The organism is Oceaniglobus sp. K40-3 (assembly GCF_055808395.1).
This window is the reverse complement of the sequence record NZ_JBVVRW010000002.1, coordinates 1-108570: the sequence shown is the minus strand read 5'-3', so window position 1 is coordinate 108570 and position 108570 is coordinate 1. Positions and strand designations below refer to the sequence as shown.

General features: G+C 62.2%; 83 protein-coding genes. 17 read left to right on the top strand and 66 right to left on the bottom strand.

Translation table 11 applies throughout. The annotated features are described in order from the left end of the window. The coding region (locus AC0L7P_RS18440) for an NAD(P)-binding domain-containing protein (RefSeq protein WP_473435626.1) at positions 1-552 on the bottom strand (552 nt) is incomplete at its 3' end. A 56-nt stretch (positions 553-608) separates the two neighbouring features. Continuing rightward, positions 609-1742, bottom strand: a complete 1134-nt coding sequence (wecB, locus tag AC0L7P_RS18435) for a non-hydrolyzing UDP-N-acetylglucosamine 2-epimerase (RefSeq protein ID WP_473435590.1) — start codon at positions 1740-1742, stop codon at positions 609-611. Positions 1743-1928: 186 nt separating this feature from the next. Here wecB (AC0L7P_RS18435) and glmM (AC0L7P_RS18430) point away from each other — a divergent pair, with 186 nt between their 5' ends. The 4 genes from glmM (AC0L7P_RS18430) (at position 1929) to AC0L7P_RS18415 (ending at position 9366) form a co-directional block, all read left to right on the top strand. Continuing rightward, positions 1929-3260, top strand: a complete 1332-nt coding sequence (gene glmM, locus AC0L7P_RS18430) for a phosphoglucosamine mutase (protein WP_473435625.1) — start codon at positions 1929-1931, stop codon at positions 3258-3260. Between the two features lie 129 nt (positions 3261-3389). Further along, a complete protein-coding gene (locus tag AC0L7P_RS18425) occupies positions 3390-6938 on the top strand; it encodes a glycosyltransferase family protein (protein ID WP_473435624.1) in 3549 nt (1182 codons plus the stop codon). Then, on the top strand, positions 6935-7717 hold the full coding sequence (locus AC0L7P_RS18420; protein ID WP_473435623.1) for a hypothetical protein: 783 nt from the start codon (positions 6935-6937) through the stop codon (positions 7715-7717). Before AC0L7P_RS18425 ends, AC0L7P_RS18420 begins: the two co-directional genes overlap by 4 nt. Before the next feature lie 41 nt (positions 7718-7758). Beyond that, a complete protein-coding gene (locus AC0L7P_RS18415; RefSeq protein ID WP_473435622.1) occupies positions 7759-9366 on the top strand; it encodes a heparinase II/III domain-containing protein in 1608 nt (535 codons plus the stop codon). Between the two features lie 327 nt (positions 9367-9693). Here AC0L7P_RS18415 and AC0L7P_RS18410 read toward each other — a convergent pair whose 3' ends face one another. The 15 genes from AC0L7P_RS18410 to galE form a co-directional block, all read right to left on the bottom strand. Continuing rightward, a complete protein-coding gene (locus tag AC0L7P_RS18410) occupies positions 9694-10740 on the bottom strand; it encodes a TniQ family protein (RefSeq protein WP_473435621.1) in 1047 nt (348 codons plus the stop codon). Next, the gene (locus AC0L7P_RS18405; protein ID WP_473435620.1) at positions 10737-11678 is read right to left on the bottom strand and encodes a TniB family NTP-binding protein; all 942 of its coding nucleotides are present in this window, start codon (positions 11676-11678) and stop codon (positions 10737-10739) included. The genes AC0L7P_RS18410 and AC0L7P_RS18405 overlap by 4 nt, the downstream gene beginning before the upstream one ends. Further along, complete coding sequence (locus AC0L7P_RS18400) at positions 11669-11890, bottom strand: hypothetical protein (RefSeq protein ID WP_473435619.1); 222 nt, start codon at positions 11888-11890, stop codon at positions 11669-11671. The genes AC0L7P_RS18405 and AC0L7P_RS18400 overlap by 10 nt, the downstream gene beginning before the upstream one ends. Then, positions 11880-13316, bottom strand: coding sequence for a transposase (locus tag AC0L7P_RS18395; RefSeq protein ID WP_473435618.1), 1437 nt, complete (start codon positions 13314-13316; stop codon positions 11880-11882). Before AC0L7P_RS18395 ends, AC0L7P_RS18400 begins: the two co-directional genes overlap by 11 nt. A gap of 266 nt (positions 13317-13582) precedes the next feature. Next, positions 13583-16666 carry a glycosyltransferase 61 family protein gene (locus AC0L7P_RS18390; protein WP_473435617.1) on the bottom strand — a complete coding sequence of 1028 codons (3084 nt, stop codon included), beginning with the start codon at positions 16664-16666 and terminating at the stop codon, positions 13583-13585. Then, positions 16585-17919: a glycosyltransferase family protein gene (locus tag AC0L7P_RS18385; RefSeq protein WP_473435616.1), complete on the bottom strand. Its 1335-nt coding sequence runs from the start codon at positions 17917-17919 to the stop codon at positions 16585-16587. Before AC0L7P_RS18385 ends, AC0L7P_RS18390 begins: the two co-directional genes overlap by 82 nt. Then, positions 17904-18194, bottom strand: coding sequence for a hypothetical protein (locus AC0L7P_RS18380; protein WP_473435615.1), 291 nt, complete (start codon positions 18192-18194; stop codon positions 17904-17906). The genes AC0L7P_RS18385 and AC0L7P_RS18380 overlap by 16 nt, the downstream gene beginning before the upstream one ends. Positions 18195-18435: 241 nt before the next feature. Then, the gene (locus AC0L7P_RS18375) at positions 18436-20334 is read right to left on the bottom strand and encodes a calcium-binding protein (RefSeq protein ID WP_473435614.1); all 1899 of its coding nucleotides are present in this window, start codon (positions 20332-20334) and stop codon (positions 18436-18438) included. Continuing rightward, positions 20331-20855, bottom strand: a complete 525-nt coding sequence (locus AC0L7P_RS18370) for a hypothetical protein (protein ID WP_473435613.1) — start codon at positions 20853-20855, stop codon at positions 20331-20333. Before AC0L7P_RS18370 ends, AC0L7P_RS18375 begins: the two co-directional genes overlap by 4 nt. Positions 20856-21069: 214 nt before the next feature. After that, entirely contained in the window at positions 21070-23562 is a 2493-nt protein-coding gene (locus tag AC0L7P_RS18365; RefSeq protein ID WP_473435612.1) for an exostosin domain-containing protein, read from the bottom strand. Positions 23563-23704: 142 nt separating this feature from the next. Beyond that, positions 23705-24220 (bottom strand): glycosyltransferase family 10 domain-containing protein, encoded by a 516-nt coding sequence (locus AC0L7P_RS18360; protein WP_473435611.1) that lies wholly within the window; start codon positions 24218-24220, stop codon positions 23705-23707. Further along, positions 24157-24948 (bottom strand): hypothetical protein, encoded by a 792-nt coding sequence (locus AC0L7P_RS18355; RefSeq protein ID WP_473435610.1) that lies wholly within the window; start codon positions 24946-24948, stop codon positions 24157-24159. The genes AC0L7P_RS18360 and AC0L7P_RS18355 overlap by 64 nt, the downstream gene beginning before the upstream one ends. Continuing rightward, complete coding sequence (locus AC0L7P_RS18350; RefSeq protein WP_473435609.1) at positions 24897-25157, bottom strand: hypothetical protein; 261 nt, start codon at positions 25155-25157, stop codon at positions 24897-24899. Before AC0L7P_RS18350 ends, AC0L7P_RS18355 begins: the two co-directional genes overlap by 52 nt. Continuing rightward, positions 25123-25545 (bottom strand): hypothetical protein, encoded by a 423-nt coding sequence (locus tag AC0L7P_RS18345; RefSeq protein WP_473435608.1) that lies wholly within the window; start codon positions 25543-25545, stop codon positions 25123-25125. Before AC0L7P_RS18345 ends, AC0L7P_RS18350 begins: the two co-directional genes overlap by 35 nt. Then, the gene (gene galE, locus AC0L7P_RS18340) at positions 25542-26468 is read right to left on the bottom strand and encodes a UDP-glucose 4-epimerase GalE (RefSeq protein ID WP_473435607.1); all 927 of its coding nucleotides are present in this window, start codon (positions 26466-26468) and stop codon (positions 25542-25544) included. Before galE ends, AC0L7P_RS18345 begins: the two co-directional genes overlap by 4 nt. 235 nt (positions 26469-26703) lie before the next feature. On the opposite strand from galE, the gene AC0L7P_RS18335 reads away from it, so the two are divergent. After that, positions 26704-27879: a nucleotide sugar dehydrogenase gene (locus AC0L7P_RS18335; RefSeq protein WP_473435606.1), complete on the top strand. Its 1176-nt coding sequence runs from the start codon at positions 26704-26706 to the stop codon at positions 27877-27879. Between the two features lie 97 nt (positions 27880-27976). On the opposite strand, the gene AC0L7P_RS18330 is transcribed toward AC0L7P_RS18335, so the two are convergent. The 19 genes from AC0L7P_RS18330 to wecB (AC0L7P_RS18240) all read right to left on the bottom strand — a co-directional run bounded on the left by AC0L7P_RS18330 (position 27977) and on the right by wecB (AC0L7P_RS18240) (position 61795). After that, positions 27977-35140 (bottom strand): S8 family serine peptidase, encoded by a 7164-nt coding sequence (locus AC0L7P_RS18330; protein WP_473435605.1) that lies wholly within the window; start codon positions 35138-35140, stop codon positions 27977-27979. 280 nt (positions 35141-35420) lie between these two features. Then, on the bottom strand, positions 35421-36842 hold the full coding sequence (locus AC0L7P_RS18325; RefSeq protein WP_473435604.1) for a mannose-1-phosphate guanylyltransferase/mannose-6-phosphate isomerase: 1422 nt from the start codon (positions 36840-36842) through the stop codon (positions 35421-35423). An 80-nt stretch (positions 36843-36922) separates the two neighbouring features. Continuing rightward, positions 36923-37891 (bottom strand): GDP-L-fucose synthase, encoded by a 969-nt coding sequence (gene fcl / locus AC0L7P_RS18320; protein ID WP_473435603.1) that lies wholly within the window; start codon positions 37889-37891, stop codon positions 36923-36925. Positions 37892-37975: 84 nt separating this feature from the next. Next, positions 37976-39097 (bottom strand): GDP-mannose 4,6-dehydratase, encoded by a 1122-nt coding sequence (gene gmd, locus AC0L7P_RS18315; RefSeq protein WP_473435602.1) that lies wholly within the window; start codon positions 39095-39097, stop codon positions 37976-37978. Positions 39098-39256: 159 nt separating this feature from the next. Beyond that, positions 39257-41359: a M10 family metallopeptidase C-terminal domain-containing protein gene (locus AC0L7P_RS18310; RefSeq protein ID WP_473435601.1), complete on the bottom strand. Its 2103-nt coding sequence runs from the start codon at positions 41357-41359 to the stop codon at positions 39257-39259. Between the two features lie 249 nt (positions 41360-41608). Continuing rightward, positions 41609-42634 (bottom strand): NAD-dependent epimerase/dehydratase family protein, encoded by a 1026-nt coding sequence (locus tag AC0L7P_RS18305; protein ID WP_473435600.1) that lies wholly within the window; start codon positions 42632-42634, stop codon positions 41609-41611. 157 nt (positions 42635-42791) lie between these two features. Beyond that, positions 42792-43478 (bottom strand): heparinase II/III domain-containing protein, encoded by a 687-nt coding sequence (locus AC0L7P_RS18300; RefSeq protein WP_473435599.1) that lies wholly within the window; start codon positions 43476-43478, stop codon positions 42792-42794. After that, positions 43448-45175, bottom strand: a complete 1728-nt coding sequence (locus AC0L7P_RS18295) for a heparinase II/III family protein (RefSeq protein WP_473435598.1) — start codon at positions 45173-45175, stop codon at positions 43448-43450. Before AC0L7P_RS18295 ends, AC0L7P_RS18300 begins: the two co-directional genes overlap by 31 nt. 33 nt (positions 45176-45208) lie before the next feature. Then, positions 45209-49018, bottom strand: a complete 3810-nt coding sequence (locus AC0L7P_RS18290) for a glycosyltransferase (RefSeq protein ID WP_473435597.1) — start codon at positions 49016-49018, stop codon at positions 45209-45211. A gap of 185 nt (positions 49019-49203) precedes the next feature. Beyond that, on the bottom strand, positions 49204-49740 hold the full coding sequence (locus AC0L7P_RS18285) for a hypothetical protein (protein ID WP_473435553.1): 537 nt from the start codon (positions 49738-49740) through the stop codon (positions 49204-49206). A gap of 58 nt (positions 49741-49798) precedes the next feature. After that, positions 49799-51619: a glutamine--fructose-6-phosphate transaminase (isomerizing) gene (gene glmS / locus AC0L7P_RS18280; protein ID WP_473435552.1), complete on the bottom strand. Its 1821-nt coding sequence runs from the start codon at positions 51617-51619 to the stop codon at positions 49799-49801. A gap of 24 nt (positions 51620-51643) precedes the next feature. Beyond that, positions 51644-52993: a bifunctional UDP-N-acetylglucosamine diphosphorylase/glucosamine-1-phosphate N-acetyltransferase GlmU gene (gene glmU / locus AC0L7P_RS18275; RefSeq protein ID WP_473435551.1), complete on the bottom strand. Its 1350-nt coding sequence runs from the start codon at positions 52991-52993 to the stop codon at positions 51644-51646. Positions 52994-53122: 129 nt separating this feature from the next. Beyond that, positions 53123-54505 carry a coiled-coil domain-containing protein gene (locus tag AC0L7P_RS18270; RefSeq protein WP_473435596.1) on the bottom strand — a complete coding sequence of 461 codons (1383 nt, stop codon included), beginning with the start codon at positions 54503-54505 and terminating at the stop codon, positions 53123-53125. Positions 54506-54615: 110 nt separating this feature from the next. Continuing rightward, a complete protein-coding gene (locus tag AC0L7P_RS18265) occupies positions 54616-55947 on the bottom strand; it encodes a hypothetical protein (protein ID WP_473435595.1) in 1332 nt (443 codons plus the stop codon). Between the two features lie 55 nt (positions 55948-56002). Continuing rightward, positions 56003-56608: a hypothetical protein gene (locus tag AC0L7P_RS18260; protein WP_473435594.1), complete on the bottom strand. Its 606-nt coding sequence runs from the start codon at positions 56606-56608 to the stop codon at positions 56003-56005. 163 nt (positions 56609-56771) lie between these two features. Further along, the gene (locus AC0L7P_RS18255) at positions 56772-58322 is read right to left on the bottom strand and encodes a glycosyltransferase family 4 protein (RefSeq protein ID WP_473435593.1); all 1551 of its coding nucleotides are present in this window, start codon (positions 58320-58322) and stop codon (positions 56772-56774) included. A 46-nt stretch (positions 58323-58368) separates the two neighbouring features. Then, positions 58369-59346 (bottom strand): hypothetical protein, encoded by a 978-nt coding sequence (locus AC0L7P_RS18250; RefSeq protein ID WP_473435592.1) that lies wholly within the window; start codon positions 59344-59346, stop codon positions 58369-58371. A gap of 2 nt (positions 59347-59348) precedes the next feature. Beyond that, complete coding sequence (gene wecC / locus AC0L7P_RS18245) at positions 59349-60605, bottom strand: UDP-N-acetyl-D-mannosamine dehydrogenase (protein ID WP_473435591.1); 1257 nt, start codon at positions 60603-60605, stop codon at positions 59349-59351. A gap of 56 nt (positions 60606-60661) precedes the next feature. After that, positions 60662-61795 carry a non-hydrolyzing UDP-N-acetylglucosamine 2-epimerase gene (wecB, locus tag AC0L7P_RS18240; protein WP_473435590.1) on the bottom strand — a complete coding sequence of 378 codons (1134 nt, stop codon included), beginning with the start codon at positions 61793-61795 and terminating at the stop codon, positions 60662-60664. Between the two features lie 186 nt (positions 61796-61981). Between wecB (AC0L7P_RS18240) and glmM (AC0L7P_RS18235) the strand changes: the two genes are divergently transcribed. Continuing rightward, positions 61982-63313: a phosphoglucosamine mutase gene (glmM, locus tag AC0L7P_RS18235; protein WP_473435589.1), complete on the top strand. Its 1332-nt coding sequence runs from the start codon at positions 61982-61984 to the stop codon at positions 63311-63313. 68 nt (positions 63314-63381) lie between these two features. Here the strand turns inward: glmM (AC0L7P_RS18235) and AC0L7P_RS18230 are convergent, their stop codons facing one another. From AC0L7P_RS18230 to AC0L7P_RS18205, 6 genes are all read right to left on the bottom strand, one after another. Further along, positions 63382-64509, bottom strand: coding sequence for a hypothetical protein (locus AC0L7P_RS18230; RefSeq protein WP_473435588.1), 1128 nt, complete (start codon positions 64507-64509; stop codon positions 63382-63384). A gap of 105 nt (positions 64510-64614) precedes the next feature. Next, positions 64615-65598 carry a glycosyltransferase gene (locus AC0L7P_RS18225; protein ID WP_473435587.1) on the bottom strand — a complete coding sequence of 328 codons (984 nt, stop codon included), beginning with the start codon at positions 65596-65598 and terminating at the stop codon, positions 64615-64617. 18 nt (positions 65599-65616) lie between these two features. Beyond that, the gene (locus tag AC0L7P_RS18220; protein WP_473435586.1) at positions 65617-66888 is read right to left on the bottom strand and encodes a glycosyltransferase; all 1272 of its coding nucleotides are present in this window, start codon (positions 66886-66888) and stop codon (positions 65617-65619) included. After that, positions 66822-67718 carry a glycosyltransferase family 2 protein gene (locus AC0L7P_RS18215; protein ID WP_473435585.1) on the bottom strand — a complete coding sequence of 299 codons (897 nt, stop codon included), beginning with the start codon at positions 67716-67718 and terminating at the stop codon, positions 66822-66824. The genes AC0L7P_RS18220 and AC0L7P_RS18215 overlap by 67 nt, the downstream gene beginning before the upstream one ends. Further along, entirely contained in the window at positions 67676-68086 is a 411-nt protein-coding gene (locus tag AC0L7P_RS18210) for a hypothetical protein (protein WP_473435584.1), read from the bottom strand. Before AC0L7P_RS18210 ends, AC0L7P_RS18215 begins: the two co-directional genes overlap by 43 nt. 6 nt (positions 68087-68092) lie before the next feature. Further along, complete coding sequence (locus tag AC0L7P_RS18205) at positions 68093-68905, bottom strand: ABC transporter permease (RefSeq protein ID WP_473435583.1); 813 nt, start codon at positions 68903-68905, stop codon at positions 68093-68095. A 102-nt stretch (positions 68906-69007) separates the two neighbouring features. Here AC0L7P_RS18205 and AC0L7P_RS18200 point away from each other — a divergent pair, with 102 nt between their 5' ends. The 6 genes from AC0L7P_RS18200 to rfbA all read left to right on the top strand — a co-directional run bounded on the left by AC0L7P_RS18200 (position 69008) and on the right by rfbA (position 74559). Then, complete coding sequence (locus AC0L7P_RS18200) at positions 69008-70402, top strand: KpsE/RkpR family capsule polysaccharide export protein (RefSeq protein WP_473435582.1); 1395 nt, start codon at positions 69008-69010, stop codon at positions 70400-70402. Between the two features lie 4 nt (positions 70403-70406). Further along, positions 70407-71063 carry an ABC transporter ATP-binding protein gene (locus AC0L7P_RS18195; RefSeq protein WP_473435581.1) on the top strand — a complete coding sequence of 219 codons (657 nt, stop codon included), beginning with the start codon at positions 70407-70409 and terminating at the stop codon, positions 71061-71063. 119 nt (positions 71064-71182) lie between these two features. Beyond that, positions 71183-71758 carry a dTDP-4-dehydrorhamnose 3,5-epimerase gene (gene rfbC / locus AC0L7P_RS18190; RefSeq protein ID WP_473435580.1) on the top strand — a complete coding sequence of 192 codons (576 nt, stop codon included), beginning with the start codon at positions 71183-71185 and terminating at the stop codon, positions 71756-71758. A gap of 4 nt (positions 71759-71762) precedes the next feature. Beyond that, positions 71763-72803, top strand: a complete 1041-nt coding sequence (gene rfbB, locus AC0L7P_RS18185; RefSeq protein WP_473435579.1) for a dTDP-glucose 4,6-dehydratase — start codon at positions 71763-71765, stop codon at positions 72801-72803. Beyond that, the gene (gene rfbD, locus AC0L7P_RS18180; protein ID WP_473435578.1) at positions 72800-73657 is read left to right on the top strand and encodes a dTDP-4-dehydrorhamnose reductase; all 858 of its coding nucleotides are present in this window, start codon (positions 72800-72802) and stop codon (positions 73655-73657) included. Before rfbB ends, rfbD begins: the two co-directional genes overlap by 4 nt. After that, positions 73654-74559 (top strand): glucose-1-phosphate thymidylyltransferase RfbA, encoded by a 906-nt coding sequence (gene rfbA / locus AC0L7P_RS18175; protein ID WP_473435577.1) that lies wholly within the window; start codon positions 73654-73656, stop codon positions 74557-74559. The genes rfbD and rfbA overlap by 4 nt, the downstream gene beginning before the upstream one ends. Here rfbA and AC0L7P_RS18170 read toward each other — a convergent pair. From AC0L7P_RS18170 to AC0L7P_RS18075, 20 genes are all read right to left on the bottom strand, one after another. After that, positions 74549-74803: a hypothetical protein gene (locus tag AC0L7P_RS18170; protein ID WP_473435576.1), complete on the bottom strand. Its 255-nt coding sequence runs from the start codon at positions 74801-74803 to the stop codon at positions 74549-74551. The genes rfbA and AC0L7P_RS18170 overlap by 11 nt on opposite strands. Positions 74804-74935: 132 nt before the next feature. After that, positions 74936-75667, bottom strand: coding sequence for an SDR family NAD(P)-dependent oxidoreductase (locus AC0L7P_RS18165; RefSeq protein ID WP_473435575.1), 732 nt, complete (start codon positions 75665-75667; stop codon positions 74936-74938). Between the two features lie 12 nt (positions 75668-75679). Then, on the bottom strand, positions 75680-75901 hold the full coding sequence (locus AC0L7P_RS18160; protein WP_473435574.1) for an AMP-binding enzyme: 222 nt from the start codon (positions 75899-75901) through the stop codon (positions 75680-75682). Continuing rightward, positions 75901-76944 carry an AMP-binding protein gene (locus AC0L7P_RS18155; protein WP_473435573.1) on the bottom strand — a complete coding sequence of 348 codons (1044 nt, stop codon included), beginning with the start codon at positions 76942-76944 and terminating at the stop codon, positions 75901-75903. Before AC0L7P_RS18155 ends, AC0L7P_RS18160 begins: the two co-directional genes overlap by 1 nt. Positions 76945-76948: 4 nt before the next feature. Continuing rightward, positions 76949-77194, bottom strand: a complete 246-nt coding sequence (locus AC0L7P_RS18150) for a hypothetical protein (protein ID WP_473435572.1) — start codon at positions 77192-77194, stop codon at positions 76949-76951. A 10-nt stretch (positions 77195-77204) separates the two neighbouring features. Then, positions 77205-77975 carry an LbetaH domain-containing protein gene (locus AC0L7P_RS18145; RefSeq protein WP_473435571.1) on the bottom strand — a complete coding sequence of 257 codons (771 nt, stop codon included), beginning with the start codon at positions 77973-77975 and terminating at the stop codon, positions 77205-77207. A gap of 71 nt (positions 77976-78046) precedes the next feature. Beyond that, complete coding sequence (locus tag AC0L7P_RS18140) at positions 78047-80356, bottom strand: glycosyltransferase family 2 protein (RefSeq protein ID WP_473435570.1); 2310 nt, start codon at positions 80354-80356, stop codon at positions 78047-78049. Between the two features lie 150 nt (positions 80357-80506). Next, positions 80507-81034, bottom strand: a complete 528-nt coding sequence (locus AC0L7P_RS18135; protein WP_473435569.1) for a M10 family metallopeptidase C-terminal domain-containing protein — start codon at positions 81032-81034, stop codon at positions 80507-80509. Further along, positions 80980-81198 (bottom strand): hypothetical protein, encoded by a 219-nt coding sequence (locus AC0L7P_RS18130; RefSeq protein WP_473435568.1) that lies wholly within the window; start codon positions 81196-81198, stop codon positions 80980-80982. Before AC0L7P_RS18130 ends, AC0L7P_RS18135 begins: the two co-directional genes overlap by 55 nt. Continuing rightward, positions 81195-82223 (bottom strand): calcium-binding protein, encoded by a 1029-nt coding sequence (locus tag AC0L7P_RS18125; protein ID WP_473435567.1) that lies wholly within the window; start codon positions 82221-82223, stop codon positions 81195-81197. Before AC0L7P_RS18125 ends, AC0L7P_RS18130 begins: the two co-directional genes overlap by 4 nt. Then, positions 82171-82914, bottom strand: a complete 744-nt coding sequence (locus AC0L7P_RS18120) for a hypothetical protein (RefSeq protein ID WP_473435566.1) — start codon at positions 82912-82914, stop codon at positions 82171-82173. Before AC0L7P_RS18120 ends, AC0L7P_RS18125 begins: the two co-directional genes overlap by 53 nt. A gap of 288 nt (positions 82915-83202) precedes the next feature. Further along, positions 83203-84030: a sulfotransferase family protein gene (locus AC0L7P_RS18115; RefSeq protein ID WP_473435565.1), complete on the bottom strand. Its 828-nt coding sequence runs from the start codon at positions 84028-84030 to the stop codon at positions 83203-83205. A gap of 99 nt (positions 84031-84129) precedes the next feature. Beyond that, the gene (locus AC0L7P_RS18110; RefSeq protein WP_473435564.1) at positions 84130-86676 is read right to left on the bottom strand and encodes an O-linked N-acetylglucosamine transferase family protein; all 2547 of its coding nucleotides are present in this window, start codon (positions 86674-86676) and stop codon (positions 84130-84132) included. Between the two features lie 47 nt (positions 86677-86723). Continuing rightward, complete coding sequence (locus AC0L7P_RS18105) at positions 86724-87419, bottom strand: hypothetical protein (RefSeq protein ID WP_473435563.1); 696 nt, start codon at positions 87417-87419, stop codon at positions 86724-86726. Beyond that, the gene (locus AC0L7P_RS18100; protein WP_473435562.1) at positions 87346-89889 is read right to left on the bottom strand and encodes a hypothetical protein; all 2544 of its coding nucleotides are present in this window, start codon (positions 89887-89889) and stop codon (positions 87346-87348) included. Before AC0L7P_RS18100 ends, AC0L7P_RS18105 begins: the two co-directional genes overlap by 74 nt. Continuing rightward, the gene (locus AC0L7P_RS18095) at positions 89886-90995 is read right to left on the bottom strand and encodes a DegT/DnrJ/EryC1/StrS family aminotransferase (protein WP_473435561.1); all 1110 of its coding nucleotides are present in this window, start codon (positions 90993-90995) and stop codon (positions 89886-89888) included. The genes AC0L7P_RS18100 and AC0L7P_RS18095 overlap by 4 nt, the downstream gene beginning before the upstream one ends. Before the next feature lie 3 nt (positions 90996-90998). Further along, positions 90999-91382 carry a sugar 3,4-ketoisomerase gene (locus AC0L7P_RS18090; RefSeq protein WP_473435628.1) on the bottom strand — a complete coding sequence of 128 codons (384 nt, stop codon included), beginning with the start codon at positions 91380-91382 and terminating at the stop codon, positions 90999-91001. A 544-nt stretch (positions 91383-91926) separates the two neighbouring features. Next, positions 91927-92751 carry a replication initiator protein A gene (locus tag AC0L7P_RS18085; RefSeq protein WP_473435560.1) on the bottom strand — a complete coding sequence of 275 codons (825 nt, stop codon included), beginning with the start codon at positions 92749-92751 and terminating at the stop codon, positions 91927-91929. After that, entirely contained in the window at positions 92748-93008 is a 261-nt protein-coding gene (locus tag AC0L7P_RS18080) for a hypothetical protein (protein WP_473435559.1), read from the bottom strand. Before AC0L7P_RS18080 ends, AC0L7P_RS18085 begins: the two co-directional genes overlap by 4 nt. Continuing rightward, the gene (locus tag AC0L7P_RS18075; protein WP_473435558.1) at positions 92992-93669 is read right to left on the bottom strand and encodes an AAA family ATPase; all 678 of its coding nucleotides are present in this window, start codon (positions 93667-93669) and stop codon (positions 92992-92994) included. The genes AC0L7P_RS18080 and AC0L7P_RS18075 overlap by 17 nt, the downstream gene beginning before the upstream one ends. Positions 93670-94022: 353 nt before the next feature. On the opposite strand from AC0L7P_RS18075, the gene AC0L7P_RS18070 reads away from it, so the two are divergent. From AC0L7P_RS18070 to AC0L7P_RS18050, 5 genes are all read left to right on the top strand, one after another. Continuing rightward, positions 94023-98513, top strand: coding sequence for a beta strand repeat-containing protein (locus AC0L7P_RS18070; protein ID WP_473435557.1), 4491 nt, complete (start codon positions 94023-94025; stop codon positions 98511-98513). A 221-nt stretch (positions 98514-98734) separates the two neighbouring features. Beyond that, positions 98735-101197, top strand: a complete 2463-nt coding sequence (locus AC0L7P_RS18065; protein ID WP_473435556.1) for a calcium-binding protein — start codon at positions 98735-98737, stop codon at positions 101195-101197. Then, entirely contained in the window at positions 101194-102129 is a 936-nt protein-coding gene (locus tag AC0L7P_RS18060; RefSeq protein WP_473435627.1) for a calcium-binding protein, read from the top strand. Before AC0L7P_RS18065 ends, AC0L7P_RS18060 begins: the two co-directional genes overlap by 4 nt. A gap of 471 nt (positions 102130-102600) precedes the next feature. Further along, entirely contained in the window at positions 102601-103029 is a 429-nt protein-coding gene (locus AC0L7P_RS18055) for a DUF2793 domain-containing protein (protein WP_473435555.1), read from the top strand. Beyond that, complete coding sequence (locus tag AC0L7P_RS18050) at positions 103005-103703, top strand: hypothetical protein (RefSeq protein ID WP_473435554.1); 699 nt, start codon at positions 103005-103007, stop codon at positions 103701-103703. The genes AC0L7P_RS18055 and AC0L7P_RS18050 overlap by 25 nt, the downstream gene beginning before the upstream one ends. Before the next feature lie 149 nt (positions 103704-103852). Here AC0L7P_RS18050 and AC0L7P_RS18045 read toward each other — a convergent pair whose 3' ends face one another. The 4 genes from AC0L7P_RS18045 to AC0L7P_RS18030 all read right to left on the bottom strand — a co-directional run. Then, a complete protein-coding gene (locus AC0L7P_RS18045) occupies positions 103853-104389 on the bottom strand; it encodes a hypothetical protein (protein ID WP_473435553.1) in 537 nt (178 codons plus the stop codon). A 58-nt stretch (positions 104390-104447) separates the two neighbouring features. After that, a complete protein-coding gene (gene glmS, locus AC0L7P_RS18040) occupies positions 104448-106268 on the bottom strand; it encodes a glutamine--fructose-6-phosphate transaminase (isomerizing) (RefSeq protein WP_473435552.1) in 1821 nt (606 codons plus the stop codon). Between the two features lie 24 nt (positions 106269-106292). After that, positions 106293-107642: a bifunctional UDP-N-acetylglucosamine diphosphorylase/glucosamine-1-phosphate N-acetyltransferase GlmU gene (gene glmU, locus AC0L7P_RS18035; protein ID WP_473435551.1), complete on the bottom strand. Its 1350-nt coding sequence runs from the start codon at positions 107640-107642 to the stop codon at positions 106293-106295. A gap of 223 nt (positions 107643-107865) precedes the next feature. Beyond that, the coding region (locus tag AC0L7P_RS18030; RefSeq protein ID WP_473435550.1) for a nucleotide sugar dehydrogenase at positions 107866-108570 on the bottom strand (705 nt) is incomplete at its 5' end.

The following is a 108570-nucleotide window of genomic DNA, read 5'->3' as shown; positions in this document are numbered from 1 at the left end:
GCTGGCGCGGGCGGTCATCCCGCCGATGATGCGGTCGTTTTCCACCAGTTCACGCACCACCTGACCGGGCAGCACCCGCTCGGGGCAATGGGCAATCTGCACATCGGCATCGTCGCCTGCATCCTGCGGAAAGGACAGCCCGGGGCACGCCGCGGCCAGCCATGCCGCCATCTGATCGGTGGCGCCAATGGGCGAGGTGCTTTCCAGGATCACCAGATCGCCCTTTTTCAGCACCGGCGCGATCATGTTCGCGGCGGATTCGATATAGGAGAGGTCGGGTTCGTGATCGCCCCTGAACGGTGTCGGCACGGCGATGATGAAGGCCTCGGCGGGTTCCGGCGTCAGGGTCGCGCGCAGCTTGCCGTTTTCCACCGCCTTGCGGACGATGCCGTCCAGTTCCGGTTCAACGATATGGATTTCACCCCGGTTGATCGTGTCCACGACCCGCGGCGACACATCGACACCGATGACTTCGGTGCCATGGGCGGCAAAGACGCCGGCGGTGGGCAGGCCGATATAGCCGAGACCGATCATGGAAATACGATCAAACATGAGAACCTCTTTCATGAGAGTGGGGATCGGCCGGCCCGAAACCGGCCGGTCGGGGATCAGTTGGATTGCGCCGCGCCTTCGGCGGCCAGCGCATCGGCAATGCGCTGTGCGGCATGGCCGTCGCCATAAGGGTTGAGCGCGCGCGCCATGGCGCCATAGGCCGCGGGATCGTTCAGCAGGCTCAGCGCCTCGCGGGTCAGCTTTTCGGCGTCGGTGCCCACCAGACGCACGGTGCCCGCCGCCACCGCCTCGGGGCGTTCGGTGGTGTTGCGCATCACCAGAACCGGTTTGCCAAGGCTGGGCGCCTCTTCCTGCACGCCGCCGGAATCCGTGATCACGATATGGGCCCGGCGCATCAGCCAGACGAACGGCAAGTAATCCTGCGGGTCGATCAGATGCACATTTTCGGCCGGTCCGAGGATCCGGTTCACCGGTTCCTGCACATTGGGGTTCAGGTGGACGGGATACACGATCTGGGCATCGCCCTGCTGCGAGATGTCGCGCAGCGCGGTGCAGATCCGTTCAAACCCGTCGCCGAAATTCTCGCGCCGGTGGCCGGTGACCAGAACCATGCGCCGCCCCTCTTGCAGAAACGGGAACCGCGCGGCCATCTTTGCATCAAGGTCCGGATCCGCATCGAACTGCGCCACGACTTCGTGCAGGGCGTCGATCACGGTGTTGCCGGTGACCATGATCCTGTCGTCGGCCACGTTTTCGGCCAGCAGGCTGGCGCGGGCGGTTTCGGTGGGCGCATAATGGCGCGTGGCGATCCGCCCCACCAGTGAACGGTTCATTTCCTCGGGCCAGGGGGCATAGATGTCGCCGGTGCGCAGACCGGCCTCGACATGGCCGACCTCGACCTTGGCATAGAACGCGGCAAGGGCGGCGGCCATGGTGGTGGTGGTGTCCCCATGCACCAGAAGACGGTCGAACCCGCCATCCCTGAGAATGTCGCGCAGGGCCGACAGGATGCGGGCGGTGATATCGGTCAGATCCTGACCCGGCTGCATGATATCAAGATCGAAATCGGGCTTGATCGCGAACAGTTCCAGCACCTGATCCAGCATCTCGCGGTGTTGGGCGGTGACGCAGACCCGGGCGTCGATGCCGGGTGTCTGCTGCAGGCGCTTGACCACCGGGGCCATCTTGATGGCTTCGGGGCGGGTGCCGAAAACAATGAGTATCTTCATAATTCAAAAGCCTTGAAAAAGGTATTTCAAGCTGTAGCGATGTACCAGTTTGACCTGTAAAGACAACCCAAAAGACCGGCCTTTCAGCCCGGCAGAGATGCGCCGGCAGCCATGGTTTACAAACCTTGTCTTGGCTGGCCCGCCACCCTAAGACAGGGCATTATCGAGCTGAGGATATATATTCAGATGAGCCGGACCTATTTTGGAACCGACGGCATTCGTGGACGTGCCAACACCGGGGCGATGACCGCCGCCTTCATGGTTGATCTTGCTGCCGCCGTGGGCACCTATTTCAAGGCCAGCGCCCAGACCCGCCGCGTGGTGATCGGCAAGGACACCCGGCGGTCGGGCTATATGCTGGAAAACGCGCTGACGGCGGGGTTCACGGCCGCCGGCATGGATGTTTTCGCGCTGGGGCCCTTGCCGACACCGGCCGTGGGGCTTTTGACCCATTCCATGCGCGCCGATCTGGGGGTGATGATCTCGGCCAGCCACAATCCCCATTACGACAACGGGATCAAGTTCTTCGGCCCCGACGGGTTCAAGCTGAGCGACCAGATCGAACATGACATCGAAGCCCTGCTGGCGACCGGGGAATTCGATATCGACCCCGACCATATCGGCCGGGTGACGCGGCTGAACGATTCCGCCTCGCGCTATGTGGAATATGCCAAGACGACAGTGCCTGACCGGGTGCGCCTGAACGGGCTGAAGGTGGTGCTGGATTGCGCCAACGGGGCCGCCTATAAAGCCGCGCCAAAGGTGCTGTGGGAACTGGGCGCCGAGGTGATTTCCATGGGCGTTTCGCCCGATGGTTACAACATCAACAAGGATTGCGGTTCGACCCGGCCCGGGGCCGCGGCGCAGATGATCCGCGACACCGGCGCCGATATCGGCATCTGCCTGGACGGCGACGCGGACCGGATCATCGTGCTGGACGAAACCGGCACCGTGGTGGACGGCGATCAGATCATGGGCCTGCTGGCCACCCGCTGGGCGGCATCGGGGCGGCTGAACCACAATACGCTGGTGTCCACCGTGATGTCGAACCTGGGGTTGGAAAACCATCTGTCAGGGCAGGGCATCACCCTGAAACGCACCGGCGTGGGCGACCGCTATGTGGTGCAGGAAATGCGCGATGGCGGGTACAATCTTGGTGGCGAACAATCGGGCCATATCGTGCTGACCGATCACGCCACCACCGGCGACGGGCTGGTTGCCGGGTTGCAGGTGCTGGCGATGCTCAAGGAAAGCGGCGATCCGGCCAGCCGCCTGCTGCGCGTGTTCAACCCGGTGCCCCAGATCCTGGAAAACATCCGCTTCGCCCCCGGCACCGACCCGCTGAGCGACCCCGCCGTCTGCGACGCCATCGCCCACGGCGAAACACAACTGGGCGACACAGGCCGCCTCCTGATCCGCAAATCCGGAACCGAACCCCTCATCCGCCTCATGGGCGAAGGCCCCGACCAAAACAAACTGCAAAGCATAATCAAAAATATCGCCGACCTGATAAGGTGACAGGATATCGACCTGCTTTGGGATCGTCATATCCGTTCGGATGGGGCCTGGCGCAGGGAAGGGCACGATCGGGTGCCGTGAATTTGAAGAACCGCCGTTTGGCGCATTACAGATATATGGATTTGAACGATGGATGACTCTCTTGACCGCGCACAGGTCGGACTTGCCGATGCGGATGCACGTCAGAGCGCAGGTCTGGTACAGGCGGCTCTGGCTCTGGCTCAGGTTGGCCGGGTCGAATCCGAAGCGCGCATTCTGCGCCAGGCCGCCCTTTTGGCACCGACGACCGAAACCCTGAAGGCCTGGCTGGACAGCGCCGAGCGGGTTCACGACAGCGCAGGTGCGGTGCAGGCGCTGACGGCGCTGGAAGCGCAGGTGCAGGACAGCCAGGAAATGCAGTCTCTTCGGGATCGCAGGATGCGCTTTTTCGGCTCGCGCACGGGGGCGGTGCCGCGCATCGCGGGCATCATGGATGAATTCACCACGGCCAGTTTCCGCCCGGAATGCGTGTTCCTGCCGCTGTTGCCCGACACCGCCATCCGGCAACTGGAACAGTTCAAACCCGATTTCGTCTTTGTCGAATCCGCCTGGCACGGCAACAACGAAGCCTGGAGCCGCCTTGTCAGCACCACCTCGGATCCGCTGTGCGAGATGCTGGCCTGGTGCCGGGACAACGGCGTGCCCTCGATCTTCTGGAACAAGGAAGATCCGGTGCATTTCAGCACCTTCCTGCCCACCGCGTCATTGTGCGACTATGTCTTCACCACCGACATGGACTGCATTCCGGCCTACAAGGATGCCGTCGGCCATGACCGGGTGTTCCTGCTGCCCTTTGCCGCCCAGCCCCAGCAGCACAACCCGATCGCCACGATGGAGCGCAAGGACGCCTTCAACTTCGCGGGTTCCTATTATCTGCGCTATCCCGAACGCCAGCGCGACATTGCCGCCATCCTCGACACGGTCAAGGAACTGCGCCCGGTTGAAATCTATGACCGTAACCATGGCGGAAATCACCCCCACTATCAGTTCCCTGACGAGTATCAGAGCCTGATCCTGGGGCGGTTGCCGTTCTCCGAGATCGACAAGGCCTATAAAGGCTATCGATACGGCATCAACATGAACACGATCAAGCAATCGCAGACGATGTTCGCGCGCCGGGTGTACGAGCTGATGGCCTCGGGCACCGTGGTGGTCAGCAACTTTTCGCGCGGGGTGCGGATGCTGTTCGGCGATCTGGTGATCTGTTCGGACAAGCGCGACCGGCTGGCAGAACCCCTGCGTGCCTTGGCCAATGACGATCTGCGATACCGCAAATTCCGTCTCCTGGGTCTGCGCAAGGTGATGTACGAACACACCTATGCCGCGCGGCTTGCCTATATCATGGCCAAGATCCGCGGCGAGGCGTACCGCCCCGATCAACCCGGTGTTGCCATCCTCGCCGTCGCGCGGACCCGTGCCGAGACCGATGCCATCCTGACGGCATTCGCCAGGCAAACCCTGAACGACAGGCATTTGTTTCTTGTGGCCGGGGAAAATGCGGCGCCTGCGGATATGCCTGAAAACGTTTCGGTCTGTCCTGACACTACGGCCTTGCAGAAGGCGCTTGCATCTTTGCCCGATACGTTCGCCTTCTGGGGCGGGATGCATGCAGATGACCATTACGGCGCGAATTACCTGATGGATCTGGTGCTGACCGCGCGCTACAGCGATGCCGAAGGGTTCGGGAAGGCCAGCCATTACCGCACCGCCAATGGCATCACGGCCTTGCAGAACGAAACCCTGCGCTATCGCGAAACCGACAGCCTGCCGTTGCGTGCGGGCCTGCTGGCGCGGGTGCATCTGACGCCGCAGCGGATGCAAAGCATTCTTGACGATCCGGCCAACGCACGGGTTGAACAGCACCGGATCATGGGGATCGACGAATTCAACTATTGCCGGGACGGTGCGGGCGATGCGGCTGTCGCTTCTCTGGTTGATGATATCGACCTGCCGCTCACGGGGTTGTCGAGCGCAAAGCTCTACGGCGCGGCCGAACGCCTGACCCCCGCGCCGATGCGCAAGAAGCCCCGCGCCGACGGACAGCCGATGCTGCGCGCGCGCGATTTCTTCAGCGCCGCACTGGTGTCGAAATCCATGCCCCTGATCAAGAAAATGGCGGGGGACCGGCTTGAGGTGATCAGCGAGGTCAACACCGAAAAAGCCGTCTACCTCTGGATGAAAAATAAACTATCCCGCGACTCTCTGGGCCTGATCGACGAAAGCACACTGTCCTTCGAGTTGGAGCATGATCTGAAAGTGGGTCAGCTGGTGTGCGAATTCTATCGCGCCGACAACACCAAGATCGCCCATTCGATGCTGGGCGCGGGCAGTCACGCGCTGGCCCTGCCGCGTGATTGTACGCAGTTGCGCTTTGGACTGCGGGTGCTGGGCATCGGATCGTTGCGGATCGGTGACATCGTTTTCGGCGCCGAAAGCGACATGCCCCCCGCCATCGTGGGGTCCTCTGATACGCTGGTTCTGACCAAGCAATATCCGTCCTATGATGATCTCTATAAATACGGCTTCCTGCACAGCCGGGTGCGCGCCTATCGGGATGCGGGCGTGGGAGTGGACGTATTCCGCCTTAACATGGATGGAGCCGCCCCCTATCGAGAGTTCGAGAACGTCGACGTCGCCAGCGGCGACAGCGAACTGTTGGACGCGACGCTGGCCACCGGACAGTACCGTCAGGTTCTGGTGCATTTGTTGGATCGCCAGATGTGGGAGATCCTCAAAAAATATACGGACCATGTAAAGGTCACGATCTGGCTGCATGGCGCGGAGATCCAGGCATGGCAACGCCGGTCCTATGAATTCTCTCATATGACGCCTGCCGAGATCGACCGCCAGAAAAAGCTGAGCGCAAATCGAATGCGGTTGTGGGACGAGGTGTTCTCTGATCCATCGCCAAATCTGCGCTATGTATCGGTCTCAAAGAACTTCATGGATGAGGTTGAAGAGGACGTCGGAAAGGCGCCGCCGGATGAAAAGGTTTCGATCATCCATAATTACATAGATGGTTCGGTGTTCGACTACGTTCCTAAAAATAAGACGCAGCGCGGCATGGTGCTTTCCATTCGCCCCTATGCGAACCGCAAGTATGCCAATGATCTGTCGGTTGCGGCAATTCTTGAGTTATCCAAACGCCCGGTTTTCGAAAACCTTCAATTCCATCTGGCCGGTGACGGCGATTTGTTCGAAGAGACGACAGCCGCACTTTCAGGGTTTTCAAATGTCGAGATCAAGAAAGGCTTTCTCTCGCATGCCGAGATCGCGGCACTTCATAAAACATATGGAGTTTTTCTGACCCCCACGAGGATGGACAGCCAAGGCGTGTCACGCGACGAAGCAATGGCATCCGGTTTGGTACCTGTCACGTCGCGGGTTGCCGCAATTCCTGAATTCGTAGATGAGAACTGCGGCTTTCTGGCTCCACCGGAGAATTATATTCAACTGGCCGATGCCATCGAAACGCTTTACAACGACGCGGACCGGTTTTTGAAGATGTCCGAGGCCGCAGCAGAGCGGGTGCGCCGACAGTCCGGGTTTGGCCAGACGATCAAGAGAGAGATCGAATCGATAGCAGGCGAAAAGATATATCACAAAAATATAATCAATGAGAAGGAGTCAGAGGAATGAATAAGGATTTGGGGATTTGTATAATCGGTGGCTTCCCACGTGCTGGAACCCGACAGCTTTGTGATATCCTGAATGCACACCCCGACATTAACTTGAAGAATGAAGTCTACTCAAGATCTTTTCAGAAAGCGGCGGACCTCATGGGGCAGGTCGATAGCGATCACGCCGGGCGAACCTTTGAGAAATCATACAAGAGACAGCGTACAAGATCATCTCTGAACATAATTGCATCCATAACAAAAGGAGGAAATCCTCCGTTTTCACGAAATTTGAAGGTTGCCGGCTTTAAATGCCCAAGAATTGAGAGATCGAAGAATGCAATAGACGTTCTGTTTTCCGGTGAGGATATCGTGTTCTTTTATTGTGTTCGGAGGATTTCAGAAAATTACCTGTCGGCCAAATCTGTATTCGACGCTACGCCGGAGGAATTCTGTGATGGAACTGTCAGATCTTTGCTTGGATTCCAAAAAATCCAGAGCGACAAGAGATACACTCCACACGTGATATCTTTGGAAGAGCTAATTTCGTCCAAAGATAAGGGCGACTTCTTGGCGCGTAACGTTTTTTCGGCACTTTCCGAGCATGTGACTGTCGACCCCACCAAAGCAGCTCTGCTTTTCGATTCCACAAACAACAGTAATGATACAAAGTCCTATGGTAGGCGGCGGATCGAAACTATTTCCGACGAGGAACGAGAATATTTCAATTCGAGATCAGACTTGCGACAACTCATCTTGGAGCTCGAAAAGAAGTGGTCCAAGTCGATTTGGGATTTCTGAGTCAATTGTCGTGCGATGAACCATCAAGAGCTTTGAACAACATGTCGAACCTAACCTATATCGACGCCGCAAACATTCTGACGCAATATCTTCCGGCGCCCGACGAAGCCGTAAAGCAGAAGGCGAACGACATCGTCCTGGGGCGGGCGATTTCGGTACACAGTTACCGTGATGTTCCGATTGTCGATAGTTTTTGGCAAAGCGGCGATCTGGCGAACCGGACCTGGCAGTTCTCGATGCACAGCTTCGCGCCGCTCGATGCGCTCATGGCGGTGGGTTCGTGGGGGACGGTGGCGGTTCTGGTGCGCGACTGGATCAAGACCTACGGCACTGTCGATCCTGAAAACCTGGGCCTGTTTCCCTGGCATGACCATGCCACGGCCCTGCGGCTTGACCGGCTTTCGATCATGCAGCTGGCCGAAAGTGGGCCGGATTTCCCCGATCTGGCCCGGGTTCACGGCGACCTGTTGCTGCGCGAGGATTTCTACAGCAAACACACCAACCACGGGTTCGATCAGGCGCTGTCGCTCTTGCTGGCCTCCGAGGCGTTCACCGGTTTCTACGACACGTCGCACTGGCGCCGGGTGGCCCTCGACCGGCTGACCGGGGAACTGGACTTCGCCTTCAACCACGAAGGCGTGCATGTGGAAAACAGCCCCGCCTATCATGTGGGCATGACCGCAAACGTCGTGCGGGCGCGGTTCCTGAAAAAGGCGCTGGGGGTCGAGTCGGACTTTGATTTCGATGCCCTGCTGAACAAGGCGATGTTGTTCACGGCCTGGATGCTTGGCCCCGACCGCAAACTGGCGCTTTTGGGCGATTCCACGGACCGGGGCGGCATGCCCCCGCCCGAGCTGAGCGAGCTTGAGAACTTCGCGCATGTTGCCTGGGCCTCGACGGGCGGCACCGAGGGCGCGCCCGTGGAAAGCAACATTGCCGTCTATCCCCATGCCGGTTACGCGATCTATCGCTCGGACTGGCGGAACTGGCGCGATCATGTCCATCTGGTGATGAAATCGGGGTTTCTCAGCCGGTATCATCGCCAGGACGATGATCTGAACATCCTGTTGCAGGGGTACGGCGAACACTGGTTGATCGACAGCGGACTTTACAATCACAACCAGACCGACCCGGTGCGCATCTACATGCGTTCGGCGCTGGCGCACAATGTGCCGTTCGTGCGGGATTGCCCGGTCGGGCGGCGCATCCCCGGCAAGGAAGATGCCCCCACGCTTGTGCTGGACGACGCCGCCGGGGACAACGTGATTGCCGTTTTGCGGGCAACGACGAATATGTATCGGGATGCGCAGATCAGCCGAACCGTGACCATCGAGGATGCGGACACTTTTCAGATCGTCGACCAGATCACCCACAAGGGGAAAGACCCCGGTACATTCATCCAGTTTCACGTACCGGCCGACAAGAAGGTCAGCGTGACTCCGAAGATGGCCAGGATCGAAGGGAGCAGAAAGCAGCTCACGATCCGCGTTGCCGCGGGCGAAGTCGGCGCGTGCAGGGTCTATTCCGGCATGGATGGCCCGTTCAAGAGCACTCAGAGCAGCGTGCACAATGTTCACGCCGCAACCCAGGTCATCGTGTTCGGCCCGGTCAAGGGCAGGCGCGTCCGCTTTCGGGTCGAATTCGTCTGATCCGTCGGGGCAGGGCGCGCGCCACATGGGATTGCTATCATCAGGCGTGTGGCGTTGCGGGCGAAGTTTCCGGCCCGTGAAATCGCGCGGCGAAAGGCGCCCCATGGCGCCATCCATGGTATTGTCTGCAAACAGGGCTTGATCACGACGGATACTATAGGGGGCGGTCGGAGAGGGATCATGGGAAAACACGATGCTGTCGCGGCGCTTGTTGTTACAATGAACTGCGATAACCGCCCTGGTTTGCGGCACTCTGTCATGCCCAATAAGGTTTCATTATCGGACGCCAAGACGCTTTCGCAAAAAGCCTGAAATGTCGTTTTAGTTTTATGGGTGGATTCGCCCCAAATCACCTCTCTCGTCGAGGAAGTTTCCACTCAATCGGTGGACGGGGCTCATGCTCAATCTTTGGACTCGTTTTGTCGCTCCGTCAACAGAGTGCTTTTCTTTGCCGATCGCGGACATCTGACTCCGGGGCCGTATCGGGGCGGCCCGGCGGAACAGCCTGTGTGCTGCCTCGGGCATGTCAGCGTCCGAACCGAGGCCTTCCCCGAACAGATTGTGCAGAATGACCAGCGTCAGGGCGCGCCACCGCACCGATAGATTCTGGAGCGGTGCCTGCGAACTCACGACCGCCCGCGCCTCCAAAGGACAGTTCCATCCCGGCTGATCGAACCAGAGCGCAAGAACGGGCCGGGCCGCATCCACCCGATCGAGCGGCGCCCACAAGGTGCGGATCGCATATTCGAGGCGCGTTAGACGGTCATCGTCGCCTATGACAACCTTCCGCACCTGACGTTGTAGGTCGAGAACAACCGCGGTGAATTCTGCGGACGCGAGACCCGCTGCCTCCCCCACCCTGCCGGTGAGCTGGACGTCGCATCTGCTGCAGAAGGGACGCTGCAGGCCGTTGCGCATTTGACAGGAAATCCGCAAATGGCCGCGGCAAGCAGGGCAGCGATCATGGAGCATCTCGCCGTGGGTCGGGCAGGCGACATGTTCGGCCAACTTCCAGTCTGCGCGCATGTAGCAATTCCGCCCGGTAGCGTGGTCGGCATCGAAACAACCGAGGCAGGCCGGTACTCCAGCCCTCTCCAGAAACCATGTCGACAGGCGATCAGGATGCCGAGATGTCAGGGAAAGCCGGCTGAGCCGCCCGGGGTCGACCCTTGTGGCCCTTGCCCAAAGCCGGAGAACGAACGGATCAGGCGCGATGTCGTCGATCTGACGGAACGCCCTCCCCTGCCCCGCCAGAAAGGCTGTCAACGTGGAAGCTTCGAGGCCATAGCGACCGGCAACCCGCGTCATCCACGATGAAAGCAGTTCGTCGCGATTTGGGCGGGGCGCGACGGGCAGCCGAAGCGCGCCCTTCATCCCGAAATCGGTACCGGCTGTTTGCGCCGCAAACGGCTGCGCGGGGTTTGCGTCATCGACACCAGCGGCAACACCAGATCGTTCCCAAAACTCTCCGCATCGAGCCGCTCCTTGCCCGTTCGCACCGCCTCTTCCGCCGCCGTCTCGATCAGTCGGCAGATCCGCGCCGTCACGCCGGACGTCAGAGCGTGGATCCGGGCTCTGGCTTCAGCGCTGATCAGATCGGAAGGTTTGCGCAGCGGCAGGATGCGCTCGAAGCTTTTCAGAAGCCCGGCAAAAGCGGCATCGTTCTTCCATGGCTTGAGGTGGAAGGCCTCAAACCGCTCGGCCAGTTGTGCATCGGTCAGCAAGGCTTGGCGGGCCAGGTCCGTCCCGGCGCAAACCAGCGGGATCCGCAAATCGTTGGCCAGAAACCTTATGGCGTTGAGAAAGATGCGCTGCTGCCGGTACGTCCCGGCCAGCATGCCGTTCACCTCGTCGAGAATAATCATCTTCGCCCCGACCGTGCGCAAGAGCGAGCGGCAGACATCCTTTTCGCGGGCGAGCGTGCCGCCCGCCAATGCCGGCGCGCCCATGCTGGCCAGCAACTCGCGGTAGAGATCGCGCTCGATCGGCTCTGACGGCACCTGCGTGACCACCACAAGACGACGATCGACTCCGGTGACCTGACAGAACTTGGCTGGGTGATCGCGTTCGAACTTGCGCACGATCTTGGTCTTGCCCATGCCGGTATCGCCATAAATCAACAGGCACGGCATCCGGTCTCGGGCTGGATAGGTGAGCAGGTTTTCCAGCCGCGCCAGCGCCGCCCCGGCCTGATCGAAGCCGATCCAGCGGTCGGCTCTGATCCAGGCGATCCGTTCTTCATCCGACAGCTGCGCAAACCGCCGATAGGCCGGATCGAGATGCGCAAGCGGCTCACCTTCGCTCACGACCACTCCTCCACCTCGAACCCCGGGTGGTTCTTGAGCGCGTTCTCGCTCTTCTCAGCCTCCGGTGCCGTGTCCTCGATCTCGTAATCCCCGGCACCGTCAAGTGCCCGGTCCCGCCGTTCGGCGCTCCTCCGGGCCTCCCGCGTCATGCCGGAAGCGGCATCGACGAGGGCCCGCTGTTCCTCGATCACTTGAAATATCAGCTCTTCATCCTCCAATGACCGCCCGCGGCTCGCGCAACAGCGTCTGCGCGCGGCGATGCTCTGCCAGAGTGATCGGTGGATGCCGCAAATCGGCGAACCGCACCGGATAGCGTTGGCCGTCAGGGCTTCGCACGAACACCGTCGAAAGGTCGCGAGGATCGTAGGACACGCGCAATTGCCGGTCCTGCCGACCGGCCCAGAGGCTCAGGATGTCGTCCCAGTAGCGCAATCCGAAGAGGTGGATGCCGTCGCGCCGCACCATGCGTTCAGCACTTGGCAGGAAATCGATCCGAAACTCTTTAGGATCATAGGGCTGGCGCAGGGACGTCTCGCGCCGCCCATAGGCCTCGTGCCAGGCCGCAATCGGCGGAACGCCGAGGGACCTGTGCCGCTCGGCATGGTAGCGGGTGATTTCCAGCGCCAGCCACCGCTCCAGCTCGTCCAGCGTCATCGCGGAATTCGCGACTGAATCGTAGTCGCCGCGATCCTTGATGCTGCTGAAGGTCGATCCGGGCAGCAGATGCACGGCGCCCATCATCGTCCCGATCAACCGCTCGATATGACCCCCATAATGTGGCGCACCGATCGGTCGATACTGAAGAGATATCCCATGTTCCTCGGCACCCCGCTTCATAGCCTTGGAGCGGAATTCCTTGGCATTATCGACATGGATCGTTTCGGGCAGACCCGCCGCAGGCCAGCTTGCATCAATGCCCAAACCGTCCAACCAATCCTGTTTCGGCTGGACCAAATGCTGGATAGCCAAAGACACAGACAAGGCAGAAGGCGGCTCCAACGTCAGGTAGATCCCTGCAACCATACGGCTGGCGACATCGATGGCCAACGTCAGCCAGGGCCGTTGCAAGGGCTGTCGGTACACCCGATCTACAACGATGACATCCACCAGCGTGTGATCAATCTGGACGACCTCGAAGGCCCGCTCGATCTGATAGGTCCCGGGCACAGGATGATAGCGGCTACGGGCGGCCTTGGCCCCCTCACGGGCGGCTACCAGTTCGGCAGGGTCAATCGCCGCAACACGGTCGCGCAGCGTCGTCCAGCACGGCACGCGCAGGTCGCGCTGTCTGCAGCGCCTGCGCACTTCCTTTTGCAATGCGTTGATGCTCGGTTTCTGCGGCGACTTGAAGAAGTCTTCAATCGCCCCTGCAATCACCGCTTCGACCTCTTCCGGCAAACGACGGCCTCCGGCCCGAGCACCAGCCCCGGACGCCAGAAGCGAGCTGGTGAGAGGGCGCGTCCTGTAGGCTTGGATCAACTGGTACAGCCGGGATCTCCTGATCCCAAGTTCGCGGCAAGCCTTAAGGAATTCGGCGCGGGCTATACGAGGTTGTTCCGCAAGTTGGCGGACCACCGCCTCCCGGGCGACCGCTTGCTCCCAAGCCTCGTCATCCGCCGCGACAATGTCAGATTTGTTCATCATGGCCAAACCATAAAAACAGTATCAAAAGTCCAGCGATTCACCTAGAATCCACAAATGAAGCATGAACTTGAATCTCCCAGAGTCAATGACTTAGAGTCCAACGATGAAACAAGAACGACATGAAACACCACCACGGCCTGACATCAGAGATTTCAACGCTTTGGGTTCATGGTCGGACCTGCTTGCGATCAGCCCCCTCGGCCCTGATGCGGGCACCGTCCGGTCCGGCCCTGCGAGCCTTATCAGGCTTTCGACAAAATCCGAGGTTACAGGCGGGGCATTTGCCCTTCGTCTTTCCATTTCATGATGGTTTCGAGTGCGGATTGCATGTTTTGGGCGTGTTCGGGGCTGTCGACGAAGACGGGGGTTCTTGCGGCCTTGCGCAGGCGGGTGGCGAGGGACTTGCGCCGGGGGGCATCACGGCCAAGGCTGCGGGCCAGGTCGATGTATTCCTCGACGCTGCTGGCCAGCAGTTCGCCAAAGCCCAGCGAGGCCACCAGAAACTGATCGATCGAGCGGGTCGAATTCCGGCGCAATGTCACCGGCGGCACCCCGTAAATCAGCGCCAGATGGGTCATCGTCGCGCCGCCATGGGGGAACGGATTAAGGTAAACATCGGCGCAGGACAGGGCCGCCTCGGCCTCGGCCACGCTCAACTCACCCAGAATGCGGATGCGTTTTGGGTCCAGCCCCACCTCGGCCGCGGTGCGCGCCACCTGCACGTTGAACGCAAACGCCAGGCTGCGCGCCGCCCAGCCCGGATTATAGGGCGCCAGCAACAACACCCCATCCGGCACATCCACCACCGCCTGCATCATCGCGCGCAGGCTGTCGTGGCGCAGTTTCATCGACGACCCGGCGTTCATCATCACCACATCGCTGTCGGCCAGCCCCAGCGCCGCCCGGTCCAGCGCCGGGCGTTCGCGCGGCTGCAAGGTGTTGAGATAGGCAATCACCGGCCCCGGCACCCGCAACAGGCGTTCAGAATGCTGGGCCTGCGCCACCTCTTGGGCCGGATCGTCGCTTTGCCCCGTAATCACCGCATCGAAGGACGGATAGCCCATGGCCATGGGCAGGTGCGAATTCAGCACCACCTGCACCGGCGCGACCCGGTGAAACAGCGCCAGATCCATCGCCTGAATGCCATAGGTCGTGGCGTTGGCATAGGCGAAGACATCCAGATCGTCGGCCAGTATCCGCGCCCTTATGCCCGACGGATCGCCGGGCAGGTCGCGCCGGTGCGCGATCACGCTGTCAAACCGGGCATCGAACGCCGGATCGCGGCTGACCACCCGGTCGCGGAACCCCACGGAATAGGCGAACACCTCGTACCTGGCCGGATCCAGACCCTGCACAAAGGCGACCACCGCCTCGCTGTCGGGGCCTTTTTCAAAGGTCCGGCACAGGATGCCGATCCGCCGCCGGGCCACGGGCGCCCCTGACACGGGGGCCTCGGGGCGCATCTGCACCCGGGGCGCGCCGCTGCGCAGGGCGACGTGGTCCAACACCCGGTTGCGCGCGCCCTGCACGGCGTTCAGCGGCACATCCACCAGCAACAACTGCCCCAGGTCCAGCCCCGAAATCAGCCGCAGCAGCCGCGCGCGCAGTTCCCCCTGCGCGCCCGTGGTGGCCCCCTGCGTCGCGTCCAGACCATCGGCGACCCAGTTCAGCAGGGCCGCCACATGGGCCACCCAGCCCGCGTCATCGCCCGCCCGGTACAGGAACGGCGGCAGGCTCGCCCAATGCAGCCAGCGTTCCAGCACATCGCCGGGCAGCGCCAGCGGGTCGCGCGGCAGGGGCACGCGCCAGTTTTCCAGCAGCAGCATCCCCAGCATCAACAGGCGCCGCGCGTCGCCCCCTTCATCCGTGTCGTCGTCACGCTCCTCTGTTTCGCCCGTCGCCAGGGCCTGCAACCGCGCAAGCACCCGTGCCGCAAGCGCCTGTTCCGCGTCGTCAAACCCTGCAAAGGCAAGATAGCCCGACCGCAGATTACGCCCGTAATCCTTAAAAAACCGTTCATCCCAAAGCGCCGAAAGCGCCCCCTCAGATGCCTCCGAAACCCCAAAAACCGCCCCCCGCCGCAACCCCGAAAGCCGCGCCGAAAACCCCTCCGGCGTCCCCCCAGCAACAACAGCCCAGGCCCCCGTCAAAACATCCGCTGAATGCGTCAAAGCATAAAGACCAGACAGGCAAAGCGTGGCTGAGGCGGGAACCGGCCCCGGTTCATTGGCGTCAATCAGCGGCAGCAGCAGATCTTCGGGGACGGAAAAATCGGCATGTATCCCCGCCCCACCGGGATCAAGCGGCCCGGCAATGTTGATGACATCATGGCCCAATATCCCCCCCAGCGCCGCCCACAGCCGATAATTGATTCCCGGCGCATCGGAAAACAGCGCGAAAATCTGACATCCGGGCGGGGCAAAGGCGATATTGGTCAGTTGCGCGCCGCTTTGGGCGACGATCATTTTCGCATTCCCCATCAGGCGCACCTGATCGGTCAGGGACAATGTCGAGGTGTCGATCACCTCGAACCCCCGGCTTTGAAGCACGGCGCGCAACCGGGCATCGTTGCGCAGCTTGCGCCCGGTGGAACGGCGCCAGAGAAACAGCCGTTCCGGGGCGCGGCTGTCTTTTGCGATCACCCGCAGCCTTGCCAGATCGCGGATCAGGGCCGGGTGATAGCGCAGCGCCCGGGTTGCCCCCAGATCGGCCGTGGGCATGACATCGTTCACGATCGTGCCCATCCCGGCGGAATAGAGCCGGTCAACCATGACACTGTGCCCCCGGGCAATGGGGCGGATCGGATGCTGCGGCAACAACAGGCGCAGGGCCTGATAGCATTGATTGGGCAGGTCGCTTTCGGTCAGGACTGGGGTTTCGGGCGGGGCGATCCGGGCGGCGGCCAGGGCGCGGGGCAGCACCTCCAGCAGGAAGTGATAGTAATTATGGCTGTAACAGCCACAGGCGTTGATCAGGGCGGCGGCCCTGTCGCCTGTGTCCTGCCGCGTCAGGGTCACTTGTCCGTCTGTCACGGTCACAACCGGGCCGGGGCGGCGCAACTGCATATGCTGAGGATCAAACCCCTCCAGCCCCGGATCGACCCAGGCGCCGCCATTGTCGATCAACCCGTCGGCACCGCCGACGGCCACGCCATCCTGCCAACAGGCGGCATGAACGGCCGGGGTTTCCCAGGTTTGCGCCTCTTGCGCGATATGACCGCGCGACACGACCCGGGGCCGGGTGACAAAGACGGTTTCTTCTGGATGGATCAGAACCGGGGTTTGCGATGACGTGGCGCCAAAGCGCAGGGGCCGGGTTTCGGTGACGAAGGGGGGCGGGGCTTGCTCCACCGCGATGAGGGGCGCTGCGGGGGCGGGGGGCGCAGGGGTGGGGGGAAATCTGGTAAGGGCGTGGCCGCAAGCGTTTCGATCACCCCGGCAAGGGCCTCGGCAAACCGCCGGGGCGACAGGGCGCGGTCATACCAGTCGCGCGCCGCCTGCCCCAGCTCTGCCCGCTTTTCGGGGGTCATATCGCCCTTCAGGCGTTGAATCAGATCCCCGGCATCTTCCCAGAACAGGGCCAGGTCCGGGACGAAATCCGCGCCGGTCAGATAGGCCGCGCGCATATCGCCGTTTTGCGGTGTCACCACGGCAATCGGCACCCCGGCCCAGGCCGCCTCGACCCGGGACAAGGCACCGCTGACCGGAAAAGACCCCAGATAAAGCCCCACGCGATACCATTTCAGGGCCACCGCCACCGATGGCACCTCACCGGCAAAGCGCAGCCTGTTGCGGTTCACCCCCGCCCCCTTCAGCGCGGCGTGGCAGGCCGCCCGCAGCCGGGATGAGGCCGGGCCGATATGCACATGCCGCCCGGTTGTCGATTGCAGCAACCGGGCCAGAACCACAGGCAGGGCCAGCGGCCCGTCGAGGGAAAACTTGTGCTCGGTGCCGCAGGTGGCGGTTATCAGGGGGCCGGATGCGGGCGCTGTGGGGGTGCGGCGCGCCACCATCCGGTGCATGGCCGAAAATCTGGCCCGCCGGCCCGCCCAGACGCTTTGGCGCAGCGCCCCGTAAGCCTTGCGGCGCAGGGCCAGACGCCGGGGCACCGCGCAGGATTGGCGGGCAAACACCAGCGGCGTTTCGGCCACCATCCGGGGGGCCGGGCTGTCGGGGTCATAGCACAAGGGCAGCAGATGCACCGCCAGATCGGGCCGCTGCGCCCTCAGCGCCGCCTGTTGCGCCGGGCGGATGACAAGGTGACTGGCCCGGTCCAGATCCGCGCCCAGACTGGCCACGGTATCGGAATGGCGCACCAGCAACAGGCGCGGCCCATAGAGTGGCTCAAGCTCCTGCGCCACCAGGGTGGCCAGAACGTCTTCGGGGTGATGCAGCAGAAAGATGCGCCCTGCCCCATGGCCCGCCACGCGATGGCGCAGCCACATCCATTTGTCCCACAATATATCATAGGGGTCGGGCGCTTCGGCCGGCACGCCCAGATCGGCCATGCGCGCCATGCTGAAATTCCGGGTGCGGTGCAAAAGCCCGGTAAACACCACCGCGTGGCGTTCATGGGGGCGGCTGCGGATCAGTTGTTCCAGCAACAGCCTGTGACCCCCGGCGGGGTATATTTCGGTAACGATATAGAGGTTGTCGACAGGCGGCGCCGATGTGTCTTCATTCCGGCCAAGAGGCGCAAGGGGGCCTTGGCCAAAAGCGCGCGACAGGCCGCATCCATCCCGGGCAGGTCTGACCCGGCTTTGCCCACGGCCGCATGAACCCGGGCGCGCACCGCCGTGAGCAGGGCTTCAAGCTCCAGCGCCACACCCGGCTGTGCCGGGTTCGGGGATGTCAGCCGATCCCGTTCAAGACCCGTCACCCTACCGCCCCGAAACCGGAAGGTGGTGAAAAACCACGCGCGCGTCGGACAGGGCGTCAGAGCGAGACGAGGTCAGGCGTTTGCGCTTGGGCATATGCTTCCTTTTGCATGGCAGGGTCGCGTCCATATCTGCACCTCATACAGATATACCGCTTTCTGCTTCAATGACCGTCACGGCCCTGGGCAAGGATATATGCCTTGTGCAAAGATGGGCCACCCCGTTTCCGGGGTGGCTCCGGTGTCAGAGGATCAGATCGCCCGCGCTCAGGGCCGGGGCGCCGGCCAGCTGGATGGCGAAATCTGTGGTGCCGTCACCGTCAACATCGCCCACAAGATACCCGGCTGTCCCGCCCACGATATAGGCCAGTTGCGCCGATCCGCCGGTGATGGGCCCCGCGCCGACAAAGCTCAGGTTCAGGGCGGAAAGGTTGATATGGTCAACCCCGACCTGAAAATCGGTGATCACATCGCGCCCGGCGCCGATTCCGGCATCAGCGGCGCTGTTGAAGATGAAAACATCCGCCCCCGGTCCACCAACGATGACATCGCGCCCGCTGCCCGCCACGATCATGTCGTTGCCGGCGCCACCATAGATGGTGTTGCTGCCCGCGCCGGCAAAGATCGCGTCGTTGCCCGCACCGCCGCCGGTGAAATCATTGCCGGTGCCCAGATAGATCGTGTTGTCGCCATCGCCGCCAAAGATCCGGTCGTTGCCCACGCCCCCGGCCAGAAGGTCATCGCCGGCCCCTGCGGTGATCACATCATTGCCGCCGTTGCCAAACAGCCGGTTAACACCGTCGCCACCGCCGACAATCACATCGCGGCCCGTGCCACCCTGAACACTGTCGTTGCCCAGACCCCCATAGATGGTGTTGTTGCCCGCGCCGCCAATGATCGCGTCATTGCCCGCGCCGCCCCCGGCGAAATCAGTGCCAAGGCCAAGATAAAGAGTGTCGTTGCCCTCTTCACCGAAAACCCGGTCGTTGCCCGACCCTCCGGCAACCAGATCGTTGCCCGTGCCACCATAAAGCGTGTCATTGCCCGCGCCGCCATAGACGAAATCGTTATCGGCGCCGCCTCCGGCCAGATCACCGCCTGCCCCGGCGGTGATCGTATCATTGCCGCCGTTGCCCAGCAGCAGGTTGGTGCCAGCGCCACCGCCCACGATCACCTCGTTGCCGGAACCGCCATCAACGCTGTCGTTGCCCGCCCCGCCATAGATCGTGTTGTTGCCGAATTCGCCAAACAGCTGATCGTTGCCGGCACCGCCGCCCAAAAGATCGTCGCCGATGTCGCCATAAAGGATGTCGTCACCGCCATAGCCAAGCACGGTGTCATTGCCGCCCCAGCCATCAAGAAAATCATTGCCGCTGCTGCCGCTGATATGATCGGTGAAGTCCGAGCCACGGATGTTTTCGATGCTGGTCAGGCTGTCGGTGAACGCGACGCCCTTCCAGGTGCCGGTGGCGGTGCCGGCGGCCAGATCGACGGTCACGCCGTTTGAATATTCGCTGCGGTTATAGCGCACGGTATCAAATCCGGCGCCGCCATCCACGGTATCGTCGCCGCCGTTCAGGATGAACCGGTCCGCGCCTGCGGTTCCGACAAAGTTATCGGCAAAGGCGGTGCCCATGAGTTCGATCAGCCCGGCGCCCGGCGTCAGGGTGATGGTTTCGGCATTGCCAAAGCCATCATTGGCGATCACGCCATTGGCAAGGTTCACCTGCGCCCCTTCGGTGGCACCGTCATACCATGACCAGCGGAATGACAGGCGCACGATGCCCGACAGGGTCAGATCATAGGAATCGGCCCCCTCGCCGCCCTGGATCGCGATCCAGCTATCGGCGCCGCCGTCGATGGTGAACGTATCGCCAAGGTCCGACCCCCAGAGCCCGAAACCGTCGGTATCCCAGTTCAGCGCATTGGCCGGATCAATCAGGGTATCGACCTTACCGCCACCATTCACGAAATTTAATGCGATGCTGCCGGTATTGGCGGTGCCGTCGATGGCAACGGAAATCGAATAAGGCCGCGGGTCAAACGCATCAGAATGCGGTTCATAAACCAATTCGACACTGCCAAAGAACGGCACGACATCCGAAAGGATGATGGTGTCATTGCCCCCCGAGACATCGATCACATCGCGCCCTTCATCATTGATGGTGGTGCCGGGGTTGATCGTGTCGTCGCCCAGCCCCCTTGCAGGGTATCGCCGAAATCAGAGCCGATGATCGTCATGCCGCGGGTGTATTCGTCAAAGGAATCCGACAGATCGAACCCGCCGACGGCATCGCTCAGATCAAGGGTAATGGGCTGACTGTCGACCAGGGCGTTGAAGGGTCGATCATTGTCGTAGCCCAAAAGCTCATCCATGGCGTCAATGAGCGTCGCAAAACCCCAGGAAACGCCGCTGAAGGATGTGATCAGGTTGCCGGCGGGGTCATAGGTGCTGAAACCGGTCACTGTTCCCGAAAGGCTGACCTCGGGGTTGAGCGGCAGGCCGAACCCGTTGATTTCGGTCATGGCGCCGGTGCTGGGATTTTCGATCACGATCTTGGTGGACGTGGCGGAAATAACATCGACGTCGAAATCCTGGGTGAACTCGTTGTAAAACCCGTAATCAATTGGATCATAAGGGCCGTTATATTTGATAAGCAGCATTGAAATAACTCCGGTTGAACGCGATGTCGGGATATTGTTGAGGGTATGGGGATGTTTTTCAATAGCCCCGCCAAATATTTCCATGATTTACAAAGGGCGGCGGTCACGAAAGTTCGGAGCAGGTGCGAGGTGTTCCATGCCGGATGGCGCAAGCGGAACGGCCCCGACCGGCATGTCACGACAGGGGCCTGTGGCGCATGATGGCCACCCCCGGTCACAGGCCCGGCGCAGAGATACGATTGCGACAGCCCTTCTCGCGATACCTGCAGCATTCACCATCACCCAATGGGTTGAAATCCCTGATTTCAGGCGGTGATGGGTGTTTCAGATCACGCTCAACACGTCGGCCAGGGCGGCTTTGGCCACGCGCGCGCGCGGCGTGAATTGCGTTGATGTCACAAAAGAGACGGGCCAGACTGGCGCAGCTGGACAGCCATGCTTCTGCCATTGCCGGATCGGGGTTGAACATAGCGATTTTGGCTGCCGCATCTGCCGCGCTCAAGGGGTGGGTGTTCAGCATCGCACCCTCCGGGATCAGGTCAAAAACGCGGTGTTCAGGGCTGGCCCAATAGGCGGGAATGCCCCCAACGGCGAAGGCGTCAAAGATTTTTTCCGAGATAAACCCATGGTGATGAGTACTTTCATATGCGCCGACAATCCGGACCCGCCCATCAAGCTGTGCCAGCCTGTCCAAATGCCGGTCAGGCAGGCCCCCGTCCCTGCCGATCCGCAGCACGTCATCACCGGTGCTGCGTTCGGCCACTTCGCGGCGATAGGCGCCCAATCCCGCGATATCGCGGTCAGGAAAGCCTTTTTCACAGGCCTTTTCGTTGCACCGTTCCGCGAAGAATGCCGCACCTATCGCGGCCTTTTGCCACCGCTCCAGCAGGGCCCCGGCGGTCATGCCCTTGAACCGCGCGCACAGGGCGCTGTAGCGCACGGCGCAGGTGTCATTTGTCAGTGCGAAATAAGGAACCTTGTCAAAGGCATAGATCCGCGACGTTTCGTACCCGAAAAAGTGATAGGGAATTTCCATATCGTCGGCGATGACCGATCCCTTACGGCCGGGGAAAGGCCCGCTCCCGGCAATGTCCCACAGGGGCTTTTCCGGCATCACGATGACCTGCGGAGGGTTTTTCCCTGTCACCAACGGGCCCAGGATCCGCGCCCTTTCCTTCAGGTCGATAGTGCAACCGGTCAAAAGCACATCAGCCTTGTCCGGCTCTGACACCCAGTCGATGCTGTCGGCCACGACATCACGGATCGGATCATGGCCCAGGGGAGTGCGGTTTGCGTGCCGCCCCAGAGCATGAACCCGGGGAACTGCGCCGGTTCCGATGGCCGGGGCCGGGATGGGGTTTTTCGATGCGGATTTGCGGGCATGTGCCAGAACGGCATCGAAATGCGCGCCCAATGAACAATCCCTGGCAAGCGCCCCGCGCGCCGTCTGCACGTTTTGCGCAATCTGCGGATTTGCGTTCAGCTGCTGCAATGTCTGTTGCGGGTGCAGCAACAGCGCGCTGGCACAGCTGCGCAGCAACAGGGTGCTGGGGGTTCGGGGATCCCGCCCGTCAACGCCTTTCGCCAAATCCCTCCAGAAATTATCGCCCCCCGTGGCCTTTCCTGTGGTGCCGGCGGACGCCAGCATCATCCTCTGCACATCGGTGACAAAACCCTGTGGGCCATAAAGCAGCCAAAGCTGCCGCATACCATGGCGCATCTTCGCAAGTCGGGCCGGATCGGCGGCGATTTCAGCCAGCCGGTCAGGCAGCGCCCTGATGGCTTCTGGCGTTTCCCGGCAAAAGACGGCGGCCATTTCCCAAAGCCGCCGATCCCCCGGCGCGGCCCAGGTATCGGCCAAAATCACCGGAATCGCCCCGGCCCCGATAGATTCCCACAGGCGGATTGAATTCGGTCCTGATCCGGCCGGGCAGAGTGAAAATGTCGTGTTCAAAAGCTGGGCGCGGAATTGATCTGCTGCTGATTGATCCTCAAGCCCGGTGGCGTCCCCCGCTGTGGTGCCACGTATCTGAAGATCATAGACCACCTTTTGATAGTGCCAACTGTCGCGCCCCACCACCAACCCGCGTTTGTCATTCGCCAGAAGATCCAGCACCCAGTTTCGCGCTTCGGTCAGGTAATATTTATTGGCCCGTGCCCCGATAAAAGAGAAAAGATGCCGTCGTTTCGTGGCATCAAATTCCTGCCCCGCCTCGGGCAGGGCCTTGACCACTTGCACAGGATAGAGAGGGAAAGGGTGAAAGCGTGGACCGGTGTCTGCTGTCCCGGGACTGGCAAGGTCATCCTGGGTGGCATGGGCCCAGAACACATCGCGGATGCCAGCCTTGCGGAACAGATCCAGATAGATCCGCCCGTGGATATGCTGGCAGACCGTCACTTTTGGTATATCATGCGGCAGGCGGGCGCAGAATTGCTCGAACCGGTCATGATAGATTTCGCGATCAGCGGTATTATTGCCCAGTTTGTCGATCAGGGTCGCCCAGGGATACGCCACATAGAGCACATTCGGCGGGGCTGATCCGAGACTGTCACGCATGCGGTGAAAGGCGTGTTTCTCGGTGATGGCCGGAAATTGCCAATCGCCATCCAGCGCAATCCAGCCCGGCCCCCGTGCAATCAGCGGGGTGATATCGGCGAACCCGGGGTTTGAGCGATCAACGGCGGTATGGCCGGTTACCTTGGTCATTCCAAATCCACAAGCAAACCAGATTTCAATATAAAGCGGCAATATGCAGACGATAGTGTCTCATGGTCTTGTCGCGGTTCTGGTCCCGTCCCGCAACGCATTTATGCCGGTGTCCCATGGGCCGGACGTGTCGGTCAGCAGATCATAAAAACGCGGCGATTTCATCAAGGGTTGCATCGACAACGCGCTGGCGTTCCGCGACCAGGGCCCCGGTATCGCGAAACAGGCCCACAAGCTGCGCGGCGCTGGCCAGCCAGGCTTTGGCGGTTATGATGTCGGGGGCAAAGGCCGCGATCCGGGCGGCGGCCAGATCGGGGGCGAAACCGGCGGTGTCCAGCATCGCGTCCGGTGCAATCAGATCATAAAGCCGGTGCCCGGCCCCGGCCACCACCGCCGGAACGGCCCCCACGGCAAAGGCATCGAATGCCTTTTCGGTGATGTAATCCCGCAAAAGCGTGTTTTCCTGGGCGCCGCAGACCCGCAGCCGCCCGTGCAGACGCGCCAGTTTATCCAGATGCCAATCAGGCAGGCTTTGGCGGCGCTGCGGCGTTCCGGCCCATCCCTGCCCCATGCGCAGAACGCGCCCTTCGGGGATCAGCCCGGCAATGCGGCTGCGATAAAGGCTGAGGCTGTAAAGGCCCTGTTCGGGGAAATGCACGGCATATTCGGATGTTTCGCGCTGTTCGCAGAAAAACGCGCATTGCAGGGGGCGGCGCGCCAATGGGCCAACAGGGCGGCAGGCTCCAGCGCCGCAAACCCGGCGATCAGCGTGGCATACCGGGCGGCAAAGGTATCGCTGGTCAGCAGGAAATAAGGGATGCGGCGAAAATCGAAAATGCCGGAATTGGCATGGTTGAGAAACCGATAGGGAATTTCAACATCCCCCGCGGCAAGGCTGCGGTCGCGCGCGGTAAAACCGCCGCTCCACAGGCTGTCCCACAGCGGTTCTTCGGAAATAACGGCGATTTTCGTGGTGGGGCGGGCGGCCAATGTGTCGCGCAGAAGGTCGCGGTTTTCCTCAAGATCGCGGTTCCAGCCGGTCAGGATCAGATCGGCCTTTTCCGGCTGATCCACCTGGCGCATCCGCGCCCCGGCGATGCGGCGCAGGGGCGCATAGCTGAGCGGGGTGCGCTGCCCGCGCGGCCCCAGAAAAAAGATCGCCGGTCCCTGTGCGGTTGCCAGCCCCGGCACCGGCAGGCGCACAGGCGGGCGGCTTAGCCCGACCATCCGCAGGATCACCCCATAGGTTGACCGCCCCGCTTCATAAAGCAGCCCGAGCTGGCGCAGGGCGTCGCCCATGGCCTGCATCTGTTCGGGATCAGCGGCAATCGCGCTCAGACGGGCGGGCAGGGCCGCCCGGTCCTGGGGCTGGTCATCATGAAACACCGCCCCCCGCGCCACAGGGCCGGCAGGCCGGGCAGGGCGGCGCGGGCAAGGGGGATCACCGGGATCAGCCCCGCCGCGATCGCCGCCCAAAGCTGTGGGGTATTGCCACCATTCACGGCAGGGCAAAAGGCAAATGCCCCGCCGGGGCCTTCGCCCGCAACGCCCGGAGCATCCTCATTGGGCAGGGCAGGAAAGGGGTGTATCCGCACCCCCTTTCCCGGCCTGTTCAATGTCGTCAGGGGTGGCATGGGTCCAGAACAGATCGGTGATGCCTGCCTTTGCCAGCAGGGTGAAATGATCGCGCAGGTCTGGGTGCTGACAGACCGTAAGGGCCGTTGCACCCGGCGCGATACCCGCGCACAAGGCGCGCAGGGCGCGGCGCAGGTCTGCGGCCTGCAAGGCTGGCGAAGGATCGGCCAGACTGTCGATCAGGGCCGACCAGGGAAAGGCCACAAAAACCACCCTGCCACGGGTTTGCGGGCCGAAGGCGCGCATCTGGTCCCGCGCCGCGCGCTCAAGATGGTCTTGGTCGCGCCAGCCATGGGACGCCACGAGGCACCCGGGTGTCGCGGCATTGTCCGACCTTTGCATTGTCATGCTTGGGGAAATCCCGGCCCCTGATGCCACCGCCAGGCATCGCCGATCATCTGTGCCATGGTCGACCGTGTGGGCTGCCAGCCCAGGTCGGTCTGCGCGCGTTGTGATCCGCACACCAGCGCCGCCGCATCCCCGGCGCGCCGTGCGCCCATGGTGACCGGCACTTCACGGTTGGTCACCACGCGGGAATGTTCAATCACCTCGCGCACCGTGAACCCGGTTCCGGTTCCAAGACAGAACACACCGTCGCCCTGCCCATCCAGCAGCCGCCGCAGCCCCAGAACATGGGCCTCGGCCAGATCCATCACATGCACGTAATCACGGATACAGGTGCCGTCGCGGGTGGGGTAATCGGTGCCGAACACCGTCAGCCCGGGCCGCTTGCCCGCCACCGCATCCAGCATCAGCGGCACAAGGTGGGTTTCGGCGCTGTGCTGTTCGCCCAGCTCGGCCTCGGGGTCGGCGCCGGCCACATTGAAATAGCGGAAAATCACATGATTAAGCCCATGGGCCGTGCCGAAATTGCGCAACATTTCCTCGATCGCCAGTTTCGAGGCGCCATAGGCATTCACCGGCCGCTGGGGCGTGTCCTCATCAAGGATCACCTGATCCTGATCGCCATAGGTCGCGCAGGTCGAGGAAAACACCACGTTTTTGCACCCCGCCGCCACCGCCGCCTCGAACAGGTTCAGCGCGCCGTTTACATTCACCCGCCAGTAAAGCCCCGGATCACGGGCACTTTCCCCCACCAAAGACAGGGCCGCGAAATGCATCACCGCCACGGGGTTCCATTGTGCAAAAGCCACATCAAGGGACGCGCGGTCCATCAGATCACCCTTGTGCAGCGGGCCAAACCGCACGGCGCCTTCCCATCCGGTTGACAGGTTGTCAAACACCACCGGCACGAACCCGGCGGCGCGCAAGACCTTGCAGGCATGGGCGCCGATATACCCGGCCCCCCCGTCACCAGAACATGTTGCACGATGAACCCTCTCGATCCGCCCCGGCCCGGGCCAGACGGTTTAACTGAATTTCCCGTTCTTTTGGCCCGGATCACCCCTTCCGGACAAGGGGCCAAACAAGGGGAAGATGAAACAGCCTTCATATACATTCCGAAAATCAGGGCCTATTCCATGGAAAACAGGATCGGAGAAGACCATGCCAGGACAGAAAATCGCCGTTGCGGGCATCGGGTATGTCGGGCTTTCGAACAGTGTTCTTCTGGCAGGGGGCAACCGGGTGCGCGCATTGGATATTGATGCCGGGCGCGTGGCCATGCTGAATGATCGCAAATGCCCGATCATCGACCCGGAACTGGCGCGCTACCTCGCCGGACACCCCCTTGATCTAAGCGCGACCACCGACCCCCATGTCGCCTTTCAGGATGCGGATTTCGTGATCGTCGCCACCCCCACCAATTATGATCCCCACACCAATGTCTTTGACACCTCCAGCGTTGAAACCGTGGTGCAGGAGGTGCTGAAAATCGCCCCCGCCGCCACCATCGTGATCAAATCGACGGTGCCCGTGGGGTTCACCCGTGATCTGTCGGCGCGGCTGAACAGTGATCGGATCATCTTCAGCCCGGAATTCCTGCGCGAGGGGCAGGCCCTGCATGACAACCTTTATCCATCGCGCATTGTCGTGGGCGAACGCTCGGAACGGGCCGGGGTTTTTGCCGGCCTTCTGCGCGAGGCGGCCCTTGCCAAAGATGTGCCGGTTCTGTTTACCGACCCGTCCGAGGCCGAGGCGATCAAGCTGTTCGCCAATACCTATCTTGCCATGCGGGTGGCCTTTTTCAACGAACTTGACAGTTACGCCCTGGCCGGTGGATTGCAATCGCGCCAGATCATCGAAGGGGTGGGGCTGGATCCGCGGATCGGCACCTATTACAACAATCCGTCTTTTGGCTATGGCGGATATTGCCTGCCCAAGGATTCCAAACAATTGCTGGCCAATTATTCCGAGGTGCCCCAGAACCTGATCCGCGCCATCGTCGATGCCAACCGCACCCGCAAGGATTTTATCGCCGATCAGATTCTGGCGCGTAAACCGCGCCGGGTGGGGATTTACCGGCTGGTGATGAAGGCGGGGTCGGATAATTTCCGCCAAAGCTCGATTCAGGGGATCATGAAGCGGATCAAGGCCAAGGGGATCGAGGTTGTCGTCTATGAACCGACAATGACCGAGGATGAATTCTTCGGCTCGCGCCTGCTGCGCGATCTGGCTGATTTCAAGGCGCAATCCGATGTCATCGTCGCCAACCGCAGCACCGGGGATCTGGCCGATGTGGCCGACAAGGTGTTCACCCGCGATCTGTTCGGCGGCGATTGAAGGTGCCGCCGGTCGGGGGAAAATGGCCGGTTGACGGCCCTGCGCCCGGTTGCGGGGTGCAGGGTCATCCTGGGATCACGCCTTATAGCGTTTCGCCTTAAAGCAGGAAATCACCCGCCTGCAATGTGGTGACACCATCCAGTTGCAGCACCCAGTCGGGGCCGCCGTTGCCGGTGACATCGCCAATCAAAAGCCCGTTTGCGGCATTGAAATAGAACGAGGCGGCGCCCCCTCCGGCCAACCCGGCGGTGCCGTTAAAGGAGGTGTCGAATTCGCGCAGGTCGATCACATCTTCGCCGCTGGTGAAATCGGTGATGATATCACGGTCCTGACCAAAGCCGATGCGGCTGGGCATTTCAAAGACAAAGACATCGGCCCCGGCATCGCCGGTCAGGATGTCCTTGCCGGGGCCCGCGCTGATCGTATCGTCGCCCGCCCCGCCGTGAATGCGGTTGTTGCCGATGTCGGCAAACAACAGATCATTGCCGCTGCCGCCGATCATGGTGTCATTCCCGGCCCCGGCATAAAACACGTTCTGGCCGCTGTACCCTTCAAGGTAATCGTCACCGTTACCAGCGACCAATGTGTCGTTTCCCCCGCCGGAATAAAGCCGGTCGTTGCCGTCGGCGCCATTGATCAGGTCATTGCCCGCGCCACCGCCCAGCACATCATTGTCATCACCGCCCAGCAGGGTATCATCGCCCGCGCCGCCGATCAGCGTGTCGTTGCCCTCCTGGCCATAAAGGATGTTGGCGACAGTGCCGCCACCGTCGATGTAATCATTGCCGACCCCCCCGGCGAGGGTGTCGCTGCCGGCCCCGCCGAACATCGTGTCGTTGCCTTCGGCGCCATTCAGAACATCATTGCCGGCGCCACCGGTCAGCCGGTCGCCACCCTCATTGCCATAGATCATGTCATTGCCGCTGCCGCCATGCAGCGTGTCGCTGCCCAGCCCGCCGTAAAGGGTGTTGGTGCCGGCGTAAGCTTCGGCGTAATCGTTGCCATCGCCGCCGATGATGGCGTCATTTCCCGCCCCGGCATAGATTTTATCGTTGCCGGCCCCGCCGTTCAGGGTGTCATTGCCCGCGGCGCCGATCAGAACATCATCATCGTCGTGGCCAAAGATCTCGTCCGCGGCGCTGCCGCCGACGACCGTGTCGTTGCCCGCCTCGCCATAAAGCATGTTCGGGGCACCACCCTCTCCGGCGATATAATCATCACCCGCGCCGCCCGCGATGGTATCGCTGCCCGCGCCGCCGCGCAGGGTGTCGGCGCCATCGCCGCCATTGATAAGATCGTTGCCGCCCCAGCCGGTCAGCCGGTCATTGCCCGCCTCGCCATAGATGCTGTCAGCCCCTGAACCCCCATGGAAAATGTCGTTGCCCGCGCCGGCATTCATCAGGTTGGTGCCAACGTAAGCGGTGGCATAATCATTGCCGTCGCCGCCGATGATGGTGTCATTGCCGGTTCCGGCATAGATCTTGTCGGTGCCCGCGCCGCCATTCAGCAGGTCATCGCCGCCACCGCCGACCAGCACATCGTCGTCGTCGTTGCCATAGATCACATCTGCGGTGCCATCGCCGGTCAGCGTGTCGTTGCCGCCCTCGCCGTACAGCATGTTCAGGCCGCCGCCCTGGCCGACGATATAATCGTCGCCCGCGCCACCCGCGATGGTATCGCTGCCCGCCCCGCCGCGCAGGGTGTCGGCGCCCGCGCCGCCATTGATCAGGTCGTTGCCGCCCCAGCCGTTCAGCCGGTCATTGCCGTCCTCTCCATAGATGCTGTCGGACCCGGCGCCGCCCTGGAAGGTGTCATTGCCCCCACCCGCCCGGAGCAGGTTGGCGCCAACATAAGCCTCGGCATAATCGTTGCCGTCGCCGCCGATGATGGTGTCATTGCCGGTGCCGGCATAGATTTTATCGTTGCCCGCGCCGCCATTCAGGGTGTCATCGCCCGCGGCCCCGACAAGGGTGTCGGCATCGTCGTCGCCGAACAATTCATCATTGCCGCCGCTGCCGATCAATGTGTCGCGGCCCGTGCCCCCGAAAAGCCGGTTCAGGCCGTCGCCCTGTCCGGTGAGGTAATCGTTGCCAGCCCCCCCAACCAGAAGATCGTTGCCATACCCCCCATAAATGCTGTCGTCGCCGCCACCGCCGTTGACCTGATCGTTGCCGGATTCGACATAGATCAGCTCGCCGCCTGCGCCGCCGGAAACGCTGTCATCGCCATCGCGGCCAAGCAGCAGACTGTAATCGTCACCACCTACCAGAGAGTCATCGCCCGCCCCGGCATCCAGAACATCGTTGCCGCCGCCGGTGGCAAGGGTGTCGTCGCCCACGTCGCCGCGAAGGGTGTCGTTGCCCGCGCCGCCATTGAGCAGATCATTGCCCGCAGCGCCCAGCAACATGTCGGCACCATCACCGCCATAGATCACATCATTGCCGTCTTCGCCCATCAGGCTGTCGCGCCCGGCGCTGCCGATCAGGGTGTCATTGCCCGCGCCGCCCTCCAGGGTGTCGTTGCCTTCGTCGCCGCTCATGCTGTCGTTGCCGATGCCGCCCAGCAGGGTGTCATTGCCGGCCCCCGCCGAAAGCATGTTGTCGCCGCTGCCCCCGTCGAGAAGATCAGCGCCAGCGCCGCCAAACAGCGTGTCATCGCCCGCCCCGCCGATCAGGGTATTGCGGCCCATGGCGCTGCTCAGCAGGTCGTCACCCGCATCGCCAACCAGAGAATCATCGCCCGCCCCGCCGTTCAGGGTGTCGTTGCCCTCTCCTCCGGTCAGGCTGTCGTCGTCGTTCTCGCCTTCGAGCAGATCATTGCCCGCGCCACCAAACAATTGGTCGGTGCCGTTGCTGCCATAAAGTTCGTCATTGCCGCCGTCGCCATACAGGAAATCGTCGCCCTCGTCGCCCAGCAGGGTATCGGCACCGGTGCCGCCATAGAGCGTATCATCGCCGAGTTCGCCGTTGAGTTCGTCATTGCCGCCATCGCCGTGCAACGTATCGTCGCCCTCTTGTCCAAAGAGCTGGTCCGCGTCGTCGCCGCCGTTCAGATCGTCGGCGCCGTCCCCGCCGGTCAGATAATCAACCCCGGCGCCGCCATAGAGCGTATCACTGCCCTCGGATCCGGTCAGGCTGTCGTTACCCTCGTCACCATAAAGCACGTCGTCGCCCAGGTGGCCCTTGAGTTCGTCATTGCCGGTGCCCCCGTGCAGGGTGTCATTGCCGAACCCGCCGAAATCATCCCCGGTCAGCAGGTCATCGCCCGCCCCGCCGAAAAGTTCGTTATCCTCGCGCCCGCCGGTCAGGGTGTCGTTGTGATCCGTGCCGATGACATTTTCAATCTCCAGCAGAACATGGCCCTCGGCCACGGCTGTGGGCGAATCCGGGTCATCCTTTTGCCGCCAGGCCCCAAGGGTGATTTCCACCGGTGCCGTGGCGCCGGCATAGGTGACAGTATCGCGCCCGGCGCCGCCATAAAGCACGTCGTTGCCCGTGGTGCCAAGAAACAGATCGTTGCCCGCGCCACCGTAAAGGATGTTGTCATCCCCGTCGCCCTGAAGCGTGTCGGCGTGGTCCGATCCGATCAGGCTTTCGATGCCGCGCAGGGTGTCGCCGGTGGCGTCACCGCCCTCGATCGTGCCGGTCAGCAGGCTGATGTTCACGCCCACCTGTGATCCGGTATAGGCGGCGAAATCATTGCCCGCCCCGCCGGTCAGAAGATCGGCGCCGCTGCCGCCTTCCAGAATGTTGTTGCCCGCGTCGCCGGTCAGGGTGTCGTCGAACATGGTTCCGGCAAGGTTCTGGATGCCGGTGAAATCTGTCCGGCTTGCCAGGGCGACATTTACGCCCCCGCCCGCAAGGGCAAAGCTGACCGTGTTGTTGCCGGTGCCCCCGTCGATCACCGCCGTCGCGCCGCCGATCAACAGCAGATCGTCCCCGGCGCCCCCATAAAGCGCATCGGCCCCCTCAGCGCCGTTCAGGGTATCGTTGCCATCGCCGCCGATCAGCCGGTCGGTGCCCGTGCCCCCGGTCAACAGATCATTGCCCGCATCGCCCGAAAGGGTGTCGTTGCCGCCGCGCCCGTCAAGGATATCGTCACCATCCCCGCCGGTCAGCCGGTTGGCCTGACCGGTGCCGCCCAGGGTGTCGTCGTTGTCGCTGCCGGTGACGTTCTGGATGTTCTGATAGAAATCACCCTGGGCATCGCCACCGCTGCCGGTTCCGGCATCAAGATCTGCGTTTACCCCATCACCCGAGCCGCTGTAATCGACGGTGTTGTTGCCGGTGCCGCCGAACAGACGGTCGGCCCCCGCACCGCCGATCAGAGTATCATTGCCGCCGTTGGCATCCAGAAGGTCATCCCCCGCGCCGCCCGACAGGCGGTTGGCGCTGTCGTTGCCAGTGATTTCGTCGTCGTGGGCCGATCCTTCGATGTTGGAAATATTGGCATAGGTATCGCCCGCCGCATCGCCGGTGTTGTCCCCGACGTTGAACAGATTAACCGTCACCCCCGAGGTGGCCGTGCGATAGGATGCGGTGTTGCTGCCGCCACCGCCATTCAGCGCATCGCCCCCGGCACCGCCGATCAGGGTGGTATCGCCGGAATCGCCGCGCAGCATGTCATTGCCCGAGGTGCCCAGAACGCCCTCGATGTTGGCAAAGCGTGCATCATTCAGGTTGACGTTGACCGGGCCGGATGTGGTGCTGAAATCCACCAGATCGTCGCCCGCGCCCCCGTCCATCAGGGCCGAGGTGGTATCGCCGATCAGAACATCGTCGCCATCCTCGCCCAGCAGCCGGTCAGCCCCGCCGCCACCCGACAGCGTATCGTCGCCCGCGCCACCCGAAAGCGTGTTGGCCCCGTCCGACCCGGCAAGCACATCACCTTGGTCCGACCCGATCAGGCTTTCGATGCTGCGCAGGGTGTCACCCGCAGCCGCGCCCCCGGTGGCGGTGCCGGTGGCAAGGTTCACCTGCACAGCCGCCCGTGACAGGGTATAGGCCGCTGCATCATTGCCGCCGCCGCCGATCAGGCTGTCGGCCCCGGCGCCACCTTCCAGGGTGTCATCGCCGTCCAGCCCCGACAGGGTGTCATCGCCCCGCCCGGCGAACAGCGAATTGTCCGCCCCGGTGCCGGTCAACTGATCATCGCCGTCGCCCGTGGCGACATTTTCGATATCCGATGTGGCCCCGATGCGCGCAAAGGTCGTGTCTGTTCCGCCCTCACTGCGGGTCAGCGCACCGCCACGGGCCAGATCGACGGTGACATCACCGGTGACGGCGGCAAGGTTGATCCAGTCGGTTCCGCCATCGGAATCAACGATATCCCGCCCCAGACGATTGCTGAACTGATCCGAGAATATCTCATTGGTGAAGTGGTAAACGTCGTTATTGTCGGCCTCGCTGCCGTAGACGTCGATCGCCACCTTCACCAGTTTGCCTGCTTCATTGCTCCTGTTCACCACCTCCAGTGTCCAGGTGCCGTTGGGGTCTTCGCCCCGGAAACTGTTGGCGGGGAAGGTCCAGGTCAGACCGGCGGTTGAAACATCGGAATGGGCAAAGTTGCTGGCCGATACATCGTGCAACGCCACGCGCGTGCCCGAGGGCGACACGATGAAGATATCGAGGCGGGCAAAATCCGGGTGGATCAGCGCCAGGGTGATATCAACATATTCCGCCTCCAGGTCGGCGCCTGACATGTCGATTTGGCGGCTGGTGGTGATCGGCGTGGCGGACCCGCCCCCAAGGATAACCTGATTGCCGGTGGATTCGGCACTTGCCGATTTTTCGTTGTCCGACACCTGGGCGGGGCCGAACAATGTCCAGACTTCGGCCATGCGCACGGCGGCAAAGACATCAAGGGCGCCATAGCCGTAATCGCCGGAATAATGCATCCCGCCGTTGTTCCAGTTGTCGGCGCCGTTGATCACCCACTCGAACCGTTCGCTGTCATACCCTGTGGCGGGGCCGGAAATCGGCGACCCCACGTGATGGGACGACACCGCGAGGATATTCTGCACGTCGCGCCAGCCCAGGTCTTCGTTGCTGTCCAGCATCAGGGCCACGGCGCCGCTGACCTGGGGCGTTGCCGCCGAGGTGCCGCCGAACTGATTGGTTGATCCGGGATAGGTGCGCAGCCCGTCATCCCAGCCATACCCCACTTCGGAGGCAACACCGGTGGTCACGATACCATCGCCCAGATCCAGAAGATGAGAGCCGAACAGCGCGGGGTTGTCCCCAAGTTCGGGATAGAGCTGGTTGTCAGACAGAACATCGGTCAGCGGCTGGTTGATGCGGGTCAGCGATGACAGCAAAAGAGCGGTGCCGCGCGATGCAAAGGGAACAGTCTGGCTTTCGTGGAACGTGCCGTCGGAAAGCTCGATCCGCTGGGTATATCCACCCACCACAACAGTTTCGCGGGCCGCAACACGGCGGTCGGTGCCGGCGCTGGCTTCTGCGGGGGTCAGATGGCCTGCCGCGATTTCCTCGACGGTGACGCGGGGGGCGCCCGTGGCGTCGTCCACCAGCCCCGAGCGCAGGAAATCAATGGGAATTTCGGTGCCGCGCAGCTGTCCTTCGTCCTCCAGATAGATGCGGCGGGCGGTGCCGTTGTCATCGTAATAGACATCGTCGAAATCGTTGCCCGCAGCCATGACCATGATCGTGCCCCGGCCATCGCGCCCCTCGGCCGCGGCGGTGCTGATCGCATCCAGTTGCGCGGCCATTTCAGTGCCGTTGGCCAGTATCTGATTATAGAGGGAATCGTTGTGCCAACTGGCATTGGTAACGTCGAAATCCTTGTAGGCGGCCATGATCTGCGACATCAGCGGCGCGTCGACCTTGTTTTCGAACGTGGCAAAGGCGGGGAACAGGCTCAGATCATAATCGGCATAGACATCCGCCGACGATATTGTCGCGTCAAAGGCAAGGCCGACCGTGCCCGTACCGTTCGCGCCTGCCGCGATCAGACCGGTAACACCGATCCCGTGGTTTTCCACCCGGTTGACGTTCGAGACCTCGTAAACCGCACCCCAGGAGGTTTCCACCTCAATCCGGGCATCAAGGTTAAAGCGGTCGTCCCATTCGGGATTCAGCGGGTCGATGGCCGTGTCGAAAATACCAACATTCACACCGGCACCGGTGTAATCCGCCCAGATCCGTTCGATCCCTTCGCGGCTCAAACCGAAACTTTGCCCGAGATAATCGTAATGGGTTTGAAACGTGTAAAGTGAATCTGTCGGTATAAAACGTGATGGCAAAACGCGGTCCCCGCCCAAAATTACAATAGCTGTTTTAGCTGTATTCCCCATTGAGGTTTATATTGGGTGAAAATTTGAAAAGTTGGAAAAGGTATGAAATGCGCCCCGTCGGGACCGCATCTTTGACAAAATTGTCACATCCCGGGGGGTATTTTCATAATCCGATCCGGCAAAGACGCGCCGCATCCGATGGCCGTTCTTGGCAGAATCCCGCCATTTTCCGCTCAGGGCACCGCAGCACGGCCAAATGGGGGCCGCACTGCCGGGTGCTCGACAGGGATCAGTCCCGTGCATAGATATCTTCGTAGCGAATGATATCATCCTCGCCCAGATAGCTTCCGGTCTGCACCTCGATCAGGACCATCGGCACCTTTCCCGGGTTCACCATTCGGTGCACAGCCCCCAGCGGAACATAGACCGACTGGTTTTCCGTCACCAGTTTCACCTCGTCATCCACCGTCACCTCGGCGGTGCCTTCGACCACGATCCAGTGTTCGGAACGGTGATGGTGGCTTTGCAGGCTCAGGGCCGCGCCCGGATGCACGACGATCCGTTTCACCTGAAACCGGGTGCCGGTGACCAGACTTTCAAACCATCCCCAGGGCCGGTGATCCTTGGGAAAGGCCTCGGCCTGTTTCACCGCTTTGCGCTTCAGCGCGCTTACCGCCAGTTTGACATCCTGCGCCCGCGACACATCGGCCACCAGAACCGCATCGGGCATGGCGATTGTCATGATGTTTTTCAGACCGATGCCCACAACCTGCATGTTCGGATCCTCTGACCGCAAAAGCGTGTCGTCACAATCCAGCGCCGTGGCCGCCCCCGACAGGGCAACCCCCCGGTCATCACGCCCGGTTTCGCGCCAGACGGCATCCCAGCCGCCCAGATCGGACCACCCGGCGGCGAACGGCACCACCGACAGGTTCGCAGCCCGTTCCATGACCGCATAATCGATCGAGATATCCTCGGCCCGGGCCCAGGGGCCGGGGGCCAGACGCAGGAACCCCAGATCACTCCTGCTCTCGTCCAACGCCGCCTGAACCGGGGCCAACAGGCCCGGCGCATGATCGCGGAACGCCGCCAGGATGGCGCGCACGGAAAACAGGAAAATCCCCGCATTCCACAGGTAATTGCCCGCCTCGACCATTTGCGTGGCCCGACCGGCATCGGGTTTTTCGACAAACCGCACCAGGGGCAGGGGCCGGGCCGCGAAATCGCCTGGATCCTCGGCCAGTTCAAGATAGCCATAGCCGGTTTCGGCATGGCCGGGTTTGATTCCGAAGGTGACAAGCTGCCCGGCCTGCGCGGCAGGCAGGCCCGCCATCACGGCGGCGCGAAACGCCCCGGCATCGGGCACCACATGATCAGAGGGCGCAATCAGCATCACGCCTTCGGGGTCGGTTTTTTCCAGCCACAGGGCGGCGGCCAGAACGGCGGGCGCGGTGTTGCGCCCTTCGGGTTCGATCAGGATCGCGCTGGGATCAATCCCCGCACCATGCAGTTGTTCGGTCACGATAAAGCGGAAATCCGAATTGGTCAGAACGATGGGCGCGCCAAACCCCGCGCCCGAAAGGCGCCGGGCCGAGGCCTGAAACAGGCTTTCATCGCCCAGAAGATTGGCAAACTGTTTGGGGTATGATTTGCGCGACAGGGGCCACAAACGGGTGCCGGAGCCACCACAAAGAAGGATGGGATGAATCATCTGAATATTATCTCCGTATAATAAGCGCGTTCGTGGCATGGGGCCTTGCCCGGCAATGGCGGGTCTGAATCTGGTCGGTGTCAGGCCCGAATATCGCCTGTCGCCTTGAACCATTCATAGGTTGCCGCCACCCCGTCTTCCAGTCCAACAGTGGCCCGCCAGCCCATATCGGCCAGGCGCGACACATCCATCAGCTTGCGCAGGGTGCCGTCGGGTTTGCTGGTGTCCTGAACAATGCGGCCCTGAAATCCGGTTGTCCGGGCCACGGTTTCGGCCAGTTCACGGATCGTGACATCGGTTCCCGTGCCGACATTGATATGGCTGAGCATGGGGTGGGTGTTGGCGTCGTAAACATCGCGCGGCAGGTCCAGCACGAACAGGCTGGCCTCGGCCATGTCATCCACATGCAGGAATTCGCGCATCGGTTTGCCGCTGCCCCAGATCACCACCTCATCGGCGCCGCTTTGTACCGCCTCGTGAAAGCGGCGGATCATGGCGGGTAAAACGTGGGAATTTTCCGGGTGGAAATTATCACCCGGGCCATAAAGGTTCGTTGGCATGACCGAACGGTAATCCACCCCGTGCTGGCGGTTATAGCTTTCGCACAGCTTGATCCCGGCGATCTTGGCCACCGCATAGGGTTCGTTCGTCGGCTCAAGCACGCCGGTCAACAGGGCGTTTTCCTGCATCGGCTGGGGCGCCGCCTTGGGGTAGATGCAGGAAGACCCCAGTTGCAGCAACCGTTTGACGCCCGCCGCAAAGGCCTGATGGATCACATTGCATTCGATCATCAGATTTTCATAAATGAAATCCGCAGGATAGGTATTGTTGGCATGAATGCCCCCCACCCTGGCCGCCGCCAGGATCACCACATCGGGGCGTTCTTCTGCCATGAAATCACGCACGGCGCCCTGTTCGGTCAGGTTCAGATCACCACGGGCGCGGGTGATCAGGGTCAGATCCTCACCCGCGCCCTTGCGCGCCTCAAGACGACGAAGGATTGCGCTCCCGACCATACCACGATGGCCTGCAATAAAGATTTTCGTCATCAAATCATGTCTTTCACAGAGGATTCAGTACCTTTGAAAGACACTTGGCCAAATGTGCCTGTTCATAAAGCCCCCCAATCCCACTCAACTTTCCACGCTCACCGGCACGCCCATCCCGTGTTCCTTCAGCAAGGCATGACGGCGCGCGGTTTTCAGGTCTTCGGCCATCATCTCGGCGCAGATGTCCTGGGCCGTGATTTCAGGGATCCAGCCCAGTTTTTCCCTGGCTTTCGCCGGATTGCCCCGCAGGGTTTCCACCTCGGCGGGGCGGAAATATTGCGGGTCGATTTTCAGGATCACATCGCCCACCTTCAGCATCGGGGCCTTGTCGCCCGCGATTGCGGCGACCATGGCGATTTCATCCACCCCGGTGCCGGAGAATTCCAGCGTCACGCCCATTTCCGCGGCTGACCAGGTGATGAATTCACGCACCGAATACTGCACGCCGGTGGCGATCACGAAATCCTCGGGGGTGTCTTGTTGCAGCATCATCCACTGCATGCGCACGTAATCCTTGGCGTGACCCCAGTCGCGCAGGCTGTCGATGTTGCCCAGATACAGGCATTGCTCCAGCCCCATGGCGATGTTGGCCAGGCCACGGGTGATCTTGCGGGTCACAAAGGTTTCGCCGCGCCGGGGGCTTTCGTGGTTAAACAGAATACCGTTGCAGGCATAGATCCCATAAGCCTCGCGGTAGTTCACGCACGTCCAATAGGCATACATCTTGGCCACCGCATAGGGCGAACGCGGGTGAAACGGGGTGGTTTCGGTTTGCGGTGTTTCCTGTACCAAACCGTAAAGTTCAGAGGTGGAGGCCTGATAGAATTTGGTCTTTTTCTCAAGGCTCAGAAACCGGATCGCCTCCAGCAGGCGCAGGGTGCCAATGGCATTCACATCGGCGGTATATTCCGGGGCCTCAAAGGATACGGCCACGTGGGACTGGGCGCCAAGGTTGTAAACCTCGTCGGGCTGCACTTCGGACAGGATGCGCGTCAGGTTGGAACTGTCAGTCAGATCGCCGTAATGCAGCTTCAACCTGGGGTTTGGCTGATGGGGATCCTGATAGATGTGATCGATCCGCTGGGTATTGAAGCTTGAGGCGCGGCGTTTGATGCCATGCACCTCATATCCTTTCTCCAGCAGGAATTCGGCCAGATACGATCCATCCTGGCCCGTGATACCTGTGATCAGAGCTGTCTTTGTCATCTTGTTCCCTGCCCCCCGGTTCAAAATCAACCGGCCCGCATATGGCCCGCACCACGGCACCCTTTTATCCGCCGCACCGGCCGGCATTACAAGGATGCCCTCTCGGCCGGTCTTGGGCAAAAGACCACCTGCCTGTCCGAAAACGAACAGGGGGCGGTGTCAGAGGATGAAGTCATCCCCGCTCAGGGCCGGGGCGCCGGCCAGCTGGATGGTGAAATCATTGGCGCCGTCGCCATCAACATCGCCCACGACATAGCCTGAGAAACAGCGCAGCTCGCCCGCTGTGCCGCTAAAGGCCCCATAGCCGATGAACGACAGGTTCAGGGCGGAAAGGTTGATATGGTCAACCCCGACCTGAAAATCGGTGATCACATCGCGCCCGGCGCCGATCCCGGCGTCAGCGGCGCTGTTGAAGATGAAAACATCCGCCCCCGGTCCACCGGTGATGACATCGCGCCCGCTGCCCGCCACGATCATGTCGTTGCCCGCACCACCATAGATGGTGTTGCTGCCCGCGCCGGCAAAGATCGCGTCGTTGCCCGCACCGCCGCCGGTGAAATCATTGCCGGTGCCCAGATAGATCGTGTTGTCGCCATCGCCGCCAAAGATCCGGTCGTTGCCCACGCCCCCGGCCAGAAGGTCATCGCCGGCCCCTGCGGTGATCACATCATTGCCGCCGTTGCCAAACAGCCGGTTAACACCGTCGCCACCGCCGACAATCACATCGCGGCCCGTGCCGCCCTGAACACTGTCGTTGCCCAGACCCCCATAGATGGTGTTGTTGCCCGCGCCGCCAATGATCGCGTCATTGCCCGCGCCGCCCCCGGCGAAATCAGTGCCAAGGCCAAGATAAAGAGTGTCGTTGCCCTCTTCACCGAAAACCCGGTCGTTGCCCGACCCTCCGGCAACCAGATCGTTGCCGGTGCCACCATAAAGCGTGTCATTGCCCGCGCCGCCATAGACGAAATCGTTATCGGCGCCGCCCCCGGCCAGATCACCGCCTGCCCCGGCGGTGATCGTATCATTGCCGCCGTTGCCCAGCAGCAGGTTGGTGCCAGCGCCACCGCCCACGATCACCTCGTTGCCGGAGCCGCCATCAACGCTGTCGTTGCCCCCGCCGCCATAGATCGTGTTGTTGCCGAATTCGCCGTGCAACGCATCATCCCCGGCACCGCCGCCGATGGTATCATTGCCCGACCCGCCAAAGATCGTGTCGTTTCCACCATAACCCAGCAACAGGTTGGGCTGCGCGCCTTCACCGTGAATTTCATCGTGGCCGTTGCCCCCGAACACCGTATCTGCCCCGGCGCCGGTAAAGATCTGGTGCCCCGCGTCAGACGCATAAACGATGTCTCTTCCCGCCCCGGTCATGATCCGCTCAATCGTGGTGCCGGGGACGATGGTCAGATTGCCGGTCTGCCCATAGATGTTGGAAAGCCCCTCTGGGCGATGGTCAACGACCTGATTGGCGGCGCTTGAGCGCAGATCAAGGGTGTCGAACCCACCATCATCAACGATGGTCCAGGCCATTTCATCGCCCAGGGCCCCGGCGGCGCGCAGGGCGCTCAGATGGTCATAGGTGCCCCCGGCGGTCGAATTGTCACCGTAAACGGTATCGCCCGTGCGCAGGGGGATCGTGCCATAAAGCGCGCGGATCGCCAGAATATCGGCCACCATCGGTGTCGCCAGAAACGTATAGCTGGCATTGGTAAAGGTGTTCTGGTGCTGGCTGAAATACGACATCACCGACATTTGCCAACTGTCATTGGCAAAAAGATTGTCCTGCCCGTATTGGGCGGCGTTGTTGTAATTGCCCGGATGGTTCAACCCCAGGGCATGTCCGATCTCGTGAATATAGACATGAACCGAATAGCTGTTGAACCCGGTCCCATAGGTGGCCAGCCAATCCATGGAGATGTTCACCCGGGCGCCGGTCAGGGTGGTGTTGGTCGGATCCGCCGAGGAAAAGCTGTAGGATGTCGACGTATAGGCGCCATCAAGGCCATCATCCAGCGTGATCACAGGGGCCGAGGCGCCAAAATCAAAGGTGATCCCGGTCACGGTCGTCCAGGCCTCAAACGCCAGTCGCGCGATGCTTTGGCCTTCTGCGGTAAGGCCCGACATCTGAACCCCCACAGAGGCGCCCGGCGCGATATCATAGCCCGCGGCCCGATCCCCCTGAGCATCCAGAAGCAGTTGGTCGGCGATCTGGGCGAATGTAAAAACGGAGGTTCCGCCGCTGGCGTTGTTCTGTGGGGGCATTGGGTCTTTCAATCACTTGCGCTGTCGATACGGGGGCTTTGGTCGGTGTGATCCGCAGCCCGAAACACCATCATCCGCAGAGATCATGGCGCACGCGCCCATGGATGCCCCAAAACGATGAACATCTAAAGAAGTAGCGACGCAAAAGACCGAAAACACGGCGTATTCATGGCGATTTCGTCACGATGTCCAACGTCCAGGGATTTTCGCAATACCTGAAACACGCTGCCCGGGCCCCGGTTTGCGTGATCAGGCCTGTCTCGGGGCGTATTCGTCACGATACCAGCGCACGAAGGTGTCAATTCCGGCGGCGAATTGGGTGTTCGGGCGATACCCGGTCAGATCCTGCAACAGCGTGGCATCGGCCCAGGTGGCAGGCACATCGCCTGGCTGGATCTCCATCAGGTTGCGGATCGCGGGCTTGCCCAGAGAGGTCTCGATCGCCTCGACGAAATCCAGCAGGCGCACCTTGTCGGAATTGCCGATGTTGACGACGCGGTAGGGCGCCACCGGCGACAGGCTATCGTTTGGGGCGATATCGGCGGCGCTGGCGGGGCGTACCGGCACCGCGTCAATCAACAGGGCGATGCCGCGCACCAGATCGGTGACATAGGTGAAATCACGATACATTTCGCCGTGGTTGTAAATGTCGATCGGACGACCGTTTTCGATCGCCTCGACGAATTTGAACAGCGCCATGTCGGGCCGCCCCCAGGGGCCATAGACGGTAAAGAACCGGAACATCGTGGTCGGCAGATCGTAAAGATGGGCATAGGAATGGCCCATCGCCTCGGTCGCCTTTTTGGAGGCAGCATAGATCGTCATCGGCAGATCGGCCTTGTGCGTCTCGCCATAGGGCATCTGGGTGTTGGCGCCATAGACCGACGAGGTCGAGGCCATCAGCAAATGCTGCACCGGCAGCGCGCGGGCCAGTTCCATCACGTTGAAGGTACCGACAATGTTGCTTTCAACATAGGAGCGCGGATTTTCGAGGCTATAGCGTACCCCCGCCTGCGCCGCGAGATGCACGATCACATCCGGGGCAAAATCATCCCCGATCCGGGTCAGCAGCTCCATATCCTCGACCCGGCCTTCGGTGCAGGAAAACCCGGAATTCTGCAACAGAATGTCATGGCGCCGCTGTTTCAGGCGGACATCATAGTAATCGGTCATGGCATCCAGGCCATGCACCTGCCAACCCTGCTCCAACAACAGCTGGCCGAGGTGAAAGCCGATGAACCCGGCGCTGCCGGTGATCAGGATCCTGCGTGTCATCTTTTCCTGTCGCAAAACAAAGCCTGGGCCACAGACACCTTGTCTGCGGGCATGGATATTTCCGTAACAGAAGATGGCAACCGCGCCAAGACAACCGCCGGTGCGCCCCCCCGTTTCAGGCCACTCTCTTACGGGGCTCTGCTTGGCCAGCCTTTCGTCAGCTGCGTTCTTCAAAATTCAGGTGATAGGTTACGTCCAAAGCGCCACCATCATAGTTGAATTCAATGCTGTGGGCCGGATCGGCCCTGCCGAACGAGCGCGATTGCCACCCGCGCAGCACCGGCGTTTTCTGCCCACTGACGGCAGTGATCCGGGCAGGCTTGCGATCCGGGCGGATCGTCATGACGGTGTTCTGCCCTGCCACACGCACATTCGAACCTTCGATCGTTACCACCTTGTCCGCCGGCACAAGAAAACGCGTGGTACAGGACGCCCCCGCCGGCACCCCGTCCTGCACGATCAGCCTATCCGAAACGGTGATCCCCAGGGACGGCCGTTCCAGCATGATCCGACGATGCGCGACATGACCGGGGAACATATGCGACACCATCTGAACCCAGGCGCCGTCATCATCTGAATGATAATCCCCGATCCGGTTGCGCCCGCCCTGGGTCTTGAAATCGCGGATCGGTTCGACCCCGTCAGGGGCGCTGAGCGAATGGGCGTAATGGCTGCGCAAATGCATGCGCATCGGATCCTTTTCCTCGTATTTGTACAGCCCGCCATCGGTGATCCATTCCTCGCCAAAGGCATGCAGCACAAAGGACGTATCGTCGTCGTGGCGATGATAGCGGCTGTTGAAGGCGCATTTGGTCAGCAGATGCAGATCGTCAATATCCCCCACCCACTGCGCAACGCGGCCCAGCCCGATTGCGGCAGGATAAGATCAGGCGCGGCGGGCGGGGTGCCCTGTTTGCCTTCACTAATGGAAAACAGGTATGCAGAATGGTTTTTCGGCAGTGCATGACCGGGAAAAATGTCCTTGTACCGGATCGCTTCGGTATCTCCGATCGGACAATATATCCCCTCCGGGTTTATCATATACGACAGGGCAAGTGTTGATTTTCTAAGAATGTCGTCAAAGGTGGATCGTTCATCTGGTATATCCCCCCTGTATCTTTCGAACAGGACATTGATCTTCAAAAGCTGCCAGATGCCATATTTTTGATATTGCGGGCTGTTCTCATTATGCCCCCCGTCACTTGAGAACGCAACTTCCACCTCATGGTGTATTCTCGCCAAAGCGATCTTTCGAAATTCATCCGCCCAGGATTCGTGGCGGGAATCACAGCACAGGATGAACAACGCCAGAGATTGCTCAAGCCCGTGGTTCGTCCCTTCCGAATATTTTGTTTCATCCGCCAGAAATCGCGCGTGCGCTTCGAACATCGTGCGCAAAAGCCTGAAATCACTATGCGTAACCCGCTCATCCTTGTTTAAATGGGGGCGCAGGTGTTTGCGCAAAAGAACAAGATTTTCAACGCGTTTAGCGCTGCCGTGATCATGCCACGCATAGGCTGGTGCTGTTTTCGGATCGGAATGACTCCGCCACCATGATCGAAGCGCAATCATGGCCCATACGCCTCCTTGAATATCTTTTTGAGTTCGGTCATAGGCAACCAAGCTTTGCAGAAAGTTGAACTGATGCAGTAACCAGACCCAGCTTCTGTTCTTGAACGGGTCCATTTTCCAGTTCAACACGGGTCCAATTTTCGCGAAGCCAAATTTGTCAGTGTACCAATACCCTGTCTCAAACAAAGTTTTTCCAACATCCGCATTGGATGCGGGTACGGTCAGGGGTGGACCGACGCTCGAAGGTTCCATTTTTATACTTTCTGATAGTTTTTGGAAATTTTCTTCTATCTTATCCATATTATTAATAAAAATATCTGCAACTTCAACAGTTGAATGCGTTAATCCATGCCCCACACCTAAGCGCACTTCGCTGGAAAAATTTATCTCTTTTTTCAACATGTCCAGTAATAGAGGAAATACCTGCTCTTCCAGATAATTTTCTTGATCGTGCCGGATACCAGAAATAGTGAACGTTGTCGGCATTCGCTTTCGAAGCACATTTCTGAGATCATTATATTTATGCTTGATGCCGCTTTGAAAGATGGGTTCAAAAAATCTCTTCATTCCCCGATCTGCATAGGTAGATCCTAATAGCAAAGTTTGCGGGATATTTGCATAAACTCCTCGGGCATAATTTAGCGATCCATGAAGCAGGGAACCGTAGCCGCCCATCGAACTTCCCGCAAAAAATACTTTTTCGCCCCTGTAAACGCTATTGATAAGGGCTGGCATCGCGCGCAGCCAAAAAAGATCCCCGTTTTCTCCCAGATACCAACTGCCCGCACCTTTTACCCCAAAGTCGTCCACCGGACACAAAACATTCCACCGAGGATCATGGAATTTTGTGGTCCGTGGAGATACGGTATGTCCGTGCAAGTGAACCAACAAAGGGGCATACACATCCACCGCAGGTTGGAAAGTGTATTTAATATTACGACCTTCGAAAGAGAAAATCTGAGTGTTCATCAAGTTTTGTGCCCCAAACTCATCTGGTCACGTTCAGTTATTGGAACATCGGTCTTCGAACAGAACCCCATCCAACCGCGCATAGATATTCGCGCTGCCATAGCGGTCGACCACCAGGGTGCGGTTGGCCTGGGCCTGGGCGGTCTGTTGTGCCCGGGAGCTCTGGTGGTGCCGGATGATCCTTTCGGCGGCCTGGCTCAGGTCTTCCACGATCCATTCTGGTGAATAGATGTCCTTTGCCTCGTTCCAGTTCCAGACGACCGGGTGACACCCCGAAAGAACGCCGTCCGCCAGGGCATAGTGGAAACTTTCGAAATCGCTCGGGGACAGGATATAATCTATGTCGTGGTAAAAACGGGCAACATCATTGCCCCAGTTGTGAAAAGTGATTCCGGCACCGGTTCCGGCAGTATTTTCAATCTTCCTGTACTGTTCGAGATAATATTTCAATTCATCAGCACGGGTGCTTTTCTGCATGAACGGAATCGTCTCGGGGCGCTTGCCCTTGATGTGCAGCTCGGTCCTGAAGCCGCGGCCTGACAGTTCGACCGCCAGATCCACGGCGCGGTCAAAGCGCTTTCGCTGCGGGGCAATGCCGACCATGCCAAGGCGGATCGTGCCGTCAGACTCCTTTTTCTCCAGAAGATATTCGTCCTCAAGAATGAAATTTGGCAGGACATGGGTTTTTTCGACGGGAAACCCGAACATCTCAACAGCCGTGTCGCGGACATATTCCGAAACGAAGATGAAGGCATCGACCCGTTCGTGGTTCATCGCACGACCGAACGGCCGGGCCGAGCCGTAAATTTCCTGAAGATGGACGCGCACGACAAGTTTCGGCCCACGAGGCAGGTTTTTCGAATACCAGACCGCATTGGCCAGGCCCCATTCACAGAAAATCACGTCATTATCGGCAAGCTGACGGCGGGATCGCGCCTCGCTTTTGGCCTCGCCCCAGTTCCAGGGGTCGAATACGACGGATTCGCCCCGGGATTTCAGTTTCGAATAATAGGGATAGACGAATTTCGGGTCATGGGCGGCGAAACAGACCCGATGGCGTTCTGCAAGCGGTTGGCACCGGGTTTCATCGTGAAACCTTTTGGCGATGTTCGGGATGGAATGTTGATCATTTATCTTCTGGCGCAACTCCCGGGAAACTTCGCGGTTGTCGCCTGACAGGATCCTTCGGAAATCATCGATATCGCGGGCAAAAAAGGCATAATCCGCCCCCAGGCAGTTCTGGTTGGTCTGGCTTGGATAGGTGATGCAGGGAAGACCCGCCACTGTCCCTTCCACCAGTTTGGTAGACAGTTCCAGCGTGTGTTCCTCAAAATTCGCCGGGCGCCAGCACCAGGCAAAATCCATCTGCTCCATTTCATTGGAGACATCTTCCCTGTCCAGGGCCCCCAGGCGCCGCGCGCCGATTCCATCCAGTATACCGTTGATTTCCTTTCGGAATATCTGGTTCATCTCATAGGTGCCAGCCCCGGCGACCTTGTCACCGATCACCGTCAGTTCGATCTGCATGCCTTCCTCGCGCAGCGCCTTGACCCATTCGACCAACTGGTAGATGCCCCATTGCGGGGCGATCTTGCCGGCATAGCCGATGCGGATCACCGAAGGGCGCGGGCGTTTCTCGGTGCGCTGGTTGATCAGATCGGCAAACACCGGGGGCGGCAGGGCGATGGCCTTGAACGGAAAGGTTGTCATCTGACGCATCAGATCCTCGATCCGGGGCGTCTGTACCAGCATCGCGGCCGACTGGCGGGCCAGCACATCAATGCTGTCGCGTGCCAGTTCCCTTACCTCGATCCCCGTGTCGGTGTGGTCATAAAGGTTGGTGATATAGGGATAGACCCGGCCGTGGAACTGCCGGTCCACCATCAATTCATTCGCGGGGTCGATCCCCCGCACGACGATTTTCCTGAGCCGGGGCAGAACATGATCCAGCGAACGGATCAGCGCCACACCTTCCGGCGCTTTCATCCGCTTGATGGCGCTGTCCACGTTGTCAGGCGTCAGGATCAGGATGTTCTCTTGGTTCAGGATATTGTCGATCACCGTCGTGCGACGGATCCGATCCTGGGAAATCACGATCGCCTTGCCCCCCGACGCCAGGATCGAGGCCATGGAGGACATCCAGATCGCCGATCCGTCGACGGTGTTCAGATCGATATCAGCGTAAAGCAGTTGTTCTGCATCGAGAAATCCGCGCTGGCGGATCAGGGTTTCCCAGGGCACCCGGGTTTCGGGGATGTCCAGCGCGCGGGCGATGGTTTCGGCGGTGCGCGTCCAGGTCCGTTCGCGGGTGACCCAGTCGCGCCCGGCCGCACCCAGACGCGCGCGCAGGGCGGGATCCTTCAGAAGCTGCCCCAGGGTTTGCGCGAAAGAGGCGATATCACCCTTTTCAAAGATCAGCCCCGTCTTGTCATGTTCGATCATCTCGTTCAGGGCGCGCAGTGACGACACCACGACGGCCTTGCCCATCGCCAGCGCCTCAAGCGGTTTGAGCGGCGACACCATTTCCGTCACCAGTTGCGACCGGCGCGGGAACGGCGCGATATCGATCAGCGAATAATACGCCTCGACCTCGTCATGGGGTACGCGCCCCGGCATGATCAGCCAGTCTGACAGACCGCTGTCCTGTGCGATCCGTTCTATTTCCAGCATGACCGGCCCCTTGGCCGAGCTTGAACCGGTATCCGCACCCACCAGCAACAGCCGGAAGTCCTGCCCCTGTTTGCGCAGCTGCGCGCAAGCCTCGGTCAGATCCTCCAGCCCCTCGTAGGGCGCAAAGGATCCGATATAGCCGATCACCGGAACATCGCGCGGCAGGCCCAGCCTTTCGGCCAGGGCATGATCATAGGGGCGCGGGCTAAAGCGGGACGGATCGCAGGAATTGGGAACCAGTTCGATCCGGTCTTCGGCCACGCCGCGCGCGATCAGTTCCTCGCGCATTGGCTGGGTCAGGGTAAAGATACGGTCGGAATTGCGCGACACCAGCACTTCGAAGGCGCGCTGCATCTGATAATTGAACGTCGTTTCGACTTCGGGTTCGCGTGACAGGCGGGTGATTTCCCAAAAACCCCGCACCTCGTACCAGAACGGAATGCCCAGCCGCCGCGCCGCAATCAGCCCCGGCAGGGCGTTGTTGTAATTCGACGCCGCCATCACCGCCTGGGGCCGGATCTCGCGCAACCGCGCCTCGATCACATCCGCCGCCCCTTTCAGATAGGCCGACAGATTGCTGGTGCCCAGCAGGATCGGCGCGGGATCATGCAGGTATTCCACCCCCTCGACCGTGTTCGACGGCACGAAGGGCATTGAAGGTTTGAGATCCAGCGGAAAACCCGGCCGCGACAGGCAGGTCACGTCAATGCCGCAATCCTTCATCCCCAGGGCCATGCCCTGGGCGCGGGTCGCATAGCCGTTGGACACCTGCGGCAGGCTGTAGTTCAGCAGATACAGAAGGCGGCCCGGCACCGGCTCGATCTGCGGGGTGTCGGGCCGCGCCAGATTGTCCAGGATCGTCAGGCAGGACACCGCCGTCTTGTTCAGCTGCTCCAGCGCCTTTTTCGGCGTCGGCCCGGCCTGGGCGGAATAATGTGCCGCCAGGCTGCGATACATATCGAGCGCCGTTTCCACGTCGTCGCCCCGCTGGGCCGCCCAGAACATCATCCTTCGCAGCCCCGGATCCGCGTGATGTTCCAGTCCCATCTTCAACAGTGGCAATTCCGAACCCTGCCGCCCCGCGTTTCGCAGGTACTGCGTCGCTTTCGCCAGACCGGCGCTCAGATCCTGATGTGAAAACGACAATCCACCGTCGCCCTGTTCGTCCTGCATCCGTCAAATCTCTTTCGTGAAAAATCGGGTCGTCAAAATGTTTGTCATGAATTCGGCAGGCGTGCTTTACCCTGTTTTGTAGCGTAATGCTTCTGCGCAACAGCCTGCCGCAAGTCAACCCACCCATGGGTCGCACCCGGGTGGTAAACCCCGGGCTGATGGGCACGGGGGCTTCGGTGCGGGGGTTATACGATGAAGGTGCGCAGGTCGATCAGGGACAGGCGGAAATCATGGGTGGGCAGAAACAAGATCAGGTCGCGCCAGGGGGCCTGCAGCGGGATCTGATCGCGATACTGCACCGACAGGGCGTCAAGGTGGCTGGCCTCTTCGGGGCGCGCCAGAAGATGCTTGTCAAAGAAACAATCGACGAAACCCTCCGCGGTGCCGCTGCGCAGACAGGCGCGCATCACCATGATTTCAGGCGCCGCCACCCGCGCCGCAAAGCCCAGAATGCCCGATTGGCCCAGATCGCCCGCCGGCAGCGCCACATGCAGCCCGACCCAGCCGCCCGGATGGGGCCCGGTGCGCGCGTCGAAATCGAAAATCCGCCCCTTTGGGGAGTGGAAACTGCCCGACAATTCCAGCGCCGGATCGGCATGCAGCGCCAGCCCCGGCAGAAACTCGATATCCGGGGCCAGCGCGCCCTCGCGGGTTTCTTCGCGCAGCACGGCAAGGGTATGATTGGCCTGCCCATCGGCGCCGGGGGTGATGCTGTCTGTCATGGGTTTGATCCGTTGTCTTGCGTTTCAGGTGCCTTTGGGGCCGGAGTGCCGTACCGCGTCACTCTACCGTCACGGATTTGGCGAGGTTGCGGGGTTGGTCGACGTCGGTGCCTTTTTCGACCGCCGTGTGATAGGCCAGTTGCTGGATCGGGATGGCATAGGTGATGGCGGCGAAGGGGCTGTTGAACTCGGGCATTTCGATCTTTTGCCACACGCCCGCGCCGCCCTCTTTCAACCCCTTGGCATCCGAGATCATGATGATCTTGCCGCCGCGCGCCATGACCTCTTGCATGTTGCTGACGGTCTTGTCGAACATGGCGTCGTGCGGGGCCAGGACGACCACGGGCATGTCCTCGTCGATCAGGGCGATGGGGCCGTGTTTCAATTCGCCGCTGGCATAGCCTTCGGCGTGGATATAGCTGATTTCCTTGAGCTTCAGCGCGCCTTCAAGGGCCAGCGGATAGAACGCGCCGCGCCCCAGAAACAGCACATCGTCGAACCGCGCCAGATGCTGCGCCACGCCGTGCACCTGCGGCGCGATACCAAGGGCATCCCCCACAAGCCCCGGCACCGCGCGCAGCTGGTCCGACAGGTCGCGCGCACGCGCCGCGTCGATGGCACCGCGCTGGCGGGCCGCCTGCAGCGACAACGCCGCCAGAACCGCCAGTTGCGAGGTGAACGCCTTGGTCGAGGCGACGCCGATTTCCGGGCCCGCCAGGATCGGCAGCGCCAGATCGCTTTCGCGCGCGATACTGCTTTCGGTGGCGTTGATGATCGACAGGATGCGCCCCGCGCGCCCCTTGCAGTACCGCAGGGCGGCCAGGGTATCGGCGGTTTCGCCCGACTGGCTGACGAACAGGCACAGGGTGCGGGTGTTCAGGGGCGGTTCACGATAGCGGAATTCCGACGCGATGTCGATTTCCACCGGGATCTGCGCGATCTGTTCAAACCAGTATTTCGACACGAAACAGGCCAGCGACGCGGTGCCGCAGGCCACCATCACGATCCGGTCGAACGCGGTGAAATCCACGCCGTCCTCCAGCAGATGCTGGCCCTCGCGGTTCTCGGTGTAATACTTCAGCGCATTGACCAGGGTGGTCGGCTGTTCGGCGATTTCCTTGGCCATATAGTGACGATGCCCGCCCTTGTCGGCGCTGGCGGCATCAAGGTTCACCATCTTGCGTGCGCGCGTCACGGACACATGGGTTTCGTCCAGGAATTCCGCCCCCGCCCGGCGCAGGATGGCGATATCGCCTTCTTCGAGATAGGTGATTTCATTGGTCATCGGCGCCAGCGCCAAAGCGTCCGAACCGACGTACATTTCCCCCGTTCCCCAGCCCACGGCCAGCGGGCTGCCCTTGCGGGCGGCGATGATCAGGTCATCCTCGCCCTGAAACAGGAAACACAGGGCATAGGCGCCCTCAAGGCGGGCGATGGTTTCCTTTGCGGCCTCGATCGGGGCAAGGCCGCGGTCCAGATGCCAGTTGCACAGCATGGCGACGGTTTCGGTGTCGGTTTCGCTTTCGGGGGTGATCCCGTGACTTTCGAGAAAATCGCGCAATTCGCGGTAATTCTCGATGATGCCATTGTGCACCACGGCAACACGGCCGCGCTGATGGGGGTGGGCGTTTATGGTGGTGGCCGCACCGTGGGTGGCCCAGCGGGTGTGCCCGATCCCCGCCATCCCCGCCAGCGGGTCATGCACCAGAACATCCGACAGGTTCACCAGTTTGCCCATGGCACGGCGACGATCCAGCTTGCCATTCTGCACCGTGGCAATCCCGGCGCTGTCATAGCCGCGATATTCAAGCCGCTTCAGCCCCTCGACCAGCAGCGGAGAAACCTGATGAGACCCCAGAACACCTACAATGCCGCACATGATGAAAATCCCTGGTTGCTGAAATTATGATTTCTTTGCCTTGAGCGCCAAAAGACGTTCACGGATTTGCCGGGCCAGACCCGGCTTGTTGGTTTGCCGCTGGCGCGCCAGGGCCAGAGCGCCGGCCGCCACATCGGCGGTGATCGTCGACCCGGCCGCCACCATTGCGTGATCGCCCACATCCACAGGCGCCACCAGGGCCGCGTTCGAACCGATAAAGGCCCCCGCGCCGATCCGGGTGTGGTGTTTCAATACCCCGTCGTAATTGCAGGTGATCGTGCCCGCGCCGATATTGGCGCCCGCCCCGACCTCGGCATCGCCGATATAGGACAGATGGCTGACCTTGGCGCCCTCGCCGATCACCGCCTTCTTGATCTCGACGAAATTGCCGATCTTCGCGTCCGGGCCGATCTCGGCGTCCGGGCGCAGGCGGGCATAGGGGCCGACCTGTGCGCCATTGCTGACATGGCAGCCCTCAAGGTGGGAAAACGCCCGCAGGGTGGCGCCGTTTTCCACCGTCACGCCGGGGCCGAAAATCACATGGGGTTCGATCATCACATCGGCGCCGATATGGGTGTCATGGGAAAAATACACCGTCTCGGGCGCGGTCAGGGTGGCGCCGTTCTCCATCGCCTCGATCCGGCGGCGCGCCTGCCAGATCGCCTCGCCCCCCGCAAGCTCGACACGGGAATTGATGCCCAGGGTTTCTTCCTCGGGGCAGGTCACCGCACCGCAGCGCAGCCCCGATCCGTTGGCCAGCCCGACAATATCCGTCAGATAATATTCCCCGGCGGCATTGTCACAGCCCACCTGTGCGATCAGATCGAACAGGGTGGCGCGGTCGGCACAGACCACGCCGGAATTGCACAGGGTGATCGCCAGTTCCGCGGCACTTGCCTCTTTCGCCTCGACGATGCGTTCCAGGGTGTCGCCACGGGTGACCAGGCGGCCGTATTTGCCCGGGTTTGCGGCCTGAAACCCCAGAACCACCACATCGGCGCCCGCCCGGCGCGCGTCCAGCATCGCCTGCATCGTTTCGGGGCGGATAAAGGGGGTGTCGCCATAAAGAATGATCACATCCCCGGCGAAATCCGCCAGCGCCGCACGGGCCTGACCGACAGCATGGGCGGTGCCGCGCTGTTCGCTCTGAAGAACGATGCGCGCGTCCGGGTCATGATCAGTGACCCTGCGCTCTACCAGATCCGCGCCATGCCCCGCCACCACGATGGTCGCCCCCGGGTTCAGCCGCGCCCCCGCCATCATCGCATGCACCACCATGGGCGCCCCCGCGATCGGGTGCAGAACCTTGGGCAGGTCCGATTTCATGCGGGTGCCCTTGCCGGCGGCAAGGATGATCAGGGCGAGGTGGGTCATGAAAAAGCTCTGAAATTATGAAGTGATGAAACAGAAACGATGGGCCCACCTACCACCGTCATCCCTCAAGCAAAATAGCGCTGTCGTATTTTCCCGCCCCGGGGGAAACGGGGCGGTCGGCAGCGCTGGTCAGTCATCATCCGATCTGGCGGGGCGCACCATCCGGGACGCCTTGCGCAACGGCGAGGTGATGCGCCAGGAACTGCTGTGCTCCAGGCCATTCACCCGCTGACGGGCCTCGTCGCGCTGGACCCCGACATCATGCAGGTTGTCCTGCAACACCTTGATCTGATCGCGCAATGCGTTGAGTTCGGCCTGCTTTCTGTCCAGTTCACTGCGCAGGACGGCGCGCGCCTCGTTTTCCTCATGGAGGCTGCGTTCCAGAAACAGCGCCTGCCCCTCGGCCCGGCTGCGGGCCGCCTGATATTCCTTCTCAAGGGTCTGCAATTCCAACCCAAGGGCAACAACATCATTGAACCGCTCATCACTTTGGCGCGCACTCTCATCGGCGCGGCTTTCGGCGGCTTTAAGATTCTTTTCAGCCGCTTCCGCCCGGGCCCGTGTGATTTTGAGGTTCTTTTCGGCCTCATCCGCCCGGTGCTGTGCCTTTTGCAGGTCTTTCTCGAGGGTTTGCAAATTCAACCCGAGGGTAACGATGTCGTTGAACCGCTCATCACTTTGGCGCGCACTCTCATCGGCGCGGCTTTCGGCGGCTGCCAGATCCTGCCCGAGGGCCTTTTCACTTTCGCCCAGACGTTCAAGGGCCGCCGTCTGTTTCCGGTGCTCGGCGATGGCGGTATCGCGTTCCTTTGCGAGTTCCGCGATTTCTTTGGCCCGTGCGGCCTGCAACGCCTGTACGGTCTGGTCATGCTGGGCCTGCAGCGCCTGTACAGCCTGGTCATGCTGGGCCTGCAACGCCTGCAGATCGCCGTTCAGCGTGACGATCCGGCTTTCGGCATCGGCATTCTGCTGCCCGAGGGCCTTTTCGCTTTCGCCCAGACGCTCAAGGGCCGCAGCCTGCTGTTCGTTCTCGACCCGTGCGGCATCGCGGGCGGCGACAAGGGTGGTGCGTTCCTGTGCAAGGGCGGCGATCTCGGCGTCCCGTGCGGCCAGATCGCGGGTGCATGTGGCAACCGTTTCCCCCGCGTCTTCCAGCTTTGCCTGCCGGGCAGAAAGTTCCTGCCCCAGGGCCGCGATATCCCGGAGATAATCGGCGGCCTGCTGGTGGGTGGCATCCAATTCCGCGTTGGCCGTCGTCAGGGCCGTTTCAAGCGCCGAAATCCGCTGCCGGTGTTCGTCATTCCGATGGTTCAGGGCGGCCATGTCCTGGCGGGTGGTTTCGGCACGGGTGTCCGCCTCGCCGAGGCTGGCTTTCAGACTTTCGATCTCGGCTCCAAGAGCGGCAATATCGGCAAGCCGCTCGGCGCTCAGACGTTCGGCCTCATCGGCGCGGGCGGCGTCGTTCTGGCGGGCCGCTTCTGCTGCGTCCAGCTTTGCCCTGATCTGTTCCAATGCGGTCTGGCGCTCGGCGCTTTCGGTGGTGGCGGCGTCACGGGCCCGGGTCAGGGCTGCGGCATCCTTGTGGCGGCTGGCCAGTTCGGCGTTCAGGGCCGCGATCTTTTTCAGCCTCGGCGGCGGCGTTCTGGCGGGCCGCTTCTGCCGCTTCCAGCTTTGCCCTGATCTGTTCCAATGCGGTCTGGCGCTCGGCGCTTTCGGTGGTGGCGGCGTCGCGGGCCCGGGTCAGGGCCGCGGCATCCTTGTGGCGGCTGGCCAGTTCGGCGTTCAGGGCCGCGATCTTTTTCGGCATCGGCGGCGTCGTTCTGGCGGGCCGCTTCTGCTGCCTCCAGCTTTGCCCTGATCTGTTCCAGTGCGGTCTGGCGCTCGGCGCTTTCGGTGGTGGCGGCGTCGCGGGCCTGGGTCAGGGCCTCGACTTCCCTTGCGCGGGTCTGTTCGGCATCGGCGCGGGCGGTATCGAATCTGGCGCTCATCCCGTCCAGTTTGACCTGGGCGGCGGATTTTTCTTCTTCCAGGTTTTTTTGCAGATCGAATATCTCGGCCCGGGCAGCGCCCAGCAGAACATTCTTTTCCTTGAACTGGGCCGTCACGGTTTCGGCCAGGTGTTTCTGCTCGGACAATCTTGCCGCAAGGGTTTCGCACCGCGCGATGTCCTGATCGCGTTCTTCCCGGATCTTGAGGGTTTCGCCCTGCAACCGTTCGTTTTCATGGGTCTTGAGGTGCAATTCCCCGGTCCGCGCAAAGATGTTGCGTACGGCCATATAGCCCGGCTTGCCGATTTTTACCTGACACAGCCGCGACAGGCGGTCGCTCTGCTGCGGGCCGCAGAGGGCAAGGTGGATCCCCTTTTCGGCATCCAGGGTGAAGCGTCCCTCATCCCGGGCGAGGCGGCTCACATATTGGCGAAGCCGGTTCCCGCCATGCAGGAACAGGATCACCCCGCGCTCGGACATCTGGGGAAGCCAGTATTTATCGAGTTCGTCCTGAAAGGCCGGGGTGGCCGGACGGTTGACGATCAGGAAATCGATCCCTGCGTCTTCCAGAAGATCGAAAGCCTCTTCGTGACCGGCCTGGGTCAGAAGTGAAAAATCGCCGTAATGCCTTTCGTTGTGATCCTTGATCCCGGAAAGATCGGCCGGTTCTTCATCACCGGTGTCCCGGGGCAGCTGGACCCCGAAACACATGGCCTCGAGGTTCAGCTTCTCGACCGCCTGACACAGGGCGAAATGCGGAAGCGCATCGTCGATGCCCAAGGTGACGGCAATGGTCGGGCGGATGTTTTCGGTCAGCCAGAACAGCAGCGGCAGGGTTTCGATCCTGGGCGACGCCTTCAGATAGCGCGCGCGCCAGAACAACGACTGGCTGGCCAGGGGAACGAAGGGATCGAGAGATCCGTCAACGAGGCTTTGTTCCTTGTGTTGCTGGATGTTCTTGGTCATGTAAAAATCACTTTTGAGAGAACGGGATCGCTATATCGGAAGGCATGGTGAAGAACTACAGGATATTGTCATCGCGATAGAATTTCTCGCCTTCGCCGTGAATCGACCCCAGAAAGAACTGCGAGATCGCAAAGCCCATTTCGTGTTTTGGAATGCTGTCGGGGGTGATTTCGAAATGCGCCATCGTGCCGATCTGGCGCAGGGGTTCGATCAGCCGGGCGGTGTTCTGGTATTGCTGGCGCGCCCCGTAATCATCGAACAGCACCGTCACCGGTTTTTCGATGCGCAGCATGACATGGGCAAGGCAGGCACAGCGCATCCGCCCGTCAATCAGGATCAGATCGGGATGGCGGAAGAATGGTTCGTCCCAGATCGCCAAAGGGTATCTTTGGTACTTGCGCCAGTCGTCCACACTCAGGGGGCGCCCCCAGGGGCCGACCGGGCCGATATCGACAGGATAGATGACGACGGGCGATACCGGATCACCAGCCTCGATCTCGGCCTCAAGTTCCAGCGCCCATTTCAGATCGCTTTCGACGGTAAAGATCAGCTTGCCGGGCATCTGTGATGCGATCCGCGTCGACCCCCCCGAGCCGTACTCCAGAATGACCCGGGCATTGCGATAGGTTTCGGTCAGATGTGCCGCCTCGTCCTTCGACATGAAGGGGGCTCCTGGCTTTTCGATCTTGCCGTATGCCATGGGTCTTCTTTCTGTCGTGTCGCAGATGCTCTCTGCTGTTGCCGTACTTGCCCGGGGGAAATCTTTCAACAAGGTGGGGGCGGTGACAACCACATTCCGGGAAATGCGGCACAGATACCGGGCGTCAGCGGAAAGAGGCCGCGGTGGCGCGCAGGATTTCATGCATCCGCGCGGCGATTTTGCCCCAGTCGAACGTGGTTTCGGCCTTTTGACGGGCATTATGGCCCAGCCGGGCGCGCAGATCCGGGTCGCGCAGCAGGCGTTCGGCGGCATCGGCCAGCGCAATGGTGTCGCCGGGCGGAACGATCAGCCCGGTCTTTCCGTCCTCGATCATTCCTGCCATGCCGCCCACTGCCGATACGATCACCGCACGCCCCGCCGCCATCGCCTCGGCCGGTTTCAGGGGGGCAACCGTTTCGGTCACGGGCAGTGACCGGCGCGGCACCGCGACGATGTCGAACATATCAAGAAACTCTGCCACCACCGCAGTGTCGATCCGCCCGGTCAGGATGATGCGGTCGCCCAGGCCCAGATCCTCGGCCTGGGCCATCAGGACCTGGCCGCGCGGGGCGCCGTGCCGGCCCGTCCCGCTTTCATCGCCCACCAGCACAAGACGAAACTCATGCCCCCGGTCGCGCAGCACCCCCGCCGCCGCAATCAGATCCTCCAGCCCTTCATAGGCGGGAAAACTGCCGGCATAGCCGATGACGGGCATGTCCGGGGCAATCTGAAGCCTGGCGCGCATCATCGCCGCGCGGTGCGGCACGGGGGGCGCGGGATCACAACCGTTGGGCAGATAGCTGATCCGCCCCGCCGGCACCCCGCGCCGGATCATCGCATTCCGCAGGGGCGGGGACAGGGTAAAGACATGATCTGCCCCCGTCGCCACCGCGGTTTCCAGGGACCGTTCGTAAAAGAACCGCGGGCTGGTCATGAAAGCGGGCTCGCGGGCGGCGCGGCTCAGCTCCCACATGCCGCGCATGTCATAGACCATGGGCAGGCCCAGAACACGGGCCGCACGCAGGGCAGGCAGCGCACAGATATGGTTGGAGGCCGCCATCACCACAGAGGGGCGGATGGTGCGCAGACAGGCGACCAGCGCATCGGTGGCCGTCAGAACATAGGCGCGGTAATCTTCCCAGCGGGTCAGCCCGGCGCCGGGCAGACGGTGATGGGGAATGCCGTTCACATGATCGATTTGCCCCGCCCGGTCCGGCGCGGGCCGGTTCAGGATGTCGGGGGCTTCATCCCATGGAAAACCGGGCCGCGTGACGCAATGCACATCGGCCCCCGCCCGGCCAAGGGCCTGCGCCAGGGCCTGACTGCGGATGGCATACCCGGTGGAAAGATACGGCAGGCTGGAATACAGCATACAGGCAACGCGCCCGGGAACAGGTTCGACCTGCGGCGCATTGGCCGCGGGCAGATCGACAATATCCCACATATGATCGAACCGCGCCCGCAGCGGCGCGGCAGCGGCCCCGTCCAACTGCGCGATCGCCGCCCGCGCCGCCCCACGCGCCCCGAAATCCAGGGCAAGTTGCGCCAGGGCGGCGTGTTCCTTATCGGTTCCCTTCTGCACCAGCGCCTGCTGCAAAAAGGAACTGGGATCGTAGTGGGGGTCTCTGCGCATCAGATAGGGCAGAGCGGCCGTCAGCCGGGGTATATTTGTCATATGCCTTGTCGTACTTTCCGAAGGGCCGACGCGCAGGGGATCTCCTTCAGAGTAAAGCGTCGAAGTCCAACAATGAATAGATGACGGGGTTCTGCACCTCGGATGATTGCGGAACATCCAGCCGTCGCAGAACACAGCCCGAAAGACGATCAACTTCGATGATCTGCGACGCGATGATTCCCGCATCGCGGGTTTCACGATCCTGAAACTGGCTGCAGCCAACATATATTCTGTCGTCTTCGATATGCAATCCGCGCAGCCAGAACTGATTGTCCATGGATACCGCGTCTTTCAGGCGCAGATCGACGATCCGGGGCGTGCAATGCACAATATCAGCCGCGCATCCCGCTTTTTCATAGATCAAAAGGCGATGCCGGCTTGTTTCCGTGATGATGAAATCGCCACCGTGCCAGATGCCATCATGGGGTCGACCCAGCCCCCGCAACAGAATTTCACCACTGTCCAGAGACAAAAGGGCGCCTTCTTTGGTCCCGTTCATATTGCCCAGCATGGCCACGCTGTCCGATCCGATCCGACCGAAATAGTTCAGATGACACAGATCGGCGGCCTTTGGATCTCGTTTGCGCACCAACCGATCAATTTCGGGGCTGATTTCCCACAGGAACCTCCGGGCAATGAAATCGCCACCCGGAGTGAAGCGGTCAATGCAATCCATATAGGAATTGGCCAGCCATAATTCGCCGCTGTCGGGATCCATGTAGGGAATATGAAGATCCGCGTTGGCCCCCCGCCCCAAAAGCCATTCGGGGCGTTGAACCTGCCGGGTACAGTCAAAACCCGGTGACCCGTCATCATTACGAAACAGACGATAGAACTTCAGCGAAAACGAAGTGCAAACTGCCAGAAGACCCGGCGCCACGGAACAGGCACCCCGAAACCCCTTGCGGGCATAGGGCAGTTTCTCTGCGGTGCATGCCAGAAAGGGGGCGCCCCCCTCGGTGTCGAGAAGGGCGAAACCTTGTGTTTCACGTAGCCGCGAATCCAGCGGCAGCAGAAGTTTCACCCTTACAGCCCGACGACGTCGATTACATGGGCATGGTTTGTCAGGGTTTTGTGCAGGTTGGTGAATTCGCGGTGTTTGACCAGCACGCAGATGACGTCGGCCTGTTTCAGGGCTTCCTCCAGCGGGGTCAGGGTGATGGGCAGGGGGGCCAGTTTTTCGGGGAGGTCGTGCACGTTGGGTTCGACGGCCAGCACCTGACAGCCCAGTTTGCCGAAGGCTTCGGTGATCTGGAGGGCGGGGCTTTCGCGCAGATCGTCGATGTCGGGTTTGAACGCCATGCCAAGGCAGGCGACCTTGATGTCCTTCATCGACCGCGACGGGTCTTGCGCCAGGGCCTCGGCAATCGCGACCTTGCCCTTTTCCAGCACCCAGACCGGTTTGTTGTCGTTGCCTTCGCGGGCCGTGCGGATCAGTTTCGCCTCGTCGCGGGCCGAGGCGACGATGAACCACGGGTCCACCGCGATGCAATGCCCGCCCACGCCCGCACCCGGTTGCAGGATATTGACCCGGGGATGGCGGTTGGCGAGGCTGATCAGCTCCCACACGTCGATGTCGAACTTGTCGCAGATGATCGCCAATTCATTGGCAAAGGCGATCTGCACATCGCGCGAGGAATTCTCGGTCAGCTTGCACATCTCGGCGGTGCGGGCGTTGGTGATCACACAGTCGCCCTTGACGATCTTTTTATACATCGCCACGGCCATTTCGCTGGCGCGGGCGGTCATCCCGCCGATGATGCGGTCGTTTTCCACCAGTTCACGCACCACCTGACCGGGCAGCACCCGCTCGGGGCAATGGGCAATCTGCACATCGGCATCGTCGCCTGCATCCTGCGGAAAGGACAGCCCGGGGCACGCCGCGGCCAGCCATGCCGCCATCTGATCGGTGGCGCCAATGGGCGAGGTGCTTTCCAGGATCACCAGATCGCCCTTTTTCAGCACCGGCGCGATCATGTTCGCGGCGGATTCGATATAGGAGAGGTCGGGTTCGTGATCGCCCCTGAACGGTGTCGGCACGGCGATGATGAAGGCCTCGGCGGGTTCCGGCGTCAGGGTCGCGCGCAGCTTGCCGTTTTCCACCGCCTTGCGGACGATACCGTCCAGTTCCGGTTCAACGATATGGATTTCACCCCGGTTGATCGTGTCCACGACCCGCGGCGACACATCGACACCGATGACTTCGGTGCCATGGGCGGCAAAGACGCCGGCGGTGGGCAGGCCGATATAGCCGAGACCGATCATGGAAATACGATCAAACATGAGAACCTCTTTCATGAGAGTGGGGATCGGCCGGCCTGAAACCGGCCGGTCGGGGATCAGTTGGATTGCGCCGCGCCTTCGGCGGCCAGCGCATCGGCAATGCGCTGTGCGGCATGGCCGTCGCCATAAGGGTTGAGCGCGCGCGCCATGGCGCCATAGGCCGCGGGATCGTTCAGCAGGCTCAGCGCCTCGCGGGTCAGCTTTTCGGCGTCGGTGCCCACCAGACGCACGGTGCCCGCCGCCACCGCCTCGGGGCGTTCGGTGGTGTTGCGCATGACAAGAACCGGTTTGCCAAGGCTGGGCGCCTCTTCCTGCACGCCGCCGGAATCCGTGATCACGATATGGGCCCGGCGCATCAGCCACACGAAGGGCAGGTAATCCTGCGGGTCGATCAGATGCACATTTTCGGCCGGTCCGAGGATCCGGTTCACCGGTTCCTGCACATTGGGGTTCAGGTGGACGGGATACACGATCTGGGCATCGCCCTGCTGCGAGATGTCGCGCAGCGCGGTGCAGATCCGTTCAAACCCGTCGCCGAAATTCTCGCGCCGGTGGCCGGTGACCAGAACCATGCGCCGCCCCTCTTGCAGAAACGGGAACCGCGCGGCCATCTTTGCATCAAGGTCCGGATCCGCATCGAACTGCGCCACGACTTCGTGCAGGGCGTCGATCACGGTGTTGCCGGTGACCATGATCCTGTCGTCGGCCACGTTTTCGGCCAGCAGGCTGGCGCGGGCGGTTTCGGTGGGCGCATAATGGCGCGTGGCGATCCGCCCCACCAGTGAACGGTTCATTTCCTCGGGCCAGGGGGCATAGATGTCGCCGGTGCGCAGACCGGCCTCGACATGGCCGACCTCGACCTTGGCATAGAACGCGGCAAGGGCGGCGGCCATGGTGGTGGTGGTGTCCCCATGCACCAGAAGACGGTCGAACCCGCCATCCCTGAGAATGTCGCGCAGGGCCGACAGGATGCGGGCGGTGATATCGGTCAGATCCTGACCCGGCTGCATGATATCAAGATCGAAATCGGGCTTGATCGCGAACAGTTCCAGCACCTGATCCAGCATCTCGCGGTGTTGGGCGGTGACGCAGACCCGGGCGTCGATGCCGGGTGTCTGCTGCAGGCGCTTGACCACCGGGGCCATCTTGATGGCTTCGGGGCGGGTGCCGAAAACAATGAGTATCTTCATAATTCAAAAGCCTTGAAAAAGGTATTTCAAGCTGTAGCGATGTACCAGTTTGACCTGTAAAGACAACCCAAAAGACCGGCCTTTCAGCCCGGCAGAGATGCGCCGGCAGCCATGGTTTACAAACCTTGTCTTGGCTGGCCCGCCACCCTAAGACAGGGCATTATCGAGCTGAGGATATATATTCAGATGAGCCGGACCTATTTCGGAACCGACGGCATTCGCGGGCGCGCCAACACCGGTGCGATGACCGCGGCCTTCATGGTGAACCTTGCCTCGGCGGTCGGCACCTATTTCAAGGCCAGCGCCCAGACCCGCCGCGTGGTGATCGGCAAGGATACGCGGCGATCAGGCTACATGCTGGAAAACGCGCTGACCGCGGGGTTCACGGCTGCGGGCATGGATGTTTTCGCGCTGGGGCCCTTGCCGACACCGGCCGTGGGGCTTTTGACCCATTCCATGCGCGCCGATCTGGGGGTGATGATCTCGGCCAGCCACAATCCCCATTACGACAACGGGATCAAGTTCTTCGGCCCCGACGGGTTCAAGCTGAGCGACCAGATCGAACATGACATCGAAGCCCTGCTGGCGACCGGGGAATTCGATATCGACCCCGACCATATCGGCCGGGTGACGCGGCTGAACGATTCCGCCTCGCGCTATGTGGAATATGCCAAGACGACAGTGCCTGACCGGGTGCGCCTGAACGGGCTGAAGGTGGTGCTGGATTGCGCCAACGGGGCCGCCTATAAAGCCGCGCCAAAGGTGCTGTGGGAACTGGGCGCCGAGGTGATTTCCATGGGCGTTTCGCCCGATGGTTACAACATCAACAAGGATTGCGGTTCGACCCGGCCCGGGGCCGCGGCGCAGATGATCCGCGACACCGGCGCCGATATCGGCATCTGCCTGGACGGCGACGCGGACCGGATCATCGTGCTGGACGAAACCGGCACCGTGGTGGACGGCGATCAGATCATGGGCCTGCTGGCCACCCGCTGGGCGGCATCGGGGCGGCTGAACCACAATACGCTGGTGTCCACCGTGATGTCGAACCTGGGGTTGGAAAACCATCTGTCAGGGCAGGGCATCACCCTGAAACGCACCGGCGTGGGCGACCGCTATGTGGTGCAGGAAATGCGCGATGGCGGGTACAATCTTGGTGGCGAACAATCGGGCCATATCGTGCTGACCGATCACGCCACAACCGGCGACGGGCTGGTTGCCGGGTTGCAGGTGCTGGCGATGCTCAAGGAAAGCGGCGATCCGGCCAGCCGCCTGCTGCGCGTGTTCAACCCGGTGCCCCAGATCCTGGAAAACATCCGCTTCGCCCCCGGCACCGACCCGCTGAGCGACCCCGCCGTCTGCGACGCCATCGCCCACGGCGAAACACAACTGGGCGACACAGGCCGCCTCCTGATCCGCAAATCCGGAACCGAACCCCTCATCCGCCTCATGGGCGAAGGCCCCGACCAAAACAAACTGCAAAGCATAATCAAAAATATCGCCGACCTGATAAGGTGACAGGCCACGGATAATCCGGCAGCGAAAGACTTGTTTGATGCGCCGCGCGCGCCACACGGGCGATCTGTTTATTTCTGCGTGAGGCGCTTCCAAAACCCCTGCTTGCCGGATGCAATGGTTTGGCCCGGCGCGCGGGATTGCGACATCGGCGCCTTGGTATGTCCGGTTTCGGGATATGTTTCCTGCCTGCCGGGTTGGCTGGCCAACGCCCCGGTTTCGGCCAGCCGGGCCTGACTGTGCGCCAGTTCACGCCCCAGACGTTTGATCTGCCTGAACTGAACCAGGGCGCGATCCTCGGCGGCAGATGCATCTTGCCGGGCTCTGGCACATCGCTCTTCGGCAAGGGCCAGGGCCTTTTTGACGCCCCCAAGTTCGGCCCCGGCTGCCCGCAGCGCCTTTTGGTGCGTTGCATTCTGCTGATCGGCCGCGTCGATCCGTTCCTGCAGATCCGCCTCGCGTTTTGCAGATGCCTCGATTTCCGATTGCAGCTGCGCCAGTTGGGCGCGGTACAGATCCTGTTCCTGTACCAGCGTGGTTTCTCGCTCGGCGGCCTGTTTCCGGGTATGGTCAAGACGCGCCTGGAGGGTCTCGATCTGCGTCGTGGCATCCCGGGTCAGGGCAAAGACAGTATCGACAACCCCGAGGCTTAGGGCCGCATCGTCACAGGGCAGGAGGTTGGCCCCCAATTCTGCGGCGACCCTGGGGTTTTCGGCCGAGGACTGAAACGCGATCGTCGCCAGACAAAGGGAAAACGTATCACTCTGGCGCAGTTCGGCAGGGGCCGCGCCTTGGGATGAAACCCGTGCAGCCAAAGCCTGAGAGGCCGCGTCGGGCGCGGGCAGGAAATACCCCTCGGCCACCAGCAATATCCGGTGCCGGTTGCGGTTTTGCAGCGCCAGAATGGCCGTGACCCCCTGGTGCCAACCGGACAGGGCCGTGGACGGTTGCGCGCCCTGTTCGATCGCGCGGGCAAGGGCACGCAGGGGTTCGGGCACAATGATGACCAGGGCGGCGCCGCTCTCCAGCGCGTCTGCCACGGCCTCGGGGGAAAAGTCGGACAGGCTGAATGCAGCCCGCGGCAAATGCCCGAGCCTTTTGACAATCATGTCCCGGTCAACGCCTTCGGCGGCAAACAGGCGGCAGGTCGGGGCCGACTTTGGTGTCTGGGATGTTGATCGCGTTGTTTCGGGACGCATACCGCCCTCCCTGCCTGGCATTTTCGCCTCGCCGCTTATCGCATTGCTCCAGACCGGGAACAACTGTTTTGGCGCCATCAGGCCCCCGCATATGCCCCCGCCCTGTCAAAGCTTTCCAAGGAACGCCGCCCCATAGACATAAAGCGTACCCGAGAGGCTTTGGCGGTGGAAATTCAGGCGGCGCAGCAGACGGACCCGGGCAAGACCGCCCCGGGCGGGGGCATCAAGAAAGGTTTCGACGGCGCGGGCATGTTCAGGGGCCAAAAGCCCCGAGATACGGCGCAGCGCCCGCAGGTTGGCCGCAACCCAATCGCCATAATCGCGCCCCAGAACCCGGCGCGCGCGCAACAGGCCCGCCCGCAGACCGCCCGGCGCACCCAGCACGTTGCGCCCATGCTGACGGTAAAGGGTGACCGCCGCCCGGTCCAGCACCGCGCGCCCGCCGGCCGCCGTGATCAGAAGGGTCAGCCACCAGTCATGATATGCGATGCCTTGGGGAATGCCCGCGCGCCGCACCAGTGCCAGCGCGGCAGGGTTGAGCACCATGCTGTGGCCCGCCATGACATTCTGCAAGGTGGCCGTGGCAAAGACCGGCGCCCCGGGCGGCGCGACCGACCCGCCACAGCGTTGTCCCCCATCGTCAATGTAATGGCTTTGCGCCGAATACATCACCGGCGCATCGTCGGTGCGGGGCATCTGTTTCAGCGCGCGGGTCAGCTTTTCGGGCAGCCATATATCATCCTGATCAGACAGGGCGACAAACCCCGCAGGCAGGTCGGGATGGCAAAGCAGGCTCAGGAAATTCGCCGCCGCCTGCCCCCGGCGCGGCCCCTGAAGAATGCGGATGTCGTGCGTGGCGCCATGGTCACGCCGGAACCGCTCCAGAATATCCGGGCTGGCGTCATCCGATCCGTCATCGCTGATCCAGAGGGACCAGTTTTCGTGGGTCTGCGCCAGATAGGAGTCAAGCTGCGCGCCCAGAAAACGCGCGCCGTTGAAGGTACACAGCAGGATGGTGATATGGGGCGCGCCTTTGGTCATCAGATGGGGATGACCCAAAGTGGCGACAGGCGCAACACCCGGCACCATGGGATGGGCGGCCCCGGCTCAGGCCCCGGGCGACAAGGTGGCGCGCAGGCGCTCCAGCGTGGCGCCGGCCTGTGCGGGCAACGTCGGGTGACGGGCGATGATATGGCCCGTCGCCGCCTTGCGCACCGCTTCGCCCTGGGCGCCCATATCCAGACAGAACACCGGCAGGCCCGTCGCCAGCACCTCATGGGTGGCATAGGAAAATGTCTCGGGGCAAAGCGAGGGCACCAGCCAGGCGGTGATCCGGTAACGGCGCACCAGAACCGGCAGATCCTGTAACCGGTATTCGCCGTGAACCCCGACCGCGCCCGGCATGGCCAGCGACGGATCGACATCACCGATCACCATGAACGACAGATCACCGGGTTGCGCGGCGGCCTCGGCCAGGGCGGCGATCAGCGCAGCGCCTTTCTGACGGTTGAGATTGCCCAGAATGCCCACCACGGGTTTGGCGCCCGGGCGGGGCGTGATGGGCGCCACCGTCTGATGCAAGTCATGGGGCACCACCGCGATGCGCGGCGCGGCGTCGGGCCAGACGGTTTGCACATGGGCGGCGCTGTCAGCGGAAAACACCACGATCCGGTCGGCCCGCGCGATCAACCGGCCCCAGGCGGCGCGCCAATCGGCCAATGACACAGGGCTGCCGTCGGGGCGGCGGGTCTGATGGGCGCTGTCCTTGCAATCATCCTGCGGCACACCGTGAAACATCCCGTCCCGCCCCAGCAGGTTGAACGAAGGGGTCAGCGGGAAAAAGTCGTGAAACAGCACTTCGATTTCAACATCCCCCACGGCAAGATCAAGCAGTCGATCGGGAATGGTGAGCGGATCAACGTCGCCCACACCGCAGCCATAAATGATGGTGCGCCGTGTCAGGGGCGCCAGCAACGTCCCGATCAATGAAAAATCATCGCTGGCCCCGGTGACGACCCCGGCGGCGCTGTGCACCTCAAGCCGCCAGCGCAGGGCGGTGCCCACCCGCAGCACGATCGCCCCGCCCTGCCGGGCAATATCATCGGCCAGCCTTTTGCCCTGATATTGTTCGGCCCCGCCGCCCATGGCATGAACCAGATAGACCGGCACGCGCTGGGATCCGGCCTGCGCCGCCAGCAAGGCCACCGCCAGGGCAAGGCGCGGGGTGATCAACGGATCGGCGCGCAGAAAATCCTGCACCTCGATATCGTAGCGGGGATAGCGGGTGCTGATGATATCGCTGTTGGCGGCGATCAGGCGGCGCTTTTCCTTCGATCCGAACGACGTGCCGCCCCGGTGTTCCACAAACAGGTTCGCCACCCCCAGATGCCGCCCCCCAGGGCGCGGATTTTCTGGCACCAATCCACCTCTTCGCCGTACCCACGCCCAAAGGCGGTGTCGAACTCTGGCACCTTTTTCAGCCAGCCCGGCGCCAGGGCCATGCAGAACCCCACGCCGGTGGGCACTGTCACATCGCCCGTTCCGGGCGCGAAACCACGCGCGACGGCGTCAATGGCATCCCCCGCCCCCGGTGCCAGATCACTGCGGGTGCAGATTGCCGGCACCGAGAAAATCTCGGCGTCGTTTGACAGGGGCGTCGTGCTGGCCACCCCTGCATCCTGCACCAGCGGCGCAATCAGGCGGCTGGCCCAGCCGGGCGGCACAAAGGCATCGGCGTTGACCAATATCACCGGCCCGCCCCGTGCCCGGGCCGCATCAACCCCGCGATTGACGCTGCCCACAAACCCGAGGTTGGCGGGGTTTTCCAGCAAGGTCACGCTGTCAGCCCTTTGGCTGTTCTGCGCTGCGGCCCAGTCGCGCAGGAACGGGCCAACGGCCGGATCGGGCGAGGCATCCTCGATCAGCACCAGATGCCAGGGCAGATCGGTGTTGCGCACCACCCGCTCCAGCACCTCGGGCAGCAGGGCAAACCCGTCATAGACCGGCACCACGCAGGTCACGCCGGGCAGATCGGGCGGCGTGACCTGCGTGGTGCCGGCAAACAACCTTGGGTCAAGCTTTCGGGCGGTGGCCAGCACCCGAAACCCCAGGGCGGCGCGGATCTGCGGGCGCAAGGCCGGATCGCGGCGCAGCGCCCACCGCAGGATCAGGGGCATTGCGCGCAGCAGACCAAGGGCGAACCGGGGCAACAGCCGCCTGCGCGCCCGGGCCAGGGCACGGGGCGATATCTGCGGCAGGGCAAAGGCCCCGCCCTGCCCCCCGAAAGATGCAGCACCAGCGCCCCCTCGCCCACCGGCATGTCAAGGCTGAACCGTCCCGGCGCGTCCTGATCGCCCGCATCCGGGCGGGGCGCGTCCGACACCCGGTCATCGCCCCATTGCAGGCTCACCAGATCGCCCCGCACCCACCCCGCTACCTCAAGCCGGTTGCCACGGCGCGTGATCTGCGACACCTCGCCAACCACGCCCCCGGATACCACAAGCGGCAGGCCCGGGCGCGAAATCACAAGGTTCTGGGCGCAATAGCGTTCAAACAGCCCGGCCAGGCGGCGCAGCATCCCGGATCAGTTCTCCATCAGGCGGCGATGATTGCGCCACAGCAGAAGAAGCCCGAGAGAGAACGTCAGCGAGGCAATCACCGCAACATAAGCAATACTGATATAGTCATCCTGATAGCTTGCAAAAAAGCCCGAGCGCGTCATGCCAACGAAATGGATCAGCGGATTGTACCACAGGATATCCTGCCCGGCCGCAGGCAGATCGCCATACATGAAGAAGATCCCCGAGATGAGAAACAGCGGACGGGTCAGAATCTGCCAGGTCCGTTCCCAGACCGGAAAGGTGGTCATCAGGTAACAATTCAGCGTTCCGATGCCGATACCAAGGGCGGCGCCCATCAGGTATCCTGTCAGAATTGCCGACAGGTCGATCTCGACCCGGGCGCCAAAGACAAAGATCAGCGTGGTGAAAACGATGTACCCCACCATCAGGTGCGTCAGCACGTTCAGCAGAAACCGCGCCACCAGCGCATCCAGAAACGTAACCGCCGGATAGGCAAGCAGGGCGCGCGAAAAGTTGATCGAGGTTGCCATCTTGTTCGCCACATCATTGAACATCATGAACGGAAGATAGCCGGTGGCATAGAAAAGCGGAAAACTGGTGCCCAGGGGCGGGGTTCTGAGAAAAAGTGAAAATACCACCGACAGCACGAAAAGCCCGGCCACGGGTTCGACGATGGCCCAGAGATATCCGCCCGGATTGCGGCCATGGGTCGTGGACATTTCACGCAGGATCAGGGCGGCAATGGTGCGCGCCGTGCGAAATTTGCGCGCCCGCAGCGCATCCTGCTCCAGCATGGGGGGCGATTGCTTGGACATCTGGCACTCCTGGAACAGTGACTGGAAGTATCACCGGATGTTCGGTAAGGAAACCACTGTAGAACAAAATTGCTAGCACGCGTTTGGGACTGGAAAACCGCCATGGACAGAGCCGACAAAGGCACGCGGGGCGACACTGCACCGTTTTTGCGCAGTGTGCAAAGACCGCAGCCCACCGACGGGTCACCCGGCGACAAAAAATCACAGCCCGGGGCAGCGGCGCCAGACACGCCGGAACCATCCCTGCCCGATGCAGAAGCGGCCACTCAACCCGGGTATAGCGCCCGCAAAACGCGCCCCAAATCCCTGACGCGGAACGCGCCGCCCTCGACACCTTCAAAACCGGTGTCCGACGACGCCGATGATATCAAACCCATCGCCGGCGCCGCCAAGCTCGAAAAGCGGCACCGCGGCATCCTGCTGAGTTTCGTGGTGATCGTGTTGCTGCCTGTCGTGATCACGGCGGCCTATCTGTGGATCATGGCCAAGGATCAATATGCCTCGACCGTGGCCTTTTCGATCCGCAAGGAAGAATTGTCATCCTCGCTCGATCTGTTGGGCGGGATCAGCAAACTGTCGGGCGGCGGCGGATCGGACACGGATATCCTTTACGAATTCATCCAGAGTCAGGAACTTGTCTCGGAGATCGACCGGAATCTCGATCTCACCAGAATCTACAGCAAGGCCTGGCCCGAAGATCCGGTTTTTGCCTATGATCCCGACGGCACCATCGAGGATCTGCTGCGTCACTGGAAACGCAAGGTGCAGATTACCTATGACACCGGCACCGGCCTGATGACCCTTCAGGTGCTGGCCTTTGACCCCGACGATGCAACGGCCATCGCCACAGAGATTTTGCAGGAAAGCACCCGCATGATCAACGATCTGTCAAACGAGGCCCGCGCCGATGCCACGCGCTATGCCGAAGCCGAGGTGAACCGCGCCGTCGAGCGGCTGAAGGAAGCGCGCGGCGCGCTTACCGCCTTTCGGTTGAAATATCAGGTGGTGGACCCCGGCGCCGATCTGGCCGGGCAAACCGGGGTTCTGAACAATTTTCAGGCGCAACTGGCCGATTCCCTGGTCGAACTTGACTTGCTGCGCTATTCCGCCAGCGACACCGACCCGCGCATCCAGCAGTTGGAACGCCGCATAGATGTGATCAAAAAGCGGATCGTTTCGGAACGCGAGAAATTCGGTGTCGGCGGGGCCGGCCCCGGCGGCGAGGATTACGCAACTCTGGTGGCCGAATTCGAACGGCTGAGCGTGGATCGCGAATTTGCCGAGGAAACCTACCGCGCGGCTCTGGTCAGCTATGATTCCGCCCTGGCCGAGGCAAAACGCAAATCCCTGTACCTGGCCGCCCACATCCAACCCACCAAGGCCGAACGTTCGGATTTCCCCAGACGCTGGACCTTGCAGGCCCTGACCAGCTTTTTCCTGCTGATGGCATGGTTGATGGGCGTTCTAATCTATTACAGCATCCGGGACAGACGTTGATCCCATGATCGAACTGCGCAACCTGACCAAGGTTTTCAGGATCGAAGGTCAGAAAAATACTGTGGCCAACCAGATAAACGCCATCTTTCCGACCGGTGTTTCCGTCGGGCTTCTGGGGCGCAACGGGGCCGGAAAATCCACCCTGCTGAAAATCATCGCCGGCACGATGGACCCGACCTCGGGGCGCGTCGTGTCGGACGGGACCATTTCCTGGCCCGTGGGCTTTGCCGGCAGTTTCCACCCTGATCTGTCAGGCCTGCAAAACACCCGGTTCATTGCCCGGGTTTACGGTGTGGACACTGACGCGCTGATTGATTTCGTCGAGGATTTCGCCGAGCTGGGACAGCATTTCCACCTGCCGTTCCGCACCTATTCCTCGGGGATGCGGTCACGCCTCGCCTTTGGGGTCAGCATGGGAATCCGGTTCGACACCTATCTGGTGGACGAGGTGACAAGCGTGGGCGACGCCGCCTTTCGCGCCAAAAGCGACGCGGTGTTCAAGCGCCGCATGGAAGGCAGCGGCGCCATCGTCGTGTCCCACTCCATGGGGATGATGGAAAACCTGTGTACGATGGGGGTGGTTCTTGAACACGGCAATCTGATCGTTCACGATACCATTCAGGATGCAATCAAGCATCACCTTCGGAATATGCGGGCCTGATCGCCCCGCCCCGGCGACAGACAGTCATGATTTCGCCCTCATATACTGATACATGACCCGGCAAGAGGGTAGGGTTAACGCCCCTTCATTTCAAAATCCGATTCCACCGAGGCCCGAGAATGCACGTAGAAGAAACAACATTACCCGGGGTTCTGATCCTCACCCCGCGCCGCATCGGCGATGAGCGCGGCTTTTTCAGCGAGGTCTGGAACCGTGACGCCATGCGTGCCATCGGGGTGGATGTGGATTTCGTGCAGGACAACCATTCGCTCAGCCGGGATATGGGTGTGGTGCGCGGGCTGCATTTTCAGGCGCCCCCCCATGCCCAGGCCAAACTGGTGCGCGTGGGGGCCGGGGCGGTTCTGGATGTGGCGGTCGATGTGCGCCTCGGATCGCCCACCTATGGCAAATGGGCCGGGGTCGAAGTGTCTGCCGAAAACGGCCGTCAGGTGTTTATCCCCCAGGGGTTTCTGCACGGCTTCGTGACCCGCGCCCCCAACACCGAACTGCTTTATAAATGTTCCGATACCTATGCCCCGGACTGCGACGGCGCGGTGCATTTCGCCGATGCCGATATCGGTATCGACTGGGGCCTTGACCCCGAGGGGGCAATCCTGTCTCCCAAGGATCGCAATGCACCGCGGTTTGCGGATTTCAGATCGCCATTTACCTACGACGCCAATTCAAGGACCTGATTCAATGAAACTGCTTGTCACCGGCGGCGCCGGCTTTATCGGGTCGGCTGTGGTGCGGCTGGCCATTGCCCGGGGCCATGATGTGGTCAACCTCGATGCGCTGACCTATGCCGCCTGCCTTGAAAACCTTGCGTCGGTGCAGGACAGCCCGCTTTACCACTTTGAACAGGCCAATATCCGCGACCGCGCCGCCCTTGACCGGATTTTCACCGCCCACCGGCCCGATGCGGTGATGCACCTTGCCGCCGAAAGCCATGTTGACCGCTCCATCGACGGCCCCTCTGATTTCATCGACACCAACATCACCGGCACCTTTCATTTGCTTGAGGCGGCCCGGGCCTATTGGAGCACCGCGAACCGCCCCGACAGTTTCCGGTTCCATCACATTTCAACGGATGAGGTGTTCGGCACCCTGGGCGCCACCGGCCAGTTCACCGAAGACACGCCCTATGCCCCCAACAGCCCCTATTCCGCCAGCAAGGCCGCCAGTGACCATCTGGTGCGCGCCTGGGCCGAAACCTATGCCCTGCCCGTGGTTCTGACCAATTGTTCCAACAATTACGGCCCTTACCATTTCCCGGAAAAACTGATCCCCGTGGTGATCCTGAACGCGCTGGCGGGCAAGCCGATCCCGGTCTATGGCAACGGCGAAAACGTGCGCGACTGGCTCTATGTGGAAGATCACGCCGACGCCCTTTTGACGGTGCTGCAAAACGGTGCCACCGGGCGCAGCTATAACATCGGCGGCGAAAACGAGGCGCGCAATATTGATCTGGTGCGGATGATCTGCGCCCTGCTGGACCGGATGCAGCCCGCCGAGCGGCCCTATGGCGACCAGATCACCTTTGTCACAGACCGCCCCGGCCATGATGCACGTTACGCGATCGACCCAACGCGCATGCGCGAGGAACTGGGCTGGCGGCCCTCGGTCACGCTGGAACAGGGGTTGGAAAAGACCGTGCGCTGGTATCTCGACAATGCCCCCTGGTGGCAGGCCTTGCAGGCCCGTACCGGGGTGGGTGAACGGCTGGGCAAAACGGCATGAGCTTTCTGCTCTTCGGGGCCAGTGGACAGGTCGCGCGGGAAATTCAGACCCGCCAGCCCGGTATCATCGCGCTGAACCGTGCCGCCGCCGATCTGAATGATCCGGCCGCCTGCGCCGGGGCCATTGCCGCCCACCGCCCCCGCGCGGTGATCAACGCCGCCGGCTGGACGGCAGTGGACGATGCCGAAGACGATGAACCCGCCGCGACCCTGATCAACGCCACGGCCCCCGGCGCCATGGCCCGGGAATGCGCCCGGCTGGGCATTCCGTTCATCCATATCTCAACCGATTACGTCTTTGACGGGGCGGGCGATGCCCCCTTTGCCCCGAATGCCGCCCCTGCCCCCCTTGGCGCCTATGGCCGCTCAAAGCTGGCCGGGGAAATCGCGGTGACGGGGGCCGGTGGTGCCCATGGCATCCTGCGCACGTCGTGGGTGTTTTCCGCCCATGGGGGCAATTTCGTGAAAACCATGCTGCGGCTGGGCGGTGAGCGCGACAGCCTGAGCGTGGTTGACGATCAGATCGGCGGGCCAACCCCCGCCGGTGCCATCGCCGATGCCTGCCTGACCATGGCGCGGGATCTGTGCGAAAAACCGGCGCTGTCGGGCATTTACCACCTCTCGGGCACCCCCGACACAAGCTGGGCCGGGTTTGCGCGCGAGATCATGGCGCAGGCCGCCCTGCCCTGCCAAATCACCCCCATCGCCAGCGCGGATTATCCCCAAAAGGCCGCCCGCCCCGCCAATTCCCGGCTGGATTGCACCAGCCTGACCGCCGCTTTCGGCATTGCCCGCCCCGATTGGCGCGCCGGGCTGGCCGAGGTTCTGAACGATTTGAAAGGCCCTTTAACATGAGCACCCATTTCCCCGAAGACCGCCCCCAGACGGCGCGCAAGGGCATTATCCTTGCCGGTGGGTCAGGCACCCGGCTTTATCCGGTCACCATCGGTGTGTCCAAACAACTGATGCCGATCTATGACAAACCGATGATCTATTACCCCCTGTCGGTGCTGATGCTGACCGGCATCCGCGAAATCGCAATCATCACCACCCCGCAGGATCAGGATCAGTTCCGGCGCGTGCTGGGCGATGGCAGCCAGTGGGGCTTGCGGTTAAGCTATGTGGTGCAGGATCACCCCGGCGGGCTGGCCCAGGCCTATACCCTGACCGAGGAATTTCTTGACGGGGCGCCCTCCTGCATGGTGCTGGGCGACAACATCTTTTTTGGCCATGGCTTGTCCGAGCTGCTGGCCGAGGCCGACGCCAAGCCCGATGGCGCCACGGTGTTCGGATACCGCGTGGCCGACCCGGAGCGATATGGCGTGGTGGCCATGGACGCTGCCGGGAAAGTCACCAACATCATCGAAAAACCGAAAGACCCGCCCTCGAATTACGCCGTGACCGGGCTTTATTTTCTCGACGGGCGGGCACCGGAACTGGCGCACCGGGTCAAACCTTCGGCCCGGGGCGAGGTTGAAATCACATCCTTGCTGGAAATGTATCTGGCCGAGGGCAGCCTGAACGTGCAGCGCATGGGGCGTGGCTTTGCCTGGCTTGATACTGGCACCCACGACAGCCTGCTGGACGCGGGAAATTTCGTGCGCACCCTGCAAAAACGTCAGGGGCTGCAAACCGGCTGTCTGGATGAAATCGCCTTTCGCCAAGGGTGGATCGACCGCAAGGATCTGGCCGAAATCGCCGGGCAGATGACCAAGAACGATTATGGCCGCTATCTCCAATCCCTGCTTAACGATTGATTTTCACCCGCCCCACGCTGACCCAGTGGTGGGGCGCGGGGGGCTGTGCGATTTCAATCTGCCCGGTCGCGATCAGCTCTGCCAAACCGCCCGCCTTTGCATCGCCCAGCACCAGATGGGCGGGGCGGTTCAACAGTTTGGCGACGACCTCGATCAGGGTCCAGGTACGCAGGGGCGGGGCATCGGCAAGGGCCACCAGAACCGCCGCCAGCGATGCATCCAGCACGGTATCGCGCCGCTCCACATCCAGCGCATAACGCCAGCCGGGTTCCCCCCGGCAAACACATGGCGCAGCCCCCGATGATCGTGCGACGCGGGGCCGCAAAACCCCGCATCCGCAATCACCCGCCCGCCAAAGGCGCGGGCGATGGCCTGCTTAACTGGTGATACCGCCATCCACGAACACCACCTGCCCCTGCATGTTGGTCGTGCCGGAAATCACCAGATCGACCACCTTGAAAATGTTTTCATCGTTGGACAGCGCCCCCGAGGGCGTGCGCCGCTTGATCGTGTTCAACTGCTCGGGGCGCAGCACCGATGACATTTCGGATTCGAAGAAACCCGGCGCGACGCAGTTGACGAAAATCCCCGCCTCACCCACTTCGCGCGCCAGGGCGCGCATCATCGCATCCAGATACCCCTTGGACCCGGCATAGACCGACAGGCCGGCATAGCCGCGCGAACCGCAGATCGAGGAAATGTTGCAGATGTTGCCGCCCCCCTGAAGCATCATGTGCTTGATCGCCGCGCGGGTCAGGATGGTGGGGCCGACGATGTTCACATCGACAATGCCGCGGATCGTGTCGATGTCGGTGTGCATCAACAGTTGATCCTGCCCGATGGCGGCGTTGTTCACCACGCTGTTTACCGCACCGAACCGGTCGGCCACCTCGGCAACGAACCGCGCCACACCCGGCGCATCCACCGCATCCAGCGGGGTGAAATAGAAATTATCGCCGTGTTCATCTGCCAGCCGGTCCATGGCCGGGGTGTGGCTGCGCGCAAAGGTGGCCACCTTGTTGCCCGCGCCCAACAGACGTTCGCAAAGATGCAGGCCCAGCCCGCGCGAGCCGCCTGATACGATGATGGATTGATCGGTGGTGTGCATGGCTTGGCCTTTTCAGCTTTTCAGACTTGTGCGGATCGGAATGGCATCGGGAAAATCCCACAGCCGGGGCACGGCGTATTCGGCCAGGCGCCCCTCGCAGTGGCGGGTCAGCATGGTTTCGGCGGTTTCCGCGTCCATCGGGGTGCGCAAGACCACGCTGGCCACGGGCAGGTGGCCAACCATGGGGGCGCGGCGGGCCGTCACCTGCGCCCAGATCACATCGGGGTGGGCCATCAGATGCGCCTCGATGTCGGGGGGAATGCCTTTTGCCCGCCGACATTGATCATCGCATTGCCCGCCCGGCCACAGAAATAAATCCGCCCCTCGCGCGCCTCGACCAGATCGCCGGTGTCGATCCAGCCGCCGGTTTCGGCCCGGTTGCCATAGGGCGAGCGGATGAACAGGCGGTCGTCCTCAACCCTGAGGGCGATGGCACGGTCGCTGCGCTCCAGCAGTTTCGCGTCAAACCCGGCGCGCCCGTCGCTGACCACGATCGCGGCCCCCGCCTCGGACGAGGCATAGATGTGGCGGATCGTGGCATCGGGGTACAGCCCCGCCAGCCGGTCAAGGATCGGCTGATCGACGATTTCACCGCCCAGCGAAATCATCCGCAGACCGGCCCCCGCCAGCACCGCCTCGTCGATCGACATCAGGGCATGACGCCAGAAGGTCGGGGTGGAGGACACCGCGCTGACCAATCCCTGACCAAGGGCGGTTTCAAAACTCGCCGCCAGATCGGTAAAATCGCCGGGCACCAGATCCTGCCCCGGCACGAACAGGCCCAGCGACACCATCTGAAACCACGCATACGACCCGATCTGATAGGGCAGAAACCAGGTGTTGGCCGGCAGATCGCGCACCCGGTCAAAGGTGTTCAGGGTGGCGTGGCTGTGCGGGATCAGTTTCAACAGGCCGGTGGTGCCAGAGGTCAGAACCGTCACCCGGCCCGCAACAACCTCGCCCGGCTCGGGCGTCTGGCCCAGCCGCGCACCACTGCCCGCCTCGATCAGGGTGACACCCGCCTCGGCAAAGCGCGCCTCGACCTCGGGGCTGAGCCGCGCCGCTTCGATCACGCCCCAATCCAGATCGTGGATCATGCCATAAGCCAGCGCCGCCAGGGCCGCGCGCATATCCTGCACCACAAAGACCACCCGCAGACCGGCGAACCCTTCGGGCGCCCCGGCCCAAATGGTGGCCTCGGACAGGGCCGCGGCCCAGTCGATCACCACACCCTGCGCCGGGAAAAACAGCCGGTTGGTCTGACAGATGGTGGCCACGTCCCTAGGCCGCCTTTGTCGCGTCTTCGAAAAAGTCCAGAACGTCCTTTACGGTTTCGATCCGGCGCATCGACGCCGCATCGAAGGACAGTTCACGGCCGATTTTCGTTTCGATCCGCAGGGCGGTTTCGGAAAAATCAAGGCTGCGGAACCCGGCGTCGCGGGTGTTCTGGCTTTCATCCTCCAAAAGCGGACGGCCGCGCTTTGTCATCACGGTGTTCATCAGGTTCAGGATTTCGGTACGGTCCATCGGGTCTTCCTCAGTCATTCAGGGCGGCAGCGGCCGCTTCAGCTTCGATTTCGGCGGCAAGGCGGGTGATCCGGTCGCGCACCCGTTCGGGATAGGCATCGGTGAAATGGCGTGGCCAGGGGTGGCGCGTGCGGCTTTCCATATGCATCATGAACCGCACACGACCGGCAATTTCGCCCTCGGCGCCCGATACGATCACGCCCGGCGGAATGATGCCATGGGCCACGGCCCCCGAGGCCACAAAGGCCCCGCGCCCCACCTGCGCCCCCGGCATAAGTTGCGCGTTGACACAGACCGTCGCCATATCGCCAATGCTGACCGGATCGGACAGATGCGAGGGCGGCAAAGGGTCGTTCATCAGGGTGGTCAGCGAAAACAGCCAGACGAAATCGCCCACGCTCGCGTTGCGCCCCACATGGGCATAGCCGTGCATGCGGACGAAATCACCGATCCGGCAGGCGCCTTCGATGTCGGAAAAATTGCCCAGACGCAGGTTTTCCCCGATCTGCGATTGTTCGCGGATCACGATGTGATGCCCGGTTTCCAGCCCCGGCCCGATGTCGGACCCTTCATAGATCACGGCGTGCGAGCGGACATTCGCCCCGGCGCCCAGCCGCAGGGGCGCGGCGCCATCGGGGTTTGCCGTCGGGTGGCCAATGACACAGAAATCACCGATCCGGCAGTCATCGCCGATTTCGACATTGCCATACACCCGCGCCCCATGGCCGAAGGTGACGTTGTTGCCGATCTTGGCGGCGGGGTCGATCAGGCTGCTTACCATCTCATCAATTCTCTATACACTTGATATAAAATAATAATCGTAAAATTCAGGCGCAATCACCACTCCGGCGATCACCCCCGGAACACCGTCAGCGATGTCAGTTGCGTCAGCAGGCGGCGCAGCTCGTGATAGGTTTCGGGAACCGCGATTGCCGGAATCTGCTCTGCGGGCACCGGCGCCATCAGGCCCTCGCCCAGATGCGCCAGCACAGCCGTCGCCGACCCGAAACTGGCAAGGTGTTCTTCGATGGCGGCCCGCTGCTGGGTCAGCCATGCCCCATCGATGCCGCGCACGATCGCCGCCAACTCGCCGATCGTGCCCCAGACGGCGGCACCCGGATAACACATGTCATCCAGCGCCAGCATCGGATGCAGATAGCCATAATGCAGCACCACCGGCAGGCCCGCCGCCAGGGCCGCCTGCATCGGGCGATGTTCGGGAACGGGAAAGACCTGAAGAAACACCGAGGCGCCGCAATCGCGCAGAAACACCGTCAGATCGCCGGGATAGGGATGTACCTCGAAGGCTTCGGGGTTCTGCCCCCGCTGTGCCAGGGTCTTGCGGATGCGGTTGATCGTGGCATCCGACAGATGCCCCACATGGATATGGCGCGCCGCGCCGGAATTCAGCACTGCCGGGATCGCCTGATCAAAGCTGTAATCATAGGTCTGTTCGATATTGCGCGGATCGGTGCAGACCGTCACGGTGACCAGAGGATCAGCCGACAGGCTGGCCAGGGGATCGGCCAGGCCCTTGCGCGGATAGGATGGCACATAGGCAACCTCGCGCCCCGGTGCGATCTTGCTGTAATAGGCAATGTCATAGGGGCGACGGGCGACAAAGCCGTCGATCACCTCGTTCAGGCGCCCCAGGGCAAAACCGGTGCCAAGGGCGGTCAGCAGATGAATGCGTGTGCTGTGTTCACGCCGCAGCCCCGCCATCAGGGCCACATCGCTGCGCGCCGGGTTCACAAAGATGCGCGCGGCCTTTCGCTGGGCCAGATGCCACATGACCCAAGCGGCCTTTTCCTCCAGCAGGGGGTCGCTGTTGCACAGCACCTCGATGCCCTCTTCGCGCAAGGCGTTGCACAGCGCCTGCGAGCTGGGCAAGAGTTCGGTCGACATGATGCAGACCGGCTGACGACCCTGATACAGGGCCATGATATCGCGGGTTTCCTGCCACAGCCCATCCTGATCGTCGACGATGCCCGATACCACGAACACGACCGGGCCATCCTCGGTGCCGCATGGCTCTTGCGGAAGGATATTGTATTTGGCGCCGATGGCATCGCCCAGGCGGCGACACTGCCAATCAACCTCGAAACTGGCGATGCGGCGGTGGCGCGATGCCTTTTCCATGTTGGGGTCATAGGCGATCGCGGTGATCAGCCGTTGCAGCAGTTGCAGCGCATCCTCGTAATCGGCCTCTTGCACCAGGCCGTCCATCTGGATTTCCATGTCGCGCAGATTGCCGATGTGGCTGACCCGGGCCAGCCGGTAACGGGGCGCGCCTGTCACCTGTCCGGGATAAAGCGACACAGGCCGCAGGGTGGCGGGGGCATAGGCGGCGATTTCGGTCAGGCGCTGGGTCAGCCAGGCGGTCGCCCCCGCATCGCCCATACCGGCCAGATAGCCGCGTTTGGACAGTTTGTCGTACAGGTTGCGCAACAACGCCTGTTTGCCCGGCCAGTCAAGCGAGGTCCAGATGCCGCCGCCGTGGTCGTCATAGACCGACATGCTTTGGGGAATATAAAGGATCGGGCCGCGGGTGGCGTGAACGTAAAGGCGCACCGTATCGCCGCGCACCTCGTGAAAGATGTCGGGCACCGCGACGCTGTCGGTGTCAGCGCGATAGAAATCATTGCGGAACAACATGGCACTGGTGTGGAAATAGACCCCGTCCACCGCCAGTTCCTCGAAGGTGAGGATCGTCTTTGACGGTTCCTGTTCGGGATGAAAGCTTTCGGTGCGGTCGATCTGGTTGCGCACGATGGTGCGGTGGCCCACCCCGGCCAGTTCGGGCTGCGCCTCAAGCAGGTTGACCTGCATCAGCAGTTTATCAGGGTCGATCCAGTAATCGTCGCAATCCAGAACGTGATAATAGCGCCCCCGCGCCGCCCCAAGGCCGGCAACAAAGGCATCGGCATTGCCCGTGGGCGCCGGGTTGGTCACGGTTTTCAGGGTGATGTTGTCCCGGGCGGCCTTGTTCAGTTCCTCGCGCAGGATGGCGGCGCTGCCATCGGACGATCCGTCATCCACAAGAACGATCTCTATCGCGCCGCTGTAGGTCTGCATCAAAACCGACCGGATTGCGCGGCGGATGAACACGGCCTCGTTGAAACACAGCATCAGGATGCTGACGGTCGGTCGGTCTGCGGGCATCTGGCGTCATCCGAATTGGTTCTGGTTACACGTTCGGCTGCCCCCGGGGGCATAGGAACACGACAGGCCGGAAGTGCCAGAAAACCCGCTTGTGCGCAACCGACGAAGTGGCAGGGGGCAGGGCGGGCAAAAGATGGCCAGAGCGGAGTCCTAGAAGATGAAATCCCCCGCCGACAATGCCGAAACACCCACCAGTTGGATGGTGAAATCATTGATGCCGTCGCCGTCCAGATCACCCAGCACAAAGCCGGGAATATAGCGCAGATCGCCCGCCCTGCCAAAGGCGGCCGGGCCGACAAACCGCAGGCCAAGCGCGCTCAGATCCAGATGATCGGCCCCCACCTGAAAATCGGTAATGACATCGTGCAGCGCCCCGACCCCGGCATGGGCCGCCGAGGCAAAAACAAAGACATCCGCCCCCGCACCCCCGGTCATCACATCACGCCCGGTGCCGGCATGGATCGTGTCGTTGCCCGCCCCGCCATAGATGCGGTTGGTGCCGGCGCCGCCCACAATCAGATCATCGCCCGCACCCCCGCCCACAAAATCATTGCCAAACCCAAGGTAAAGCGCATCATCACCGGCCCCGCCAAACAGCGTGTCATTGCCCGCCCCCCCGGCGATCAGATCGTGCCAACTGCCCCCGGACATCCAGTCATCGCCCCCATACCCGAACAACCGGTTTGCCCCCCGGCCCCATACATCCTGTCGGCGCCGCTGCCCCCCTCGACGGTATCCGCACCGGTGCCGGTATAGATGATATTGCGCCCCGCGCCGCCGATGATCAGATCATTGCCCGCCCCACCCCCGGCGAAATCATCGCCAAGGCCAAGATAGATCACGTCATTGCCCGCGCCGCCAAGCAACCTGTCGTTGCCCGCCCCCCGGCAATCAGATCGTTGCCGCCCCCGCCGGTGATCGTGTCGTTGCCATCATTGCCCGACAGATGGTTCGCACCACTGCCGCCGCCATAAATCTCATCCGCGCCGCTGCCGCCCAGAATTGTATCGGCCCCGGTTCCGCCCCAGATCCGGTTCTGGCCCGATATCACCCTGATCCAGTCATTGCCCGGCCCGCCGCCGATAAACGCATCGCCCCAGCCGCTGGTGATTATATCATTGCCGGCCAGCCCGAACGCCGATCCCCCGGCGTTTTCCAGATCCAGCCGGTTGGCCGCCTGTGTTCCGGTCAGCATGGCAGGCGGGCTTGGCGGGGTATAGCGTGTCAGGCCCAGAAGATCGGCGTCCGTGAATGCGGCAACAGCGATCTGGCGGTTGTCGGCGGCGGCAAGTTCAATCACCGTCGTCCCGAATTCGATCCGCGCCCCATGGGATGTGGGCGTGATCTGCACCTGCTGAAGGCTGCGCAGCATGGGAAACAGGCTCAGATCCAGCCGGTCGACCCCGGTTTCGTAATCCAGTATGGTCAGGGTTGCGCCATTGTGGCGGGCAACGAAAACATCCTGCCCCGCCCCACCGCGCATTTCCAGATTGCCCGCGCCCGCCACCAGAATATCATCACCGCTGCCCCCGCTCAGCCCCGTTGTCGCCGCGCCGGCAAGCAACAGATCGGCCCCCGCCGATCCGGCCATCAGCCCGGCGCCGCCCTGCCCGGTTATTCCCAGGGTGCCAATATCAAGGGTGAACTGGGAAATCCCCGCCTCGCCTTCACCGGACACGAAAATCTGCACCTGATCACCCACGGTGGTTGCGGCAATCGCCGTCACATTCTGAAGCGTGGTTCCCGCAGTATCGGCCAGGGCAGACAGGTGAATAAGCCGCCCGTCCGGCAGCAGGGCAAACAGGCTGATCCCATCATCCGCCCCCCGCCAGAACGAACACCCGATCCCCCAGGGTGAATGTTTCAAGGGCGGAAATCCCCTGAAACCGGGTGTCCAGCGTATCAATCACATGTTCGATGGGCTGCATGGTGCCATCGGCCCCGATGCGCAGCACGGTGAGCGAGGAACTGCCCGCACTGCCCAGAATGGCATAGCCCGTGCCGCCAACCACCGCCGTCACCAGAACACCAGGCATATCGAACCCCAGACCGCTGGCCAGACTTTCCAGACGGTCGGCCTGTGAAATGCGCCCGGCCCCGTCGACCTGAAAACTGGTCACGTGATTGCCCATGGGCGAAATCGCCAGAACAATATGCGCCTGCCCCAGATGAACCGAGGCCAGCCCCGTCAGATCATCGCCCGGCGACTGCCCCTGAGCCGAAGACACCAGCCGCAGCCGATGATCGGCGGCCATCTCATAGACAAAGGGCGCGGCCATGCCCGAACGTGCCGCAACGATGAAATTCTGCGCCCCGCCGCCGGGCAGCTCGCTCAGGGCGATCAGATCTGTGGGCGGCGCCGCCTGGGCGGCAAACTGCATCTGCCCGCCGATCTGCCCATCGGCGTTGATCACATAGGCCGCCGCATGGGATTGGTTCATCCCGGCGGGCAGGATGAACGGATCATCCCCATCGTGCACCACAGATATCTGCGGTATCCCAAGATGGGTCACCCCCGACCGGAACCCCTGCTGTGACAACAGGGCAGGCGCCGCCATGATCGTGATATCATAGGCGCCAAGCCCCCCGCCCCCGGGCGGTTCATCGAATACAGCTGAACACGCCCGCCGATCGTGGTGATTTCCAGATCCGTGATGCCCACGGAAAACGGGGCGGCACCGCCCGAAAGCGTTGCCAGGTATTGCAACCCGACCATCCCATCAAACCTCGTCCCATACACCCCCGTGCATGGGAAAAGATAAGGAAGGGTGGCTAATGAACCCTATTCAGACTGTGTTCCTATTGGGGCAAATAGAAACAATGCAATCAGGATCGCCGGTGCAGGATCACTCCCAGGTGCCATCGGGGTTATAGCCGTAATCGGCCATGAATGCCCCGCACACATCGTTCACCACGTCCCGGATATGGGGCGCAAGAGGCGACAGGCGGCTTTGCAGGTCGATCGGCTGATGATACTTGGGCGAAAACCACGGATCGGCCGAAGCGGCGGCCGAGGCCTGATGCTTGTCCTTGCCCCAGATCGTATCCGGGTCAATGCCGGGAAGGTCCGTGAACTTGCGCAGGGCATCAAGGGTTTCAGGCGCGTTCAGATCCTCATAGCGCAGACAGAACAGCGCGTCCTGCAAGACCGGGCTTTCCAGGTGCTTGTAACTGTTTAGATAATCATTGACGGCGAACTCAATCAGCTCATCATCAAAATCATCGCCCCGGCGTTCCACCACCTCCTGCAACGAACGCACAACATTATGGGGGTGGCGCACGACGGTCACGAACCGGGTCGGCCAGCCCATGACCTGATGCATCTGGGGAAACAGCGGGGTCAGCAGAGGATCCTTGACGCACAGCACGCGGGGAAAGCCCAGAACCCGCGAGATATGGCTCATCTGCATATGCAGCAGCTTGCGGATGTGCAGCTTGAAATGTTCCGGTTCGCTGAAAAAGCTCTTGGTGTGAACCTTCCAGGTTTTCATGCCCACGACATAGGATTCCAGAACCGGGCGCACATAGCCGATCTCGGGGTGGTACCGGTTCACCGCCTCTGCCGTACACAGCAAGGCATGGGTGACGCTGGTGCCCGAACGGGGCGCACCACCGACAAATATCACCTGCCGCGGTGGCTTGCCCTCGGGCGGGGTCTCAGTTTTTTGCGTCATCGAGTTCTCTCCTTGCGCGGTGAGGGATGATTTAGTGGCAAGGAACAGGTTTGACCAGTGGGGTTTGGGTGGTCCTTCACTGTTCTTCGTCTTTCCATTTCATGATGGTTTCGAGTGCGGATTGCATGTTTTGGGCGTGTTCGGGGCTGTCGACGAAGACGGGGGTTCTTGCGGCCTTGCGCAGGCGGGTGGCGAGGGATTTGCGCCGGGGGCGTCGCGGCCCAGGCTGCGGGCCAGGTCGATGTATTCCTCGACGCTGCTGGCCAGCAGTTCGCCAAAGCCCAGGGATGCCACCAGAAACTGATCGATCGAGCGGGTCGAATTCCGGCGCAATGTCACCGGTGGCACCCCGTAAATCAGCGCCAGATGGGTCATCGTCGCGCCCCCATGGGGGAACGGATTAAGGTAAACATCGGCGCAGGACAGGGCCGCCTCGGCCTCGGCCACGCTCAACTCACCCAGAATGCGGATGCGGGCCGGGTCCAGCCCGACCTCGGCCGCGGTGCGCGCCACCTGCACGTTGAACGCAAACGCCAGGCTGCGCGCCGCCCAGCCCGGATTATAGGGCGCCAGCAACAACACCCCATCCGGCACATCCACCACCGCCTGCATCATCGCGCGCAGGCTGTCGTGGCGCAGTTTCATCGACGACCCGGCGTTCATCATCACCACATCGCTGTCGGCCAACCCCAGCGCCGCCCGGTCCAGCGCCGGGCGTTCGCGCGGCTGCAAGGTGTTGAGATAGGCAATCACCGGCCCCGGCACCCGCAAAAGACGCTCGGAATGCTGGGCCTGCGCCACCTCCTGAGCCGGATCATCACTTTCGCCAGTGATCACCGCATCGAAGGACGGATAACCCATGGCCATGGGCAGGTGCGAATTCAGCACCACCTGCACCGGCGCCACCCGGTGAAACAGCGCCAGATCCATCGCTTGAATGCCATAGGTCGTGGCGTTGGCATAGGCAAACACATCCAGATCGTCGGCCAGTATCCGCGCCCTTATGCCCGACGGATCGCCGGGCAGGTCGCGCCGGTGCGCGATCACGCTGTCAAACCGGGCATCGAACGCCGGATCGCGGCTGACCACCCGGTCGCGGAACCCCACGGAATAGGCGAACACCTCGTACCTGGCCGGATCCAGACCCTGCACAAAGGCGACCACCGCCTCGCTGTCGGGGCCTTTTTCAAAGGTCCGGCACAGGATGCCGATCCGCCGCCGCCCGGCAGGCGCCCCTGACACGGGGGCCTCGGGGCGCATCTGTACCCGGGGGGTGCCGCTGCGCAGGGCGACGTGGTCCAACACCCGGTTGCGCGCGCCCTGCACGGCGTTCAGCGGCACATCCACCAGCAACAACTGCCCCAGGTCCAGCCCCGAAATCAGCCGCAGCAGCCGCGCGCGCAGTTCCCCCTGCGCGCCCGTGGTGGCCCCCTGCGTCGCGTCCAGACCATCGGCGACCCAGTTCAGCAGGGCCGCCACATGGGCCACCCAGCCCGCGTCATCGCCCGCGCGGTACAGGAACGGCGGCAGGCTCGCCCAATGCAGCCAGCGTTCCAGCACATCGCGGGGCAGCGCCAGCGGGTCGCGCGGCAGGGGCACGCGCCAGTTTTCCAGCAGCAGCATCCCCAGCATCAACAGGCGCCGCGCGTCGGTTATGTCATCCGTGTCGTCGTCACGCTCCTCTGTTTCGCCCGTCGCCAGGGCCTGCAACCGCGCAAGCACCCGCGCCGCAAGCGCCTGTTCCGCGTCGTCAAACCCTGCAAAGGCAAGATAGCCCGACCGCAGATTACGCCCGTAATCCTTAAAAAACCGTTCATCCCAAAGCTGCGAAAGCGCCCCCTCAGACGCCTCCGAAACCCCAAAAACCGCCCCCCGCCGCAACCCCGAAAGCCGCGCCGAAAACCCCTCCGGCGTCCCCCCCGCAACAACGGCCCAGGCCCCCGTCAATACATCCGCTGAATGCGTCAAAGCATAAAGACCGGAAAAATGACCGGAAAGCGTGGTGGGCAGGGTTTCATCGCGGCTGGAAAAGAAGGCCGTGATGTTTTCAAGGGGCAGGGTGAAATGCGCCTCGCGGCGGGGCAGGGTCGCCCCGGCACTGCCCTGCAACTGCCAGCCGGCCAGGCTGATCATTGACAGCCCGCTGAGCCGCCCGAGCAGATCGGCCCGGTGATAATCTGTTCCCGGCGCATTGCTGAGCAGGACATGCACCGGGCATCCGGGCCGCGCAAAACCCAAAGCCGCCCAATGGGGGCCATCGGCCAGCACGATTTCATCGGCCCCGGCAATTTCGCGCACCAGATCGCCAAACGACAGGGCATCCGGGTGAATGGTCACAAAGCCGAACCCGCTCAGGGCCTTGGTCACGTCCTCAAGATTGAGGATGCACCGTTCTTTCTGATCCGCATTCACCACGAAAATCCGCCGCCCCGGAATTGCGGCACCGCCCAGGCCCATCTGGCGGGGGATGGCGTTCAGACGTTCGATCACGGCGGGATGCAGGCACAGGGCCGCCGGCCCCGGCTGGGCGGCGGGGTCGGTTTCGACCCGGGGGGTGGCCAGATGATTGGCCATATCCGCCACGAAAAGCTGTGCCACCTTTACCGTGGTCCCCCGCGACAGGCGCAGGACCGGATGCTCGGGCAACAACAGGCGCAGGGCCTGATAGTGCTGATCGGGCAGATCGTCTTCGGTCAGAAGGGGCGTGTCCGGGGGGCGATTTCGGCGGCGGCCAGAACCCGTGGCAAGACTTCGAGCAGGAAATGATCGAACGTCCCGCTGCGGCTGCCGCAGGCCATGATCGCCCGGCCCAGCCCCTGTTCGCCGTGCAAATGGCGCAACAGCACCGCGCCCTTGCGACAGGCCACCACAGCGGTGCCAGAGCGCAGGGCCAGATCGGCATTGCCCGCCTCGGCCGTACCGGGAAGGGGGCCGCGCTCGGGGCCTTCGGCCTGCCAATGGCCATCAGAGGTCAGAAACCCGTCGGCCCCGCCAATCACCGTGGCCCCGCGCCACAGGGCCGCGCCAACGGCGGGGGCCCGATAGCGAACAGCAGGCGGCGCCAGATAGAACCCCGCCATCACCGCCGGGCGCGACAGGGCCACATCGGCGGCAGGATACAGCGCCCGGGCATCGCTGGGCGCCCCCTTGGCCCGCTCCTTGACCATGGGCGCACGGCGCACGCTCAGGGTCGGATGGGCCGCCCCCCAGTCGGGGTGGATCGCGGCCAGCAGGACGGCCTCAGGCTCGCCCACGGCGGCATTGGTGGTGAACAGGGCCCGGGCGGTGCGCACCCCCATGGCCCGCGCGGCGCCGTCATGGGGCAGAACCGTGCGAAACGCCCCTGCCCCGCGCGCCACATAATCCAGCAGCGGCGAGCCCCCCGGCATCGCGCAGATACCGCCGGTAATAATCGTTGCCGTCAAAGAACAGATGCGGCAGCCGCCCCTCGTATTGCCCGTATGTCAGGTAATGCTGCAACGGGTTCAGGTTTGCCGCCGCGACATCGGGGCTGTTGGCCAGATAGACCTGGGTGGAAAACCACGGGTGGGCATCCAGATTTTCGGCCGTGGCCCGTTCGGTGAAATAGCGGGTGGGATGCTGCCCGCCCTGTGCCACCCAGGGGGCCTGGGCCAGAATATGCGCCACACTGATCAGCGGGTGGGTGTCGATATTGTCAAGCCGCCCCTGCACCATATCCATCAGAACCGGGCGGGCGTTATGGATCAGAACATCGGGCCGGCGCCGCGCCACATGGGCGGGCAAGACAAAGGGGTGCGGGCCCTGGTCGGCGCGGTTGCCCTCGATCAGATGCGCCCAGAGCAGGTTGGGGGCGCCATGGCCATAGCGCGCCTGTTCCGTGCCACAGAAATGGACCGGGTCAAACAACAGCGCCGGGGCGGGTTCATCGGGGCCGGCCTTTGGGCGGGACAACCACCAGATCAGGGCGGCAAGGGGATCGTCCCCCCATTTTTCAAGCTTCCCGGCCTCGATCAGGGGGTGGGGCGACAGCCCGTCTTGCGCGCCGGTTTCAAGAAAATGCAACACCAGCGGCTGATCCCGGGGCGGCAGGGCCAGCGCCCGGGCATAATGCGCCGGATCAAACAGGGGATGGGGCGGCGTATCGGCAGCATCCTGCGCCAGATAATGCTCCAGAACGGTTTTGGGGGTTTTGTCCCCCTCCATGGGGGTAAGGAACCGGGCGCAATAGGCCGGCACGAACAGGGCATGGGGCACATGGCCCCGGGTCTCGCCGTACAGGGCATAATGGGCCAGAAGCCCGGTCTGGGGGCGATCGGCAGGGGCAAGGTTGGCGGAGTAATGGTTTGGGTGAAACAGCGGATTGGGCGCGCGGCCCTCGGCCTCGCCCCATTTCAGGTAATGCTCAAGGGGGTCTTCGCCCGCCTTGGCCACATCGGGATTAAGGCGCAGGTACCATTCGCCGTCGAACAGCGGGGCGGTGGCGGCGCGGATCTGTTCGGGCGGGATCGCCTTGGTCATCGCCCCTTCGGTGACATCCAGAATCCGGGTCAGGCGGCGGCCGAAGGCCTCGGGTGACAGGCGACGGTTGTAACGGGCGCGCGCCAGGGGCGGCAGGGCGCTTTGCGGCCCTTTCAGGGCGGCCGCCAGCGTGGCGGGGTCTTGCCAGATCAGGGCCGACAGGGCCGCATCCCCCGGCAGCACCGCATCGGCATGCAGGGCCACGGGTGTTCCGCCCTGGAGCGCCTCGGCCAGACCATAGGTTTCAATGCCCGGCAGCGCCCCCAGAAACAGATCGACCCGGTGCCAGCGCAGGGCATTGGCAATGGAAAGTTCCAGACCGGTAAAGTCGAGCCTGTCGCTGTCCCCCGCATCTTCCAGCGCCTGTTGAAGGGCTGAGACAACCGGATCCGCCACCGGGCCAAAGTGCAGATGCCGCCCGCCGCCTTCCCGGATCAGGGGGATCAGAAGATCGGCCAGAACGCGCGCCTCGGCCTGAGACATGTCACGCAGATCACCGCTTGAGGCGGTAACCGGCCCGGTCAGCGCCGAGGGCGCCATGCGGGTCAGGGCTTGGGTCAGATGCCTTTGCCCGTGGCGCAGCCGTCTGAGAACGCCGCGCAGGCCCTTGCCCTGCTCTGCCCTGCTGTCGCTGATCACCGGCGCCTGGGCCGGATCATAGCCTTTCGGCAGATGGGCCAGCCGCAGGCGCGCCCTGCCCCCCAGCGCCGCAAACGCCGCGCGCAGCATTGGTTTTTGCGCCGGGTGCGCCACCAGATGGGTGGCCTGCGCCAAGCCCGCCCCCATCAGTTGCGGCGCAAGACCATCGCCGCCTTCGGTGTGGTGCAGCAAATACAGCCGCCGCCCATAGACCGGGGCCAGCAGACGCGCGGCAAGTCCGGCCAGAACATCATCGCGCCGGGCATGGATCATCACCCGTTGCGCCACCAGTGTTTCCAACCGGGTGCGCAGCCACAGCCAGCGATCCAGCAGCCCCGCACCCGGATCGCCGCGCACCACAAAGGCGCCCTGCCCGACCAGCAGGGATTCAGCCTGCGCCCCCGGGGGCGGCCCGGTGAACAGCACCACATGCCGCTCGTGCGGGCGGGCGTGCAGGGCCATCATCAGGGCGGCGCGCTGTTGCAGGGGCATGTCACAGGGCGACACCAGATGGATCGTGGCCGGGCGGTCAAACCCCACCGGGTCAATATCCCCCTGAGCAAGCGGCGCCAGAAGATCAAACAGCGCGCCGTAAGCCGCCGGTTGATCCCCCGGCGCCATCCCCCCATGGCGGGACACCGCCGTGACCAGTGTTTCCAGCGCCAGGGCCGCCTGCGGGGCCGGGGGATCAGCGACAGTCACGACAGCCTGCCCTGTCACAGGGTTTTCACCGTCTGGGCCACGATCCCGGCGATCCGGGTGGCGTCCTCCAGCGACAGATGCGGCCCGATCGGCAGGCTGAGACAGGTGGCGCAGATCTCTTCGGTCACGGGAAATGACATGGCGCCATATTCGGCGGCAAAGGCCCCGCTGTGATGATTGGCCTGGGGGTAATGCAGGGCCGTGGGCACTCCGCGTTCGGCCAAAGCCGCCATCAGATCATCGCGCCGGGGGTGGCGCAGAACATAAAGGTGCCAGGACGATTGCACATCAGGCGAGAGTTTCGGCACCCGCAGCCCCGGCACATCCCCCAGCACCCCGTTGTAAATATCGGCAATGTCGCGCCGCCGCGCCGTCCAGTCGTCCAGATGGCGCAGCTTGACCGACAGGAACGCCGCCTGAAGCGGGTCCAGCCGCGAATTGCCCCCGGCGGTGTCGTGCTGATATTTGACCCGGGCGCCGTAATTGCCCAGCATCCGCACCGCATCGGCCAGATCGCCGTCATCGGTCACGACAGCCCCGCCATCGCCAAAGGCTCCAAGGTTCTTGCCCGGATAGAAACTGAACCCCGCCACATGGCCCAGCCCCCCGGCCATGCGGTTTCCGTCCCGCGCCCCGTGGGCCTGGGCGGCATCCTCGATCAGCACCAGATCACGGGCCTCGGCCAGGGCGCGCAACCCGGTGCAGGGCACGGGGGCGCCGTAAAGATGCACGGGCATGATGGCACGGGTGTGTTCGGTGATTGCCGCCTCGATGCCATCAAGATCGATGTTCATGGTGTCGGGGTCAGCGTCCACCGGCACCGGGCGCGCACCCGCCTGAACCACCGCCAGCCATGTGGCGATAAAGGTATTGGCCGGCACAATCACCTCATCCCCCGGCCCGATCCCCCGGGCCCGCAGGGGCAGCACCAGCGCATCCAGCCCGTTGCCAACGCCAACACAATGTTTTGCCCCGCAATAGGCGGCAAATTCCGCCTCGAACGTGGCCACGGCATCGCCGCCAATATACATGCCCGAGTCCATCAGATCGGCGTAAGCCGCATCCATTTCGGGTTTCAGCGTGTCATAGGTAAATCGAACGTCCAGAAACCGGTATTCGCGCATGTCTCAATCCTGCATTGGCTTGCCCTGACGTACCCATGTCAGGAAATCTTCGTATTCATAAATATAATCGTCCACCTCATAGGGGCGCGAGGCCAGAACGCAGACAACAGTTTCAGGCATCAAAAACCGCAGGCGCCGCCACATGCCGGGGGGGACATAAAGCACCTGCGAGGGGCTGCTCAGGGTAAAGGGATATTGCTGTTGGCCATCGTTCAGGGTGATTTCGGTCTGGCCATGCATGCAGATCATCAACTGGTGCAACCGCTTGTGCCCATGTTCACCGCGCACCGCCCCGATGGGGACATCATAAAGATAATATATACGGGCAATATCAAAGGGCAGATCCCCCCTTCCAGAACCCCCAGAGAGCCGCGCCCATCCACAAATGCCGGAGCATCAAGAAGATGTGGACCCTTGGCGGTTGTCTCGGCGTCCTGCATTCCGGGCCTCTTGTGAAATAGGGTATCTGTAAAAAACAATCTGACGCGAAAATCGCGGGGCTGCCCATCGCTATACGACGATGTTCATTGCTCTTCAACCGAGGCGCAAAGGGGGGTACCCGTCTGGGCGCGTTATGGTCATCGGTTGGATTGAATATGAAACCGGGATGGGGGATGCGGGGCTCAGGGCGGGTGATCTGGCGCGTTTGGGGGATGCGCAGGGGTTTGGGCCAGAGGCGTGCGTGTTTTTCACAGATTTCTGGGGGCAGGCCCTAAGTTATAAGAATAGTTAAAACAGTTAGACCGAATCGAAAGTGCGATTTCGATGTTTTTTTACAAAGGCTTGCCGCATGGGGGCTGTGTGTGATGCACCGTGTCGCAGTGTGTGATGCACCGCGATTCGTGTGTGTGATGCACCGTGATTCGGGATCTGACCCTGTTTTGAAAGTGTGTGATACACCGTGCCCTGGGAAAGTGTGTGATACACCGTGTCACAGCAACAGGCGGCGCCATTCAAGGCGCAGCACGGGGCCGTTGGCGCCTTTTTCTTCGCTCATGGTATAGGTGGGCAGGGTGTCGCGTTTGATCGCGATGCGCAGATCCCGTGAGAACTGACCAAAGGGGGCGGGTGATCCGGTGCGTTTGTGCAGATCCCGAAAGCTGAAGATCCAGCCTTCGGGATTGTCGGTGCCGTTGCCCGCATGGCGCCGGGCCAGACGATAAAGAAACCTGTCCAGCCCGCTCGACAGCTCAAAATAAAGCGGCGAAATGGCCAGCACCTCCCTGCCCTCCACGACGGCGCGGTGAATCCAGCGCGGCAGGGTCATCTGTGCGCCCAGGGGCCGCCCGTGATCGTCTTCGTCCAGGGTATAATCGGCCAGAAGGTTGAACACCTCCATCCGTTCCTTTTCGCGGCGCCGGATCGTGGTTTCGATCCGCGTTCCCTGAAGCCGGGCAATGGCCGCCTTGAACTGCTGATAATTCTTGCCACCCGTGGCGCGGCCCACGGCCTTGAGCAGGTCATAGGGGCGGAAGGTGATCGTCGCGCCGGGTTTCTGGCCCCGCTCCACCCCGGCGTTGATCTGTGAAATGGCCCAGAGCAGGATGTCGAAATCATAGATGGTGGCGATACCGCCGGTCTGTTCCGAGGCGGTGATCGTCACCTTCTGCCCCGACGGCCCTTCCCAATCGAGCCGCATGGGGCTGCGTTTGGCCAGGCTGACCATGGGGGCCGACATCATTTCGCGGTCATCGCGCAGGGGAATATCCCCGACGATGGCGACGAAAAGGTCAAGTTGTTCGCGTTGGGTGCTCATTTCGGGGCTTGGTAACCGTCCATCAGGATGCGCAGCATGTCGGCATAGGTGCGCCGGTCCTCCTTGCAGATACGCTTGAAGCGGTCAATCACATCCAGCGGGGCCTTGATGCTGATCTGGCCGTCGCGCACCGGTTCGCGGCTGGGCCAGCGTTCGCCGCTGTCGCGGGGCACCGGCGTGGGGGCGGGTTGCGGCACGTCCCTTTGTGCCTTGGTTTCGAATTGTTTCAGGCGGTTCGTATCAAGCGGTTTGGGCATGGCGGCTTTCCTCGAGGATGTCGATTATTTCCGAGACATAGGCCTGGGCGTTCGCCCTGGCCTTGTCGATTCCATTCACGTCGGCGGGGTCAAGCTGACGCAACCCGCCCCCGGCGTTGTGCAGGGATGAAAACGCGGTGCGGCGGTGCAGTTCGGTCTGCATGACCCGGCCCACCTTGGCAAGTTCGCGGTGGATGTGTTTTTCCAGTTTGCTTTTCACCGCAGCCGAGGTGCGGGCAAACAGGATCGCCGTGGGAATGACCCGTCGGCGCGCCCTGCCCTCCATTTCGATTTCCGCCAGGGTTTCCACGGCGGCGTCGGCATCCTGCTGTTCTTCGCCCGAGGGAATGACGACCAGATCGGATTCGGCGATGGCAAATGAGGTCAGCCGGCTGGCGGACCCTTCCAGATCGATGATCACGAATGTGGCGCTGCGCTGTGCGTCGGCGATTTCATCCTGAATGGTGCGTTCGCCCTGGCTGGTGACAACCCGCAGGCCATGGGGCAGGGGGGAAATATCCGCCCAGTGGGACAGACGTTTGGCGGGGTCGGCGTCAATCATGATGACATCCGTCCCTTCGACCAGTTCCGTGGCGAGAACGATTGCGGATGTCGTCTTGCCCGCCCCGCCTTTCGATGTCGCGAATGAAATTACAGGCATGTCTACCTCAGGATATCAATGGTATTGATACGAAATAGTAAGGAACGACAGGTATGTCAACGAATGCCTTACCATGCCAATGGTATGTATTCCGGTGGTACCGTTGGAATACGTAAGAATTACGTTGGTACGGTACAGTACCAGAGAATACCAAAAGGTACCATCAGGTACCTACAGGTGCCGTCCGGTTGTGGAAGGGCCGCCTCAGCCCTTGCCACGGTCGGGCGGGCATGGGGGAAACCATACCTCAGCCATTAAATTCTAGGTGCAGGGGGCTTTATCCAGTAGGATCGAAAGATCACGTCTTGAATATTTTATTACGACAACAAAACAATAATTTGAGGGATAATACAATGCCAATGACTCCGGTAACATGGCTCGATTCCATCATCGCCAACTTTACCACAGGTGGTAATCAATCAGACCCGAACATTCTCCAGTTGAACAACGGCAACATCCTTGTCAGCTGGACCAGCGATTATGATGGCAGTGGGTCGACCAGTTCGGGGTCCAATGCCGGGCACGATATCATCGGGCACATCTTCAGCCCTCTTGGCACCCCGGTGGGCAGTGAAATCCTGCTGAGCACGGCGTTTACCGGCGGCACGGTGGGCCGGCAGCAGGCCGATATCGGGGCGCTGCCCGATGGCGGGTTCATCGTCGCCTATGAGGAGGCGTCGGACACCACGCGCCCCTTTGCCTCAATCCGGATCGAAACTTTTGATGCCTTCGGCACGCCGGTGAATTCCAACGCCTTCGTCACCGATTCCTCGCCCAACTTCTTTAATTTCTCAAACCCCAATCTGGCGGTCGGGGCGACCACGGTGATGGTGGCCTATGACAAGGCGTTCGGTGTTGGCGACACCGATGTAGTGTTCCGCATCTACACCCCCGCCACCAATACCTTCAGTGACGAGTTCATTATCGATGCCCGCATCGATTTTCAGGCCGATCCCGATGTGACGGTGTTGGGCAACGGCAATTTCGTGGTGGTCTATACCGACAAGTTCAGCACCGGCGATTCCGAGATCAAGATGCGGATCTACGACGCGAACGGCAATTCCCAGCGCGACGAAACCCCGGTCGGCCAGCATGTCACCAATGAACCCGATTCCGATCCCCATGTGGTGGGCCTGACCGGTGGCGGCTTTGCCGTGTCCTGGAACAACAGCGATGGCACCGACAATGATGTCTATGTGCAGATCTTCAACACCACCGGCAATCCGGTGACCGGACGGATCGGTGTCAACGACGAGGGCGACACCGACGTCAACAGCCGCTCGAACATCGTCGATCTGCCCGACGGCGGCTTCATCGTGTTCTATGAGGATGCCGAGACCGATAATGAGGGCGGGCGCGGTCAGCGGTTCGACGCAAACGGTGCGCCGGTCGGCGACAGCTTCATGTTCAACATGACCAGGGCCTGGGATGTCGAGGCGGTGCTGCTGGGCGACGGGCGTGTTGCGCTGACCTATTGGGACGATGAGATCAAGCTGCACATCGTCGACAGCCGCGACATGGCCAATGACCCGGGCGTTTATACCCCCGATCAGTATCAGGTCGGCACGGTCCTTGACGATACGATCAACGCCGATGCGATTTCCGAATTCGTTGCGGCCTGGGATGGCAACGACACGATCAACGAATCCGGGCAAGAGCGGATGTATTCCGGCGGCAAGGGTGACGATCTGTTCAATGTCACCTCGATCATCGACAGCGATGTCCATGACGGCGGCGAAGATATCGACACCATCGATTGGAGCGGGTCCAGCGAAAGCGGTGCCACCTTCGATCTGGGCAACGGTACCGCCACCAACGCCGATGCCTCGGCGGCCGAAGCCATGATGAACTTCGAAAACTTCATCGGTACAGAGTTCGCCGAAACGATCATCGGCAGCAACGACGCCAACATGATCGACGGGCGCGGCGGAAATGACACGATCACCGGCCTCGGGGGCGACGATTCCCTGATGGGTGGCAGTGGCGAGGATTCGATCGACGGCGGTGCTGACAACGATACGGTTTCTGGGGGCGATGATGCCGATGTTCTGATGGGCGGTGACGGCGAGGACAGCCTGATGGGCGATGAGGGCGCCGACAGCCTGATGGGCGACGGCGGCAATGACACCCTGGACGGCGGCGCTGACAACGATACCATGATGGGCGGGGATGATGAAGATTCCCTGTCCGGCGGCACTGGTGATGACAGCCTGATGGGCGGCGCCGGCAGCGATATGCTGATGGGCGGCGACGATAACGACATGCTGAGCGGCGGCGACGATGCCGACACGTTGATGGGCGAGGCGGGCAACGACATGCTGGATGGCGACGCGGGCGCCGACAGTCTGGACGGCGGCGGCGGCAACGACACCCTGGACGGCGGCACGGCAGGGTCGGGGGCCGATACTCTGGCGGGCGGCGCCGATGACGATGTGTATCTTTATGAAGATGCCGCCGACACGGTGGTCGAGGCGGCAGGCGAAGGCACCGACGAGGTGCGCACCAGCCAGAGCCACACCCTGAGCGACAATGTTGAAAACCTGGTCTTGCTGGGCGGTGGCGATGTGAACGGCACCGGCAATGCCGGTGACAACATGATCACCGGCAACAGCGGCAACAACCGGCTGGATGGTGGCACCGGAACCGACACGTTGGTCGGGGGTCTGGGCGATGATGTCTATGTCACCGATGGCGGGGATACCGTGGTGGAAACCAGCGGCGGCGGCACCGACCGGGTGGAAAGCAGCGCGGATGTCACCCTGAGCGCCAGCGTTGAAAACCTGACCCTGACAGGCACCGATGCGATCAACGGCACCGGCAATTCTCTGGCCAACATGATCATGGGGAACAATGCGTCGAATATCCTGGACGGGGCCGGTGGCACCGACACGATGATGGGCGGCGGTGGCGGTGATGTCTATATCACCGACGGCGGCGACACGATCAGCGAAACCGCCGATGGCGGGGTGGACCGGGTGGAAAGCAGCGTTTCCCATACCTTGGAAACCAATCTGGAAAACCTCACCCTGACGGGTCTGAATGCGATCAACGGCACCGGCAACGAACTGGCCAACATGCTGATCGGTAACGGGGCTGCCAATGTTCTTGCGGGGCTGGTCGGGGCCGACACCATGGCCGGGGGCGCGGGCAACGACACCTATATCGTCGATAGCCTGGACACGATCATGGAAGCTGCGGGTGAAGGGACCGACCAGGTGCAATCGTCCGACAGCTATACTCTGGGTGACAACCTTGAAAACCTGTTGCTGACCGGGGCGGGCAATATCGCGGGCACGGGTAACGCGCTTGCCAATGAAATCATCGGCAACAGCGGCAACAATATGCTGGATGGCGTTGCGGGCGATGACACCATGCGGGGCGGCGCGGGCGATGATCGCTATAACGTCGATTCGGCGGGTGACGTGGTGGACGAGCTTGCCAGTGAGGGGCAGGATTCGGTGTTTTCCAACGTCGAATCCTATACTCTGGGCGCCAATGTCGAGGATCTGTTCCTGAATGGCCCTGCTGCGCTCAATGGTATTGGCAATGCCGGGGACAACAGGATCGAAGGCAACGGATCAGGCAACCGCCTGGAGGGCAAGGAGGGCAACGATACGCTGCTTGCAGATGAAGGCGACAACACCGTTCTGGGCGACGCTGGAAATGACAGCATCACAGCCGGGTCCGGCGATGATTTCATCGGCGGCGGGGCTGGCAATGACAGCATTAGCGTGGATGGCGGGACCAACACGATATATGGCGGCTTTGGCAATGATACCGTCAATGGCGGCACCGGCGATGACCAGATTTTTGGCGGCGGCGGCGGGACCAACCTGCTGCGGGGTAACGACGGCGATGATGAAATCACCGGCGGTACCGGCAATGATTTCCTTGCCGGTGGCGAAGGAAACGACGCGATCGGCGGCGTTTCGGGGACGAACCGGATTTACACCGGGCTGGGGAACGACACCGTCACCGGTGGCTCTGGCAACGATAATATCTTTGGCGCAGGCGATGGCACCAACCGGCTGTTCGGCAATGTCGGCGATGACACGATCCGCGCCGGTGCGGGCGGTGATTTCATGGGCGGCGGTGCCGGCAACGACACCGTACTGGGGGCCGGAGGCAACGACACGGTCTATGGCGGTGCGGGCAATGATTTCATCGGTGGTGGGGCCGGCAATGACCTGTTGTTCGGTTCGGCAGGGGCGAACAGGATCTTTACCGGGCTGGGCATCGACACTGTTCAGGGGGGCACCGGCAACGATACGATCTATGGGGCCGGAAGCGACGTGAAAACCAACTACGGCAACGGTGGCAACGACGTGGTCTATGGCGCGGCGGGCGATGATCTGCTGGCCGGTGGGTCGGGCAACGATTCAGTGTACGGCTTTGACGGTGACGATCTGATCTATCTTGGAACCGGCAATGATTTTGTCGGCGGCGGGGCCGGCGATGACAGCATCACCGCCGGGGCCGGCAGCAACCGGATTTACGCCGGCGAAGGCAATGACACCGTGAACGCGGGGGTCGGGCGCGATGTGATCACCGGCGGGACCGGGGCGGATGTCTTTGTGTTCAACTCTGCCGCCCAGGCCGGGATCGGTGGCGCGCGCGACGTGGTTACCGATTTTCAGGTCGGGGTGGATCACATCGATCTCTCCAATCTGAACCTGACCTTTGTCGGGGCAGGGCCCATCACCGGCGGCTCGGCGCAACTGGCCTATCTCGGGGGCGGGGCGACCGGGTTTCTTGTGGGCGATGTTGATGGGGACGGAACCAATGATTTCGCCATCGAACTCTCCGGCGCCCCGGGCCTGACGGCGGGCGATCTGATCCTGTAAAAACCCGCCCCCCCCGAAACGGGGCGGCCCATCTTTGCACACCTCTCAGGCAGATCCGCCCAACACCGGGCGGGTCTGTTTTCGTGTTGCGAGGGGGGATGCATCATTTGTCACAGACGGGCGCCCTGGGCATTTGATCTGCTGGGAGGTTGCAGAACATGGAAGGTATTGTTTAAGCTTGGGGTTTGCCCATTGAGAAAGAATAAGCGGGAGTTTTTGTAATGAGTGATATTTATGGAACCGAAGGCGAGGACAGCATCACCACGGGCTCCTCGGCCGATATAATTTATGCGGGCGGGGGAAATGATCATATCCTCTTTGGGGAAACTCATGGAGGCAGTAGCGAACAAATTGATGGCGGTGAGGGGTTCGATACCGTCGAGGTTGAATTGCACGTTCCCAATTATAACGGGCGCGTGGCGGACTGGGCGTTTGAGCAGGTGGATCCGGTTCTGTTCGGCGGCTATGACACCCGCATCCAACTGGTTGAACGGACCGTCTCCAATGGTCAGAACAGCCCGGTTTCCCAGGCTGTGGTGCGCAATGTCGAAGCGGTTCAAGGCCCCGACGGCACCGTCATGAACGTTAATTGGCCCGATCTTGATTTGTTGGCCAAGACAACGCCGATCATCGAGGACAGCACCAGTGTTGTCCGGGCGGACCCCTCTTATAATCTGATTACCCTGGCCGATCGCAGCGTTGTTCAGGTGCTCCATGAACGCGACAACAACAGCGACACCGATCAGACATTCACCCTGCGGGCCTTGAACGATGATGGTCAGGTCATCTGGCAAACCGGCCCGATCGGCCGGGGCGAAGGCACAACCGCGGATAACGCCGAACATTACACGACAACCTCCAACACCGCCCGTCTGACGGCCCTGGCGGACGGTGGCTTTGCCATGGTCTGGCTGGAACTGGTTGATGTGGCGGACAGGAATGTGGATCAATACGGCAACGTTTACCTTCAGGTCTACAATGCCGATGGCAGCGCCCGGGCCGCCCCGAACATCATCCTGAAAAGCGATTATATCGCGGCGGAACATCTTTCGCTTGAGCAGCTTTCCGATGGCCGCCTCGCGGTGCTGGGCAACGCGCGCTATGACATGGCGACGTGGTATGTCGGGCTTGACGGGGTTGTTACCGATTCCAAGGTTTTCGATCTGAACAAAGGCTCAACCGACAATCATCGGCTTGTCGCGCTGGAGGGGTCACAATACCTGATTTACGAGGATGATGAACGCCTGCCCGGGTCCGATATCGACACCAGTTTCATCATGATGAACAAGCTGGACAGCAACGGGCAAGAGGTGTCGTCCGTCCGGCTGCACAAGTTTGCCGAAGGCACGTCCCTGTCTTTTGTCAGTGCCGCACGGCTTGATGCCGATACGCTGGTCATGGCCGTGGTGACCGATGATCGCGACGTTTATTTGGTGCAATATGACGCCGACACCGACACAAGCACCACCCGCAAGCTGGACCTGCCCTATGACGGGCGCCACGGCAACAATCTCATTTCGCTGATCGAAGACCCCGATGGCGGGGCCTGGCTGAGCATGGAATTCTATTCCGGGAATGATCCCGCAGGGGCGGCCCATACGGCCCATGCATTCACGGCTTTTCTGGATGAAGACGGGCAGGAAGGCGAATGGTTTGACGCCACCGATTATGCCGGCGCGGACGGCAATCACTATCGCCCCGCCGTGGCCCCCACCGCATCGGGGATATTGGTGACATGGGAAGAATCCGGCCATGAAATCGGCCGGATCGCCTATAACCTTGCCGACAGCTTTACCCCCGAGGTGGGCAGCGCCGGGGCCGACATCCTGCCGGGCACCGCGGGTGATGACAGCGTCACCGCCGGGGCGGGCGACGATCTGGTGATCCAGAGCGGCGGCACCGACCGCTATGACGGGGGCGCCGGGTTTGATTTCTTCCGCATGGGCGATGGTGGCGGTGTCGCGTCGCTGATGCAGGGCTATACCGATGCCACAGACGGATCACAGACCCGCAGCGGGCTGGCGCATTTCGAAGCCATCGAAGGGGGCGCGGGCGACGACCTGATCGAAGGGGACGGTGGCCGAAACAGCCTGACCGGCGGCAACGGCGATGACACGATCACCGGGTTCGGCGGGGCCGATGTCCTGATCGGTGGGGCCGGGGCCGACGTGCTGGCCGGCGGGGCCGGTGATGATGTTTACTTTGCCGATGCCAGCGACACGATCACCGAGGCCGAGGACGACGGCACCGACCTTGTGATAACCGGGCAATCCCACAGCCTGAGCGCCAATGTCGACAACCTGACCCTGACAGGCACCGGCGATATCGACGGCACCGGTAACGTCCTTGCCAATGGGATAACGGGCAACAGCGGCGCCAATGTTCTGGACGGCGGCGAAGGTGCCAACACGTTGCTGGGCGAAGGTGGTGACGATATAATCACGGCGGGGTCAGGCGATGATTTCATCGGTGGTGGCGCGGGCGATGACAGCATCACCGTGGAGGACGGCGCCAACACGATCTATGGCGGCCTTGGCAACGACACCGTCAATGGCGGCGCGGGCGATGATGCAATCATTGGCGGCGGGAACGGGGCCAACATGCTGTTGGGCAACGATGGCGACGATACGGTGTCCGGCGGCAGTGGCGATGATTTCCTTGCCGGGGGGCTGGGGATGACCTGATCACCGGGGTTGCCGGGGGGAACCGCATCTTCACCGGGCTGGGCGATGACACGGTCAACGGCGGCACGGGCAATGATGATATCTTTGGCGCAGGGGACGGCACCAACCAGTTTTTCGGCAATGGTGGCGATGATGTGATCCGCGCCGGTGCCGGCGGTGATGTCATGGGCGGCGGCGCTGGTAACGACACTGTATTGGGGGACGTCGGCAACGACACGGTCTATGGCGGTGCGGGCAATGATTTTGTCGGTGGCGGTGCGGGCGATGACCTGCTTTATGGATCGGCGGGGTCAAACCGGATCTATACCGGGCTGGGCAATGACAGCGTTCAGGGCGGCACCGGAGATGACAGCATTATCGGGGCCGGGGATGCCAGCAGTGTCAATCTGCTTGTCGGCAACGGCGGCAATGACGTGATCCATGCCGGGGCCGGGGATGACATTCTTGTCGGCGGTGCGGGCGATGACCGGCTCTTTGGCGGGACCGGGGCCAACACGATTTACCTTGGGTTGGGCGATGATTTCGTCGGTGGCGGTGCTGGCGATGACATGATCACCGCCGGGGCCGGGGATAACCGGATTTACGGCGGTGTGGGCGATGATACCGTGAATGCAGGTGCCGGAACCGATGTGATCACGGGCGGGGCAGGGGCGGATGTCTTTGTGTTCAACAGCGCCGCTGATGCCGGAATTGGCGCCGGGCGTGATCTGATCACCGATTTCGAGCTTGGCGTGGACCAGATCGACCTTTCCGCCCTGAACCTGACCTTTGTCGGGGCAGGGCCCATCACCGGCGGATCGGCGCAACTGGCCTATCTTGGGGGCGGGGCGACAGGGTTTCTTGTGGGCGATGTTGATGGGGACGGAACCAATGATTTCGCCATCGAGCTCTCCGGCGCCCCGGGCCTGAGCGCGGGCGATCTGATCCTCTAACACCGGAGGCCACCCCGGAAACGGGGTGGCCCATCTTTGCACGCAAAACATGTGCCGGGGCCGAGCGGGCCTTTTCCGCCTGTTCCATGTCCTCTGCCCAAGCGGCCAGAAACGCGGTTTCGGCCTCGGGGGTAGGGTGACGGGGGCGCAGAGTAACGGCCAGCAGATCGTCACCTCGACCGGGAACACATCGCACAGCCGCGCCAGCCCGAAATCAGGCAGAACCGGTCGTCCTCCAGGCGCACGGGCATAGGCCAATTCATGCGACAGCCGTTCCAGCGCCGTGCCGGTGGACCTGTCGGCGGCCACCTCTGCGGTGGGCATGGATGAACAGACCGGGCCGGGCCTTCCCGGGCTGGCGGACAGCACAAAAGGGTGAAGGGGCGTTAACCGAACGCTCTGCTGAGGGGCGGTTAACGGGCCGGTGGGCATAGTCGGGGCGAACCGAAGTTTGCGCAAGGATCCCCCGTCATGTCCGATACCACCGCCCGTCTGGGTCTGCCGATGATCGCACCGGCCCAGGCCCAGAAACATGTCACCCACAACGAGGCGCTGCGGATCCTGGACGGGATCATCCAGCTGGTTCTGGCCGGCGTCGGCACCAATACGCCGCCCGCCAGCCCCGCAGCGGGCGAGATGCATGCCATCGGCGCCACCCCCACCGGCGCCTGGGACGGACAGGCGGGGCGATTGGCACAATGGGACGGCAGCGCCTGGGCCTTCATCACCCCCCGTGAGGGCTGGCGGGCCTGGGATGGGGGCGCAATGCGCGACCTGATTTTCGGATCGGGCGCCTGGGCCACGCCCCCGCCGATTTCCAGAATGTCGCCGGCGTCGGAATCAACGCCACCTTCGATGCCACCAACGCCCTGTCGGTGGCCGCCGCTGCCACCCTGCTGAGCCATGGGGGCAGTGACCACCGGTTGAAGATCAACAAGGCGGATGCGGGCGATACCGCATCGCTGCTGTATCAGAACGGGTTTTCCGGGCGTGCCGAAATCGGGCTGGCGGGCGATGACAGATTTGCCATCAAGGTTTCGCCCGACGGCACCACCTGGACCAATGCCATGGCGGTCGATCCGGCCACTGGCCACGTCAGCGGGGCGGCGGTGCAGGCCAGCGCAACGGACACGACGTCGGGGCGTCTGGCACGGGCGGATTATGCCTTTGGCCCGGGCAATCTGGTGGGTCCGGTCACCCAGACGGGGGGCGTGCCCACGGGTGCGGCGATCGAGCGCGGCATAAACGCCAATGGCGAATATGTGCGGTTTGCCGACGGAACCCAGATCTGCTGGCACAAGCTTCTGCTGGGCAGCCCCTCGGGGCCGATACTGCAGGGCAGCTGGACCTTTCCGGCGGCCTTTGTCGGACGGGGGTTCGTTCAGGCAACGCCGATGGATTTCCGTGATGGGGCCGCCTCGGGGCTGGGCAACTGGACGGCGGCAACCCTGGCGATCGCCTCGACCCGGGTTACCAGCGGCGTCAGCACCACCCTGTATTTCGGCCAGACCGGCACATGGAGCGCGAGCGACAAGGCGGATCTGCATGTCGTCGCCTTCGGGCGCTGGTTCTAGGGCCACAGCCCGCGCAACCCTGCGTGCGCAACCCTGCGTTGGTTGGCGACATTCGCCAGACGCGCCATGGCCTCGCGGTATTCCGCAGGGCGTTCAGGAAGGCTCCGGCCGCTGTCGGGCTGATGGGCACGGGGGCTTCGGTGCGGGGGTTATACGATGAAGGTGCGCAGGTCGATCAGGGACAGGCGGAAATCATGGGTGGGCAGAAACAAGATCAGGTCGCGCCAGGGGGCCTGCAGCGGGATCTGATCGCGATACTGCACCGACAGGGCGTCAAGGTGGCTGGCCTCTTCGGGGCGCGCCAGAAGATGCTTGTCAAAGAAACAATCGACGAAACCCTCCGCGGTGCCGCTGCGCAGACAGGCGCGCATCACCATGATTTCAGGCGCCGCCACCCGCGCCGCAAAGCCCAGAATGCCCGATTGGCCCAGATCGCCCGCCGGCAGCGCCACATGCAGCCCGACCCAGCCGCCCGGATGGGGCCCGGTGCGCGCGTCGAAATCGAAAATCCGCCCCTTTGGGGAGTGGAAACTGCCCGACAATTCCAGCGCCGGATCGGCATGCAGCGCCAGCCCCGGCAGAAACTCGATATCCGGGGCCAGCGCGCCCTCGCGGGTTTCTTCGCGCAGCACGGCAAGGGTATGATTGGCCTGCCCATCGGCGCCGGGGGTGATGCTGTCTGTCATGGGTTTGATCCGTTGTCTTGCGTTTCAGGTGCCTTTGGGGCCGGAGTGCCGTACCGCGTCACTCTACCGTCACGGATTTGGCGAGGTTGCGGGGTTGGTCGACGTCGGTGCCTTTTTCGACCGCCGTGTGATAGGCCAGTTGCTGGATCGGGATGGCATAGGTGATGGCGGCGAAGGGGCTGTTGAACTCGGGCATTTCGATCTTTTGCCACACGCCCGCGCCGCCCTCTTTCAACCCCTTGGCATCCGAGATCATGATGATCTTGCCGCCGCGCGCCATGACCTCTTGCATGTTGCTGACGGTCTTGTCGAACATGGCGTCGTGCGGGGCCAGGACGACCACGGGCATGTCCTCGTCGATCAGGGCGATGGGGCCGTGTTTCAATTCGCCGCTGGCATAGCCTTCGGCGTGGATATAGCTGATTTCCTTGAGCTTCAGCGCGCCTTCAAGGGCCAGCGGATAGAACGCGCCGCGCCCCAGAAACAGCACATCGTCGAACCGCGCCAGATGCTGCGCCACGCCGTGCACCTGCGGCGCGATACCAAGGGCATCCCCCACAAGCCCCGGCACCGCGCGCAGCTGGTCCGACAGGTCGCGCGCACGCGCCGCGTCGATGGCACCGCGCTGGCGGGCCGCCTGCAGCGACAACGCCGCCAGAACCGCCAGTTGCGAGGTGAACGCCTTGGTCGAGGCGACGCCGATTTCCGGGCCCGCCAGGATCGGCAGCGCCAGATCGCTTTCGCGCGCGATACTGCTTTCGGTGGCGTTGATGATCGACAGGATGCGCCCCGCGCGCCCCTTGCAGTACCGCAGGGCGGCCAGGGTATCGGCGGTTTCGCCCGACTGGCTGACGAACAGGCACAGGGTGCGGGTGTTCAGGGGCGGTTCACGATAGCGGAATTCCGACGCGATGTCGATTTCCACCGGGATCTGCGCGATCTGTTCAAACCAGTATTTCGACACGAAACAGGCCAGCGACGCGGTGCCGCAGGCCACCATCACGATCCGGTCGAACGCGGTGAAATCCACGCCGTCCTCCAGCAGATGCTGGCCCTCGCGGTTCTCGGTGTAATACTTCAGCGCATTGACCAGGGTGGTCGGCTGTTCGGCGATTTCCTTGGCCATATAGTGACGATGCCCGCCCTTGTCGGCGCTGGCGGCATCAAGGTTCACCATCTTGCGTGCGCGCGTCACGGACACATGGGTTTCGTCCAGGAATTCCGCCCCCGCCCGGCGCAGGATGGCGATATCGCCTTCTTCGAGATAGGTGATTTCATTGGTCATCGGCGCCAGCGCCAAAGCGTCCGAACCGACGTACATTTCCCCCGTTCCCCAGCCCACGGCCAGCGGGCTGCCCTTGCGGGCGGCGATGATCAGGTCATCCTCGCCCTGAAACAGGAAACACAGGGCATAGGCGCCCTCAAGGCGGGCGATGGTTTCCTTTGCGGCCTCGATCGGGGCAAGGCCGCGGTCCAGATGCCAGTTGCACAGCATGGCGACGGTTTCGGTGTCGGTTTCGCTTTCGGGGGTGATCCCGTGACTTTCGAGAAAATCGCGCAATTCGCGGTAATTCTCGATGATGCCATTGTGCACCACGGCAACACGGCCGCGCTGATGGGGGTGGGCGTTTATGGTGGTGGCCGCACCGTGGGTGGCCCAGCGGGTGTGCCCGATCCCCGCCATCCCCGCCAGCGGGTCATGCACCAGAACATCCGACAGGTTCACCAGTTTGCCCATGGCACGGCGACGATCCAGCTTGCCATTCTGCACCGTTGCAATCCCGGCGCTGTCATAGCCGCGATATTCAAGCCGCTTCAGCCCCTCGACCAGCAGCGGAGAAACCTGATGAGACCCCAGAACACCTACAATGCCGCACATGATGAAAATCCCTGGTTGCTGAAATTATGATTTCTTTGCCTTGAGCGCCAAAAGACGTTCACGGATTTGCCGGGCCAGACCCGGCTTGTTGGTTTGCCGCTGGCGCGCCAGGGCCAGAGCGCCGGCCGCCACATCGGCGGTGATCGTCGACCCGGCCGCCACCATTGCGTGATCGCCCACATCCACAGGCGCCACCAGGGCCGCGTTCGAACCGATAAAGGCCCCCGCGCCGATCCGGGTGTGGTGTTTCAATACCCCGTCGTAATTGCAGGTGATCGTGCCCGCGCCGATATTGGCGCCCGCCCCGACCTCGGCATCGCCGATATAGGACAGATGGCTGACCTTGGCGCCCTCGCCGATCACCGCCTTCTTGATCTCGACGAAATTGCCGATCTTCGCGTCCGGGCCGATCTCGGCGTCCGGGCGCAGGCGGGCATAGGGGCCGACCTGTGCGCCATTGCTGACATGGCAGCCCTCAAGGTGGGAAAACGCCCGCAGGGTGGCGCCGTTTTCCACCGTCACGCCGGGGCCGAAAATCACATGGGGTTCGATCATCACATCGGCGCCGATATGGGTGTCATGGGAAAAATACACCGTCTCGGGCGCGGTCAGGGTGGCGCCGTTCTCCATCGCCTCGATCCGGCGGCGCGCCTGCCAGATCGCCTCGCCCCCCGCAAGCTCGACACGGGAATTGATGCCCAGGGTTTCTTCCTCGGGGCAGGTCACCGCACCGCAGCGCAGCCCCGATCCGTTGGCCAGCCCGACAATATCCGTCAGATAATATTCCCCGGCGGCATTGTCACAGCCCACCTGTGCAATCAGATCGAACAGGGTGGCGCGGTCGGCACAGACCACGCCGGAATTGCACAGGGTGATCGCCAGTTCCGCGGCACTTGCCTCTTTCGCCTCGACGATGCGTTCCAGAGTGTCGCCACGGGTGACCAGGCGGCCGTATTTGCCCGGGTTTGCGGCCTGAAACCCCAGAACCACCACATCGGCGCCCGCCCGGCGCGCGTCCAGCATCGCCTGCATCGTTTCGGGGCGGATAAAGGGGGTGTCGCCATAAAGAATGATCACATCCCCGGCGAAATCCGCCAGCGCCGCACGGGCCTGACCGACAGCATGGGCGGTGCCGCGCTGTTCGCTCTGAAGAACGATGCGCGCGTCCGGGTCATGATCGGTGACCCTGCGCTCTACCAGATCCGCGCCATGCCCCGCCACCACGATGGTCGCCCCCGGGTTCAGCCGCGCCCCCGCCATCATCGCATGCACCACCATGGGCGCCCCCGCGATCGGGTGCAGAACCTTGGGCAGGTCCGATTTCATGCGGGTGCCCTTGCCGGCGGCAAGGATGATCAGGGCGAGGTGGGTCATGAAAAAGCTCTGAAATTATGAAGTGATGAAACAGAAACGCTGGGCCCACCTACCACCGTCATCCCTCAAGCAAAATAGCGCTGTCGTAAATTGAGAAAGCTGCAGGAACTTGTTTGCAAGGGCCATGACCAGGCGGTGTGCAGGATGTCGTCGTTCTATCGTGAAAGCCTTGCCCAGCCGTCCCGGGGCGGGGGCGCCTGAATGGACGCCCCTTCCTTCACCCTTACAGCCCGACGACGTCGATTACGTGGGCATGGTTTGTCAGGGTTTTGTGCAGGTTGGTGAATTCGCGGTGTTTGACCAGCACGCAGATGACGTCGGCCTGTTTCAGGGCTTCCTCCAGCGGGGTCAGGGTGATGGGCAGGGGGGCCAGTTTTTCGGGGAGGTCGTGCACGTTGGGTTCGACGGCCAGCACCTGACAGCCCAGTTTGCCGAAGGCTTCGGTGATCTGGAGGGCGGGGCTTTCGCGCAGATCGTCGATGTCGGGTTTGAACGCCATGCCAAGGCAGGCGACCTTGATGTCCTTCATCGACCGCGACGGGTCTTGCGCCAGGGCCTCGGCAATCGCGACCTTGCCCTTTTCCAGCACCCAGACCGGTTTGTTGTCGTTGCCTTCGCGGGCCGTGCGGATCAGTTTCGCCTCGTCGCGGGCCGAGGCGACGATGAACCACGGGTCCACCGCGATGCAATGCCCGCCCACGCCCGCACCCGGTTGCAGGATATTGACCCGGGGATGGCGGTTGGCGAGGCTGATCAGCTCCCACACGTCGATGTCGAACTTGTCGCAGATGATCGCCAATTCATTGGCAAAGGCGATCTGCACATCGCGCGAGGAATTCTCGGTCAGCTTGCACATCTCGGCGGTGCGGGCGTTGGTGATCACACAGTCGCCCTTGACGATCTTTTTATACATCGCCACGGCCATTTC

What these genes read in the sequence shown, in the direction of transcription:
- wecB (WP_473435590.1), bottom strand. Translation starts at nt 1,742, where the DNA reads ATGAAGATACTCATTGTTTTCGGCACCCGCCCCGAAGCCATCAAGATG.
- glmM (WP_473435625.1), top strand. Translation starts at nt 1,929, where the DNA reads ATGAGCCGGACCTATTTTGGAACCGACGGCATTCGTGGACGTGCCAAC.
- AC0L7P_RS18425 (WP_473435624.1), top strand. Translation starts at nt 3,390, where the DNA reads ATGGATGACTCTCTTGACCGCGCACAGGTCGGACTTGCCGATGCGGAT.
- AC0L7P_RS18420 (WP_473435623.1), top strand. Translation starts at nt 6,935, where the DNA reads ATGAATAAGGATTTGGGGATTTGTATAATCGGTGGCTTCCCACGTGCT.
- AC0L7P_RS18415 (WP_473435622.1), top strand. Translation starts at nt 7,759, where the DNA reads ATGTCGAACCTAACCTATATCGACGCCGCAAACATTCTGACGCAATAT.
- AC0L7P_RS18410 (WP_473435621.1), bottom strand. Translation starts at nt 10,740, where the DNA reads ATGAAGGGCGCGCTTCGGCTGCCCGTCGCGCCCCGCCCAAATCGCGAC.
- AC0L7P_RS18395 (WP_473435618.1), bottom strand. Translation starts at nt 13,316, where the DNA reads ATGATGAACAAATCTGACATTGTCGCGGCGGATGACGAGGCTTGGGAG.
- AC0L7P_RS18370 (WP_473435613.1), bottom strand. Translation starts at nt 20,855, where the DNA reads ATGCTGCTTATCAAATATAACGGCCCTTATGATCCAATTGATTACGGG.
- AC0L7P_RS18365 (WP_473435612.1), bottom strand. Translation starts at nt 23,562, where the DNA reads ATGACCAAGGTAACCGGCCATACCGCCGTTGATCGCTCAAACCCCGGG.
- AC0L7P_RS18345 (WP_473435608.1), bottom strand. Translation starts at nt 25,545, where the DNA reads ATGACAATGCAAAGGTCGGACAATGCCGCGACACCCGGGTGCCTCGTG.
- AC0L7P_RS18335 (WP_473435606.1), top strand. Translation starts at nt 26,704, where the DNA reads ATGCCAGGACAGAAAATCGCCGTTGCGGGCATCGGGTATGTCGGGCTT.
- AC0L7P_RS18325 (WP_473435604.1), bottom strand. Translation starts at nt 36,842, where the DNA reads ATGATTCATCCCATCCTTCTTTGTGGTGGCTCCGGCACCCGTTTGTGG.
- fcl (WP_473435603.1), bottom strand. Translation starts at nt 37,891, where the DNA reads ATGACGAAAATCTTTATTGCAGGCCATCGTGGTATGGTCGGGAGCGCA.
- gmd (WP_473435602.1), bottom strand. Translation starts at nt 39,097, where the DNA reads ATGACAAAGACAGCTCTGATCACAGGTATCACGGGCCAGGATGGATCG.
- AC0L7P_RS18310 (WP_473435601.1), bottom strand. Translation starts at nt 41,359, where the DNA reads ATGCCCCCACAGAACAACGCCAGCGGCGGAACCTCCGTTTTTACATTC.
- AC0L7P_RS18305 (WP_473435600.1), bottom strand. Translation starts at nt 42,634, where the DNA reads ATGACACGCAGGATCCTGATCACCGGCAGCGCCGGGTTCATCGGCTTT.
- AC0L7P_RS18295 (WP_473435598.1), bottom strand. Translation starts at nt 45,175, where the DNA reads ATGAACACTCAGATTTTCTCTTTCGAAGGTCGTAATATTAAATACACT.
- AC0L7P_RS18290 (WP_473435597.1), bottom strand. Translation starts at nt 49,018, where the DNA reads ATGCAGGACGAACAGGGCGACGGTGGATTGTCGTTTTCACATCAGGAT.
- AC0L7P_RS18285 (WP_473435553.1), bottom strand. Translation starts at nt 49,740, where the DNA reads ATGACAGACAGCATCACCCCCGGCGCCGATGGGCAGGCCAATCATACC.
- glmS (WP_473435552.1), bottom strand. Translation starts at nt 51,619, where the DNA reads ATGTGCGGCATTGTAGGTGTTCTGGGGTCTCATCAGGTTTCTCCGCTG.
- glmU (WP_473435551.1), bottom strand. Translation starts at nt 52,993, where the DNA reads ATGACCCACCTCGCCCTGATCATCCTTGCCGCCGGCAAGGGCACCCGC.
- AC0L7P_RS18265 (WP_473435595.1), bottom strand. Translation starts at nt 55,947, where the DNA reads ATGACCAAGAACATCCAGCAACACAAGGAACAAAGCCTCGTTGACGGA.
- AC0L7P_RS18260 (WP_473435594.1), bottom strand. Translation starts at nt 56,608, where the DNA reads ATGTCGAAGGACGAGGCGGCACATCTGACCGAAACCTATCGCAATGCC.
- AC0L7P_RS18255 (WP_473435593.1), bottom strand. Translation starts at nt 58,322, where the DNA reads ATGACAAATATACCCCGGCTGACGGCCGCTCTGCCCTATCTGATGCGC.
- wecC (WP_473435591.1), bottom strand. Translation starts at nt 60,605, where the DNA reads ATGTTTGATCGTATTTCCATGATCGGTCTCGGCTATATCGGCCTGCCC.
- wecB (WP_473435590.1), bottom strand. Translation starts at nt 61,795, where the DNA reads ATGAAGATACTCATTGTTTTCGGCACCCGCCCCGAAGCCATCAAGATG.
- glmM (WP_473435589.1), top strand. Translation starts at nt 61,982, where the DNA reads ATGAGCCGGACCTATTTCGGAACCGACGGCATTCGCGGGCGCGCCAAC.
- AC0L7P_RS18230 (WP_473435588.1), bottom strand. Translation starts at nt 64,509, where the DNA reads ATGCGTCCCGAAACAACGCGATCAACATCCCAGACACCAAAGTCGGCC.
- AC0L7P_RS18225 (WP_473435587.1), bottom strand. Translation starts at nt 65,598, where the DNA reads ATGGTGCCGGGTGTTGCGCCTGTCGCCACTTTGGGTCATCCCCATCTG.
- AC0L7P_RS18210 (WP_473435584.1), bottom strand. Translation starts at nt 68,086, where the DNA reads ATGCTGCGCCGCCTGGCCGGGCTGTTTGAACGCTATTGCGCCCAGAAC.
- AC0L7P_RS18205 (WP_473435583.1), bottom strand. Translation starts at nt 68,905, where the DNA reads ATGTCCAAGCAATCGCCCCCCATGCTGGAGCAGGATGCGCTGCGGGCG.
- AC0L7P_RS18200 (WP_473435582.1), top strand. Translation starts at nt 69,008, where the DNA reads ATGGACAGAGCCGACAAAGGCACGCGGGGCGACACTGCACCGTTTTTG.
- AC0L7P_RS18195 (WP_473435581.1), top strand. Translation starts at nt 70,407, where the DNA reads ATGATCGAACTGCGCAACCTGACCAAGGTTTTCAGGATCGAAGGTCAG.
- rfbC (WP_473435580.1), top strand. Translation starts at nt 71,183, where the DNA reads ATGCACGTAGAAGAAACAACATTACCCGGGGTTCTGATCCTCACCCCG.
- rfbB (WP_473435579.1), top strand. Translation starts at nt 71,763, where the DNA reads ATGAAACTGCTTGTCACCGGCGGCGCCGGCTTTATCGGGTCGGCTGTG.
- rfbD (WP_473435578.1), top strand. Translation starts at nt 72,800, where the DNA reads ATGAGCTTTCTGCTCTTCGGGGCCAGTGGACAGGTCGCGCGGGAAATT.
- rfbA (WP_473435577.1), top strand. Translation starts at nt 73,654, where the DNA reads ATGAGCACCCATTTCCCCGAAGACCGCCCCCAGACGGCGCGCAAGGGC.
- AC0L7P_RS18165 (WP_473435575.1), bottom strand. Translation starts at nt 75,667, where the DNA reads ATGCACACCACCGATCAATCCATCATCGTATCAGGCGGCTCGCGCGGG.
- AC0L7P_RS18160 (WP_473435574.1), bottom strand. Translation starts at nt 75,901, where the DNA reads ATGGCCCACCCCGATGTGATCTGGGCGCAGGTGACGGCCCGCCGCGCC.
- AC0L7P_RS18150 (WP_473435572.1), bottom strand. Translation starts at nt 77,194, where the DNA reads ATGGACCGTACCGAAATCCTGAACCTGATGAACACCGTGATGACAAAG.
- AC0L7P_RS18145 (WP_473435571.1), bottom strand. Translation starts at nt 77,975, where the DNA reads ATGGTAAGCAGCCTGATCGACCCCGCCGCCAAGATCGGCAACAACGTC.
- AC0L7P_RS18140 (WP_473435570.1), bottom strand. Translation starts at nt 80,356, where the DNA reads ATGCCCGCAGACCGACCGACCGTCAGCATCCTGATGCTGTGTTTCAAC.
- AC0L7P_RS18120 (WP_473435566.1), bottom strand. Translation starts at nt 82,914, where the DNA reads ATGGCGGCGCCTGCCCTGTTGTCACAGCAGGGGTTCCGGTCGGGGGTG.
- AC0L7P_RS18115 (WP_473435565.1), bottom strand. Translation starts at nt 84,030, where the DNA reads ATGACGCAAAAAACTGAGACCCCGCCCGAGGGCAAGCCACCGCGGCAG.
- AC0L7P_RS18105 (WP_473435563.1), bottom strand. Translation starts at nt 87,419, where the DNA reads ATGCCGGGGGGCTCGCCGCTGCTGGATTATGTGGCGCGCGGGGCAGGG.
- AC0L7P_RS18095 (WP_473435561.1), bottom strand. Translation starts at nt 90,995, where the DNA reads ATGCGCGAATACCGGTTTCTGGACGTTCGATTTACCTATGACACGCTG.
- AC0L7P_RS18085 (WP_473435560.1), bottom strand. Translation starts at nt 92,751, where the DNA reads ATGAGCACCCAACGCGAACAACTTGACCTTTTCGTCGCCATCGTCGGG.
- AC0L7P_RS18080 (WP_473435559.1), bottom strand. Translation starts at nt 93,008, where the DNA reads ATGCCCAAACCGCTTGATACGAACCGCCTGAAACAATTCGAAACCAAG.
- AC0L7P_RS18075 (WP_473435558.1), bottom strand. Translation starts at nt 93,669, where the DNA reads ATGCCTGTAATTTCATTCGCGACATCGAAAGGCGGGGCGGGCAAGACG.
- AC0L7P_RS18070 (WP_473435557.1), top strand. Translation starts at nt 94,023, where the DNA reads ATGCCAATGACTCCGGTAACATGGCTCGATTCCATCATCGCCAACTTT.
- AC0L7P_RS18065 (WP_473435556.1), top strand. Translation starts at nt 98,735, where the DNA reads ATGAGTGATATTTATGGAACCGAAGGCGAGGACAGCATCACCACGGGC.
- AC0L7P_RS18055 (WP_473435555.1), top strand. Translation starts at nt 102,601, where the DNA reads ATGTCCGATACCACCGCCCGTCTGGGTCTGCCGATGATCGCACCGGCC.
- AC0L7P_RS18045 (WP_473435553.1), bottom strand. Translation starts at nt 104,389, where the DNA reads ATGACAGACAGCATCACCCCCGGCGCCGATGGGCAGGCCAATCATACC.
- glmS (WP_473435552.1), bottom strand. Translation starts at nt 106,268, where the DNA reads ATGTGCGGCATTGTAGGTGTTCTGGGGTCTCATCAGGTTTCTCCGCTG.
- glmU (WP_473435551.1), bottom strand. Translation starts at nt 107,642, where the DNA reads ATGACCCACCTCGCCCTGATCATCCTTGCCGCCGGCAAGGGCACCCGC.